Genomic DNA, 115,343 nt, shown 5'->3' with positions numbered 1-115,343 from the left:
CCTCGACGCCGAGCGCCATCATCGTGTACGCCCGGTGCCAGCCCTCGCCGTAGGCGTCGCACACCTCCAGGGACTCCTCGCCCAGCGCGATGGCGCGCGGCGAGTCGCCGATGAACGAGTGGGCCAGGGAGAGCCGGATGAGGGCCAGCGCGAGCCCGACCGGATCGCCGGTGGCCCGGTGGCGGGCCACCGCCTCCTCGTAGAGCGCGATCGCGGACGGCGCGTCGCCCCGGTACATGGCGACCATGCCGGAGTAGAGCGCCGCGTACGCCAGGACCGGGGCCAGGCCGAGCCGTTCGCCGATGGCCCGGCTCTCCGCCAGCATGGCCGCGGCCGCCTTGGTGTCGGACTGGATGATGGCCAGCCAGCTGTTGGTCCACAGCGCCCGGGCCCGTACCTCGGTCGGCTCCGGGCAGGCGGCGAGGCCCTCGTCCAGCCAGCGGCGCCCCTCGCCGAGGTAGTAGCTGGTGATCCAGTGGTAGAGCAGGTCGGCCGCGATCCCCAGGCCGCAGGTGGTCTCCTCCGGTTCGTCGAAGCTGGACTCCAGGGCGGTGCGCAGATTGGCGTGCTCCAGCTGGAGCCGGGTGAACCACTGCACCTGGGCCGGGCCGAACAGCGCGGCGTGCGCGTCGGCCGCCAGCCCCCGGTAGTAGTCGCGGTGCCGCCGCACCCGGGCGGTCTCCTCGCCGGAGGCGGCGAGCCGTTCGCGGCCGTACTGGCGCAGCGTGTCCAGCATCCGGTAGCGCACCGTGGCGCCGTGCTCCTCGCGCATCAGCACCGACTTGTCCACCAGCTCGGTCACCAAGTCCAGCACGTCCTCGTGGGGGATGCCGTCGCCCGCGCAGACCGCCTCGGCGGCCTCCAGGTCCAGGCTTCCGGCGAACACCGAGACCCGGGCCCACAGCAGCCGCTCCTGCTCGGTGCACAGGTCATGGCTCCAGTCGATCAGCGCCCGCAGGGTCTGGTGGCGGGGGAGCACCGACCGGGAGCCGGTGGTCAGCAGCCGGAAGCGGTCCTCGAGGCGGTCCAGCAGCTGCTGGACGGAGAGGGCGCGCAGCCGTACGGCCGCCAGCTCGATCCCGAGCGGGATGCCGTCCAGCCTGCGGCACACCCGCTCCACGGCGTCCCGGTTGGCCTCGGTGACGGCGAAGCCCGGCAGGATCGCCCCGGCCCGCTCCACGAACAGCCGCACCCCGTCGCACTGCGCCAGCGCCGCGGTGGACAGCCGAGGGCCGGTGGTGTCGGGCAGCGCCAGCGCCGGAACGGCCAGGGTCTGCTCACCGGCGGTGCCCAGCGCCTGGCGGCTGGTGGCCAGGATGCGCAGCCGGGGAGCCGCCCGCAGCAGCCGGTCGGCGAGCAGCGCGCAGCCCTGGATCAGATGCTCACAGTTGTCCAGGACGATCAGCGTCTGCCGCTCGCGCAGATGGTCGACCAGGACGTCCAGCGGCGGCCGGGCGGACTGGTCCCGGACCTCCAGGGCCTCGGCCACGCTCCGGGCGAGCAGATCCGGGGTCTCCAGAGCGGCCAGCTCGACCAGCCAGACCCCGTCGGCGAACGCCCGGCGGGCCTCCTCGGCGACCCGCAGCGCCAGCCGGGTCTTGCCGACCCCGCCCACCCCGGTGAGGGTCACCAGCCGGGAGGCGGACAGCATGCGCCGGGCCTCGGCCGCCTCGTGCCGACGCCCCACGAAAGTCGTCACCTCGGCCGGCAGCCAGCCTGTCTGCCGCCCGGTCGGGGTGCTCGTCGCCACCGCACCCATCGATGCCTCGCACCAGCCTCGGGCGGGCGGGAGTCCCCCGCTCGGCCCGAACGGTCACTGTCCAGGCTATGCCCGGGGGACGGCTCCCGCAGGTCGCTCGCGGCTTTGTGCACAGGCCGGTTCCACTGAGGGTGAGCGGTAGTCGCCCAGGGCAACCGGGCCGGGGTCGGGTCAGGTAGCCATCCGGGGAGATCTCCCCTCCTCGCCGCCCGGCCCGCCGTCCCATGCTGGTGACCTCGTGAAGAGTTCCGCCGAGAGACGGCGGAAGATCGAAGGTCCGCCATGTGCCTCCATCAGCCCCCTTGTCCTTCCGCCGACGCACCCGATCATGATTCGGCGCGTCTGGTGGCCTCCCACCCCGAGCAGGGGTGGAGTCTGCTCTGCAATGGAGTGGTGGTCTTCGCGGACACGGGTGAACTGCTTCCCGACGGACGCGTCATCCCGGCGCCCCGTGCCTGCCCCGACCAGGCGGGATGAAGCCCGACGAAGGGAGATGCGATTGACGACTCCACGCCTTGTACCCACACGGTGATACGAAAACGGCCCGGGGACGGAACGGTGAACGCCCTCACCACGCCTTCCGCCTCCCGGGCCTCCGCGCGCTCCGGGGCGCCGGTGCGCGTTCGTGCGCGCCCATGCGTGCGTACGTGCTCGTCCACGATCGACGTTGATCGCCGCGAGGCTGTTCATGTAGCCTATTGATCGCGCCGAGTAGCGTATTTGTGCGAATTCCACACCACGGGGGTGCGAGGGGGACCACTGTGCTGGACCGGGCCAACGACTCGGGTTTACCCAGCATGCTGGTAGGCCGCGCCGCTGAGCTGACCGTGCTGACCAGTCACGCGGAGGCCGCCTGCGCCGGGCGGTCCGGTCTGGTGGTGCTCTCCGGGCCCGCCGGAATCGGGAAGACCAGCCTGCTGCGCGCCTTCCTCGACAGCGACACCTGCGGGAAGATGACCGTCCTGCACGGAGCCTGCGGCGAGGTCGTGGCCGGTTCCGGTTACGGCGGCGTACGCGCCCTCTTCGGCCCCCTCGGGCTGACCGCCGACGACGCGGCCGACTCCCCGCTGCTGCGGGGCAGCGCCCGCCGCGCCCTGCCCGCGCTCACCCCCTGCCCCGGCGACGAGGACCCGTCCTCCTCCGCCAGCGCCTTCCCGGTGCTCCACGGGCTCTACTGGCTCGCGGTGAACCTCATGTCGCAGGGCCCGCTCGCGCTCGTCCTCGACGACGTGCACTGGTGCGACGAACGCTCGCTGCACTGGATCGACTTCCTGCTGCGGCGCGCCGACCACCTGCCGTTGCTCGTGGTGCTCGCCCAGCGCACCGAGGCGGAGCCCGTCGCGCCCGCCGCGCTGGCCGACATCGCCGCCCAGCCCCGTTCCTCGGCGCTCCGGCTCGGCCCGCTGACCGACGCCGACGTGGCCGAGATGGCGGAGGAGATCTTCCCGCTCCCCGTCGCGCCGTCCTTCGTCGAGCGCGCCGCCGCCGTCTGCGGCGGCAACCCCCTCACCATCACCCGGCTGCTGCACGAGCTGCGGGCCAAGGGGGCGCGGCCGGACGACACCGGGATCCGCGAGATCGCCGAGGTCGGCCAGTATGTGGTCGCCCAGTCGGTGCACGCCCTGTTCGCCCGCCAGCCCGGCTGGGTCCGCGACGTGGCCACCGCGATCGCCGTGCTCGGCGAGGAGGGACCGGAGCACATCGGCGCCCTCGCCGGGGTGTCCGCCGCCCATGTCGAGGAGGCCATGACGCTGCTGCGGGGCGCCGAGGTGGTGGCGCCGGACCGTCCCGGCCTCACCCACGACGTGGTGCGCTCCGCCGTGCTCGACGCCGCCGGGGCCGACGCCCTGGCCGATCTCCGCGCGCGGGCCGCCCAACTGCTCAGCGACATCGGCCGCCCCGCCGAAGAGGTCGCGGGCCAGGTGCTGCTGGTGCCCGGCGACCCCCAGCCGTGGATGCGCTGGGTGCTGCGGGAGGCCGCCGGCCAGGCCGTGACCCGAGGCGCGCCCGAGGCCGCCGCCCGCTATCTGTGCCGGGTCCTGGAGGCCGAGCCCGACAGCGTGTCCACCCGGGTCCAGCTGGCCGGGGCGCTCGCCGAGACCCACCCGGTGGAGGCGATCCGGCTCCTGAACGAAGCCCTCGAACTCACCCCCGACGTACGCGCCAAGGCGCCCATCGCCGTGCAGCTGGGCATGACCTGCCTGACGGTGCAGCAGTCACCGGCCGCCGTACGGACGCTCGTCGGCGTACTGGACGCGCTGGAAGCCGAGCTGGGTCCCGACCCCGAACCCCGCGACCACGAACTGCTCACCCTCGTCCGGTCCGCGCTGCTGATCAGCGGATCCGACGAGAAGGCCACCATCACCACCGTCCGGGAGCGGTTCGCGGAGCTGGCCGAACCGGCCGGGGACACGCCCGCGCAGCGGCAGCTGCTGGCCATGATGACCGTGCTCAGCGCGATGGAGGGCACCTCCCCGGAGCGTACGGTGCGCCAGGCCCGCCGCGCCCTGCGTCCCCCGGGGGTGGCGTTCGGCAACTGGTCGCTGCTCTTCTCCGCGTTCACCCTGGGCCTGGCCGACGAGGTCGAGGACGCGCTGGAGGCGATGGACCGCTCGCTGCGGTACGGCCAGGAGAACGCCGCGGTGTGGAGTTACGTCCTCACCCTCTCCACCCGGGCCCTGATCCTGCACGGCCTCGGCGCGATGCCGGACGCGCTGGCCGACGCCCAGACCGCCGTCGAGATCGTCGGCCACGAGCGCTGGGGCAGCCACATGACGATGCCCCATATCGCCCTGGCGACCGTCCTGGTCGACCGTGGCGAGCCCGAGCGGGCCGAAGAGCTGCTGGGCCAGGTCACCCGGCCGAACCTGGACGGGTTCGTCATGGAGTACCACTGGTACATGATGGCCCGCGCCCGGGCCCGCTGGGCGCTGGGCGACGGCCGGACCGCGCTGCGGCTGCTGCTCGACTGCGGCTCGTCCCTGGAGGAGACCGGGTTCGCCAACCCGTGCTTCATCCCCTGGTGGGCCGAGGCGGCCTGGGTGTACGCCGCCGAGAAGCGCGCCGACGAGGCCCGGGACGTCGTCGACCACGGCACCGAACTCGCCCGCCGGTGGGGCACCCCGCGCGCCCTCGGACTCGCCGCGCTCGCCCGTGGCATGACCACCCGTGGCGAGACCGGCATCGCCCTGCTCACCGAATCCGTCGCGCACCTGTCCGCCTCGCCCGCCCGCGCCGAGCACGCCCGCGCCGAATTCACGCTCGGCGCCGCCCTGCTGGACGCCGGGGACTCCCGTGGCGCCCGCGAGCATCTGCGGACCTCCGCCGACCTCGCGCAGAGCTGTGGCGCGCTGGCGCTCGCCAAGGCCGCCCGGCGGCGGCTGGTCGCCGCTGGCGGCCGGATGCGCGAGATCACCGCCTCCCCGGTGGACCTGCTCACCGGCACCGAGCGCAAGGTCGCCACCCTCGCCGCGGCCGGGTCGGGAAACCGGGAGATCGCCGAGTCGCTGTTCGTCACGGTACGCACCGTCGAGACGCATCTCACCAGCGTCTACCGGAAACTGGGGCTGGCTCAGCGGGCCGAGCTGACGTCGGTGCTGCGCACCCCCAGCATTCAGCACCCGCAGGCTCCGGCGTGGGTGTCCCAGGCACGTGGCCGCACCTGAGCGCGACACCCCGGCGCCGCCCTCCCACGCCTCGACTATCCGTTCGACATATAGTCGTTCCATGCAGCTCAACGGGCTTCCGTTCCCGGGACGGGAACGAGAGCAGGCGGTGCTGGACTCGGTCGTCACCGACCTGGCGGCAGGCCGCCCGTCGGTCGTCACCCTGTCCGGCCGGCCCGGCTTCGGCCGTGGCCCGCTGCTGCGCCGGGCGGCCCGGCTCGCCGAGGAACAGGGTCTGCGCACCCTGACCGCCCACGCCACACGGAGCGAGAGCGAACTGCGCTACGGCGTGGTGCAGCAGCTGCTGACACCGCTGGACGGGCTCAGCGACCGAACGCTGGCAGCCCTCGCCGAACCGGGCCCGGACAGCGGACTGCCGGGCCTCGCCGAACTGCTGCGCGGCGCCCACGACCGGCCGACGCTCCTCGTCGTCCACGAGCTGGACTGGCTGGACCCGGCCTCCCGGCACTGGCTCGACGCCCTGGTGCGGCGGCTGCCGGGGAAGCCGGTCGCGCTGCTGGCGAGCAGCAGAGGCGTCAGCCACCCCGGCTGGTACGGCGGTTCCCCCTTCCCCGGCCCGGTCCCCACCCAGCAGCTCGCGCTGTCCGCCTTCACCCTGCGGGACGTCGCCACCATGATCGCCGCAGTCTGCGGACAGCCCGGCGAGGGCGTGTTCACCGAGACGGCGTGGGAGGTGAGCGCGGGCAACCCCATGGTGCTGCACGAGGCGCTGGCCCACTTCATCGCACGCGGCCACCAGCCGGTCGACGGACGGGCGCCGGAGCTGCGCGCACTCATCGAGGCCGTCTGCGGCGACTACGTCGTCCGCGCGCTCGGCGGGCTCTCCGACACCGCCGTCGCGGTCGTCCGCGCCCTGGCCGTCTGCGGCGAACTCCTCGATCTGCCCCTGGTGTACGCGCTCGCCGGGCCCCGCGCGGCGAGCGAACCCGGACTGGGCGCGGCGCTGGAGGCCAGCGGACTGGCCACCGCCACCGGCACCGGGCTGCGGCTGTGCTGCCCGGAGGCTCGGAAGTGGATCCTGGAGGAGATGACCGCCGACGAGCGGGCCGACCTGCACGCCCGGGCCGCCGAACTCGCCCACCGGGCGGCCGTACCCGACGAGGACATCGCCCGGCTGCTGCTCGCCGCCCGCCCGCTCGGCGAACCCTGGGCCGTCCACGCGCTGCGCCGCACCGCCACCGCCGCACTGCGGGCCGGGCACCCCGCCCACGCCATCGCCTGCCTGTCCCGCGCCCTGGAGGAGCCCGGCGACCGCGACGGGCGCGCCCAACTCGGCCTGGAGCTGGCCGCCATCGAGGTGCTGAGCGCGCCCGAGGCAAGCGACCGGCGGCTCACGGAGATCATCCGGACCGGCGGCGACGCACCCGCCCGGACCCGGGTGCGCGCCGCCGACCTCGGCCTCACCCGCGGCGGCGTGGACAGCCTGCGGTCCGCCGTGGCGAACGCGCTGCCCACCGCCCGCGACGGCGAACGGGAGGCCCTGGCCGGGCTGTTACGGCTCGCCGAAACCGGCCGCCACGACGACGGCGACCTGCTGCTGCCCGAGATCCCGCCGCTGCCCGCCCACCCCACCGACCCGGCGCAGTCCGCCGCCCGCGCCTGGCGACTCGCCCTGCACGGCGAGGACCTGCCCATGGCCAGGGCACTGGCCCGGCGCGCCTTCACCGGCGAGCCCGGCGGCGACGAACTGATCCTGCCCCGGCTCACCGCCGCGCGGCTCCTGCTCCTGACCGACGATCTGGACGAGGCCGAGGTGCGGCTGGACGCCCTGCACCTCGACTTGCGGCGGCGCAACGCCCGGGCCGCCGCCGGGCTCGTCCTGGCCATCCGGGGTGAACTGAACCTGCGGCGCGGCCGCCTCGACGCGGCCGAACGGGACATCGCCGCCGCCGGGCGTGCCCTGCCCCACGCCCACTGGCATCCGCACCACCTCCCCTATCTGACGTCCATGCGGATCATCGTCGCCCTGGAGAGCGGCCGCACCGACCAGGCCGGGGAGCTGGCCGCCGCCCCCGTCCCGGCCGAGGCACAGGACGGCGCGGCCTTCGCCCATCTGCTGTTCGCCAGAGGGCTGGTGGCCTCCCGGGACGGCAGACACGCGGACGCGCTGGAGCTGCTCCGCGGCTGCGGACGGCGGCTGCTGAGCGGAGGCCGGGGCAACCCCGCCCTGCTGCCCTGGCGTTCGAGGGCCGCCGGAGCGTGCCACGCGCTCGGCGACCACGAGGAGGCACAGCGGCTGTGTGAGGAGGAGATCGCCCTGGCCCGGCGGTGGGGCACCGCCAGCACCCTCGGCTGGGCCCAGCTGGGCGCCGGGCGGGTGGCCCGCGAGGCCCGCGCCGACCGGCTCCGCGAGGCCGTCCACACCCTGCGCCCCGCTCCCGCCAGGCTCGCCTACGCCGGTGCGCTGATCGAACTGGCCACCACCGAACTGGACGCGGGGGACCGGAAGCCCGCCGCCCCGCTGGTGGCCGAGCTGTTCACGTTCACCACCACTCACCAGCCCTCCAGCAGGCTCGCCGCGCGGGTGCGCTCACTCGCCGAACGGCTGGGACAGCCCGCCGCTCTCGGGCCCGGCCCGCACCCCGCCTGGGCGACGCTGACCGAACCCGAGCGGCGCACCGCGACCCTCGCCGGACTCGGCCACGGCAACCGCGAGATCGCCGAGATGCTGTCGGTGACCCGGCGCACGGTCGAGCTGCGGCTCAGCGTCGCGTACCGGAAGCTGCGGATAGCGGGGCGCGTGGAACTCCACGCGCTGGTACGGGCGACGGAGGGATACGGCACGGATGTTGCTTGAGCGGGACACCGAAGTGGCACAGATCAGGGAAGCCCTGCGCGCCGCCGCCACGGGCACCTCGTCGCTGCTGCTGCTCACCGGCCCGCTCGGCATCGGCCGGACCGCGCTGCTGCAGCGGCTGCCCCTGCTGACGGGGCAGGACGTCCGCGTCCTGCGCGCCAATGCCGCCCCGATGGAGCAGGACTTCGCCTTCGGCGTCGTCCGGCAGCTCTTCGACAGCCTGCTGACCAGCGCCCCGCCCGACGCCTGCGAACGCTGGCTGCGCGAACACGGCGACTTCGCCCGCATGGTCCTCGCCGACGACGCCCTGCCGCTGGGCGAGTGCCGCTCCGTCGCCCTCTCCGAGACGGTGCTGAACGGACTGCGCTCGCTGCTGGCCGACGTCGGCGCCGACCAGCCGCTGCTGATCCTGGTGGACGACCTCCAGTGGGCGGACGCCCCCTCGCTGCGCTGGCTCGCCTACCTGGCCAAGCGGCTGCACGGGCTGCGCGCCGTACTCGTCTGCGCCCTGCGCGACGGCGATCCACGGGCCCGGCAGCTGACGCTGCGCGAGATCACCGACTCCGCGCAGCGGGTGCTGCGCCCCGGACCGCTCTCTCTCGGGGCCACCAGGGAGATGGTCCTCGACCAGTTCGGCGAGCCCGGCGACGAGGAGTTCGCCCGCGCCTGCCACGAGATCTCCGCGGGCAACCCCCTCTTCCTGAGATCGGTCCTGGTGGCCCTCGCCGCGGCCGGGCACCGCCCCACCGCCGGGCACACCGACGCGGCCCGCCGCCAGCGCCCCTCCCAGCTGCGCGAGTGGCTGGCCGCGTGCGTACGCAACCAGCCGCGGTCGGTACGGGACCTGGCCGCCGCGATCGCCGTCCTCGGCGACCAGGGCGAACCCGAACTCATGGCCCGGCTGGCGGGCCTCGACCCGATCGGCTTCGCCGCCGCGCTGCGGGTCCTCGACCAACTCGGCCTGCTGGCCGCTGAGCAGGAGCCGCGCTTCCTCCACCGCGTGGTGCAGGACGCCGTCGAGTCCTCGATGACCGTCGCCGAGCGCGAGCGGCTGCACGACGCCGCCGCGGCCCTCCTCTACCGCAACGGCTCCTCCGCCGAGCTGGTCGCCGCCCAGCTGATGGCCGTCACCGCCTCACAGCACCCGTGGGCGGTCGAGGTGCTGCGGGCCGCCGCCGAGACCGCGCTGCGCCGGGGCGCGCCGGACATCGCCACCCGCTATCTGCGGCGCGCGCTGCTGGACGCCGGGCTGTCCGGCGAGAGCCGGGGGCGGCTGCTGATCGACCTGGCCACCGCCGAGCGCGGATTCGACCCCGCCGCCTGCGAACGCCACATCTCCCAGGCGATACCCCTGCTGCCCACAGCACGGCACCGGGCCGCCGCCGCCCTGCGGATCTCCCCGGCCATCGTGGGCACGGTGCCCCCGGCCGTCATCGACCTGCTCCAGCAGGTCGCCGAGGACCTCGGCCCGGCGTCCGCCCTCGACGGCTCGGCGCGCGATGTGGCCCTTCGGCTGGAGGCACGGCTGCGGCACGCCGGGCACGAGGACCCGGCGGGGCTGGCCACGGCCGTGGAGCGGCTGTCGGCGATGGGCGAGGAGCCGCCGCTCGGCTCGACCGCCGAACGTGAGCTGGCCGCCGTCCTGCTCAACGCCGCGATGCTCACGACCCGGCGCCCGGCGGCCGAGGTCGCCCGGCTCGCGGGCCGCGTCCTGGAGCGGGAACCGGCCACCGAGGACCGGGCCCACTCCTCGCTGCCGCTGGTGGCCGTCGCGCTGGTCGCCGCCGACTCGGTACGCGGCATCACCTCCTGGCCCGCGCCCGAGCGCGACTCCCCACGGCAGGACGTGACGGCCGTCGACGCGCTCGTCCACGCCGAGCAGGCGCTGATGCTGGTGGCGCGCGGCCGGGCGGCCCGGGCCCGGGAGTCCGCCGAGCGCGCGATGCGGCTGGCCGGGGCGCACTGGCAGGAGGCCGGGATCCTCGCCACGGTCGCCCTCACCAGCGTCGCCCTGGAACTCGACGACGCGGACCTGGTCGAAGGGCTGCTCGACGAGGCCGGTCGGCGCCGGTCCGCGAGCCTCGCGTTCACCGCCTCGCTCCAGCTCCTCAAGGCGTCCCAGGACGCCCGGCACAGCCGCTGGACCAGCGCGCTGGACACCCTGCTGGGCTGCGGCCGGCAGCTGGAGGCGGCGGGGTGGCGCAATCCCGTCCTCTTCCCGTGGCGGCCCTGGGCGGCCGCCCTCCAGCACCGCATCGGAGACTCGCGCGCGGCGCTGGCGCTCGCCGAGGAGGAGCACGCCCGGGCTGAGGCCTGGGGCGCCCCCGTCGCGCTCGGCCGCGCCCTGCGGCTCAAGGGCCGGATGCACGACGGCGCCCAGGGCACGAACCTGCTGCGCGAATCGGCCGACGTGCTGCGCGCGTCCGCCAACGAACTCGAACTCGCCCGCTCGCTCGCCCTGCTGGCCCGGCGGCTGGAGGCCGGTCCCGAGGCGGCGGCCCTGCAGCGGGAGGCCGGAGCCCTCGCCGCGGTCTGCGGCGCGCCCTGGCTGATCGAGTCGGCCGAACACCGGCGCGGTGCGGCGCCCCCGCGGCCGGAGGCCGCCCTGACCCGTACCGAACGCACCGTGGTCTCCCTGGCCGGTGGCGGCCTCACCAACCAGGAGATCGCGGGCCAGCTCGGCGTCACCTCCCGCGCGGTCGAGAAGCACCTCACCCACGCCTACCGCAAGCTGGACATTTCCGGCCGTCGCCAGCTGATGGAGATCCTGCCCCGCCTGGATTCGGAAATCCTGCGTTAACGCCGCTAATTCAACGGGTGTCCAACCGGCTTCGGTCGGGCTTCCGGCATGCCTGTGCACCGGCCGTACGACGCGTTCGTTCCGGGCAAGTTTCGCAGGTCGGCGAACCCACCGAACCGACCACCGAAGCCCTTCGGTACGGACCGAACCTCGGAGGTACGGGACCACAGGATTGGGCGACGCGAACCTGCTGACGTTGACTCATACGTATGGATCTCCCTAGTCTCCATAAAAAGCTTTCGAATTGAATAACCGCGGTTTTCATCCCCGGTCATTCGCACCCGGTCATTGATAAACAGGAAGGGATGGCAGTCCCTTGGCAGTTTCCGCTCTAGCAGATTCGGCTCGGCCAACTCCCCGCGAACTCGAATGCGACCAGATCGAGTACGCGGATCTTCTGCGCCAGTTCGACCAGCCGGGGGCGTGTGTCGTCTGCCTCGACCCGTCCCTGACGGTCCGGCAGGCGAACCAGGAGTTCTTCCGGCAGTTCGACGACGACTCCATGAGCGTCTGCGGCCGCGACTTCTGCGATCTGGCGCACCCCAGCGCCCAGCAGGCACTGCACCGTCAGCTCTCCCGGCTGGCCGACGGCACCCGCCACCGGTTCGCAGGTCAGGTGGTGGTCGTCGGCTCCCAGGGCACCGCCTTCACCAGCGCGCTCACCGCGGTCGCCGTACGCGAGGGCACCTCGCACGTCGCCTCGCTGCTGGTGGTGCTGAGGCCCGTGGCAGGCGGTCAGGAGCTGGACATGGTGACCAGCCGCAAGAAGATCCTCAGCGAAATCGAGGCGCGCATTCTGGAAGGCATCGCGGCCGGACTCTCCACCATTCCGCTCGCCTCCCGGCTCTATCTCAGCCGACAGGGCGTCGAATACCACGTGACGCGTCTGCTCCGTAAGCTGCGGGTCCCCAACCGGGCGGCCCTGGTCTCCCGCGCCTATTCCGTGGGCGTCCTCAACGTGGGCTCCTGGCCGCCGAAGGTCGTCGACGACTTCGTGAAGTGAGACCGGCGGTGACGTGATCCGGCAGCCGCCACGCGGCGGCGTTACGGGGGGCCGGAGCCGCGGGCGAGCCGCAGCACGCTGAACGCGGTGAGCGCCACATGCAGCTGGGTGCGCTGCTCACCCGACTCCAGATCGCAGCCGAGCACCCGCTCGATCGCGTGCAGCCGCTGGTAGAACGCCTGCCGCGACAGGCTCGCGCGCTTGGCGGCCACCGTCTTGTTGCCCGCCGCGTCCAGATAGGCGTGGAGGGTCGCCAGCAGATCGGTGCCATGCCGCTCATCGTGATGCACCAACCGGCCCAGCTGCCGTTCCACGTACTCCTGCACCCGCACATCGCCGCGCAGCGCGTACAGCAACTGCCGCAGCCCGATATCGCTCAGCTCATGGAACGGCTTGTCGGCGGTGCCCGGGACGGCGGCGTCCGCGACCCGCGCGGCCTGCTGGAAGGAGCGCGCCGTCTGCGACAGGTCCGACACCTCGGAGCCCACGCTGACGACCGCGTCCGGATCGGACTCCCGTACGGACCGGCTCAGCCGCTCCACCAACGGCCGCCAGGGCGTGGCCGGATGGAACGCGAGCAGCACCCCGAGATGATCGCCGGGCACCGTGCCGGTCAGTACCGCGGCACCGGTCGCGGCCATCTCCTCGGTCAGCCGGTCCTCCAGCTCGCCCGGCTCCTCGCCGCCGGGCCCCGGGGTCAGGGTGACGAGTACGACGATCAGCCGCCGCCCCATGACCCGCATGCCCAGCGCCTCGGCCCGGGCCCGCGCCTCCCCGGCCGAGCGGCAGCGCTGCTCGACCAGATCCAGCAGCAGCGTGCGGTGGGCGCGCCGCTCCCACCGGGTGTGCTGGGTCAGCCGGGCGATGGTCAGGGCGGTGGCCGTACGCTCCAGCACCATCGCGTGCTCGGGACCCACCGCCGGGGCGCCCGAGGCATCCGGCAGCATGACCAGCCGCCCCCAGCGCTCGCCCCGGTACTCCACGGCCGTGACCAGCCAGTTCTCCGGGCCGCGCAGCTCCGTGCGGTCGGGCGAGGGCGTACCGCGGGACCGCCGGTCCCAGCCGGTCAGCACCCCCTCGACGGCCTGGCCGGGCGAGCCGCAGATCACGGCCCGGTGGACCAGGTTCTCCAGCACCACCGGATGGCCGCTCAGCTCGGCGGCCATACCGACCACCTCGTCCGGCTCGGCGCCGCGCAGGGTCAGCGCGGTGAAGGTGTCATGGACGTCCTGCGCCCGGCGCAGGGTCTCGATCTGGCTGCCGATGATCATTGAGTGGACGATCTGGGTGACCTCCACGAAGTTCACGTTCCCAGGCAGCAGGACGAGCGGGAAATCCCGGGCCCGGCAGGCCTCCACCAGCTCCGACGGCGGCTCGTGGTAGCGCCGGACCAGCTCGATGACCAGGCCCGCGGCGCCGATGTCCGCCAGCTCCTCCACGTAGCGGCGCACCAGCGCCGGGTCCTCGGGCAGCGGCATCCCGGTGGTGAGGACCAGCTCGCCGCCCTTGAGGAAGGACGCCGGGTCGAGCAGTTCGGTGATGTGGACCCAGCGGACCGGACGGGACAGCTGATCATGGCCGGACACCACCTCCGGATGCCCGGCGGCCAGTACCGGCAGCCGCAGCGCGTCGCCGAGGGTGAGCGGAGCGGAGCCGTTCATGCAGGCCACTCTGACAAGAGGGGCAGGCGGGCGCAACCATGAGCGGGGGTCTCCTTGACAAAGTGTCCACCCGGTCCCGGTTGACAGAACGTCCATCCCGATCACCGGCCCGCGACACAATGATCATTGTCTTTCCCCGGTCCGCTCCCGCAGGCTCGAAGAAGTCTCCGGAAGAGTCTTGAGGCGATTCCGGGAGCACACCGGTCCGCCGCCGTCCCCGTGGGTGTTGGGAGAGATCATGAGCAATCTGTCGCCGCAGCTCCGCCAGGCCACTCCGGTAGTAGCCGTCAGCGGAGAGGGGGTCTACCTCCACGGCGAGGACGGACGGCGCTATCTGGACTTCACCGCGGGCATCGGTGTCACCAGCACCGGCCACTGCCACCCGCGGGTCGTCGCCGCGGCCCAGGAGCAGGTCGGCACCCTCATCCACGGTCAGTACACGACCGTCATGCACCAGCCGCTCCAGCGGCTGACCGCCAAGCTCGGCGAGGTGCTGCCCGAGGGCCTCGACAGCCTGTTCTTCACCAACTCCGGCAGCGAGGCCGTCGAGTCCGCGCTGCGCCTCGCCCGCCAGGCCACCGGGCGGCCGAATGTCCTGGTCTGCCACGGCGGCTTCCACGGCCGTACCGTCGCCGCCGCGTCCATGACCACCTCCGGGACCCGCTTCCGCTCCGGCTTCTCGCCCCTGATGAGCGGCGTCGTGGTGACCCCGTTCCCGACCGCCTACCGGTACGGCTGGGACGAGGAGACCGCGACCCGGTTCGCGCTGAAGGAGCTGGACTACACCCTGCAGACCATCTCCTCGCCCGACGACACCGCCGCGATCATCGTCGAGCCGGTGCTGGGCGAGGGCGGCTACGTACCCGCCACCGAGGCATTCCTGCAAGGGCTGCGCGAGCGGGCCGACCGCCACGGCTTCCTGCTCATCCTGGACGAGGTGCAGACCGGCGTCGGCCGCACCGGCCGGTTCTGGGGCCATGACCACTTCGGGATCCGCCCCGACATCCTGGTCACCGCCAAGGGCCTGGCCAGCGGCTTCCCGCTGTCCGGCATCGCCGCCTCCGAGGAACTGATGGCCAAGGCCTGGCCCGGCTCCCAGGGCGGCACCTACGGCGCCAACGCGGTGGCCTGCGCCGCGGCCGCGGCCACCCTCGACGTCGTACGGGACGAGAACCTCGTCGCCAACGCCGACGCCATGGGCGCCCGGCTGCGCTCCGGCCTGGAGGACATCGCCGCGAAGACCCCCGCCATCGGCGACGTCCGCGGCCTCGGCCTCATGCTGGCCAGCGAGTTCGTCACCGAGGACGGCGAACCCGACCCGGCGACCGCGGGCCGGGTGCAGCGCGCCGCCGTGGACGAGGGCCTGTTGCTGCTCCTGTGCGGCGCCTGGAACCATGTGGTCCGGATGATCCCCGCGCTGGTCGTCGACGAAGCGGCGATCGACGAGGGGCTGCGCGCCTGGTCCGCCGCCGTGAGCGCCGGAACCGCCACCGCCTGACGCGGCCCCGGGCCGTCCATCACCCTCGGGAACCCCGGCCGCCGCCCGCCGCCCGCGCGGGCGGCGGCCACAGAAGGAGATTGCCGCTATGTCTGCCCTGCCCACCCCTTCGTTCCCCGCAGCGGGCGACGTCCTCGCGACGGTGTCCAAGAAGCTGTACATCGCCGGGTCCTGGTCCGACGCGGCCGGCGGCCTGACCATGCCGGTCGACGACCCGGCCACCGGCGAGGTGCTGTGCGACGTCGCCGACGCGAGCCCCGCCGACGGACAGCGCGCGCTCGACGCCGCCCTGGACGCCCAGGAGAAATGGGCCGCCACCGCCCCGCGCGCCCGCAGCGAGATCCTGCGCCGCGCCTACGAACTCATCCTGGAGCGCGCCGACGCGCTCGCCGCCCTGATGACGGCCGAGATGGGCAAACCGCTGGCCGAGGCGCGCGGCGAGGCCGCGTACGCCGCCGAGTTCTTCCGCTGGTTCTCGGAAGAGGCCGTCCGTATCGACGGCGGCTACGCCACGATGCCCGACGGCAAGAACCGCATGCTGCTCATGCGCCGCCCCGTCGGCCCCTGTCTCCTCGTCACCCCGTGGAACTTCCCGCTGGCCATGGGCACCCGCAAGATCGGCCCGGCGATCGCCGCGGGCTGTACCATGGTGCTCAAGCCCGCCCCGCAGACCCCGCTCTCCTCGCTCGCCCTCGCGGGCATCCTGGAGGAGGCCGGGCTGCCCGCCGGGGTACTCAACGTCGTCACCACCTCGCGGGCCGGTGAGGTCGTCGAGCCGCTGCTGACCGGCGGCCACATCCGCAAGCTATCGTTCACCGGCTCCACCCAGGTCGGCCGCGTCCTGCTCGCCCAGTGCGCGCCCGCCGTGGTCCGCACCTCCATGGAACTCGGCGGCAACGCGCCCTTCATCGTCTTCGACGACGCGGACCTCGATGTCGCGGTCGAGGGCGCCATGACCGCCAAGATGCGCAACATGGGCGAGGCCTGCACCGCCGCCAACCGCTTCTTCGTCCACTCCTCCGTGGCCGCCGAGTTCGCCGACCGCCTCGCCCGCCGCATGGGCGCCCTCGACGTCGGCCCCGGCAGCCGCCCCGGCGTCGACGTCGGCCCGCTGATCGACCGCGCGGGCCGTACCAAGGTCGAGGACCTGGTCGCCGACGCCGTCGCCCGCGGCGCCGAGGTCCTGGTCGGCGGCGCCACCCCCGACGGCCCCGGCTGCTTCTACCCCCCGACCGTGCTCACCGGCGTGTCCCCGGCCAGCCGCCTGATGGAGACCGAGATCTTCGGCCCGGTCGCCGCCATCCTCACCTTCGAGGACGAGGACGAAGTCGTCGCCACCGCCAACAGCACCGAATGGGGCCTGGTCGGCTACGTCTTCACCCGCGACCTCAACCGCTCGCTGCGGGTGAGCGAACGCCTGGAGGTCGGCATGGTCGGCCTCAACACCGGCCTGGTCTCCAACCCGGCCGCCCCCTTCGGCGGCGTCAAGCAATCCGGCCTCGGCCGCGAGGGCGGCCGCGTCGGCATCGACGAGTTCCTGGAGTACAAGTACATCGCCACCCCCGCGTAGCTGATCCCCTACCCGCCCCTCCCCGAACCCAGGGCGCTCCGCCCCTGGACCCCGCCCCCGCCCGGCCTGGACGGCGGTCTGGGGCCCGTATCCGGGGGACATGGGCGTGGCGGACGTTGGTGTTCCGGGTCACCGGGTCGATGGCGGCCAGGTGACCATCGGGCGGCCCCGGAGGCGGGGACCCGTTGGCCGGGCCACGCAGCCGACGTAGCGCAGCTCGTCGCGGCCGGTGACGATCCCGTCCGGGCGGGCCCTCAACCTCCCGAATACCAGCCCGTCCGGCGCTCGAGGACCGGGGCCCGGGGCGAAGCCCCGGTTGCGGGGCCTGCGACTCAGCCCGTCCGGCGATTGAGGACCGGGGGCTGGGGCGGAGCTCCAGTTGTGGGGAGGGGCGGGTAGGGGAGAAGCCACCCGGCGCGGGAACCGCCTCCGCCGCCGGGCCGTTGGCCTGGTGGGCACGGCGCGAGGAGGGGACCCATGGCCGAGTTGGTGCCCGGCAGCAACCAACCCCTGCCGGACGGCACGCTGACCATCCGCGTCCCAGGCCCCTTCGACCTCTCCGCACTGGTCACCGGCGACGACGGAAAGGTCGCGGGCGACAACGACTTCGTCTTCTTCAACCAGCCCACCGCCCCCGGCGTCCAGGTCCACGGGGACACCATCACCGTGCGGCCCGGCCAGCTGCGCCCCGGCGCCAGCCGGGTCACCGTCGTCGTCAGCCCCGCCGACCCCGGCACCCCGCTCGGCCGCCTGCCCGCCCCCGTCATGGGCATCACCGGAAGCGGAAGCGGCGGCAACACCCCGCTGGCCCGCTTCGCCCCGCCGCGCCCCGGCACGGAGACGTTGCTGCTGCTCGCCGAGATCTACCGGCGCGGCACCCGGTGGAAGGTACGGGCCATCGGCCAGGGGTACGCGGACGGGCTGTCCGGGGTGGCGCGCGACTTCGGCGTCGACGTCGCGGACGACGGCACGGCGGATCCACAGCCGACACCCCCACCGACCACCGGCGACGCGCCCGCCCTCGCGCTCGTCAACGCCGCCCGGTCACGCCACGGCGCACCGCCCGTAACCCTCGACCCCCGCCTCACCCGCGCCGCCGAAGCCCACGCGGCGGCCATGGCCGCACACGGCGCGCTCGGTGCGGAGAGCCCCGACGGGACGTCACTCTTCCACCGGATCGCGGCCAGCGGCTACACCCCGCTCACCGTGACCGAGCACCTCGTCTCCGGACCCCGTACCCCGGACGCGTTCATCGACTACTGCCTGTCCGATGGGGAGCGCGGCGGCCCGTTCCGGGACCCGGCGGTCGCCCATGTGGGCATCGGCAGCGCGTCCGGCGCCGGGGACGTGTTCTGGACGGCGGTGTGGGCGCAGCCCTTCACCCCGGACGGCCTGCGCCGCCTCGCGGCCGAGGTGATCGCGCTCACCAACGCCGAGCGCGCCACCGCCCGGCTTGCGCCACTCGCCCCCGACCCACGGCTGACCACGGCGGCGCAGGCGCACAGCGACGACATGGTGGCCCGCGACTTCTACTCCCACACCAGCCCCGAGGGCGGCCAGCCCTGGGACCGGGCCGCCACCGCCGGGGCCACCCACCGCGGGATCGGCGAGAACATCGCGTGCGGGCAGCGCGGCCCGGCGGAGGTGGTCCGTGGCTGGATGAACAGCCCCGGCCACCGCGCCAACATCCTCAAGGCCGACTTCACCCACATAGGCATCGGCTACGCCACGGGCAGCCGCGCCGGTACGTACTGGACCCAGCTCTTCGGCGCGAGCCGTTAGAGCGGATAGAGCCGCTAGAGCCGAACAGCCGTCAGGTGACGGCGCCGGTACGGGACTCCAGGTCGCGCCGCGTGGCGTCGCCGTACACCCCGTCCTCGTCGCCGCGAATCCCGTACCAGAGCTGGAAGCGGGCCACGGCCTCGGTGAGGGTCTGGTCGTACTGGCCGTTGACCTGGCCGTCCTGGTAGACGTTGGGGATCTTCAGCAGCCGCTTCTGGAGATCGGACACCTGCGGACCGCTGTCGCCCTGGCTCAGCACACCGGCCTGGCTCCCCGGCGGCGCCGGGACCGCCGTGGTGGGGGCGGCGGAGGCGGTCGGCGTACGCCCGGCGTCGGACGCGGTGGGCTTGCCGCCGCCCGGTGAGGCGACGTTGATGGCCGCGCCGCCGGGGAGGAGCAGGACGAGCGCGAGGGCGACGCCCAGCCCGACCCCCGCGACGATGAGCACGGCGGTCCGGGGATGGTGCCGTACCACAGTGGTCGCCGGGGGAGCAGCGGGCGGCGGCGCGATGGTCTCGGTAGGCGGGTCCGTACCCCAGGAGTCGGACGCGGCGAAGGAGTCGGACGCCGGGACGCGGGAGTCCATCACCTGGGTCTCGTCCTCGGCGATCCGGTGTGCCTCCGGCGGAAGCCTTTCGCCCGGCGGCTTGAACAGATCCAGATCCTCCATCCATTCCTCCATCGGCCCGTCCACGTCCTCGCCGGACTCCGGCCGCGGCTCCGGATCCGGCCCCGCACGGAAGATCGCGGTCGGTTCGATCACGTGACGCCCACCCACCCGCTCGGGATCGGTTTCGGCTGCCATACAGACCTCCTAGTGCCCCACGCCATTCAGCGGGGGATACGGACGGAAGTCCGGGAAGACTCAAGCCGATCGCCAACCGGCGATCGAGGAGCCGTGACGTTCACCCGACTGCCGCGCCCCGCGCCGGGCACCGGGAGGGAACCGATAAGGAACGGCCCCCGCAAGCACGCCGAAGGGAGCACATCGATGGAGCGGACCACATGTTGCGTGGTGGGCGGCGGTCCCGCCGGGATGGTCCTCGGGCTGCTGCTGGCCCGGGCGGGCGTGGACGTCACCGTCCTGGAGAAACACGGCGACTTCCTGCGCGACTTCCGTGGCGACACCGTGCACCCCAGCACCCTGTCACTGCTGGAGGAACTGGGCCTGGCCGAGCGGTTCGCCTCGCTGCCGCAGCGCCATGTCCACTCCGTGCAGCTGCCGATCGGCGTGGACGGCGAGCTGTTCACCGTCGGCGATCTGAGCGTGCTGCCGGGCCCGTACAACTACGTCGCGATGGTGCCGCAGTGGGATCTGCTGAACCTGCTGGCGGACGAGGCCGGGAAGGAGCCGTCCTTCCGGCTGCGGATGAACACCGAGGCCACCTCGTTCCTCCGGGAGGGCGGCCGGATCACCGGGGTGCGCTACCGCACCGCCGACGGCGAAACCGGTGAGCTGCGGGCCTCCCTCACCGTGGCCTGCGACGGCCGTGGCTCGCTGGCCCGGCAGCTGCCCGAGCTGGGGCTGCGGGAATTCCCCTGCCCGATGGACGCCTGGTGGCTCCGGCTGCCACGGCACGAGGGCGATCCGAGGGGGCTGGTGGGCAACGTCGGCGACCGCTTCCTGACCGCCATGATCGACCGCGGCGACTACTGGCAGTGCGCCGTGCTGATCCCCAAGGGCACCGACGCCACCCGCCGCGCCGCCGGTCTGGACCGCTTTCTGACCGCCTTCGCGGCCGCCAACCCGTGGATGGGCGACCGCGATCCGGAGCTGCGCTCCTGGGACGAGGTGAAGCTGCTGGACGTACGGCTGGACCGGCTGCACCGCTGGCACCGCCCCGGCCTGCTGTGCATCGGCGACGCGGCGCACGCCATGTCGCCGGTCTTCGGCATCGGCATCAACCTCGCCGTCGAGGACGCCGTCGCCGCCGCCCGGCATCTGGCCGGGCCGCTGCGCGACGGCACGGTGGGCCTGCACGACGTCCGCGCCGTCCAGCGCCGCCGCTGGCCCACCGCCGCGGGCACCCAGGCGCTCCAGCGCGCCGCGCACGCCCGGGTCATCGCGCCGCTGCTGGCGGGGCGGTCACCGTTCGGCGACGGCTGGAAGCCGCTGCGGCTGGCGGAGGTGCTGACGAAGGCGCCCTGGCTCAAGCGGGCCCCGGCGTACTTCCTCGCGTACGGCGCGAAGCGCGAGCGGCCCCCGGTCTCGTCGCTGCTGCGCGGCGATTAGTGATCGCGTACGACGTACGGTGGGGCCGGGTGCGCAGAAACGTATCTGCGCACCCGGCCCCACCGCCTCGCGGGCTCGGACGACCCCCGGATCAGACCCGGCTCACTGGATCAGACCCGGCTCATACGATGCCCTCGGCGATCTCGGCCTCCTCGCGGGCGGAGCCATAGGCGGAGGGGGTGTTGTACGAACGGCGCGCGACGAACCACCAGATGGTGGCCAGGATCAGCACCGCCGCCAGCGCGATCGACGCGTAGTTCATCGAATCGGCCGTCACCGGGCTGGACTGCGGCAGGCAGAACAGCACCGTCACCAGCGCCACCCACACCACGGCCACCCAGCCGATCGGTTTGCTCCAGCGGCCCAGATGCCACGGCCCCTTCTCGAACCGGTCACCGGCGCGCAGCCGCAGGAAGACGGGGATCGCGTAGGCGGGGGTGATGCCGATGACGTTGATGGCCGTCACCGCGCCGTACGCGGTCTCCGAGTACAGGGACGGCAGGGCCAGCAGACACGCCACCGCGACCGACAGCCATACCGCGAGGACCGGCGTTTGGGTACGGGCGCTGACCCGCCGCCACAGCCGGGAACCCGGCAGCGCGCCGTCCCGGCTGAACGCGAACACCATCCGGCTGGCCGCCGCCACCTCCGCGTTGCCGCAGAACAGCTGCGCGGCGATGACGATGAGCAGCATGGCCGTGGCGCCACCGGTGCCGAGGGCGTCGATGAGGATCTGCGCGGGCGGCACCCCGGTGGCGCTCGCCTGCGTGCCCGCGTAGTCCTGGATGGCGAACGTCAGCCCCGCCAGCAGCACGAACCCGGCCACCCAGGACACCCAGATGGCGCGCACGATGCCGCGTGCGGCGGACACGGAGGCGTTGGACGTCTCCTCGGACAGATGCGCCGAGGCGTCGTAACCGGAAAAGGTGTACTGGGCGAGCAACAGGCCGATGGCGGTCACATAGAGGGGATTCGACCAGCCGGTGTTGTTGACGAATTCGGTGAACACGAACTCCGGCGACTGGTGGTGGGACGGAATGATCGCCAGCGCCCCGACGATGACCGCGACCCCGGCCAAGTGCCACCACACACTGATCGAGTTGAGCACACTGACCAGACGCACTCCGAACAGGTTCAGTGTGGCATGCAGCAACAGAATGCAGACAAAAATAACCATGGTCGAGCGCGGCGTGGGCTCGAACCCCCACTGCAGATTGAGCAGTGCCCCGGTGAACTGGGCCGCGCCGTAGTCGATACCGGCGATCGCGCCCAGCAGCCCCAGCAGATTGAGCCAGCCGGTGTACCAGCCCCAGGCGCGGCCCCCGAGCCGGTCGGCCATGTAATAGAGCGCGCCGGAGGTCGGATACGCGCTGGTGACCTCGGCCAGCGCCAGACCCACACACAGTACGAACAGACCGACACCGGCCCAGCCCCACAGCATGACCGAGGGGCCGCCGGTGTCCAGGCCGAACCCGTACAGGGTCATGCAGCCGGACAGAATGGAGATGACCGAGAAGCTGATCGCGAAATTGCCGAAGCTCCCCATGCGGCGGGCCAGCACCGGCTGATATCCCAGCTCGCGCAGTCTCTGTTCCTCGTCCCGCTGCGGTGCGGAAACGGAACGCGACCAGGGCGTGGACATGAACGTACCTCCGGAAAAGGAAAAAACGGGGACGGTCAGCAGAGGCGGGAAAGACGGAAGGGAAGAACGGCTCAGCCGTTGGAACCGGGTCTGTCGCCACGGGCGCCCGCGAGACAGCGGACCCGGGCGCGCAGGAACATGTCCTCGGCCTGTGCGCGGTCATTCGCGTCGGGCGTGCGATAAGCCCAGGGGAGTGGGGTGAAATACGGCCCCAGCATCTCGAAGACCCGGGCCGCTTCGGGGAATTGCAGCGCCCCCCACAGGGCGTGCGCCAGATGGTTGAGGTCCAGCAGCGAGCTGGTCTCCCGGTCCGCGTGGTCGAACCAGAGGCGCAGCGCCTTGTCGGCGTCCCGCGCCGCGTCCTCGGTGGCCCAGTGCAGGTCCAGGGCCTTCTCGTAGCCCCGTTCCTCGCGGTACCGCTCGACATGGACGTACAGCGGCAGCACATGCAGCGGGGAGCCCTTGGGCGCCCCCGAGACCACCCACTGCACGAAGTTGACCGCCTCGGCCAGCGAACCGCCCGCCCGCCGCGCGTACACGAACTGCAGCATCCGGTGGTATGCCTCGCGGTTGTGCGGATCGCGCCGGTCGGCCTCCGCCAGCAGCCCCCACGGGCCGGGGAACAGCAATGGCCCCGGCGGGTTCGTCCGGTGCTCCGGCCGCCGCTGCTCCTTGTCGAGCTGAGCGAGCGCCAGCAGACAGACCCAGGGGACCGGGTCCGCCGGGGAGTTGTGCGTGGCCAGCTGGCAGGACTCCCACGCCTCCCGCCACAGCTCGCGGGTGCGCTGGTGCCCCTCGCGATGGGCGCGCACCGCCCGCTCCACCGCCACCCGGGTGTGCATCACCAGCGCGGCGACACACCGGGGTTCCTCGGCCCGCCACGCCTCCACCACATTCGACCCCGCCGCCACCGCGGCCAGCACCTGGGTGCGCTGCGTCCACTGGGCCCAGGTCGGGGTCCCGGCCAGCAGGTCGCGCATGGCTATCCAACGCCCCGTGCGCACGTCCTGCAGCGCGCTGCGCAGTCCGCTGTCGTAGCCCGCCGGGTGGTAGACGGGGCGGAACACTTCCTCGGGCATCGGATGACTTTCGGACGGAGCGTGATGGACCGGGCGCGGCAAATTCCAGGGCCTGACGAGTGGATGCCCGGGATCCTATAGCCATCCCGCCATGACTCAAGGGGGCCTGGGCCCGCATCCGGGGCGCGGCCGTGGGCCGGATGCGGCAAGCGGGCGCCGGACGTGCGGTCTTGACGCCGCCTCGTCGCTGCACCACGCTTTCAGCCAAGATCTACGCCGCCACCGCACAAGCCCCACCCAAGAAGCCACTACCGAAGAAGCCCCCCCACCGCAGACCCTCCACCGAAGAACCGGACATGCTGCCTGTCCCAGAGCGTCCCCACCGCGCACCCACGGGCCCCGCGACCGGAGCGGTGCTCGCCGTCGACCAAGGCACCTCGGGCACCAAGGCGCTGGTCCTCTGCCCGGAGCGCGGTGTGCTCGGCTCCGCCGAGGTGGCCGTGCACCCGCGCCACCTCCCTGGAGGGCTGGTCGAGGTCGACCCCGCCGACCTGCTCGCGTCGGTCGTCGACGCCGGACGCCAGGCCCTCGCGCGGGCCGGTGAGCCGGTGGTGGCGGTCGGCCTCGCCAACCAGGGCGAGACGGTGCTGGTGTGGGACCCCGCGACCGGCGCCCCGCTGACCGACGCCCTGGTGTGGCAGGACCGGCGGGCGGAGACGGTGTGCGCGGACCTCGCGGAACACGCCGACACCCTGCGCCACCTCACCGGGCTGCCCCTCGACCCGTACTTCGCCGCGCCCAAGATGGCCTGGCTGCGCCGCCACCGCACCCGCGAGGGCGTCGTCACCACCAGCGACGTCTGGCTGATCCACCAGCTCACCGGCGCGTTCGTCACCGACGCGGCCACCGCCGGGCGCACCGGGCTGCTCGACCTCGACCGCGTCGTATGGTCCCCGGAGGCGCTGGACCTCTACGGCCTGACGGCAGAACAGCTGCCCCGGGTCGTCGACGCGGACACCATGGCCGGGACCACCACCGCCTTCGGCGGCGAGATCCCGCTCACCGGACTCCTCGTCGACCAGCAGGCCGCCCTGCTGGCCCAGAGCGTCACCGAGCCCGGCGCCGCCAAATGCACGTACGGCACCGGCGCGTTCCTGCTCGCCCAGACCGGGCCCCGGCCCCGACGTGGCACCAGTGGCCTGGTGAGCTGCGTGGCCTGGCGGCTCGGCGGGAACACCAGCTACTGCCTCGACGGACAGGTGTACACCGCCGCCTCTGCCGTGCACTGGCTCACCGGTCTGGGCGTGATCGGCGGGCCCAGGGACCTCGACCCGGTGGGCGGCTCCGTGCCGGACACCGGGGGAGTGACGTTCGTACCGTCGCTCGCCGGACTCGCCGCCCCCTGGTGGCGCGGCGACCTCCGGGGCTCGGTGACCGGCCTCGGCCTCGACACCACCGCCGGGCATCTGGTGCGCGCCCTGTGCGAGGGCATCGCCGCGCAGGTGGCCGAGATCGCCGACGCGGCCGCCGCCGACCTGGGCGCGCCGCTCACCACCCTCCGGGCCGACGGGGGCCTCACCCGCTCCGCGCTGCTCATGCAGGCCCAGGCCGACCTGCTGCAACTGCCCGTCGAAGTGTCCGCCCTGCCCGATGTGACCGCCCTCGGCGTGGGCGCCGTCGCCCGGCTGGGCCTGGACCCCGGGCTGCCACTCGCTAGGGCCGTCCCGGAGTGGAAACCGGCCGCCGTCTACACCCCACGGATCAGCGCGGACGAGGCCGCCGAGCGCCGGGCCGGTTTCCGGTCGGCCGTGGCCGCGCTGCTGACCGCCACTGAGCGGCTGACCCGTGACTGAGCAACCGCACCAGGAGCCAAGGAACCCAGCATGACCGTAACGACCACGGGTGACCTTCCCGGCGAGGTCTACGACGTGGCCATCATCGGCGCCGGGGTGGTCGGCACCGCCATCGCCCGCGAACTCGCCGCGCACCGGCTGCGCATCGCCCTCGTAGAGGCATCCGACGACGTCGGCGACGGCACCTCGAAGGCCAACACCGCGATCCTGCACACCGGTTTCGACGCCACTCCCGGCACCCTGGAAGCCCGGCTGGTGCGCGAGGGCTACCAACGGCTGAACACCTACGCCGCCGAGGCGGGCATCCCGGTGGAACCGCTCGGCGCCCTGCTCGTCGCCTGGGACGCCGAACAGCTCGCCGCGCTGCCCGCCCTCGCCCAGAAGGCCGGACGCAACGACTGCCACGACACCCGGATCCTCGCCGCCGACGAGGTGTACGCGCGCGAACCGCATCTGGGCCCCGGCGCCCTCGGCGCCCTCGAAGTCCCCGGCGAGAGCATCATCTGCCCCTGGACGACCACCCTCGCCTACGCCACCCAGGCGGTGCGCGGTGGCGTCGACCTGCACCTCAACTGCGCCGCGGAAACCATCACCACAGACGGCCACCACGAAATCGCCACCACCCGTGGCCCGTTGCGCACCCGCTACCTGGTCAACGCCGCCGGACTGTACGCGGACGAGATCGACCGGCGGCTCGGCCACACCGAGTTCAGCGTCACCCCCAGGCGTGGCCAGCTCATCGTCTTCGACAAGTTCGCCCGAGGCCTGGTCGGCCACATCCTGCTGCCGGTGCCCACGGCCCTCGGCAAGGGCGTACTGGTGGCGCCCACCGTCTACGGCAACGTCATGCTCGGCCCCACCGCCGAGGACCTCGACGACAAGCACGCCACCGGCTCCACGGCCACCGGACTCTCCCTGCTCCGCGACAAGGGCGCCCGCATCATGCCCGAGCTGCTGGACGAGGAGGTCACCGCGGTCTACGCGGGGCTGCGCGCCGCCACCGAACACGCCGACTTCCAGATCCGGGCCCACCCCGAACAGGGCTACGTGGCCGTCGGCGGCATCCGCTCCACCGGGCTGACCGCCTCGATGGCCATCGCCGCCCATGTACGGGACCTCCTCACCGACTGCGGCCTCGACCCGGGCCCCGCGCGGGACCTCGCACCACCCCGCATGCCGAACATCGGCGAGGCGTTCGCCCGCCCCTACCAGCGCGCCGACCTCATCGCCGCCGACCCCGAGTACGGCACCGTCGTCTGCCACTGCGAGCGCGTCACCCGCGGCGAGATCCGCGACGCGCTGCGCGCCACCGTGCCCCCGGGGTCGCTCGACGGGCTGCGGCGCCGGACCCGTGCGCTGGGCGGCCGCTGCCAGGGCTTCTACTGCGGCGCCGCCGTACGCGCCCAGTTCGAGGAGGCACGCCGATGACCACCGACGAAACACCGGACCGCACCCACCGCACCGTGGACGTCCTGGTCATCGGCGCCGGACCCGCCGGACTCGCCACCGCCACCCGGCTGGCCGAAGCCGGAGTGGACACTGTCCAGGTCATCGACCGCGAGCAGCACGCCGGGGGCATCCCCCGCCACTGCCACCACACCGGATTCGGATCGCGCGATCTGCACCGGCTGCTCAGCGGCCCCGACTACGCCCGCCGCCACATCGCCGCCGCGCTGCGCGCCGGGGTCAGCCTGCGCACCGGCGTCACCGCCACCGGATGGGCCGGACCGCGCACCGTGGACCTCACCGCGGCGACCGGGCTTGAGCGCGTCACCGCCCGGGCCGTGGTCCTCGCCACCGGTGCCCGCGAACGCCCCCGCAGCGCCCGCCTCGTACCCGGCACCCGGCCCGCGGGCGTCTACACCACCGGGCAGCTGCAGCAAGCCGTCCATGTGCACCACCAGAGCATCGGCCGCCGCGCCGTCGTCGTAGGGGCCGAACGCGTCGGCTACTCCGCGGTCGACACCCTCCACACCGCCGGTGTCGAGGTCGCCGCCCTGGTCACCGGCCTGCCCCGGCACCAGGCCCATCCGGCGCGCCACCTCGCCGCCCGGCTGCGCCACGGCGTCCCGCTGCTCACCGACACCACCGTGACCGGGCTGACCGGCCGGGACCGGCTGACGGGCGTCCGCGTGGCGCACCGGGACGGCCGGACCGCGACCATCGGCTGCGACACCGTGGTGTTCACCGGCGACTGGATCCCCGACCACGAACTGGCCCGCGGCGCCGGAATCCCCCTCGACCCCGGCACCCGGGGGCCGGAGACCGACACGGAGTTCCGTACCAGCGTCCCCGGAGTCTTCGCGGTGGGCAATCTGCTGCACCCCGTCGAGACGGCCGCCACCGCCGCGCTGGACGGCCGGTTCGCCGCCGGACCGGTGCTGCGCCACCTGGCCGGTGAGCCGTGGCCGGAGGCCCCGCTGCCGGTCCGGACCGACGCGCCGCTGCGCTGGGTGGCGCCGGGCCGGATCGCCCCGGACGGCCCGCCCCCGCCGTATCGCCGCTTCACGCTGCGCACCGCCGCGTTCCTCACCCGGCCGGTGCTCACGGTCCGGCAGGACGGCCGCACCCTGCACCGGCAGCGCGTCCCGCGCACCGTGGCCCCCGGCCGCCCGCTCCATCTGTCCGCCGACTGGATCACCCGGGCCGACGCGCACGGCGGCCCGGTACGGATCGGCGTCGAGTGACCGAAGCGGCCCGCGCCCCGGGGGTCACACCCCCCGCAGCCGCTCCATCTCCCGCCGGTCCCGCTTGGTCGGGCGGCCCGCGCCACGGTCGCGCAGCGCGACGGGCACGGCCTGCTCCTTCGGCGGCGGGGGCGGGCTGTTGTCCACGTAGCACTCGACCGCCACGGCCGCCCCGACCCGCTTGCGCACGATCCGCGACACCACCACGACCCGGTCCCGCCCCGCGTGGCGCAGCCGCACCTCGTCACCCTGCCGCACCGCCTGGGCGGGCTTGACGCGCTCGCCGTTGACGCGGACGTGCCCGGCCCGGGCGGCCGACGCGGCGAGCGACCGCGTCTTGGTGAGCCGCACCGACCAGATCCAGCTGTCGACCCGAACGGACCCCTCGTCTGAAGCCATACCCCGACTCTAATGTCTAAGGTGCGACGCATGAGCGCACATTTTGACGTCGTGGTCCTGGGGGCGGGGTCGGGCGGCTATGTGGCGGCGATCCGCGCCGCGCAGCTGGGCCTGCGCACGGCCGTCGTCGAGGAGCGGTTCTGGGGTGGCGTCTGCCTGAACGTCGGATGCATCCCGTCCAAGGCCCTGCTGCGCAACGCCGAGCTGGCCCATCTGCTCACCCACGAGGCCAGCACCTTCGGCATTCAGGTGAACGGCGAGCTGAGCCTCGACTATCAGGCCGCGTACGACCGCAGCCGCAAGGTGGCGGACGGCCGGGTCAAAGGCATCCACTACCTGATGAAGAAGAACAAGATCACGCAGTACGACGGGCGGGGCACCTTCACCGACCCCCACACACTGCGGGTCGCGCTCGCCGACGGCCGGGTGGAGGCCGTCTCGTTCGACCACTGCGTCATCGCGGCCGGAGCCACCGCCAATCTGCTGCCCGGCACCTCGCTCAGCGAGCGGGTGGTCACCTACGAGGAGCAGATCCTCGCCCCGGACCTGCCCGGCAGCGTCCTGATCGCGGGCGCGGGCGCCATCGGCGTCGAGTTCGCGTACATCATGCACAGCTACGGGGTGCAGGTGACGCTCGTGGAGTTCCTGGACCGGATCGTGCCCCTGGAGGACGAGGACGTCTCCGTCGAGCTGACCCGCCGCTACCGCAGGCTCGGCATCAACATCCTCACCTCCACCCGCGTCGAGGCGATCAACGACTCGGGCGCCGCAGTCAAGGTCATGGTCACCACGGGCGGCCAGCGCCAGACCCTCCAGGCCGGGAAGGTGCTGCAGGCGATCGGCTTCCGGCCACGGGTGGAGAGCTACGGGCTGGAGCGCGCCGGGGTCCGGCTGACCGACCGGGGCGCCATCGACGTCGACGGCCGGTGCCGCACGAGCGTGCCGCACATCTTCGCGGTCGGCGACGTGACCGCCAAGCTGATGCTCGCCCACGCCGCCGAGGCGATGGGCATCGTCGCGGCGGAGACCATCGGCGGCGCGGAGACCATGGAACTCGACTACGTGATGATTCCGCGCGCCACCTTCTGCCAGCCCCAGATCGCCAGCTTCGGCTGGACCGAGGCCCAGGCCCGCGAACGCGGCTTCGACGTCAAGGTGGCCACCTTCCCGTTCACCGCCAACGGCAAGGCCCACGGCCTGGGCGACCCCGGCGGCTTCGTGAAGCTCATCAGCGACGACCGCCACGGTGAACTCCTCGGCGGCCACCTCATCGGCCCCGAGGTCACCGAACTGCTGCCGGAACTCACCCTCGCACAGCAATGGGACCTGACGGTCCACGAACTGGCCCGCAACATCCACGCCCACCCCACCCTCGGCGAAGCGGTAAAGGAGGCCGTACACGGCCTCGCGGGCCACATGGTCAACCTGTGACCGTCGCTCAAAGGCCCTTTCGCATAAGAACGCACATCGTCTCGTGGCGGCGGATCGCCCCGTCAGGCCCTTCCTCGTCCCAGGCATCGGGCTTGCGGGCGTAGGCGGCGTAGCCCAGACGTTCGTACAGGGCGCGTGCCCGAGGGTTGTTCTCCTCGACGGCGAGTTCGGCCCTGCGCCTGCCGCGGTTCCTCATCCTTTGCTCGGCGGTTTGGATCAGCAGCGTTCCCAGGCCGCGGGACTGGAGTGCCGGGAGGACGGCGAGCTGCCACAAGGTTCCGGCTTCCTCGGAAGCCTGGTAGTCGATGCCGCCGATCGCCACCGGCAGATCCACAGGGGTGTATACAGCCAGGTATTCCACCTCCCCGGCCGCGGCGCGCTCCAACGCGCGCTCCACTTGGCGCAGGTGGGTGGCTGAGCCCGACCAGGTGCATGCTGGCAGGTCGCGAGGCAGTAGGTCGCGGACACTGACGGCTATGACGATGGTGGCATCGGTGGATTCGTGTGCCGTGGTCACGGCCGCGAGCATGCCAACTGGTGCAACGGTGCGGCAACGCATTATACGGCGCCCGCCCAGCGAAGCTCGCTGGGCGGGCGCCGTATAGTGCAGGGTCAGGCCGGGGTGATGTTCTCGGCCTGGGGGCCCTTCTGGCCCTGGGTGACGTCGAAGTTCACCTTCTGGCCTTCCTGGAGCTCACGGAAGCCGGAGCTGGCGATGTTCGAGTAGTGAGCGAAGACGTCGGGGCCGCCGCCGTCCTGCTCGATGAAGCCGAAGCCCTTTTCCGAGTTGAACCACTTGACGGTTCCGCTGGCCATTTTGCCCTCCAAGGGGACTGGAAGTCGGTTCCCGCACCGTGCGGGAGCCGGAGGTGATCGCCCTGGTCCTCAGAGACTCTGAACAGAAAGGTCGCCCGTGAGCACGCTCACGGGCGACCAGTACTTCGGAACCATGACAGCTGGTGCTGAGGCTACACCGGCAGTTGCCCCTTTCTCACCAAGGCGACGACCCCGGACGGAGTGTGGGGGCCGGAGTTGTGTGATCTGGCCGCATGGAGCGGGGCCGATCGGCCTCGGTGACGGCGGCCGCAGGAGTCCCGGCTTGCCGATTTACCCCTCACGTTGACGTCAGGTTCTAGAGTAACGGGCATCGAATGAACGTCATTTCGGCCAAAAAGGTGAGGTAGGACATTATGCGCGCAGCCCGCTTCCACGCATACGGCGGAGCGGAGAGCCTGGTGATCGAGCAGGCCCCCGACCCCCACCCCGGAGCTGGTGAGATCCGTGTCCGCACCGCGGCGGCCAGCGTCAATCCCATCGACTGGAAGCTGCGCACCGGCGCCCTGCACCAGCTGCTTCCCCTGGAGCTGCCCGCCATCCCCGGGCGCGACGCCGCCGGCGTGGTCGACGAAATCGGTGACGGAGTGCAGGGGGTGAGCGTCGGCGACCGCGTCTTCGGGCTGGGCGGCGTCACGGGCGCGACGGCAGAGCTGGTCATCCTCTCGGCCTGGGCCCACACCCCCGCCACGTGGAACGATGAGCAGGCTGCGGGCGCCGGTCTCGCGTCCGTGACCGCGATGCGTGGACTGAACGCGCTCGGCTCCCTCGAGGGGCGCACCCTTCTCGTCGAGGGCGCCGCCGGAGGCGTGGGCAGTGCGGCGGTCGAGATCGCTGTGGCACAAGGTGCCACCGTTATCGGGACAGCCAGCGAACGCAACCATGAGTTTCTCACCTCTCTCGGCGCCGTACCCACCACCTACGGCCCTGGCCTCGCACAGCGCCTCACCGCTCTCGCTCCGCACGGCGTCGACATCGCGCTCGACACCGCGGCCTCCGGCTCGCTGGACGACCTCGTCGCGATCACGGGCGACCCGACGCGCGTCGCGACGGTCGCCGACCACGCGGGCGGGCAGCGCCTGGGCACGCATGTGGTCAACGCGGAGAACGACTCCACCCTCCTGTCCGCGGCCGCGGAGCTGGGGCGGCAAGGCCGCTACACACCCCGTATCGAACAGACCTACCCCCTGGAGGGAATCGCCGACGCCCACGCGCAGGCCGAGCGCGGACGCACGCGCGGAAAGATCGTCATCCGCGTCTGAAGTGGGGCATGGCCCAGGTGCGAGGTCAGCTGCCTGGGCTGCCGTGCGGGTCAGTTGTGGGTGTGCAGGGCGGGGTAGTCGGTGTAGCCGGTGGGTCCGCCGGTGTACATCGCGTACTTGGCGCGTACGGCGTTGATCGGGGCGCCGGTGCGGATCCGCTGGACAAGGTCGGGGTTGGCGAGGAACGGACGGCCCAGCGCGATGAGGTCGGCTCCCGCGTCCAGGAGGCGTTCGGCGGCTGCGCGTCCGCCGTCGGCGGGGATCTGGTCGGCGGGCAGGAGCGGGTTTGCGATCAGCGTGCCGGTCCAGATCTCCCGCAGGCGGGCGAAGAGCGGCTGCGCGGGGTCGGTGAAGGCGAGGTGCAGGTAGGCCAGCCCCTTGTCCGCGTTGGCCTCGACGAGTGCGGGGTAGAGGTCGTCGGCGTCGGTGTCCGTGATGCCGTTGACGGTGGTGCCGGGCGAGATCCGCAGGCCGGTGCGCTCCGCGCCGATCGCGTCGATGACGGCGTCGACGACCTCCGTGGTGAAGCGGATGCGGTTCTCGATGGTGCCGCCGTACGCGTCGGTGCGCTGGTTGGTGTTGGGCGCGAGGAACTGGTGGAGCAGGTAGCCGTTGGCGCTGTGGACCTCGACGCCGGTGAAGCCCGCGTCGACGGCGCGGCGGGCGGTGGCCGCGAAGTCGGCGATGGTCTGCCGGATATCGTCGGACGTCATCTCGCGCGGGGTGCCTGCTTCTTGGAAGCCGGTCGGGGTGTAGATGGGGTCGGGCAGCCGGATCGGCGAGGGAGCGAGGGGAGTCAGGCCGCTGTTGTCGGGGTGGCCGACCCGTCCGCCGTGCTGGATCTGCAGGAACATCGGGCCGCCGCCCGCGGCCTGGACGGCCTTGGTGACCTGGCGCCATCCGGCGGTGTGAGCGTCGGTGTGCAGGGCAGTGATGTTCGGGTAGGTCTGACCGACCGCGTTGGGGGTGGAGGCTTCAGCGATGATCGCTCCGGCGGTGGCGCGCTGGGCGTAGTACTCGGCCATCAGCGGGGTGGGAGTGCCGTCGCTCTCGGCGCGGTTGCGGGTCATGGGGGCGATGACCAGGCGGTTCGCCAGCTCATGGGAGCCGAGGAGGGCGGGGGCCAGGAGGGGGGAGGTCGTCGTTGCGTCCGTCATGTGGCTACCGTAGAAGTTGACACTGATGTAAGAATCAAGCGGAAATGATGTGAGCTGCGTCATGCGAATCGGTGAGCTGGCCCGGCGTACGGGTGTGAGCGAGCGCTCGCTGCGCTACTACGAGCAGGAGGGCCTGCTGTCCGCCGAACGGACGCCCGGCGGGCATCGGGAGTATGCCGAGCTGGCAGTGGCCCGGGTGCGGCGGATCCAGGAACTCTACGCGGCCGGTCTGTGCAGCTCGAAGATCGCCAAGCTGCTGCCCTGTATGCGCGACAGCGACGGTGGCCCGGCCGAGACGGCCGACGAGTTCCTGGTGAGCGAGCTGCTGGTAGAGCGGGCCCGCATCGACCGCATGATCGAGGACCTTCAGCGCTCCCGCTCCCTGCTGGACAGCGTCATCGACACCGCCGTCACCGGGAATCCCGCGCCGAGGTGAGGCGCTCGCTCAGCGTGGCAGCGAATTCCTCCGCCCGCGCCAGCTGGGTCCGCAGGTCCGCCACCCGCTGCTGCGCGGCCTCGTGGAAACCGTTCACCCGCTCCAGCAGACCCTCCCGCTCGCCGGGCGGCAACTGCGCACCGGAGTCGAGGCGGTCGGTGGCCTCCAGCAGGTCGCGCATCTGGTCCAGGGTGAAGCCGAGTGGCTTCATGCGGCGGATGACCATGAGGCGGGCGACGTCGGCCTCGGTGTAGAGGCGGAAGCCGCCCTGGGAGCGGGCGGAGGGGACGACGAGGCCGGTCTCCTCGTAGTGCCGGATGGTGCGCAGGGACAACTCGGTCCGCGCGGCGACTTCACCGATCTGCATGTGCTTGCCGTCCACGCCCGTGATCCTCTGGCCCTTCGCTCTCCGGTAGGCCGCATCCGGTCGCGACCCCCTCCCGATCTCTACTCTAACGTTAGGGTAGAGTTTGCCGTGTCGGGGCCGATGGCGCCCCCGGCGAAGATCCGATTCTTGCAGGAGAACCGCGTGCGCGAGCCCATGACGCCCGCCGCCGCGGCCTGCTCGCCGTGACGTCTCGTACCCGGATGTGAGCCCGCCGGACCATCGCGCCACGTTTCCCCCGCACTGTGTCCGCACGCCCCGGCCTTGCTGAAGGCGCGCGCCCGAGCTTGAGGTTCCTACTCCCTTTGTCTGGTTCCGCTATGTCCCCGGCCGCCCGCCTGCGCGGCCTGAAGCCCGATTGGCTGACCGATCCGAAGGTCTGGCGTACCGAGGTCCTGGCGGGTCTGGTGGTCGGGCTCGCGCTGATCCCCGAGGCGATCTCGTTCTCGATCATCGCCGGGGTCGACCCGGCCATCGGCCTGTTCGCCGCCTTCACCATGGCCGTCACCATCTCGCTCGTCGGCGGGCGCCGGGCGATGATCTCCGCCGCGACCGGTGCCGTGGCACTGGTGATCGCGCCGATGAACCGTGAGCACGGCCTGGGCTATCTGATCGCCACGGTGATCCTCGCCGGTGTCGTCCAGATCGCGCTCGGCGCGCTGGGCGTGGCGAAGCTGATGCGGTTCATCCCCCGCTCGGTCATGGTCGGCTTCGTCAACGCCCTCGCCATCCTGGTCTTCATGGCCCAGGTCCCCGAGATGACGGACGTGCCCTGGGCCGTCTACCCGCTGCTCATCGGTGGCCTGGTGCTCATGGTGTTCTTCCCGAAGGTCACCACCGTGATCCCGGCCCCGCTGGTGTCGATCGTGATCCTCACCGCCATCACGGTCGCGGCCGGGATCGCGGTGCCCACCGTCGGCGACAAGGGCGACCTGCCGTCCTCCCTGCCGGTCCCCGGACTGCCCGACGTGCCCTTCACCCTGGACACCCTGACCACCATCGCGCCCTACGCCATGGCCATGGCCCTGGTCGGTCTGATGGAGTCGCTGATGACGGCCAAGCTGGTCGACGACATCACCGACACCCACTCCGACAAGACCCGCGAATCCATCGGCCAGGGCATCGCCAACATCGTCACCGGCTTCTTCGGCGGTATGGGCGGCTGCGCCATGATCGGCCAGACGATGATCAACGTAAAGGTCTCCGGGGCCCGCACCCGCTTGTCGACGTTCCTGGCGGGCGCGTTCCTGATGGTGCTGTGCATCGTCTTCGGGCCGGTCGTCTCCGACATCCCCATGGCCGCCCTGGTCGCTGTCATGGTCATGGTGTCGTTCACGACCTTCGACTGGCACTCCATCGCCCCCAAGACCCTGGGGCGGATGCCCGCCGGGGAGATCGCCGTCATGGTGATCACCGTCGCGGTCATCGTGGCCACCCACAACCTGGCCATCGGTGTCGTCGTCGGCTCGATCACCGCCATGGTCGTCTTCGCCAAGCGCGTCGCCCACCTCGCCGAGGTCACCGCCGTCACCGACCCCGACCACACGACCGTCGTCTACCGGGTCACCGGCGAGCTGTTCTTCGCCTCCTCCAACGACCTCGTCGGCCAGTTCGACTACGCCACCGACCCGAAGAAGGTCGTCATCGACCTGTCCGCCGCCCACGTCTGGGACGCCTCCTCCGTCGCCGCCCTCGACGCGATCGAGGCCAAGTACGCCCAGCGCGGCAAGACCGTCGAGATCACCGGCCTGAACGACCCCAGCGCCCACCTCCACGGCAAACTCAGCGGCGAACTCACAGCCGACCACTGACCTGCGAAGCCTTCCAGGATCCAGCCGGGTCACGTACCCGCGCTCTGGCACACGACGTCATCGCGTCAGTAGGGTCACCTGGCGGATTCCGAATCGGCGCATCGGAAGGCGGACGCTCAGGTGAAGTACCGACAGTTAGGACGCTCCGGCGTTCAGGTGGGGCAACTCGCCCTGGGTACCATGAACTTCGGCCAGCACACCTCCGACCAGGAGGCCCACGCCATCATGGACAAGGCCCTCGACCGGGGGGTCAATCTGTTCGACACGGCCGATATCTATGGCGGGCGGCTGGGGGAGGGGGTCACCGAGCGGATCATCGGTGAGTGGCTCGCCCAGGACTCCTCGCGGCGGGACCGGATCGTTCTGGCGACCAAGGCCTTCGGTCCCATGGGCCGGGACCGCAACTCCGCGCGCCTGACGGCGCTGCACATACGCAGAGCCTGCGAGGACTCGCTGCGCCGCCTGCGAACCGACCGCATCGACCTGCTCCAGATGCATCACATCGACCGCGTCACCCCCTGGGAGGAGACGTGGCAGGCCCTGGAACTGCTCGTGACCCAGGGGAAGGTGCTGTACGTCGGCTCCTCCAACTTCGCCGGATGGCATCTGGCGCGCACCCAGGAACGTGCCGAGCGGCGGGGCCTGCTGAGGCTGGTCACCGAACAGTCGGTGTACAACCTGATGCAGCGTACGGTCGAGCTCGAGGTGCTGCCGGCCTGCCGTGACTATGGCATGGGGCTGCTGCCGTACAGCCCGTTGAACGGCGGGCTCCTCGCCGGAGCGGCGGCCCGCGCGGACGGCGGCAAGAGGACGGCCGTGCCGAAGGCCAGGCGGCTGCTGGAGGCAGAGGGTGAGCGGCTGGCCGCGTACGAGCAGTGGTGCGGGAAGATCGGCGCGGCCCCCGCCGCCGTGGCCCTGGCGTGGCTGCTGCACCAGCCGGGTGTCACCGCTCCCGTGGTCGGGCCGCGCACCCTGGAACAGTTCGACGGGGCGCTCGCGGCGCTGAAGCTGAGCTTCGACAGCGCTCAACTCGCCGACTTGGACGAGATGTTCCCCGGCCCCGGAGGTGCGGCTCCCGAGGCGTACGCCTGGTGACGCCGCGGCGGGCGCCGCTCCGCCCCGGTCTCGTCGTCGGCGTCAGCCGTGGCGAACAGCCCCAGGTGTTCCTCCCGCACCAGCCGGAACCTCAGGGCGGTGGAGACCACGGCGGCGCGCTGCCAGTTGATCCTGGCCCCGGCATCCCGCGCTGACCTGGTGTCGCCGCGCACGCGGAGCTTGCGCCGGGCGAGGTAGCTGATGTGGTAGTTGACGGCGGCCTCGGTGATGCCCGCGCACAGGCCGTGGTGCTGGAGGCGTCTGACGATCTCGGGCGTGCTCGGGATGGCGGGGCTCGATGAGTCGCGCAACCGCGGCTCGCACAGCGCCACCAGCACCATGAAGTACTTCGCGTGCTCATCGAGGCCGAAGGCAGACGTCGGCTCGTCCGGGCGGTGTGCCGGGCGGGCCGACGGTTCCGGCGAGGCGAGGTAGGCGGGGTCGGGTGCGGTGACGGACAGGTACACCAGCCCGGTCGGTGAGGGCAGGGTGATCCGGGAGCGGGTGAAGGGGACTGGCATGTCCGCCCGCCCGGGCGGCACGCAGACGTATTCCCCGCTGCCTTCCTCATTCTCCACCACATAGGTGCGGCTCCGGCTCAGGTTGGTGATCAGCCAGAAGCGGTCCACACGACGGATGCGACCCGCCACCGGCTCGCCGCTCTCGTCGTCGAGCGGGATGTCCACCGGGGTGTTCGCGAGGCCGGCGCCGAACGTCATCTCCTCCTCGCACACCACCTCCACGGCGGGGGCGGAGCCCCCCGGCGTCCCGGCCACCACGACGCGGAGCGCGAGTGCGGACCATCCCATGTGTGCTTCCCCTCTTCCGTGCTCCCCGTCATCGGTGTCCGCGTGCGCCGGGCCACTGCCGCCGGGCCGGACGCGGTCAGTGCGGTTTCATGACCACCTCGAGCCGGTCGAAGCCCTGGAGGAAGTTCGAGGCACGCCGGACGGGCTCCCCGGCGAGTTCCACCGTGGCGACCCGTTCGGCCATCACCTCCAGCAGGCAGCGCAGTTCGAGCCTGGCCAGCGCCGCCCCGACGCAGTAGTGCGCCCCGACCCCGAAGGCGATGTGCGGGTTGGGCCGCCGGTCCGGCAGGAAGGTGTCCGGGTCGGGGAACACCCGCTCGTCGAGGTTGGCCGACGGATACCACAGCACCACCCGGTCCCCGGACCGGACCGTGACGTCGCCGATGGAGGCCTCCCGGACCGCGGTGCGCATGGCGTGCAGGGCGGGCGACGTCCAGCGCACGATCTCCTCGACGGTGGTTCCGATGAGCCGCGGCTCGCTCCTCAGCCTCTCCCACAGCCCGGGCTGCCGGGCGAAGAGCAGCAGAGCACCGGCCAGGGCGTGCGGAACGGTTTCGAGTCCGCCGTTCATCAGGCCGTCGCAGTTGAGCAGGATTTCCTCGTCCGTCAGTGGCGTGCCGCCCGGGTTCGCATGGGCCAGGGCCGAGACGATGTCGTCGCCGGGCTGCTCGCGGCGCATGTCGAGCAGTTCGTCGAAGTAGGCGAAGACCCGGGCGTGGGCCGCCGTCCTGGCAGCTTCGGCCTCCGGGCCCGGATCGGTGTGGTCGAACGCCTCGGCCATCGTGACGGTCAGGGAGTCCCAGTCCTGCCGCGGCACGCCGAGCATGTCCAGGAGCACCCACTGCGGCACCCGCGCGGTGAGTTCCCCCACGGCGTCGAACGCGGCGCCGCGTTCCAGGAGTTCGTCCAGGCGTGCGGCGACGCGCTCCCTGAGGACTACGCCCTGCGACATGACCGACCGGCTGCCCAGCCAGACCTGGTGCGCCGCCCGCAACCGCGCCTGCGCCGCCCCGTCCGAGACCACCAGCATGCGGCCCGCGGCCGCCCGCACCCCCGCCGGGTTGCTGCCCAGCCGCATCCCCTGCTCGGAGATGAACGTGTCCGGACGGCCCAGCACCTCCTCGCACTCCCGATGCGTGGTCACCGACCAGAAGCCGCCCGCCAGCGGGGACTCCGTCCAGGCGACGGGGTGCCGGGCGCGGGCTTCGCGCCACATCTCCAGATGCGCGGTCCCGGTGTACAGCCCCGGGTCGGCCAGGTCGATGCCGGGCGGGCCGGCAGCCCATACGGGAAAACGCCCCTCCATTGCTTCCCTCCAAATCAACTCGACGTATTGTGCGGTCGATCGGTCTCCGCAGGTTCCGGGCCGTACCTCTATTTCTAGAGGATGACACGTGCCGACCGGATGGTTACGATTTCCCGAGTTACGGACATGCCCTGCAGGCTGCGTTTCGGCGCCCCAGGCATATGGCCGCCGTACGCGGCGAAGGAGTGGCTGATGTTCAAGGAAGCGACCGTGTATGCCCCGGTGGTCACCAATGATCAGGGACGGGTCTCCGTCATTTTCTCCGCGGACCATCCCGGGTACCGCGACGAGGAATACCAGAAGCATCGCGCCCGGATCGCCGACGCGGCGCTGGGGTACCGGCTCGGCGAGCCGGTACCCGAAATATCGTACACACCGGCCGATGACGAGACCTGGCGGGTGGTCAGCGCGGAGCTGCAGAGGAAACACCGGCAGCACGCCTGTCGGCAGTTCCTCATCGGGCGCAATCTGCTGCCGTTTCCGAGTGACCGGTTGCCGCAGCTCGGCGAGGTGTCCGCCGCCGTGCGGCGGCTGACCGGCTTCACCTTCAGCCCGGCAGCGGGGCTGGTCGAACAGGAGGACTTCTACGGTTCGCTGGCGGACCGCAGGTTCCAGGCAACCCAGTACATACGCCACTCGTCCTTTCCCCGTTTCTCTCCCGAACCCGACATGATCCATGAAGTCGTCGGTCATGGAACCCATCTGGCGAACCAGCGGCTGGCGGATCTCTACCAGCTCTTCGGTGAAACCGTGCGCCGCCTGGAAACCCGCGAGGCGATCAGTCTTATATCGCGCGTGTTCTGGTTCACCTTCGAATACGGGCTGGTGCTGGAGGATGGTGTTACCAAGGTCTGCGGCGCCAGTCTTCTGTCCTCCTGCGGGGAACTGGAGAAGTATCACCAGGCCGACATCCGGCCGCTAGACGTTGTGGCCATGGCCAGTCAGAAATACCTGATCCAGCAGTTCCAGCCGGTGCTTTTCCGCGCCGATTCCTTCAGCCACTTCGAGGATTTCCTCTGCGGATTTCTCACCACCTTGCAGGACGACAGCCCGCTGGTCGCGGCCTGAGGCCGGTCAGGGGCGGCTGTGCGGCGGGAGAACCCGTAGCAGGTTCTCGTGGAGCAGCATCGCCGCCTCGCGCCGCCCCACGCCGGCCAGCACGACCGGCCCGTCGACCACCTCCCGGACGAGCCGCTTCAGCCCGCCCGCCCGGCGGCCCAGCGGCCAGTCCGTACCGAACACGATCTTGTGGTTGACGCCGAGCCGGAACAGCCGGTTCAGGTGCGTCTTCCAGTCGGGCAGCGTCGGGGTGCTCCCGAACCCGCCGATGTCCAGGTAGACGTTGAACCGGGCCGCGGCGAGTTCGGCCGCCGAGCCGACGTGTGTCAGCCCGGCGTGCCCGAGGATGAACGGCACCGTGGGGAAGTCCCGGGCCGCGCAGTCCACCAGGACCGGGCGGGCCGACCGGTTGTCCAGCCGCCGGGCGCTGGGACCGGTGTGCACGAACACCGGCATCCGGCGGGCAGCGCAGATCTCGTAGTAGGGGTAGAGCCGCCGGTCGGACGGCGAGTAGCCGCAGGGCGGATAGAGCTTGATGCCGTCGATCCCCCCGGCGTCCAGCGCCTGGGAGAACTCCGCCACCCCGTCCTCTCCGCGCCGCGGGTCCACGCCCAGGAACCCCCAGAACCGTCCCGGGTGGCGCCTGATGATCTCGCGGTGGCGCGCGGCCATCTCGGGGGGCGCGGGAGCGCCGTCGATCGTCAGCCCGAAGTCCGGGTACAGCAGGACGGACCGGCCCACCCCGGCCGCGTCCATCTCCACGATCAGCCGGTCGGCGAGGTGGTCGCCCATTTCCTGTGCGTACCGCGCGGCGATGCGGTCGGTCTCCGCGGGCAGGCCCATCGCCGTCAGCCGGGCCGTCACGTTCCCGGCCACGTCGTGGGTGAATCCGTGGGGGATCAGCTCGGTGGACGCCACATGGCAGTGGCCGTCGTAGACGATCACGGCATGCAGTGGGTGACGAGGGTGCGGATGGTGACCCCGTGCTCCGGGTCGAAGCTGCCGAAGTCGAAAGCGCTGTCCGTGCGGTCCTCCAGATAGGACACGAGGCCCACCAGAGCCATCGAGTCCAGCAGGCCCGAGTGGCTCAGTTCCGTCTCCGCGGTGACGTCGACATCCGCCTCGTCCTCGTTCCACCGCGCCACCCAGGCGATCAGGTCCTGCTCCAGCGTCTGGACATCGGTGTCGGTCATCGGTCAGCGCCTCCTTGGGGCCGCCCGCGGTTCAGCAGGCGGAGACTGTTGCCGCTCATGATCAACCGCTGTTCCGACCGTTTGACGCCGTCGAAGACGCCCCCCTGCCGGTCGAACTCCTTCACCAGCGACGCCAGCGACCGGCTCTGCCGGTACGAGGGCCAGCAGGTGCCGAAGAGGATCTTGTGGGCGATGCCGCTCCGGAACAGTCGGTTGAGGTGGTTCTGCCAGCCGTCCGCGCTGAGCACCGAGTGGAACTGGCTGATGTCCAGGTACACGTTGGGACGGTGCGCGCACAGATAGGCCGCCTCGTCGACATGGGTGACCCCGCCGTGTCCCAGGATGAAGTCGACGCCGGGGAAGTCGCGCGCCGCCGTGTCCAGCAGCAGCGGCTCCGCCCAGGTGAAGTCCAGCGGGCCCCAGCCGGGCCCGGTGTGGCTCAGGACCGGCAGGCCGTGGTGTGCGCACACCTCGAAGTACGGGTAGAGCCGCCGGTCGCTCGGCGAGTACCCGCACGGCGGGTACAGCTTCATCCCGGCGAATCCGTACTCCGTCACACACCGCTCGAACAGGTCCAGGCCGTCCTGTCCGGCCCGCGGATCGACGCCCCAGAAGACCACGAACCGGCCCGGATGGCGGCGGACGATCCGGTGGTGCAGTTCGGCCAGCTCGGGCGGCGAGAGCGCGCACGTCGCGGCGTACGAGAAGTCCGGCGCGATCAGGAACGCCTGGTCCACCCCGGCGGTGTCCATCTCGGCCACCAGCTGGTCAGCCTCGTCGTCCTGGTACAGGGACGCCACCTGGTCGGTGATGCGGCCCAAGGTGACGGTGTGGCCGTAGGCGGACAGCCGGTGGTACGCGTTGGCGGCCTGGTACTCGATGAAGGCCCGCGGCACGGCCAGTTCACTGGCCAGATTCACCTGGGCGTCGATGATCCGCGGCGCCGCTGCTGAGCCCTGCGGTACCGTCGCCTCCGCCTCATCCACCGTGGCCGACCGCCTCCGCGAAGTACTCCGCCGCACGGATCCTGCTGAGCTTCAGGTTCGCCGTCAGGAAGCGCTGGTCGGAGCCGAGCGGGCTGGCGGAGAACACCAGGGACATCACGCGTTCACTCGCCTCCAGCCCCCGGTTGACCGCGTCCACCGCCTCGCGGATGCGCTTCGTCAGAGCGGCGTCGTCGGGCGCCGTCGGGGTCACGATCGCGCCCAGCCTGCCGGACTGCGGGGTGGGTACGACCACGAATTCGGCGACGCCCTCGATACCGGTGAAGGCACTCTCGATCCGCGCCGGGTGGACCTTGCGCCCGCTGCCCAGGGCGATGACGTCCTTCTTGCGCCCCGCCAGGGTGAGGAAGCCGTCCTCGTCGAGGTCTCCGTAGTCGCCCGTGGTGATGCCGCCGTCGGGGAGGAACACGTCGGCCGCCTGGTCGTCGTGGTCGAAGTAGCCGCTGCTGAGCGGGGCGGGCCGGTCGATGACCAGCTCCCCGTCGGGCCGGAAGATCACCGCCGAGGGATCGATGAGCCGGCCGACCGTGCCGTTCCGGTGCGCGTCGGGGGTGTTCCAGGCGACCATGCCGGTCTCGGTCAGACCGTACGCCTCGAGCAGTGACACCCCTTCGGCCCAGTACGCGTCCAGAGTCGCCCGGCGTATCGGGGCCATGCCCGTGATCAGGAACCGGACCGCACCGCCGAGGAAGTCCGGCAGCGAACCGCCGCCGGTCTTCCGGTACAGCTGGAGCAGCGTCTCGTAGAAGACCGGCGGCCCGATCAGGAAGGTGGGCCGGGTGTCACGTACCGCGTTGAAGACGCGCTGGTACGGCGCGAGGACCAGGTCCGCGCCGAGCCACAGGCAGCAGTACACCGACAGCCGCTGCTGGTAGTTGGAAAGCGGCAGGAAGATCAGGTGCCGGTCGGCGCTGGTCACCTTGAAGTGCTCGATGAAGAGGGCGATGACGTACTCGGTCCCCTTGGCGCTGATCTGGAGGCCCTTGAGCCGGCCGGTGGTGCCGGAGGAGTAGACGAGGCTGTGCAGGTCCTCGCCCACCACCCGGGTCGCCGAGTCCGGCACCACGGCGGGGCCCGGAGTGCCGTCCGGCGCGATGACCGCCGGCACGCCGGGCGGCGGGTCGTCGGTGATGAGCAGGGCCAGGCCGTGGTGGGCGAGGAACTCCCCGGCGTCCGGCAGTTCCTGGGCGTCCGGGAACGCCTTGATCACCGCCCCGACCATGAGTGCCGCCAGGTCCCAGGACACCCAGTCGATGCTGTTCCGCGCCCGCAGGCCGATGACGTGGCCCTCGCCCACACCGGCCGCGGCGAGCTGGTCGGCCCGGGCCCGGACCAGCTCGTGCAGCTGCCGGTGGGTCATCTCCTTCCGGCCGCCGGAGACATCGATCTCCACGACGCGTGCCGTGTCCTCGTCCGCATAGCGGTTGCCGAGTTCGGCCAGCTTGACGCTCACGCGGTCACCTCCTCCGTCTGTACTGCGTTGAGTAGTTGGGTCAGCCGCTGCGCGGCGAAGAAGCCGATCCGGCCACCGAGCATCTCCTCGTACGCGCCGCTTCCGGTGTCCCAGGAGATGGACACCCGCACCTCGCAGCCGTCCGGCTCTGCGGGCCTCACGTGGACGGCTCGCTCCAGCGATGTCCACAGCCAGCCCGGTTCGGCGCGCAGCACCATGCCGTCGCCGCGTTGTTCGCAGCGGTCCGGCCACACCACCAGGTCGTCGCCGAGCCGTCCGGCGAACTCCCCGGCCTGCGGGTGCGGGTCCGTGGCGTGCATGGCGAACGGGTCCAGCAGGTGAGGCGTGCGGTGGATGCGGGCCAGGAGGTCCGCGGCGCGGTGCGGCAGCCGCACGGTGCGGTCGATCCGGTTACCGGCGGACGGGGCGTCCGTGGGGCGGGACCCCGGGACCGCGGCCTGCTGATCGGCTTGCGCCAGGACGTCTTCCAGGATGTCCAGCCCGCGATCGAGGTCCGCCGGGGAAATGACCATGGGCGGCTGTACGCGCACCACCCGGGGGTTGTACAGGGAGTACGTGGACGTCACGCCCTCCTCCAGCAGTCGGCTGAGCACCAGCCCCGCCAGGGAATCGTCGCGGAACTCCAGGCCGTGCATCATGCCCACACCCCGGTGTGCCCCGATCAGCCGGTGGTGCCGGGACGCGGCGGCCGTGAGGCGCTCGGTCAGGGTCGCTCCCTTGACGGCCACGTCAGCCAGGAACCGCTCGTCCCCGGCGATCGCGATCGCCTCGGAACCCACCCGGCAGGACAGCGGGTTGCCGCCCAGACTCGAACCGAAGGTGGAAGGCAGGGTGCGCAGCACCTCCCACACCTCGGGCGTGCCGAGCACCGCGGAGATGGGCAGTACGCCACCGCCGAACGCCTTGCCGATGCAGAGCAGATCGGGGGTGACGCCGAACTGCTCGTGGGCGAAGAAGGTGCCGCACCGGCCGAAGGCCGTCTGCATCTCGTCCAGGATCAGCAGGGAGCCGTTGCGGTCGCACAGCGCGCGGACCTCGCGCAGATAGTCGGGCGGTGGCACGATCACTCCCGCCTCCGCCTGTACGGGCTCCAGCAGGACCGCGGCCACGGTGTCGTCCAGCGCCTCGGCGAGCGCCTCGGCGTCACCGAAGGGCACCTGCCGGAAGTGGTCGATGAACGGCCCCAGCGACTGGCGGTGTTCGGGGCGGCCGGCCGCGCTCAGGGTGGCGAACGTCTTGCCGTGGAAACAGCCCGTGGCGCTGAGGAAACCGGGCCGTCCGGTGGCGGCGCGGGCGAGCTTGAGCGCGTTGTCGATCGTCTCTCCGCCGCTGTTGGCCAGGTAGGAGTACGGCAGCCGTCGGTCGGTCAGTTCGGCCAGCTGCTGTGACAGCCGGATCTGGACCTCCTCGAACATGATCTTCGTGCTGTTGAGGATGCCGGAGTCGAGCTGTTCCCGTACGGCGGCGGTGATACGGGGGTGCGAGTAGCCGAAGGACTGGTTGCCATATTGGTCGAACAGGGCCAGGTAGGACCGCCCGTCCTCGTCCGATACGGCGCTTCCCGTGCCCCGGCCCTGGACCCCGCACCCCATGACGAACGCCATCCGGGCGTACGCCGGGTGGTTGTGTGCCGCCTTGGCTTCAGCGAGTCGCTGACGACGCGTTCGCAAGCGCGGTCTCCTTCGCAAAGGGGTAGTCGTGGAAGAAGAACCGCAGCAGCTGACCGGTCCGTCCTTCCTCGGTGGCCGACCGCCGCGCGGCCTCGGGCACGTCGAGCACGGCGACCATGCTGAGCGGGGCGTCCTGGAACCGGTCGTCCTGGTACGGGCCGTGGAGCGGCAGGAAGCCGATCCCGGTGTAGAAGTCGCGCAGACCGCCGCCGCCATCGTCGTCGACGAAGAAGTCCCCGAGGATGTGCGTCACGCGGAAGGTGCACACGCTGTGCACCAGCGCCTCGCGCATCAGCGCCATGCCGATGCCGGTGCTCCGGGCCTCCGGCAGAGTCATCAGGTGTCCGAACTCCACGAGCCGGTTGCCCGTTCGCAGGGTCGCGAGGTCGGTGACACCGTCGCAGGGCAGACCGGCCGGTGAGTCCGGCACCACCTTGATCGTTCCCACTGCGGCACCGTCCTGGTAACCGACGATGTAGCGGGACTGAGTGTCGAAGCGGTCGAAGGACGAGGCGGTGTCGCCGACGTCGGCCAACCGTTGTTGGTCCTGGACGTACACCGCGTCGCGCAGGCGGAGCACATCTGCCAGCTCCTGTCGTGTGCGTGCGATGCGGAACTCCGGACCTACCATGCTGCACCCCCAGGTTCTCGGGTCACTTGCTGCGGATGAGCTTGCTGAAGTAATCGCGGTAGCTCGGGTGGAAGTGGCGCAGCCGGTCCTGGACGACGGCATGCAGCTCGGGTAGTTGCCGGATCGGCAGGTTGGGCATCAGGTGGTGTTCGACGTGGTAGTTGTTGCCGTTGGTGAACCAGGTCATCAGCACGTTCGACCTGATGGTCCTCGTGTTGGCGAAGGGCGACCGGTTCAGCGTCTCGCACCGGTGGTGTTCGGGCAGTTCGACGAGGGCGTGGACCGGCGCCGCCACCAGGACCAGGGGAAGCAGCCATGCCCACACCACGACGCCCCGGCCCAACAGGACCGACACCGCGGTCAGGGCGAGCAGGACGGCGAAGGTCAGCAGGTGTTCGTGGCGGATGCGGCGCGAGGCGTGGGGACGCTCCCCGCCGATGTTCCGGCCGACCAGCGACCGGGCCACGTCGCGGGTGAACTGCGCGTAGTGGTGGAGCATGGTGAACCGGACGCACCACGAGGCGGCCGCGCCCAGCCGGGAGCGCTGTTCCGGTGTGCCGTACTGGTTGCCGTAGTCGAAGAACTCCCGGTTCCGGGGCGTACCCAGGTCACGGTGGTGGCGCAGATGGGTCACCTGGTAGGCGGTGAACGAGATGAGCATCGGCAGCCCGAGCGCGACCCCCACCACCCGGTTGACCCGCGGCTTGCGGTAGGCGAGGTGGTGCAGGGTCTCGTGCTGGAGTTCCGCCGCGTGGGCGAACATGCAGCCGGTCAGCACGATGCCCATGGCCCGGGCCCACCACGCCGGTTGCACGGCCAGCAGGACGCCGGCCGCGGTCAGCGCCAGGCAGAGCGCCAGCTTGGCGGTGAAGATCCGGCCGCGCACCTCGGTACGCAGCTCCTTGAGCAGCTTCCGCGTTTCCGCCTCCTCGCCGGTCCGGGATCTGTCCGCGGCCGGCGTTCGACTCCCTGGGGGTTGCGGTTGCATGACTCCCTCACATCTCAGCGGGTCTCGGCGGTTCCTCGGCCTTACGGGCGTACGGGGCCGCGGGTCAGCACATCGGCCACCGCGGGCAGCGCGGATGGCCGGAAGAGGTCCTGCGCGTCTCCCGGACCGGTCTCGACGAGGCCGGTCACATGGTCGCGCCATGGCCGCGCGGTGTCGTCGGGAGCCGTGCCGGAGGCGGTGAAGACGACCAGGTCTCCCTTGAATCGTGCGGCGGGCGTGCCCTCGGTGGGGGCGGCACCGGCCACGGCGAGCAGGTCGACCTGCCCCCCGTCGGCCTGCACCTGGCGGGCGACCGTAAGGGCGAGCGCGGCGCCCGCGCCCCATCCGAGCAGCCGATAGGGCCCGTCCGGCCGTACGGCGCGGATCGCGGCGGCGAGCCGGACCGCGGCCTGCCCGGTCTCCGCTTCGGCGGCCCCGGCGTGCAGGCCGTACAGCGGTACGGACGCGGGGAGACGCCCGGCGAGCCGCAGCGCGGACCAGCTCTCCTCTCCCGGCGGGGGGACGCACAGCACGGGCGCTTCGGTGCCACCGGCACGCAGCGGCACCAGCCCGGGGTGATCGGTGCTCGGCAGCCGGTGTCCGGCCGCGAGTTTCACCGCCACGCCCGAGACCGTGGGATCCGCGAAGAACTCGCTCACCGCCAGCTCGGCGCCCAGCGTCCGGCGGATCCGCCCGAGGAGGCGGGTGGCGAGCAGCGAATGCCCGCCCAGGGTCAGGAAGTCGTCGTGGATGCCCACGAGGGGCAGGCCCAGTATCTGGGCGAACAGGGAGGCGACGACCTCCTCCAGCGGAGTGCGCGGCAGGGCTCCGTGTGCGGCCGGTACCGGCCGCGGGTCGGGCAGCGCGGCGCGGTCGAGCTTGCCATGGGCGTTGCGCGGAAGTTCGTCGACGACCGCGACGATCCCCGGGACCAGGTGTGCGGGCAGTTCGGCCGCCAGAATCCGACGGAGCGTGTCGGGGTCGGCGGCCGTGCCCGGTGCGGGGACGGCGTAGCCCACCAGACGGCGCTCTCCCGTGTCGTCGGCGCGTACCGCGGCGGCGGCCTGGACGACCCCGGGGCAGCGGGCCAAGGCCGCGTCGACCTCACCCAGTTCGATCCGGAAGCCGCGCAGCTGCACCTGGTCGTCGGTGCGCCCGACAAACACCAGCTGCCCGTCCGGGGTCCAGCGCACCAGGTCACCGGTCCGGTACATGCGGCCGCCGGGCGGCGCGAACGGGTCGTCGAGGAAGCGGGCAGCGGTCAGCTCCTGCTGCCCGAGGTAGCCCAGGGCCACGCCGGCCCCGCCGATGTGCAGTTCCCCGGGCACACCGGCCGGGACGAGCCCGCCCGCCTCGTCCAGCACGTAGACGCGGGCGTTGCGCAGGGGTGTGCCGATGGGCGGAGCCGTCTTCCCGCCCGGGGCGAGCTGGCCGCTCATCGTGGTGCAGACGGTGGCCTCGGTGGGACCGTAGCCGTTGAACAGCCGGCAGACCCCGGCCCAGCGTTCCACCACGGTGGGCGGGCACGCCTCGCCCACGACGGTGATCGTGGTGCCCGGCGGCCACTCTCGCGGGTCCATCACCTCCAGCGCCGACGGAGGCAGTACCAGGTCGTTGATGCGTTGCCGGGCCACCGCCCGGGCCAGTTCGGGGCCCGGGGCCGGACGTTCGGAGCCCGGTACGACGAGGGTCCCGCCGTTCAGGAGGGACTGCGTCATCTCCCCGACGAAGGCGTCGAACCCCGGGGAGGCCGAGTGCACGGTCAGGGTGCCGGGACCGGCATCCAGCAGGTCGACGTACGCGGCGACCAGGTTGACCACGCCTCGGTGGCCGACCAGGACGCCCTTGGGAGTGCCGGTGGAGCCGGAGGTGTAGATGGCGTAGGCGGGCGGGTTCGGGTCCCCGGCCGCGCCGGTCGGCCGCTCCTCCGCCGGGAGGTCCGCGGGCAGGGCGTCGATCGCGCGTTCCGTGGCGGAGTCGCCGAGTACGACGCAGTCGGTGCCGAGACCGGTGGCGAGGTGGGCGGTGGAGGCGTCCAGCACCACGGTCGTCGGCCGGGCGTCGCCCACCATGTAGGCGATGCGCGGCAGCGGGTAGGCGGGGTCGACCGGGACGAACGCCGCGCCGGTCTTGAGTACGGCGAGCGGCACGGCGTACCGGTCGGCCGATCTGGACAGGGCGAACGCGACCAGCCGCCCGGGACCGGCGCCCCGGCCGCGCAGCAGCCCGGCCAGCCGCCCGGCGCGGGCGTCGAGTTCCGCGAAGCTGACGGCCCGGTCGGGGAACCGCAGCGCGGGTGCGTCCGGGGTGCGCGCCGCCCATGCCTCGAACAGGCCATGGACCGTGGTGTCCGGGATGGCGCGGACCGGCCCGGTGCCCCATGCCAGCAGCCGTTCCCGCTCCTCGGCGCCCACCAGGGGAAGCTGTCCGAGGGGCAGGTTCGGGTCGGCGGCGGTGACGGCGTCCAGAAGGGACAGCAGGCGCTCCCGGTGGCCCTCGGTGTCGCGGGCGCTGTGCAGCTCGGGGTGGGCGTCCACCATCAGTTCCATGTCCCCTTCGGAGGACGTCTGGGTGAAGTAGATGTTCACATCGGGGCTGAACGGGATGCTGGCCGTGTGCACCGCGGCCGGTGAGCCGGCGAAGTCCAGCCGGTAGGGGAAGGTCATGACGTTGACGATCGGCCCCCACAGCGGCCGTCCGGCGGCGGGCAGGCCGAGTTCGGCGGAGAGTTCGGCGGTGGGGTAGCGGCCGTGCAGCAGCGCCGCCCGTATCTCGCGGGAGACCCGGCGCATGTGGTCGGCGAGCGGGGTGTCCGAGGCGGCCGGCACGCGCACAGGGAGGCCGTTGGTGACCATGCCCGGCACCTTGCGCAGGTCGGGGCCGAGCCGGCCGGCGAACGGCATGCCGAGGATGACGTCCTCGACGCCGGTCATCCGGGCCACATAAGCCGCGGTGGTCCCGATGGCGACATCGGACCAGGACACTCCGAGCCGGTCCGCGGCGGCCCGGATCCTGGTCACGAGGTCGTGCCCCAGCGCAGCTGTGCGGCGGTGCCCGACCGGGGTGCCGCTGGGGCGCTTCCCGCCCAGGATGGGGGGCTCGGGGCGGTCGGCCAGCTTGTCGAGCCAGTAGGAGCGGTCGGCGAGCAGGCGTGGGGAGTCCCGGTAGTCCCGCTCGGCGTCGACCAGCCGGCCCAGCGGCGGCAGCCGTCCGGCGTCCGCGTCGCGTCCTTCGGCCCGTGCGGTGTAGACCTGCGCGAGCCGGTTGAAGAGCAGCGCCAGGCTCCAGCCGTCGAGCACGGCGTGGTGGACCCGCCAGTAGAACAGGTACTTGTCGGCGGCCGTGCGCAGCAGGGCGGCGGCGCACAGGCGCAGCGGGTCGACGGCCGTGGTGAGGTCGGCCCGCATCCAGGCGTCGGCGGCCGCGCCCGGGTCGGGCTCGGAGGTGAGGTCGACGCGGCGCAACGGCTCCGGGTCGGCCGTCGGGCACTGACGGTGCTCTCCGCCAGCGGTGACAATGGCCAGGCGCAGCGCGTCGGCCTCGGCCGTGACCTGCTCGTAGGCGGCCCGCATCAGGTCCGGGTCCACCTGTCCGTCAATGCGGAGATAATCCGCGATCTTGAATATCGGATTGTTCAGATCGCGGGCCTGCGCGTTCCAGGTGCGCAGCTGTGCTGGGAGCAACCCAATGGTTTCTTCGGGATGACGGACGACCAACGCTCGATCCTCTCCTCGCGGTGCCCTGTTTCGGCCGTGGCGAGGATCTGCCCGCCAGTGCCACATTGAGCAGGAGCCGACTGTTACCGGCTCGGTGATTGATTACCGCTGAACCAGAGGAGGCGGGCCGCAATTACGGTCGCTGAATCCGCGCCGCCTGCCGCCGCCCGCCGAGAAAAATGGCTACGATCATGACCGGAGATACCTGCGATCAAGACCGGGAAACTGACGCCCTACAACCTGCATGGACATGGCATGCAGTGTCAAGGGGCGGGATTGCGGGGTGTGTTGGGTTTCCGCCACCGCACCTCCCCTCGTCCGGCATAACCCGAAGCAGAGGGTCTGTGGCCGGTTCCGGAAACATCGAGAATCAGCCGAACAAGAGTCAGCGGGATATGCCTTGGCCGCGCCGGAGGGTACGCTCCGGCACGGAGTCGATCAGGCTGGTTCGAGATGGGGGGCGCCACGGAGACCCCGTGGTTGCTGGTGAAGACCAGGCTGCCCCTGGAAAGGGATGCATGGCCGGCACGGAATTGGGGATCGCGCGCAAGGTAGCGGTGGTCGGGGCCATCATGCTGTCGGCCTTCAGTTTCAATACCACCGAAAATCTGCCGATCGGCCTGCTCAAACTCATGGCCGAGGATCTGGACGTCTCACTGCAGTCGGTCGGGTTTCTGGTCAGCGGCTACGGCCTGACCGTGGCGGTCGCCTCGCTGCCCTTGGCCCATCTGACCAGGCGCACCCCGCGCCGTCTCGTCCTGTGCGGTGTACTGGCCGTGCTCTTCCTGGCCAGCCTGCTGCCCGCCCTGGTGCCCTCCTACGGACTGCTGCTCGTCGCCAGGGTCGCCACGGCCCTGGCGCAGGCGCTGTTCTGGGCGGTCATGGGCCCGGTGGCGGTCGGTCTGTTCTCCCCCGCGGTACGCGGCCGGGTCATCGGGCTGCTGTCGGTCGGCGGTGCGCTGGCCACGGTGGCCGGTGTGCCGGCGGGCAACTGGCTCGGCCGGCGCACCGACTGGCAGGTGCCGTTCGAGGTGCTGAGCGTACTCGTACTGGTCGCCCTCGTGGCGATCGCCATGTTCCTGCCGTCCACCCGCCCCGAGGAGGGGCACGCGGCCTACGGTGCCGAACCGGACAGCCGCCGCTTCGCCGCCGTCCTGGCCGTCACCGCGCTGTCGGTCACCGGGGTGTTCGCGGGCTTCACCTACGTCGTCGATTTCCTCCAGGAGACCAGCGGGTTCTCCGGTGACGCGGTCAGCGGCCTGCTCGGCGCGTTCGGGCTGGGCGGCTTCCTCGGGGTCACCGTGGCAGGGCCACTGCTCGACCGGTTTCCCCGGGCGACGCTGACCGTACCGGTCACCATCCAGGCGGTGGGACTTCTGGCCCTCTACGCGGGTGCTCATCACCAAGTGGTGGTGACCATCGCGATCGCCGTGCTCGGCGCGGCGGCGGCACCGGTCTTCATGGCCACGCAGAGCTGGATCCTGCGGGTGGCCCCCGGCCGCACCGAGATCGCCCTGGCCGCCAACTCCGCCGCCTTCAACGTCGGTGTGGCGGTCGGCGCCCTGTGCGGTGGGCTCGTCCTGCACGTCCTGGGGGTGCGGGAGACCTTCCTCGTCGGCGGCCTGCTGACCGTCGCGTCACTGGGGGTGCTGGCGGTCGAGGCGCTGATGCCCGCGCGTCCTCCGGTGGCTGCCGCGCAGGACGCGCCGCAGGACGGAAAGGCCGCCGACGCCGTGCCCTGATCCGTGCCCTCCGCCCGACCGGAGGCGGTCGGCCCCGGGCCGGTCCCGGCCTGAAGGACCGTGAAGGACGAGGACGTTCATGCATGCCAGATCATCGCTCGGACCGGTTTCCGCTCTGCTCGACGTCTACCAGCAGGCAATGCTGTTCCACGGCATCTGCGCGGTCAGCCGCCTCGGCATCCCCGACCTGCTGGCCGACGGACCACGCACCGTCCCGGAGCTGGCCACGGCCGTCGACGGAGACGAAGGCGCGCTGCGCCGGGTGCTGATCCTGCTGGCCTGCCACGGGGTCCTCGACCTCGACCGCGAGGCGGACCGTGCGGCGCTCACCGAACTGGGCGAGGTGCTGTGCCGACGGCATCCGTACGCCCTCGGTGCCACGTTCGCCACGTTCGGCGTCCCGGATGTGGCCCACGCCCTGACCGAAACGATCAGGACCGGCGCCCCCGCGACGACGGCCGCGGTGGGCACCGGCTTCTGGGAGCACCTGGCCCGCCACCCCGAGCAGCAGACGCTCTTCGGCGACGCCATGGCCGAGCAGGCGCGGCTGCTGACCCTGCCCTGCGTACCCCTCCTGGACTGGCCGTCCTCCGGCACCGTGGCCGACATCGCCGGAGGCGGCGGGATGCTCCTGGCTCACATCCTGGACGAGCAGCCGGGTCTGTCCGGGGTGCTGGTCGATCGGCCCCAGGTCCTTGAGCAGGCCCTCAGCGCGCTCAAAGACGCGGGTGTGGACGGCCGCTGCACCGTGCACGAGGGCGATCTGCTCGACCCACCGCCGCCTGCCGACATGTACGTGCTCTCGCGCGTCCTGCACAACTGGGACGACGCCGGCGTTGTGCGCATCCTGGCGGCGCTCGCCCGCGGCGCCCGCGCCGGGGCCGTCCTGCGCGTCTTCGAGGACGTCCTCCCCGGTGACCGGCTGCCCACCGCGCCCCAGGCATGGGCGGATCTGGCCATGCTGATGTTCTACGAGGGCGCGCGGGAGCGCACGGCGGGGGAGTTCCGTGCGTTGCTGGCCGCCGGGGGCTGGCGGTTGGAGCGCGTGGTCCAGGGGCCGCCCGGCATGTGCGTGATGGAGGCTGGCCGGGCGCCCTGAGGCATGGCACCGGCGTTCCGGCCCCCGCGTTGCACCCCGGCACGGCAGTGACAAGGCGATTCCGCCACGACTCCGATGAAGAGGGGACGACAGCATGGCTCTCGCTGTGCCCGACCGCACAGGGCGGACCACCCGCACCGCACCGGTGCCCGCCCGGCCCCCGCTCTCTCTCGCCCAGCGCCGGCTGTGGTTCCTCGACCGGCTCGAAGGGCCCTCGGCCACCTACAACCTGGCCGAGGCCACCCGGCTGCGCGGACCGCTCGACGAGGTCGCGCTGACCGCGGCGCTCCAGGATCTCGTCAGCCGTCACGAGCCGCTGCGCACCCTCTTCCCCGAGGAGGACGGCGAACCGTTCCAGTACGTGCTTCCCGCCGACAGCGGCGCCGTGGCCCCGGAGGTCGTCTCCTGCACCCCCGACGGCATCGCCCACGCCGTGGACCGGGCCGCCCACCGCCCCTTCGACCTGCGCACCGAGCCCCCCATGCGGGCTTGGGTGCTGCGGATCGGCGCCGAGGACCACGTACTCGTCCTGACGTACCATCACATCGCGGTCGACGGCTGGTCACGGCGTCTGCTCGACACCGGCCTGTCGCACGCCTACGCGGCGCGCCGGTCCGGGCGCGCGCCCGGATGGGAACCGCCGGCCCTGCGGTACACGGACTACGCCGCCAGGCAACGGCGCCTGACGGACGACGCGGCGGACGACCCCCGGCTCAGGGCCGATCTGGACTTCTGGAAGGAACGACTGGCCGGCCTGCCTGCCGAGCTGCCGCTGCCGGCGGACCGCCCCCGCCCGCCGCGGGCCTCCTACCTCGGTGACACCGTCGCGTTCTCCGTGGACGCCTGGACCCACCTGCGTCTGTCCGAGCTGGCCCGGCAGCACCGGACCACCATGTTCCTGCTGGTGCAGGCGGCGCTGGCGGCGCTGCTGACCCGCCTCGGCTGCGGCACGGACATCCCCATCGGGTCCGCCGTCGGTGGACGCGAGGAGGAGGAACTCGACGAATTGGTCGGCTTCTTCGTCAACACGGTGGTGCTGCGCAACGACACCAGTGGGAACCCCGCCTTCACGGAACTGCTGACCCGGGTGCGCGACAGCGCCCTGGCCGCCTACGACCACCGGAGCTTGCCCTTCGAGCACCTGGTCGAGGCGGTCAAACCGCCCCGGTCGCTGGCCAGGAACGCCCTCTTCCAGGTCTTCCTGGCCGTCGAGCCCGAGGAACTGCCGCCCCTGCGGCTGGCCGGTCTCAGCAGCGAGAGGGTGCCCGTCCGCATGCGCACCGCCAAGTTCGACCTCTCCTTCTCCCTCACCGAACGGCGCACCCCGCAAGGCGCCCCGGCGGGCATCGGCGGCACCCTGGAATACGGCACCGACCTGTCCGACCGGGGCACCGCCCGGGCACTGGCCGAACGGCTGGTCCGGCTGCTCAAAGCGGTCGCCGCCGACCCGCGGATCCCGATCGGCCGCATCGCCCTGCTCGCCGACGACGAGCGCGGGCGCCTGCTGCACGAGTGGAACGACACCGTACGGCCGATTCCCCGGGCGGTGCCCGTGCACGGCATCGAGGAGCAGGCCCGGCGCGCTCCCGATGCCATCGCCGTGCTCACCGACGACGACCGCGGCGGCACCCGGGCGACCACCTACCGCCAACTCAACGCCCGGGCCAACCAGCTGTCCCGGTTCCTGCTGCTCCACGGCGCGGGCCCGGAACGCACCGTGGCCCTGGCGCTCTCCCGCTCGGCCGACGCGACGGCCGCCGTCCTGGCCACCTTGAAGGCCGGGGCCTGCTACCTCCCGCTCGACCCCGGGATGCCCGCGGAGCGCCTGCGCTTCCTGCTCGCCGACGCCCGCCCCGCACTGCTGCTCACCGACTCCGCCTCCCTCAAGGCCCTGCCGGAGCCGGCCGGATTGCCCTGCTGGAACCTCGACGCCCCGGCCACCGCCGAGCAACTGGCGCGCCTGTCCGCCACCGATCCGGAACCGCGCGCCGCCCTCGCGCCGGACACGGCCGCCTACCTGATGTACACCTCCGGAACCACGGGGCGGCCCAAAGGCGTCGTGGTGACACGCGAGGCGCTGGCCAACCTGCTCACCGACATGCGCGAGCGCTTCCCGCTGACCGCCGACGACCGGATGCTGTCCGTCACCACCCTGGCGTTCGACATCGCCGCCCTGGAGTTGTTCCTGCCGCTGCTGTGCGGTGCGACCGCGGTGGTCGCCTCCCCTGCGGCCGCCCGCGATCCGCTGCTGCTGGCCCAACTGATCCGGCGTCACGGCGTCACCGCCGCCCAGGGCACCCCGAGCCGGTGGCGGGCCATGCTGGCCGCGGACGCCGACGCGGTACGCGGCCTGCGCCTGATGGCCGGGGGCGAGGCCCTGCCCCGGCGGCTGGCCGAAGACCTTCTGCGCAACGGTGCCCGGGTCATCAACGGCTACGGGCCCACCGAGGCCACCATCTACGCGACATGCGCCGCGGTCGATGAACGCCACGACCCGCCTCCGATCGGCCGGCCGGTCTCCAACACACGCGCCTACGTGCTCGACGCCCACCTCGCCCCGGTGCCGATCGGCACCCCCGGGGAGCTGTACCTGGCGGGCGGCGGCATCGCCCGAGGTTACGCCGGACGCCCGGGACTGACCGCTGAACGCTTCACCGCCGACCCCTTCGGCCGGCCCGGACGCCGCATGTACCGGACCGGCGACCTGGCGCGGTGGACGGCCGACGGGCAGCTGGAGTTCCTGGGCCGCACCGACCACCAGGTGAAGCTGCGCGGCTACCGGATCGAACTGGCGGAGATCGAAGCCGTGCTCGCGGGCCATCCCCAGGTCGCGCAGGCCGTCGCGGCGGTGCACGAGGAGGACGGGGACGCCCGGCTGGTGGCCCACCTCACCGCACCCGCCGGCGCCGTACCGAGCCCCGCGGAGCTGCGCGCGCACCTGTCGCGGACGCTGCCGCACTACATGGTCCCCTCGGCGTTCGTCGTGGTCGACGCCATGCCCCTGACCGCCAACGGAAAGATCGACCGTTCGGCGCTGCCCGCCCCTGGACGCCCGGCGGACCGCTCCCCGGACCGTTCCCCTGACCGCCCGCGCACCGGCCCCGAGGAGGCCGTCGTGGCGCTCTTCCGTGACGTACTGCGGCTGCCTCACGTCGACGCCGACGACAGCTTCTTCGACATCGGCGGCCACTCCCTGCTCGCCGTCCGGCTCGCCGACCGGATGCGTACGGTGCTGGACGCCGACGTCACCGTATCGGCGATTTTCGAGCACCCCACTCCGCGGCAGCTGGCCGACCGGCTGGCACGGTCGGAGGGGCTCGGCGTCGGGGCCGTGCTGCCGTACCGGGTGACGGGCGGGCGCCCGCCCATCTTCCTGATGCCGCCCCTGGGCGGCCTCGGCTGGTGTTACTCCGGCCTCGTGGGCCACCTGCCGGACGGCCACCCGGTCTTCGCCCTCCAAGACCCCCGGTTCGCCGCACCTGCCGAGGGGCCCGTACCCGCAGCTGACATAGCGGAGCTGGCCGACGCGTTCGCGACGCAGATCAGGTCCCTCCGCCCGGCAGGCCCGTTCGTGATCGCGGGCTGGTCGTTCGGCGGGACGGTGGGTCACCAGGTCGCCGTCCGGATGGACGGCGAGGGCGAACGGGTGGCGCTGCTCGCCCTGTTCGACGCCTTCCCTGGGTTCGACGGCCGCCGACGGCTCGGCGCCGAGGAGGCACTGCGGATGGCGCTGGACGGCATCCCGCTGCAGGGCACCCTCGACGCCGCCACGGTCCGCAGCGCCCTCCGCGCCTCGGGCAGCGTCCTCGGCGCACTGGACGAGCGGACCATCGGCCGTCTGATGGCCATCGCCCGGGAGAACCACCGGGCCATGGTGCGGCACACACCCAGGCGCTTCCACGGCCCGGTGCTGTGCTTCGACGCGACTGCGGGGCCCGGCGCACCGCGCGCCTCGGAGGCGTGGCTGCCGTACTGCGACGGCGGCGTCGAGGACCACCGGGTAGCCGCGGACCATCTGAGCGTCCTCTCGGCCGCGACCCTGGCGGACATCGGCCCGGTCCTCCGCGCCCGGATCGCCGCGTCGCCCGCCGGAAGAAGCGGATCACCTACCGGTGGCCGTTTTTCAGGTCTGGCACGAGCTGGAGTCCGACGCTCCCAGGAGGTTGACCGGGACGGTGACGAAGGAGAACTGGTTGCTGGCGCACACGCCGGGGAAGGCCATGTTGCTGGTGTTGTGAACGGTGACATCGGGACCGTCAGCCGCGGCGGCACCGGCCGTGCCGACGGCGAGGGACGCGGCGGTGAGGGCGAGCGTGGACAGGGCCGTCCGGATGCGCATGGGAGCTCCTTGCTGGATTGAGTGGCCGGATATGACCGGGTTCACGCCTATAGTGCCCCGTTGGTCGGGGATCGCGGACCAGCGTCCCTCCAATGGCGGATGACAGCCGGTCAGCATACGGTATGTCACTAGGTGTGATGTATCGGCGCATGTGAGATAAAAAGCCCTGTGAAGGTGCGTTCGGCCCTGGGCTTGCGCAGCGTCGCCGGGCAGGTGTGTGCCCTGATGCTGGTGATCGTGGCACTGCTGGTGCTCGCCACCGGAGCCACCCTGGTCCTTCAGGCCCGCAGTGGACACGAGAGCCAGGCCCGGGGGCGCGCCCTCAACCTCGCCCAGACCTTCGCGGCCGCCCCCGGCGTCCGGCAGGCGCTGGAGTCCCGTAACCCCTCCGCGGTCCTTCAGCCCTACGCGACGAGGCTCCGGCGCGATTCCGGTGTCGCCTACGTCGTAGTGACCAGCCCCCGGGGCGTCCGCTACACCCACCCCGACCCGAAGCTCATCGGCACCCACACCGACATTCCCCTCTTTCCGGCCACGGGGGGCAGGCCCTTCACCGACAAGGTCCCCGCCGTCGCCCTCTCCGCCCCCTCCGTCCGCGCGGCCGTCCCCGTCACCGGCGCCGGGCGCCGGGTCATCGGCATCGTCAACGTCGGGGTCATCCTTCCCGGCGTGTCCGTATCGGTGGGCCGCCAACTGCCCGTGCTCTACGGAAGCACGGCGCTCGCCCTCCTCCTCGGCGCGGGCGGCGCCGCGCTGGTCGGCAGACGGCTGCGGCGCCAGACCCACCGGCTGGACCCCACCGAGATCACCAGAATGTACGAACACCACGACGCCGTGCTGCGCGCCGTCCGCGAAGGGGTGCTCATCCTCGACGGCCAGGGGCGGCTGGTGCTCGCCAACGACGAGGCCCGGCGGCTGCTCAAACTGCCGTCGGAAGTGCGCGGCGGGAGGATCACCGAGGCCGGTCTGGCGCCGGAGACCGCCGGACTGCTCGCCTCCGGCCGGACCGTCACCGACGAGGTCATCCAGGTGGGGGACCGGCTGCTGGTCGTCAACCAGCGCCACACCTCGGGCGGCGGACAGCTCTGGGGCAGCGTCGCCACCCTGCGCGACACCACCGAACTCCAGGCGCTGACCGACAAGGCCGACGCGGCCCTGGCGCGCCTGGAACTCCTCTACGACGCGAGCGTCGGCGTGGGCACCACCCTCGACATGTCACGGACCGCCGAGGAACTGGCCGACGTCGCGGTCCCGCGCTTCGCCGACTTCACCACCGTCGACCTGCTGGAGTCCGTGCTGCGCGGCGAGGAGCCGGTCGACGCGCGGTCCCGCATGCGCCGCGTCGCGGTCAGCGCCGTACGGGAGGAGCGGCCCCGCCCGCCGTCCGGCCACACCCTGCTGGCCGTCCCGCTCAGCGCCCGCGGGGTGCTGCTGGGGCAGGTCGAGTTCCGGCGGCTGGAGGGCGCCGCCCCCTTCGACGACGAGGACCGGTCCTTCGCCGACGAACTCGTCGGCCAGGCGGCCGTCGCCATCGACAACGCCCGGCGGTACGCGCGCGAACACGCCACCGCGCTGGCCCTGCAGCAGAGCCTGCTGCCCCGAGGCAGGCCCGAACAGCACGCCGTCGAAGCCGCCTACCGCTATCTGCCCGCCCACGCCGGAGTGGGCGGCGACTGGTTCGACATCATCCCGCTGTCCGGCGCCCGGGTCGCCCTCGTCGTCGGCGACGTCGTCGGCCACGGATTGCACGCCGCCGCCACCATGGGACGGCTGCGCACCGCGGTCCACAACTTCTCCGTGGTCGACCTGCCGCCCGACGAACTGCTCACCCAGCTGGACGATGTGGTGGCCCAGCTCGACCAGGAGGAGGCCGCCAGGAACGGCGGCATCGGCGCGGTCGGGGCCAGCTGTCTGTACGCCGTCTACGACCCCGTCGCACAGCGCTGCACCCTGGCCCGGGCCGGTCATCCGCCGCCCGCCGTCGTCGACCCGGGCGGCACCGTGACCATCCCGGACCTGCCCGCCGGGCCGCCGCTCGGGCTCGGCGGACGGCTCTTCGAGGCGTCCGCGATCCCGCTGGCCGCAGGCAGCAGACTGGTCCTCTACACCAACGGACTCGTCCAGGACCGGGAACGGGACATCGACACCGGACTCGACCTGCTGCGCCACGCCCTCGCCTCCGCCGACCCCGACCCGGGGCACACGTGCGACGCCGTGATGCGCGCCCTGCTGCCGCCCCGCCCCACCGACGACGTGGTCCTGCTCGTCGCCCGCACCACCGCCCTGGACGAGCGGCACGTCGTCTCCTGGGAGCTGCCCTCGGACCCGGCCATGGTCGCCGGGATGCGGGCCGCGGTGGCCCGCACCCTGGCCGACTGGGACCTGGACGAGGCGGTCTTCACCACCGAACTGGTGGTCAGCGAACTCCTCGGCAACGCCATCCGGCACGCCGACGGCCCGATCCGCCTGCGGCTGCTGCGCAACCGCACGCTGATCTGCGAGGTCGCCGACGGCAGCAGCACCTCCCCGCATCTGCGCCGCGCCGCCATCACCGACGAGGGCGGCCGGGGCCTGTTCCTGGTCGCCCAGATGGTCCAGCGCTGGGGCACCCGCTACACCAGCGAAGGAAAGATCATCTGGGCCGAGCAGGATCTGCCACCCGCGCTCGGCGGCTCCTAGCTGACGATGGCGGCCGTCGTGGTCAGCAGCTCGGGGAGGGTGCCGGTGAAGTCGGGCAGCAGCCGCAGCGCCAGCGCCCACGCCTCCGGGTCCTCGCCCAGATGCGCGGCGGCCAGCTCCAGGGCCTCACGGCCCGCCGCGACCGCCGCCGCGTCCGGCCCGCCCTCCCGCGTGCGGAAGTGGCGGTACGCCAGATAGGCGGCCGCGTGCCCGGCGGGCTTCGCCTCACGCAGCACGTCCAGCGGCGTCAGCGTGCCGAGGCCGGCCGCCTTGTCCAGCCACTCGTTCCGGCGGTGGGGGCGCGGCAGCGGATGGTGGCGCACCAGGTCCAGGGGGCTCGGCCGGGCCCCGGTGGACTTGTGCGGATGCGCTTCGTGATCGAGCCGCAGCTGCGCCAACCCGCACTCGGCGCGCAACTCCTCCGGGTAGCCGTCCTCACCGGCGAGCACCACCAGCAGGGCGTCGGGAAGCGGATCGCGCTCATGCTCCCGGACCAGCTCCGCCCAGGGCAGCCCCGGTCCGATCTCCTCGGCCATCCGCTCCAGCGCCGGTGTGGCGAGGTCGACGGTGCTGCCCTGGGAGCGGAGGAAGGCCACCTGGCCTACGGGCCCCCGGGAGCGGTCCAGCTCGGCGCGCAGCACGGCCAGACCGTCCGCCGCCTCCAGCGCGCCCCGGACGATCTCGTGGGTCGCCGGTGGCAGCGGATGCTTGCTGCTGCGGCGGTCGGGGAACTCGGTCTCCTCCAGCAGCCCCCGCACCTCCTCGGCACTGTGCCGCTCCCACACCCCGACCAGCAGACGCAGCTGCCCGGCGAGCGTATGCAGCTTGATCTTGCCGAGCTGGATGCGGGCGAGGCGCGGATCGCCCGCGTCGCAGATCGGCAGCAGCCAGTGCCGCCGCCCGCTGAGCCCAATGTGGGTGATCAGCTCGTCGGTGATCGGCAGCGGCTCCGCGCCCGTTACGGGGCCGAACCGGCGGCCCGCGAGGACGCCCCGGCGCTGCTCGTCGCTGAGCGGCGTGTAGACGTACAGCTTGGTGTTGATCTCGGGGTCGTCGTGGAGCAGCAGCTCCTCGATCGTGTCCGCGGGCAGCTCCCAGTCGGAGGCGATACAGGCCAGCACCGATGTGCCGTGGAGGCGGATGAACAGCTCGCGCAGGGCGGGCGAGGGCTGGTGGAAGACCATCAGATGCTGGACACAGCGCCGGTCCAGATGGGGCGCCAGCGCCAGTTGGACCTCCTCGGTGGCCTGCTGGAACAGCTGGAGGAACACCGCGCGGGCGCCCTCCGGACGCTTCACCGGATACTCGGCTTCCAGCGGCCTCGGCCAGCTCTTGCCGCGGTGCTTGGACTGCTGCTCGACGGCGGCGGCGACCAGCTCCGCACTGGTCCCCTGGAACCGGGAGAGCAGCGAATACAGCGCGCGCCAGGCCGCGAAGCCGTCGCCCAGTTGCTCCACCAGCCCGGCCATGGCCGGGCCGAGTGGATCCGTGCGGTACGGCAGCGAGGCCAGGATCCGGGAGGCGGGCCGCACTTCGGCCAGCACGCGGTCCACCGGGTACGCGCCTTCCCGGATGCCGCGCCGCAGCAGCTGCGCCAGGCGGTCGTGGTGGTAGCCGTCTTTCCAGTCGGTCTCGGTGAGCAGGCGCCAGGGGAGTGGGGAGGTGGCCGGGAGGGGCCCGCTGTTCCTCCGGTACGCGGCCAGCACCAGCTCGTCCGGGCAGTCCGGGCGGGACGCCAGCACCGTGAGCGCGCGCCCCTGGAAGGGGTCCCGCTTGTGCTCGGTCAGCAGCAGCTCCCAGTCCACGGCGTCCAGCGGGAACTTGCCGCCCCCGTACCTGACTTCGCGGAGGCGGCGTACCAGCTCATCGCCGGTCGGCGCCGGTGGGGCCGCCTCGGCTTCCTCGGCCGCCGCCTCGCCCTGGGAGGCCGCCTCGGCCTGGGAAGCGGCCTCGGCCGCTGTCCGCTCGGCCCTCTCCAGCACGGCGGCCGGGTCCTGCGCCGCCTCCGCACAGCGCACCACCTCCGCCACCGCCGGATGCAGACCGGGTACGTCGGCCAGGGCGGCCAGCTCGGCCACTCCGCCGTGGTGGAGCGTCGCGTGGCAGGCCCTCAGCTGCTGCGGAATGTCCAGCGAGGTGCCGGTCTTCTCGACCACATGCCGCACCACTTCGGGGAACGGCGCTTCCAGCGCCGGGATCAGGTCGTACGACGCGGTGGCGGACAGCAAGAAGTCCACCAGGCCGCCCGGGGCGCGCCAGTCGGGGTCGGCCGGACGCGCGGCCGCCGCGCCGAGCACCGCCCTGCGCAGGTCCTGCCGCCATGTGCCGGGCAGCGGCTCGGTGTAGAGCGTACGAGCCAGGCCGGGGTCGGCCAGCTCGGCGAGCCGCAGCAGCTCGGTCTGCCGCTCGACGCCGACCCGCGCCCCGGCCAGGGCCTCCAGCAGCTCCCGGTCGCCGGAGGCGAACACCTCGTCCACCAGATGGGCGGGCAGCCGCTCCCGGGACCGGAGCAGGGTCAGGGTCTCCTGCCGGAGCCGGGGCATCAGCGCCGGGGTGAGGGACGGTCCGGCCAGCTGGAAGGCGGCGGACACCAAGGTGTCCCGTTGGTAGGTCACCACGCGGGGTGCGCTCCGTTCATCGTTGAGGAGGGAGAGATCGTTGAAGGGGGAGAGGAGGTGCGGAGTGCGGGGCCGGGCTCATCCGGCGCCGGACAGCTCGGCCATCCGGGCCAGCGCGCCGATCCAGAACCGCTGCCGCTCCGGCGACTGGCCCACCATGTGGGCGGCGCGCAGCTTGGGCGGCATATGGCGCAGCAGCCGGGCGACCACCTCGGCGTTCCGCTTGAGCTGGGACACCTCGGCGTTGGCGAACACCTGGTGCACCAGATCGGTGTCATTGGTCCCCTCGGCCGACGTCTCGGACGCGGCCGCGAGCCGGGCCTCCCAGCGGTCCACGTCGCGCGCTATCTCCCGCAGGCCGATCACCCGCCGCTCGGCCCGCTCGGCGAGCCGCGCCTCCAGCTTGGACAGTGGCACCGGGGCGTACTCGCCCTCGCCCAGATAGATCAGCCCCGTCTCCAGCGGCTGCCCGGCGTGGTGCAGTTTGATCAGCCGCTCCAGGGTGCGCTTGGTGATCCAGTCCCGGCCCTCGTCGTCGATGTCGTTCTTCCACCACTCCAGAACCGTCTCGGCCACGTCGCCGTAGGTGGCGATCAGCCACTCGTTGGCCGGGATGTCCTGCGGACTCACCTCGTAGCTCACCGTGAAACGGCTGGCCTGGGCCACGTTGTTGCTGCTGACCAGCAGCTTGCGGCCGAGGTGGTACGGCGGGTTCTGCAGCGCGACCTGGGCGCGCAGCCCCGGGATCGGCCGCCCGGCCAGCGACCACTCCTGGGTGATCTCCATCAGCTTGGCGAACGTGGCCTTGTCCTTGGGGCGGTTGTACTCGTCCCAGACGATCACCTTGGGGTCGGGTCCCATCAGCGCCCGGCTGAACAGGGTGTCCAGCGTGCCGTCCGGAGTGGGGATCGGCACGCACAGGTCTTCCACGTTGGTCACCGGCAGTGAGAAGTACACCGGATCGCTGCCGCTCTCCTCGTGGACCACCGCCTTGGTGATCTCCGTCTTGCCGCAGCCGGGCGGGCCCTGGAGCAGCACCGCCCAGTTCTCCCGGACCGCGGTGCGCAGGATGGACCGGACCGGGTCGGGGATGGTGGCGGGGTTGGCGAGGCCCAGGGCTCCGGCGATGGCGTCGAGAAGCTCGGCGGTGCGGTCCGGGCCGGGCGTGCCGTCGGCCCCTCGGTCGCGCAGCCGCAGCCGCACCCCGCCCACCAGCGGCAGCCCCCAGGACAGCGGAAACCCGGCGCGGGCGCAGTCCAGGACGTGCTGGAGGGTGCGCGGAGCGAGTAGCGAGCGCAGATACGGGGTGAGCCCGGCCCAGATCTGGAACACCCCGGTCAGGTCCCAGTCCGCGTACCGCTCGGCCAGCGTGGACCGCCAGGCGGTGTCATTGGCCGTGATCCGCAGGGTGACCATGCGGTCCAGGACGGCCAGATCGCTGCGCCGGGCACTGGTCTCCGCGAGCGACTCGTTGTCCGCGAGGAACACCCCGACACAGCCGAGCGCGCGCAGATCGTGTTCGCCCAGCGTCCAGTTGCAGGCGATCTGCATCAGCTGGGACTGGATGGTCTCCCCGGCCTGCAGTGAGTCGTCGATGAGCAGCACGAAGGGGACGCCCGGGTCGAGCTGACGCATGATCAGCTGAGTGAGCGCCAGCTCCCCGGTGCGGTCGTCCCGCACCGGCGCGTTCACCAGCAGATCGTCGGGGGTGAGGTTGGCCGCGGGGACCAGGATCACCTCGGTGCCCGGATAGGCTTTCGGGATGTAGGAAAGAAATGTCGATGTCTTGCCGATGCCGTGCTCGCCGAAGACCTGGCCGGTCTGCCGCATCGCGATCATGGCGCTGATGAACTGCTCCAGCCGGGCCCCGGTCCGCCCCGGCGACGGCGCCGTTGCCGCCGTCGTGTCCACACTGCTCACGGTGACTGAATCCCCCGTTGTTCCGTGTCGTTCGTTCCTGCGCGTCCCCGCCCGTCCGGCGGCCGGGGACCGTTCCTCGGCTCAGCTGTCGCCGGTGACCACCCGGTGGCAGGCCATCGGCGGATGGTGCCGCTCCGGCCAGTCGTCACCGCCGTCCGTGATGAGCCAGATCCACCGGTCGGGCTCGGCTGGGGTCACCTTCCGGGCGTGGCCGTCAGTGACCATGATCACCGCGTCGGCGCGCTCCTCGAACCGCCGCCCGTCCACGGCCCCCCGCCCCTCCACGTAGTCCACGACCTGCTGGAAGTCGGTGCCTCCGCCGCCACGCACCCGCTCGCCCGGGACGAACGGCATCAGCGCGCCGTCGAAGCTCAGCCAGTGGCTCTCGACCCCCTCGGCGCGGCCCACCAGCGAAGTGATCCAGTCGATCACCGGCTGGGGCATCGACCCCGAGGTGTCCAGCGCGATGACCACGACCTTGGTGCGCTCCGCGCCCCGCCGCGCCAGCATCGGATCGTGCCCGAGCGCCAGCAGCACCGCACCCTGCTTCTTCGGGTAGATCAGCCGCTCGCCCTCGCGCAGCTTGGAGGCGAGGGTGTCGGACAGCCAGCGCCGCCACCACTCCACCCGCCGGGTCCGCTGCGTCTCACCGCGCAGCGCGCCCAGCCCCATCCGCCCCCACATCTTCTCCAGCCGCTTGCCGCCGCCGGTGGTGCGGTCCGCGAGGGCCAGCAGCTCGTCCCGGGCGAGCCCTTCGGTGCGCAGCGCGCCGCGCATCACCTCCGCGAGCGTCTCCTCGACAGCCGAGGTCACCGCCTCCGCGTCCATCGGCGGCCGGTTCGCCTCACCGCCCTCGCCGTCCCCGCCGGGGCTCATATGGATACAGAGGACCGGCGGCACCGGAGGGGTGCGCATCCGCTTCAGCTCGCCGTAGATCCTCAGGTCGGTCTCGGTGAAGTGCCGGTAGGACAGCGGCTCGAGGCCCTGCTCGCGCAGGTCGGCCACATAGCGCTGGTGCACCTCGCGCGGATCGACGCCCACCGGCTCCCGGCGGGTGCCGCCCGCACCGTCCGGCACCTCACGGGTCGGCAGACCGCCCTGCGCCAGCCGGGCCAGCGCCACATGGTTGATCGCGACTTCGGCCGCCAGGTCGAAGACCGGGTCGGCGCGCAGGTCCTCGTCCACGTACAGATGGCGGTGGATCAGATGCCGCGCCTCGTGGAACAGGACGAACCGCACCCCGCTCGGCCCGATCGCGACGAAGAACTCCGGGTTGTACAGCAGCAGACAGCTGCCGTCCCCCGTGGCCACCACCGCCGCCGTGTCCACGGCCGTGGTGGGGATCTGGTGGTGGCACTTCGCGTACAGCCACGAGGACACCACGCTGTCCTTGACCCCGAAGTCCAGCAGCGCCGCCTCCTTGAGCCTGCGGCCCTCCTCGGCCACCGCCGGATCGTCGGGCCCGCAGGCCAGCAGCGCCCGGCGGTCGGCCAGGTCGATCACCCCCCGGCCCGGCGCGTGCCGACTTTCCCCCGCTACCTGTGCCACTGCCTTCCCTCCGCTCCGACCTGCACGGGAGCGTAACCCCTCGCCGTGGGCGGCCTGTTGCCGCCCACACCGAAAACGTTATCCGCCGGGTCTGACAACGCGGCGGGGGAGTGCGCGCGGTCAGCCCTGCCGCAGGTCCCAGGCCACCTGGGCGACATCGGCGATCATGGCGACGATGTCCGGCCGGTCCTCCCCGCCGTTCAGATGCCGGTACTCGGTGCCCACCGTGATCACCATGCGCTCGGGCAGCCCCGGCCGGGGAAAGGCGTTCTCGGCGATGACCTTGCGGGCCGCCTCCAGGGCGGGGACCCCGGCCGCGTGCAGCTGGTGCGCCCGGTCCCGGATGTGTTCCAGATAGCCGATGTGGCCGCGGACGCCCTCCCGGTCCAGCACCGGGCCGTGGCCGGGGACGATGGTCTGCGCGCCGGTGTCCAGCACCCGCTCACAGGCGGCGATCACACTGTCCAGCGGACCGGCCCAGTGCACCGCGTGGTCGCCGGGGTCCTGGGGGCTGGAGGCGAAGATGACATCGCCGGTGAACGCCACCTTCTGCTGGGGCAGATACGCGATGAGATCGCCGGTGGTGTGCGCGGCGGGCAGCGCCGTCAGCTCCACCGGCACCTGCCCGATCCGCAGGTCCAGTTCGCCCGTGAAGGTCGTCGTGGGCTCGACGACCTCGGTGCCGTCCCAGTCGAACCGTCCGAAGTGGCTCTGGAGATACCACCCGAGCGGGGTCGCCGGGTCGCTTCCGCGCACCATGGCGTGCAGCTGCTGCGGAGCCGGTTCGTACTCGATGTGGCCGAGCGCCTCGCGGGTGGCCACGACCTCGGCACCGCGCACGACCTCCGCGCCCCACAGATGGTCACCGTTCGCGTGGGTGACGATCACTCGCCCGATCCCGCCCCCCTCGGGCAGCAGCGACCGGCTGCGCTCCAGGAAGTCCTGGGCCATGTGCCGGTCGTAGGGGGTGTCGATCCAGGCGGCGGCGCCATCGGGGGACACGATCAGCCCACAGTTGGCGAGCCCCCAGCCCGCGCTGGGCGTGGGAGTCCACAGGTGCACACCGTCGGCGAGGGGGAGAAGCGGCGATTGCGAGTTCATGCTCGGCACACTACTCACCGGGACCGGACGTTCCCTCAACCCCCGCCCGCGCCCCGGCTCACGCCGTCATGGGCCGGTCCGCCGGTCCGACCGGGGCCGGGAGCGCGGTGTCGCCCGCCAGATAGCGGTCCACCGCGGCCGCCGCCGAGCGGCCCTCGGCGATCGCCCACACGATCAGCGACTGCCCCCGGCCCGCGTCGCCCGCCACGAAGACCCCCTCCCGGCCGGTCGCGAAACCGGTGTCCCGGGCGATGTTGCCGCGCGCGTCCAGCTCCAGGCCGAGCTGTTCGCACAGTCCGCCGTCCCGCTCCGGACCGCTGAAGCCGAGCGCGAGCAGCACCAGATCGGCCCGCAGCACCCGCTCGCCACCTCGTCCGTCCCCGGGCGCCTCCGTCCGCCCCCGCTGCCCCTCGGGGACGGCTCCGACCAGGCGCAGCGCCCGGACCCTGCCGTGCGGACGCCCCGGGCCCGGCGCGTCCCCCTCGAAGCGGACAGTGGTGGCCGAGAACACCCGGGCGTCCACGTCCGCCTCCGGGGAGGCCGCCCGTTCCCGCGCCTCCTCGTGCGCGGCGGACATCCGGTAGATCTTGGGGTACGTGGGCCAGGGCTCGCCCTCCGCCCGTTCGTCGCCGGGCTGTGGATGAATGTCCAGCTGGGTCACGGAGACGGCGCCCTGCCGCAGCACCGTGCCCAGGCAGTCCGCGCCGGTGTCCCCGCCGCCGACGATGACCACGTGCTTGCCCTCGGCGGTGATCGGCGACCGGTCGTAGTCGCCCTCCTGGACCCGGTTGGCCAGCGGCAGGTACTCCATCGCCTGGTGGATTCCGGCCAGCTCCCGGCCCGGCACCGGCAGTTCGCGCATGGCCCGCGCGCCCACCGCTATCACCAGCGCGTCATAGCGCGCCCTCAGCTCGGCGGCGTCCACATCGGTGCCCACGCCCACGCCGGTACGGAACTTGGTGCCCTCGGCGCGCATCTGCAGCAGCCGCCGGTCCAGATGGTGCTTCTCCATCTTGAACGAGGGGATGCCGTACCGCAGCAGCCCGCCCACCCGGTCGTCGCGCTCGTACACCGCCACCGTGTGTCCCGCGCGGGTGAGCTGCTGGGCTGCGGCCAGCCCGGCGGGGCCCGAGCCGATCACGGCCACGGTCCGCCCCGACAGCCGCTCCGGCGGCTTCGGGACCGCGTAGCCGCTCTCCCAGGCCCGGTCGGCGATGGCGACCTCGACGTTCTTGATGGTCACCGCGGGCTGGTTGATCGCCAGCACACACGCGGCCTCGCAGGGCGCCGGGCACAGCCGCCCGGTGAACTCCGGAAAGTTGTTGGTGGCGTGCAGCCGCTCGCTCGCCCGCCGCCAGTCGTCCCGGGACACCAGGTCGTTCCAGTCCGGGATGAGGTTCCCCAGCGGGCAGCCGTCATGGCAGAACGGAATCCCGCAGTCCATGCAGCGGTCCGCCTGCGCGGTGATGATCGGCAGCAGTCCGCCGGGGACGTACACCTCGTCCCAGTCGCGCACCCGCTCGTCCACCGGGCGGCGCGGCGGAAGGCGGCGTGGTGTGGTGAGAAAGCCCTTGGGGTCGGCCATGACCTCCTCCAGTGCCATGTCCTGGTCTGGCCGCTTTCACCCCACTGTACGGCCGCCCGGCATCCGGTCCAGGGCCTCGGCGGCCTCGGCCATGATCCGTTCCACCAGCTCCGCGCACGACGGCAGATCGTCGATCACCCCCGCCACCTGCCCGGAGGCCATCACACCGGTGTCGGTGCGGCCGTCCACCATCGCCGCCTTCAGCAGCATCGGAGTGTTGGCGGCCAGCAGCACCTGGCTCCAGGACAGCCCCGAGCCGCGCCGCATCGCCCGGCCGTCGCGCACCATGCGCGCCCAGCTCAGCCCGGACAGCCGCCGGAAGGCCGCCGCGTGGCGCACGGCCCGTACGAGGGCGGCGGCGCGCCCGGAGCGCTCCAGGGAGGCCACGAGGTCGCTGCGGAGCATCCGGTGGGGGAGCCCGTCCACCGCCGTGGTGACCGTGATGTCCGAGGCCGTCGCCGCCAGATAGCGGGCCTTCACCGCGGCCGGGACGGTGCTGTCGGAGGTCAGCAGGAAGCGGGTGCCCATGGCGATCCCGGCCGCCCCGTAGGCGAGCGCCGCCACCAGACCGCGCCCGTCGTGGAAACCGCCCGCGGCCACCACCGGGATGTCCACCGCGTCCACGACCTGGGGGAGCAGCACCGTGGTCGCCACCGCGCCGGTGTGGCCGCCGCCCTCGCCGCCCTGCACCACCACCGCGTCCGCGCCCCAGCCCGCCACCTTCTCGGCGTGCCGCCGGGCGCCCACCGACGGGATGACCACCACGCCCGCGTCCTTCAGCCGGGAGATCAGCTCGCGCTTGGGCGCCAGCGCGAAGGACGCCACCCGTACGCCCTCCTCGATGATGATCCGCACCCGCTCCGCGGCGTCCCCCGCGTCGGCCCGCAGATTGACGCCGAAGGGCGCCTCGGTACGCGACGCGACCTCCCGTACCGCCGACCTCAGCCGTTCCGGGGACATGGTGGCGGAGGCGAGGATGCCCAGTGCCCCTGCGTCGGCGGCCGCCGAGACCAGCCGGGGGCCCGCCACCCACCCCATGCCCGTCTGGACGATCGGATACCGGATGCCGGTGAGCCGGGTCAGCGCGGTGTCCATCGACGCGGCGTCTGTCGGCACCGTGCTCATCAGGGCCGTACCTCTCGCTCGCGCAGCCCCGCCGGATCGATGACCTCCCGGATCAGCCGCAGCTCCTCGGCGGTCGGCTCCCGGGTGGCGGGAACGCCGTCGGCGATGGCGAGCGGGAAGCCGGTCGCCTCCCGTACCCGCTCGGCGGACACGCCCGGGTGCAGGGAGCGCACCCGCATGGTGCGGCCGGGCGTCTCGAAGTCGAGCACCGCCAGGTCGGTCACCACCCGGGGGACGCGGTGGTAGCGCGTCGCGGAGGGACCGGCGGCAGCGGCCCGGTCGTAGCCGACGCCGCACACCATGTCGACGCGCTCGACGAAGACGCGCGGGGAGTGCCGGGGCACCCAGTAACTCGTCGGATTGTTGAGCGTGTTGACGGGCGCTCCGCGCACACCCAGCAGCTGCCGCCGGGGCCGCTTCCAGTCGCCGATGCAGGAGATGTTCTGGTTCCCGTGGGCGTCGAGCTGGCTCGCGCCCATCATCACATGGCGCTTGCCGCCCATGACCAGAGCGAGGTGGCGGCGGTACGGCAGCCAGCCCTCCACGGTCTCGTCGTCGGCGCCGACCAGCAGCGCCTCGCCGTCGCTGAGCAGCAGATCAGGCGCGAAGGTGAGCCGCGCCAGCCGGGCGCCGAGCCGTGGTACGAGGCCCATCGGGGCGGCCAGCACCTCCCCGTCGCCCCGCCAGGCCTCGGCGCAGGCCAGCACGCAGTACTCGGCCCGGGTGACGGTCATAACTCCGTGCCCTCCTTCGCGTACGCCGCGACCGCGGCCTGATACGTGTCCTCGCCCCCCGCCAGGAACCGCCGGGTGAACTCCCGCCAGGCCGCCGGATCGGCGGCGGCCCGCGCGTACGCCCGCTGGAACGCCTCGTCCCGCCCGTAGTCGGGGGCGCATGACGTGAAGTGCGCGCCGTGCGGGGTCTCGATCACGCCGGTCACCGCATGGCGGCCCACCAGCAGCGACTGCGGAGCGGCCGCCGCCAGGAACTCCGAAGGGGCGACGACGCGTTCGCAGGAGAGATACGCCTGCTCCGCCGCCTCGCAGAACAGGTCGTCGAAGTACGGATCGGGGCCCAGGTACTGGCCGTTGCCCTGCGCGTCCGCCCGGTTGAGGTGGACGAGCGCGACGTCCAGCCGCAGCGCCGGTACGGCCACCAGTTCCTCGCCGTCCTCGTACGGCGAGACCACCGTCCGCAGACCGGGGTTGACCGTCATCACGTCCGACCCGAGGCCCGCCCGGATCGGCAGGAAGGGAAGCCGGTGCACGGCCGCGGTCAGCCCCCACAGGAACATCGCCTCGTCCAGCTCCACCAGCTCGAAGTCCGCGCGCTCGCGGGCCGCCCGGAAGTGCGGCTCCAGCGGGATCGAATCGAGCGTGGCGAAGGCCGCGACCAGCTTGCGGATCTTCCCGGCGGCGGCCAGCAGCCCGACGTCCGGTCCGCCGTACGAGACCACCGTCAGGTCGCGGACGTCCGAGCGCAGCAGCGCCCGCACCAGCGCCATCGGCTTGCGCCGGGAGCCCCAGCCGCCGATGCCGACCGTCATGCCGCTCTCGATCCGGCCGACGGCCTCCTCCGCGCTCATCCGCTTGTCGCTCATCGCCGCTCACCGCCCCCGGACCTGTCGGATACGAACGCGTCCCGGTGCTTGTCGGCGAGTCCCGCGAGATTCGCCTCGAAGGTGAAGCCCTGCTCGAAGCGGTAGCTGCGGTGGACATCGACCGGGTCGATGCCGTTGATGGCCGCTTTGGCGAGACGCAGCAGCGCGCCGTCCTTGGCGGCGATCTCCCGGGCCAGCTCCAGGGCGGCGTCCCGCAGCGCGGCGCGCGGCACCACCCGCCACACCGAGCCGTGCCGGTGCAGCTCCCCGGCGGTCGCGGTACGCGAGGTGTAGTACAGCGCGCGCATCAGATGCTGGGGGACGAGCCGGGCCAGATGGGTGGCCGCGCCCAGCGCTCCCCGGTCCAGCTCCGGCAGCCCGAACGTCGCGTCCTCGGCCGCCACGATCGCGTCCGCGTTGCCCGCGAGGCCGATGCCGCCGCCGAGACAGAAGCCGTGCACGGCGGCGACGACCGGCACCGGGCAGTCGTAGACGGCCGCGAACGCCGCGTGGCAGCCGTGGTTGGCGCCGATGAGCGCCTGGTGCCCCTCGGTGCGCTGCATCTCCTTGATGTCCACCCCCGCGTTGAACCCCCGGCCCTCGGCGGCCAGGACCACGCAGCGCGTCCCGGGGTCGGCGCCCGCGGCGTGGAGCGCGTCGGCCAGCTCGTACCAGCCGTGCACGGGAAGGGCGTTGACCGGTGGGAAGTCCACGGTGACGACGGCGACGCCCGCTTCGGGGGCGGAGGTGGAGACACCCATGAGCAGATCCGCTACCTTTCCACCAAACGTTTGTTAGGCGTGAAGGTAGCAGCGCCCGGCGCACAACGGGAGGGTGAGAAGGGGCCATGGCCGTCTCCATCGACCTGTCCGGACGCGTCGCCGTCGTCACCGGCGGCACCCGTGGCGTCGGCGCGGGCATCGCCCGGGCCCTGCTCGCGGCAGGTGCCGATGTCATGGTCTGCGCCCGCCGCCCGCCGGACGGCCCGGTCGCGGCCGCCGGGCGCACGGCCCGCTTCCGGCCGCTGGACGTACGGGACCCGGCCGCCGTCGCGGACTTCTTCACCTGGGTGCGCGAGGCCCACGGCCGCCTCGACGTCCTCGTCAACAACGCCGGAGGCAGTCCGTACGGGCTGCTCGCCGAGTCCGGCCCGCGCCGCGCCGCACGGGTCGTGGAGCTGAACCTGATCGCGCCGATGACGGTCGCTCTCGGCGCCTACGAGGTGATGCGCGATCAGGAGGGCGGCGGATCGGTGGTGATGATCGGCAGTGTCAGCGGCACCCGCCCCTCGCCGGGTACGGCCGCCTACGGCGCCGCCAAGGCGGGCCTGGACAGCCTCGCCCGCACCCTCGCTGTGGAATGGGCCCCGGCGATCCGGGTCAACACCCTGGTCCTCGGCATGGTCCACACCGAACTCGCGCATCTGCACTACGGCGACGAGACCGGCGTGGCCGCCGTGTCCCGCACCGTGCCGCTGGGTCGCCTCGCCACCCCGGCGGAGGCGGGCGACGCCTGCGTCTTCCTCGCCTCGGACCTCGCCGCGTACATCACCGGCGCGAGCCTGGCCGTCCACGGCGGCGGAGAGCGCCCGGCGTTCCTGGCGGCGGCGCGGCCCCCGGCGGACGTAGCACCCTCAACAGGCCAAGGATCAGGAGGAGCACGATGACAGGCATCTGCAGCGGACGCGTCGCGGTCGTCACCGGAGCCGGTCGCGGCCTCGGCCGGGCGCACGCGCTCGCCTTCGCCGCCGAGGGCGCGCGGGTCGTCGTGAACGACCTCGGCGTGGGCCCGGACGGCGCCGGGGAGTCCCCGGGCCCCGCCCAGCAGGTGGTCGAGGAGATCCGCGCGCAGGGCGGCCAGGCCGTCGCCCACGGCGGCGACATCGCCACCGCCGACGGCGCGGCCTCCCTCATCGCCACCGCGCTCGACACCTACGGCAGGCTCGACACCCTCGTCAACAACGCCGGTTTCCTGCGCGACCGCATGCTCGTCAACCTCGGCGAGGACGACTGGGACGCGGTCATCCGCGTCCACCTCAGGGGACACTTCCTGCCCCTCCGGCACGCCGCCGCGCACTGGCGTGCCGAGGCGAAGGCGGGCCGGACGCCCACCGCGCGGGTGGTCAACACCAGCTCCGGGGCCGGGCTGCTGGGCAGCGTCGGGCAGGGCAACTACGCGGCCGCCAAGGCCGGGATCGTCGGCCTCACCCTCGTCGCCGCGGCGGAGATGGGCCGCTACGGGATCCAGGTCAACGCCATCGCCCCGGCGGCCCGCACCCGCATGACGGAGTCGACGTTCGCCGACACCATGGCGGCCCCCGGCGCGCCCGGCGCGTTCGACGCGATGGCGCCCGGCAATGTCTCACCGCTCGTCGTCTGGCTCGGCTCCGCCGCCTGCGCCGGGGTCACCGGACGGGTCTTCGAGGCCGAGGCCGGGCGCATCACCGTCATGGAGGGCTGGCGGCCCGGGCCGACCGCCGACAAGGGCGCCCGCTGGACCCCGGCCGAGGCGGGCGAGGCCGCGGCGAAGCTGCTCGCCGCCGCCGAACCGCCGGGGGCGGTGTACGGGGCGTCCTGACACAGCCGAGATACGCGCCCCTCAGGGCACGCACCCGGGTACGCGCCCCTCAGGGCACGCACCCGGGTACGCACCCCTCAGGGCACGCACCCGGCGCGCCGCAGCACCGTCAGGAACCGGGAGGCGAAGACCGGGTGGCCGTCGGCCGAGGGGTGCAGCCGGTCCAGCCCCTCCGGCTCCAGGAGCAGCCGCGTACAGCCGGGGCCGAACACCTCCGGGCCGTGGACGTAGTGCAGGTTCGCATCGCCGTGGTCGCGCAGCAGCGCGACGGCCCGTCGTATGTGCGCCCGGCACTCGCGCAGCGTCATCCCCGAGGGCCCGGGCACCTCCTCCCGCTCGGGCGCGGTGATGGTCGACATCACGGCGAACGGGGTGTCCGGATGCCCCTCCCGTACGGTGCGCACGAAGCCGACGAGCGCCGAGGCGAGCGCGTCGCGGTTGTGGCTGCCGAGCGCCTGGATGTTGATCCCCACGCAGACGGTGAGCAGTTCGGCCGGGAGATCCCGCATCAGTCGCGCCGTCATCGACTGGAGGCAGCAGGCCGCGCCGAGGGACAGCGAGGTCAGGTCCCAGCCGGCGCGGCGGGCCACCAGGGCGGCCCAGGTCCGGCTCGGCGACGCGGCCCCGCGCCCCTGCGAGATGGAGCTGCCGAAGTGGACCCAGCGCGGCCGCTGTTCCGCGCTGTCGCGCTCGACGGCGGCGCCCGCGTCCAGGGACAGCCCGCGCAGCCGGAACTGGTGGTAGTACGGCAGCCACAGCTCAACCGCCGTCATGCGGCCCGGCAGCCCGTCGACCCGGACCTCCGCGTCCCCGCCGTGGGTCTCCAGATGGGCGGTGGCCGTCCGCCGCCCGTCGCACACCACATCGAGCCGGGCCCGCTCCTCGGGGCCGTTCAGCTTCGGCGCGGGATCGGCCTGGTAGCGGCAGACCAGCGAGCGGCTGTCGGTGCGCAGGGTCACCCGTACCCCGGAGGGCATCGCGGCGCGCCCCAACCCGCCCTCGGGGAGATACAGCGCGGCGTCCTCGTACGGCAGCCGCCAGGGCGCGGTCCAGCCGGGGCCGCGCTGAAGGGACACCGCGCCCCGGTAGGTCAGGCGCGGATCGTCGTCACCGATGGCGAGCGGGGCGGGCCGATCGTGCGTGCGCGGGGACATGGGCAGGGAGTCTGGCACGCCCCACTGACAAGGGAGCTTCGCTCAGATGCTGATGCCGCGTGCGCGCAGATAGCTCAGCGGGTTGATGTCCGAGCCATAGGAGGGCCCGGTACGCACCTCGAAGTGCAGATGCGGGCCGGTGGTGTTCCCGGTCGAGCCCGAACGGCCGATCTGCTGGCCGACGTTGACGCCCTGCCCGGCGCGCACCGACAGCTGCGACAGATGCGCGTACTGGCTGTACTTGCCGTCCGCGTGCCGGATGACCACCTCGTAGCCGTACGCGTCCGCCCAGCCCGCCGAGACCACCTGGCCCGTGGCGACGGCCTTCACCGAGGTGCCGACCCCCACCGGGAAGTCGACGCCGGTGTGATGGCCGCTCGACCAGCTGGACCCGGACGCGCGGTAGGCGGTGGTCGGGCTGACGCCGCTCACGGGCGCGGCGAAGCCGGTGGCGGCGGCGGGCTTCGCCGCGGGCTTGCCCGCGCGCCGCTCGGCCTGCTGCGGCTTGGCCTTCGCCTCGGGCTGTGCCTTGGCCTTCGCCTTGGGCTCGGCTCTGTGCTTGGCCCGGGGCTTCGCCTCGGGCTTGCTCTCGGGCTTGGTCTTCGCCTCGGGCTTGGCCTCGGCTTCCGGCGTGGCCTTGGTGACGCGCAGGGAGAGCTTCTGGCCGGGGTAGATCAGATCCGGGTCGGAGCCCACCGTCGCGCGGTTGGACTCGTAGAGCGCGTGCCAGCCGCCGCGCACATCCTGCGCGTCGGCGATCCGGGACAGGGTGTCGCCGCCCACGACCACATAGGGCCCGGACTTCGTGGTCGCGTTGCCCGGCAGGCTGGTGGGCGTCGGCTTGCTCGCCCGGACCCGCTCGGCGGTGTTCGCGCGCTCCTTGGCCGCCGTCTGGACGACCTTGGGCGCGCTCTGCGGAGCTGCGGTGTCCTGCCCCAGACCGGCCTTCCCCGAGCACACCGGCCACGCCCCCGGCCCCTGGCCGTCCAGCACCTTCTCGGCGACGGCGATCTGCTGGGCCTTGGTGGCCAGATCGGCCCGCGCCGCGTAGGCCGTCCCGCCGTACGCCTCCCAGGTGCTCTGGGTGAACTGCAGCCCGCCGTAGAAGCCGTTCCCGCTGTTGATGTCCCAGTTGTTCGTGGACTCGCACTGGGCGACCTTGTCCCAGGTCTCGCTGGACGCGGCGTTCGCGCCCGTAGCGGCGACGAGAGGGAGTGCGATTCCGGCGCCGCCCGCCGTGACGCTCAGCGAGGCACGGGAGATGCGGTTGGGCTTGTAACGGCGGTGGCGTCCCCGTAAGGGCATGGACGGCTCCTTCTTCTGCTGCCTGCGAGGTGCTGCCCGTGAGGCGGGCTGCCAAAGCGGGCTAAACATAAGGGGACCGATTTGGCCACAACAAGAGGGAGTTCACACCGGAAAAGGGTCACAGCGCGCTGTGCTGCGACCCTCTTCCGGCAATGTGATGTGCATCACATAGATTCAGTCGGTGGCTCAAGCGGAACACAGGGTGACGATGACCCGCTGGCGTGTCCCACATGCCCCGTGCGTCACATCCGTACCGCCAGCGACAGTGCGAAACGGCCTGCGGCGTCGGTCCACCAGCGCCTCGACTCCAGCCCCGCGGCCGCCAGTTCGGTCCGCACCTTCTCCTCCCGGAACTTCGCGGATACCTCGGTACGGACCTCCTCCCCGGCCGCGAAGGACACCGCGAGATCCAGCGCGGGGATCTTCACGGTGAGGTCCTTGCGCGCCCGCAGCCGCATCTCGATCCACTCCCGCTCGGCGTCCCACACCGCCACATGGTCGAAGTCCGCGGGGTCGAGATCGGCGCCCAGCTCGCGGCCGAGGACCCGAAGCACGTTCTTGTTGAACTCCGCGGTGACGCCCTGCGCGTCGTCGTACGCGGCGACGAGCGTGGCCTCGTCCTTGACCAGGTCGGTCCCGAGCAGCAGCGCGTCACCCGGCGACAGCAGGGCGCTCACCGAGGCCAGGAACTCCGCCCGCTCGGGCGGCAGCAGATTGCCGATCGTGCCGCCGAGGAACGCCAGCAGCCGCGGCCCCGGAACGTCCTCCGGCAGCGAGAGCCCGCCGAGGAAGTCGGCGACCAGCGCGTGCACCCTCAGCCCCGGATGGTCGGCGAGCAGGGCGTGCCCGGCCAGTTCCAGCGCGCTTTCGCTGACATCCACCGGTACGTAGGCGTGCAGATCCGGCAGCGCGTCGATCAGATGACGGGTCTTCTCGGAGGATCCGGAGCCCAGCTCGATCAGGGTGCGGGCGCCGGTGGCGTCCGCGATCTCCGCCGCGCGCGCGATCAGGATCTCCCGCTCCGCGCGCGTCGGGTAGTACTCGGGCAGCCGGGTGATCTCCTCGAAGAGTTCGCTGCCGCGGGCGTCGTAGAACCACTTCGGCGGCAGCTGTTTGGGGGTGCGGGCCAGCCCTTCGGTGACATCGGCGCGCAGGGCCGCGGCCGTGGCATCGGCGGGCAGGGTGCGGGTGACGGTGAAGGGGCTCACGCGGAACCCTCCTTGAGTGCGGTGAGAAGTACATCGGTGCGGGTGGCGGTGAGCAGCGTGCGGTCGGGGACCTCGGTCCAGCGCGGATCGTCGTCGTACGGCTCGGAGGCGACCACGACGTCGCGGTCCGGTCCTGTCAGGTACCAGAGGGTGTCGCCCCAGGCGGTGGCGGCGATCGTCTCCCCGTCCATGAGCAGCAGGTTGAGCCGCGAACCGGGCGCGGCGGCGGCCACCGCCTCGGTGGTCCGGGCCAGCGCCTCGGACAGCTCGTGGCCCAGCCGCAGCGCGTGCAGCGTCAGCGCCCAGACGAGCGCCGAGTCGCAGCGCGCCTCCAGGCCGAGCAGATCGGCGGGCGGCAGGGACTCGGCGAGCCCCGCGAGCGTGTGCGGCCAGCCGCTGATGGCCCCGTTGTGGCTGAACAGCCAGGCGCCGGAGGCGAAGGGCGAGGCGCCCGCCTCGCCGTCGGCGCTCGCCACGGTGGCGTCCCGTACGGCGCCCATCAGCGCCCCGGTCCGTACCACCCGGGCGAGATCGGCGAACGACAGATCGCCCCAGATGGGCCCCGCGCGCCGGTAGCGCGCGGGCACCGGGTCGCCCGGCGCGTACCAGCCGACGCCGAACCCGTCGGCGTTGACGGTGCCGTGCGCCTGCCGGCGCGGCGCCCATGACTGCGTGAACAGGCTGTGCTCGGGCGCGATGACGACCTCGCCGATGGGCCTCTCGGGCCCCAGGTACGCCAGATGCCTACACACCGGCGCCCCCGGTGCGCCGAAGCGTGCTGATGCGGCGGGCGCTCATTCCGCCTCCGCCGGGGACGCGTCGCGGGCGGTGCGGAAGCCCGAGAAGATCTGGCGGCGCACCGGCAGGTCCCAGTTGCGGAACGTGCCGCGGCAGGCGACCGCGTCCACGGCGAACGAGCCGCCGCGCAGCACCTTGTGCGCGGGCCCGAAGAAGACCTTCGAGTACTCGGGGTACGGGAAGACGGTGAACCCCGGGTAGGGCAGGAAGTCGCTCGACGTCCACTCCCACACGTCCCCGATCAGCTGCCGTACGCCCAGCGCCGACGCGCCCTGCGGATAGCTTCCGGCGGGTGCGGGCCGCAGGTGGCGCTGGCCGAGGTTGGCGTGGTCGGGGGTGGGGTCCGCGTCGCCCCACGGGTAGCGACGGGACCGGCCGCTGGCCGGATCGTGGCGGGCGGCCTTCTCCCACTCCTCCTCGGTGGGCAGCCGGCGCCCGGCCCAGCGGGCGTAGGCGTCCGCCTCGTACCAGCTCACATGGACCACCGGCTCGTTCGGCGGCACCGGCTCGGTCACCCCGAAGCGGCGGCGCAGCCACTGGCCGCCCTCGCGCCGCCAGAACAGCGGGGCGCTCATGCCGTGCTCCTGGATGTACGCCCAGCCCTCGGTGGTCCACCAGCGCCGATCGGTGTAGCCGCCGTCGGCGATGAACCGCGCGTAGGCGCCGTTGGTCACCGGGGTGGTGTCGATGAAGAAGGGCGGCACCAGCCGGTGGTGCGCGGGGCGCTCGTTGTCCAGCGCCCAGGGCTCGGACGAGGTGCCCATGGTGAACCGGCCGCCGGGGACCAGCACCTCGTCCGGCAGGGGGCCGCCGGAGGTGTCGGGCGGTGGCGGGGCGGTGAGGGCGGCCGGGCCGCGGCGCAGCTGATGGGTGATGAGCATCGTCTCGTCGTGCTGCTGCTCATGCTGCGCGATCATGCCGAAGGCGAAGGCCGCGTCGAGCAGCGGGGCGCCGCGCAGCTCGGTCCGCTCCAGGACGTCGAGCACCCGGTCGCGTACGTCTGTGACATAGCCGCGGGCCTCGGCGGGCGCCAGCAGCGGCAGTGAGGGGCGCGCCGAGCGCGGATGCTCGAACGCGTCGTACACCGAGTCGATCTCGGGGCGCAGCGCGTCCTGTCCGCCGACGGCGCGCAGCAGCCACTGCTCCTCCTGGTTGCCGATGTGCGCCAGGTCCCAGACCAGCGGCGACATCAGGGGGGAGTGCTGGGCGGTGAGGTCGTTCTCGTCCACGCAGGTGGTGAGGGTGTGGGTACGGTCGCGCGCGGTGCGCAGAACCGTTTCGGCGCGCTGTCGCAGCGCCTCGGGGTCGAGTGCGGGGCCGGAAGCGGTCATGACCGTTCCTCCTTCCCGGGAAGGGCGGCGAGCAAATCGTCGGCCGGACATCGGCCACGGGCGACATACCGGTCGGTGAAGTCGGCGACGGCGGATACGACGGCGGGGGAGGCCCCGATCCGGGGCAGCGCCTCCAGCGCCGTGGCGAAGCAGGCCACGGCGGCGGCGCGCAGCTCGGGGTCGGCCAGAGCGTCGCGGGACGCCGTCATCCACAGCGGATTGCAGGGCGCGGGCCGGGTGCCCGCCGTCTCGGCGAGCGGCTTCACCACGCGGTAGACGGTCTCCGCGGCCTGCGGGTCGTCGAAGAGCGCCACGGTCACGGCGAGGGGCACGATCCAGCCGTCGTCGCCGCTCTGGGCGTCGATCATGCGCAGTTCGAGGTGGCCGCGCGGACGGACGGGCGGAAACAGGGTCGAGACATGGAAGTCGAGATCGTCCTGGGTGGGCGGCCGTGGCAGACCGGTGCGGGCCCACTGACGGAAGGTGAGGCCGTCCGGCACCGCCCAGCGCGTGCCGTCGTCCCGGATGGCCATCACGGGAGCGTCCAGCACGTATCCGGCCCAGGCGGCGCGGGGCTCCCGGCCGTCGGGCGGGGCCAGCGTGCGACCGGGGTCCATCGCCGCCCACAGTGCCTGCCGGGTGGAGCGGAAGCCGGTCGGGCGGCCCTCGCGCAGCGGGGAGTTGGCGAACGCGGCGGTCAGTACGGCGCCCAGCAGATGGGCCAGCCGCCAGCGCCGCCCGAGGCCCAGCGGGCCGGGCTCCTCCTGTCCGGCGTCCACACAGACCTGTACGGAGGCGGTGTTGCACATCATGGAGCGCCCCGCCGGTCCCCGGCGGTTGAAATAGGTCTCCATGGAGTCGTAGCGGGGTGTGGCGAGGATCCTGCGCGGCGGGCGCCATGGGTCGTGTCCATGACCTGCGATGGCGAGGCCCAGCTCGGCGAGGAGCGCGCGGACGAGGACGAGATCGGCGGCGGCGGACTCCACACACGCGGTGAGGGAGTCGGCCGGGAGGGAGCTCAGCTCCACCTGGCCGCCGGGTTCGAAGGTGAGCGCGGAGGAGAGGCCCAGTCCGCGCAGGGCGGTGACCGCGGCTTCCAGCCGGGCCGCCTCGACGGGTCGTGCGGGGTCGTGCGGGTCGTACATGATCCACTCGAGTTCGACGCCGATGCGTCGCGGGGGACCGGTCTTGAAACAGATCCCGTGGAGTCTGGCCTCCATCTCGGCCTCGTCGATCGCCTTGCTGTCCGGCACAGTCGTCATCTCCCGTCCCGTTCCGGCTATCGGATCGCTGCGATAGGAACCGATATGTCGCCGCCCACTCTTGTCCGTCGAGGTCCCGGGCTCAAGGGTGCCTCCAGAGTTGCATAAGAGTTCACCGCGCGCCGGGCGGGAAGGCAGGATGGCTGAAGCCTCGGTACGAGCCGGTTCCCCTGCTCGTACCGACTGGTTAGTATGTGCGCCCCGACGCGTTAGCGCGCCCCCCTACCGACAGCTTCTGGAGGCCACCGGATGCAGGCATGGCGAGTGCACGATAATGGCGAGCCGCGTGAGGTGATGCGCCTCGACGACGTGCCGGATCCGGTCGCCGGGCCCGGGGAGCTGCTGCTGCGGGTCCGGGCCGTCGACGTCAACTTCCCGGACGCCCTGCTGTGCCGTGGCCACTACCAGGTACGGCCGCCCATGCCGTTCACCCCGGGCGTCGAGGTGTGCGGCGAGATCGTCGCCGTCGGCGAGGGGGCGCAGGGCCAGGTGGGCGCGCGCGTCCTGGCCACCCCCACGCTCCCCGCGGGCGGCTTCGCCGAGTACGTGACCGTCGACGCGGCCACCGTGCTGCCCGCGCCGGACGCCCTGGACGACGCCCAGGCCGCGGCCCTGCACATCGGCTACCAGACCGGCTGGTTCGGCCTGCACCGGCGGGCCGGGCTGCGGGCCGGGGACACGCTGCTGGTGCACGCCGCCGCGGGCGGCGTCGGCAGCGCCGCCGTACAGCTCGGCAAGGCCGCCGGGGCACGGGTGATCGGGGTCGTCGGCGGCGCGGACAAGGCCCGGGTCGCCCGCGAACTGGGCTGCGACGTGGTGCTCGACCGGCGCGCCGACGACATCGTGGCCGCCGTGAAGGAAGCCACCGGCGGACGCGGCGCCGACGTCGTCTACGACCCGGTCGGCGGCGACGCCTTCGCCCAGTCCGTCAAGTGCATCGCGTTCGAGGGCCGGATCGTGGTGGTCGGCTTCGCCAGCGGCGTCGTCCCACAGGCCGCCCTCAACCACGCCCTGGTCAAGAACTACGCCATCCTCGGCCTCCACTGGGGCCTCTACAACACCTACGACCCGGCCGCGATCCGCGCCTGCCACGACGAGCTGACCAAGCTCGCCGCCCAGGGCGCCGTCAAACCGCTGGTCAGCGAGCGGGTGCCGCTGGAGGGGGCCGCGGACGCCGTCCAGCGCGTCGCCGACGGCGTGACCACCGGCCGCGTCGTGGTCGTCCCCGGACAGCCTGCGGGAGGCGCCCGATGAGCACCCCCGAGAACACCTCCCCGGATTCCGCCCCTGTGGACGCCGACGGGCTGCGGCGCCGCACCCGCGCCCTCCTCGACGCCCACCCACCGGGCACCACCGACCCGCTGGAGTTCCTGCGCGCCCGCTTCGACGCCGGGCTCGCCTGGGTGCACTACCCGGTGGGGCTGGGCGGCCTCGACGCCCCCCGCTCGCTCCAGGCCGTCGTGGACGCCGAACTCGACGCCGCCGGAGCGCCCGACAACGACCCCCGCCGCATCGGCATCGGCCTCGGCATGGCCGCGCCCACCATCCTCGGCTTCGGCAGCGACGAGCAGCGGCAGCGGCTGCTGCGCCCGCTGTGGACCGGCGAGGAGGTGTGGTGCCAGCTGTTCAGCGAGCCCGGCGCCGGTTCCGACCTCGCCGCACTCGCCACCCGGGCGGTGCGCGACGGCGACGACTGGGTGGTCGACGGCCAGAAGGTCTGGACGTCCAGCGCCCACCTCGCCCGCTGGGCCATCCTCATCGCCCGCACCGACCCCGACCTGCCCAAGCACCGCGGCATCAGCTACTTCGTCTGCGACATGACCGACCCCGGGGTCGAGGTCCGACCGCTGCGCCAGATCACTGGCGAGGCCGAGTTCAACGAGGTCTTCCTGACCGGCGTACGCATCCCCGACAGCCGCCGCCTCGGCGAGATCGGCGAGGGCTGGCGGGTCGCCCAGACCACCCTGATGAACGAGCGCGTCGCCATCGGCGGCGGTCGTGTCCCCCGCGAGGGCGGCATGATCGGCCTGATCTCCGGGACCTGGCGCGACCGCCCCGAACTGCGCACCCACGATCTGCACCAGCGGCTGCTGCGGCTGTGGGTGGACGCCGAGGCCGCCCGGCTCGCGGGCGAGCGGCTGGGCCAGCAGCTGGCCGTCGGACAGCCCGGCCCCGAGGGCTCGGCCATGAAGCTCGCCTTCGCCCGGCTCAACCAGGAGATCAGCGCGCTGGAGGTCGAACTGCTGGGGGAGGAGGGCCTGCTCTACGACGACTGGACGCTGCGCCGCCCCGAACACGTCGACTTCACCGGACGCGAGGCGGGCTACCGCTATCTGCGCGCCAAGGGCAACTCCATCGAGGGCGGCACCTCCGAGGTCCTGCTCAACATCATCGCCGAACGCGTCCTGGGTCTGCCGCCCGAGCCGCGGACCGACAAGGACGTCCCGTGGAAGGATCTGCCCCGATGAGCACCCCGGACCTGCTCTACACCGAGGCCGAGGACGACCTGCGCGCGGCCGTGCGGTCGCTGCTCACCGACCGCTGCCCGCCCGGCGCCGTGGTCTCCGAGGCCGAGACCGGCCGGGCGTACGACCCCGGGCTGTGGCGCTCCCTGGGCGGCGAGATGGGCACGGCGGGGCTGCTCGTGCCCGAGAAGCTCGGCGGCCAGGGCGCCACCGCGCGCGAGGCGGCCGTCGTGCTGGAGGAGCTGGGCCGGGCCGTCGCCCCCGTGCCGTACCTCACCAGCGCCGTCCTCGCGGTCAGCGCCGTGCTGGGCTGCGACACCGGTGAGGAGGCCGTGGCGCGGCTGCTCGGCGCCCTCGCCGACGGCCGTACGGTCGGCGCGCTGGCGGTTCCGGCGGCCACCGCGCCCGGCGCCGCCGCCGCCCCGGCCGTGACCGTACGGGTGGACGGCGACGGGACGCTCAGCGGCCGGATCACCCATGTCGCGGGCGCGGCGGGCGCCGATGTGCTGCTCGTCCCCGCCGAGGGACCGGACGGGTACGGGCTGTACGCCGTGGAGAGCACGGAAGCCAGCGTCTCCGTGGAGCCCCTGACCTCGCTCGACCTGACCCGGCCCATCGCCGCGGTGACCCTCACCGGCGCCCCCGCGCGGCGGCTGGCCGGTCCGGGCCGGGCGGAGGCCGCCGTCGTACGGGCACTGCTGACCGGCGCCGGGCTGCTTGCCTCCGAGCAGCTGGGCGTGGCCGAGTGGTGTCTGACCGAGACCGTCCGCCACACCAAGGAGCGCCATCAGTTCGGCCGCCCGGTCGGGTCGTTCCAGGCCCTCAAGCACCGGATGGCGGCGCTCTACCTCGAGCTGGTCTCGGCCCGCGCCACCGCCCGGCACGCCGCCGACGCGCTGGCCGCCGACAGTCCGGACGTCCCGGTCGCGGTGGCCGTGGCGCAGGCGTACTGCGGTCAGGTGGCGGTGCACGCGGCCGAGGAGTGCGTGCAGTTGCACGGCGGCATCGGCATGACCTGGGAGCACCCGGCGCATCTCTACCTCAAGCGGGCCAAGAGCGCCGAGACCCTGCTCGGCACCCCGGGCCGCCATCGCGAGGCCCTCGCCGCCCTGGTGGACCTCCCGGCGCCCACGGTCTGACGAGCGAATCGCCGACGCCCGGTGAACCCGCCCCGCCGAGGGCCGCGTTCACCGGGCGCCGCGCTCACCCGGAGGTCGAACGGAAGATCGGCACTCGTGTGGAGCACCCGCTTCGAGGGGATTCAGGGGGATTCTGGGCCACACTGACGGCCGGATCCCGATCCCCTGAAGCGGCCCAGGAGGCTCCCCATGGCCATTTCGATCTCTGTGGTCCTGCTCCTGCTGATCCTGGCGGTGGTCTTCCTGCGCAGCGGCGGACTACGCGTCTCGCACGCCCTGGTCTGCGTCACGCTGGGCTTCTACCTGGCGAGCAGCAGCATCGCGCCGACCATCTCCGAGGGCCTGTCCGCGACCGCGGACGTCGTCAGCAGCGTCCGCCCCTGACCGGCGCCCGCGGCCGCGGTTCAGCCTTGTTTCGCGTTGTCTCGCCTTGATCCGGCAACCGCTCAGCGGCCGATCTCCACGTCCTCCAGCACGCCCAGGGCGTCGGGCACCAGAACCGCCGCCGAGAAGTAGGCGCTCACCAGATACGACGTCACGGCCTGCTCGTTGATGCCCATGAAGCGGACGTTGAGGCTGGGCTCGTACTCGTCGGGGATGCCCGTCTGGTGCAGTCCGATGACGCCCTGGCTCTCCTCCCCGGTGCGCATCGCGAGGATCGAGCTGGTGCCGGACTCACTCACCGGGATCTTGTTGCAGGGCAGCAGCGGCACTCCGCGCCAGGCGCGCACCGCGGTGCCCGCCACCTCGGCGCCCTGCGGATACAGCCCCCGACTGCTGCACTCGCGGCCGAAGGCGGCGATGGTGCGCGGATGCGCCAGCAGATACTGCGTCTTGCGGCGCCGGGCCAGCAGCTCGTCCAGATCGTCCGGGGTGGGCGGGCCGCTGCGGGTGTGGATGCGCTGGGAGAGCGCGGCGTTGTGCAGCAGGCCGAACTCCCGGTTGTTGACGAGTTCGTGCTCCTGGCGCTCGCGCAGCGCCTGGATGGTCAGCTTGAGCTGTTCCTCGACCTGGTTCATCGGTTCGTTGTAGAGGTCGGCGACGCGGGTGTGGACGCGCAGGATCGTCTGGGCGACGCTCAGCTCGTACTCACGCGGCTTCAGCTCGTACTCCGCGAACGTCCCCGCCAGCGTCGGCTCTCCCGTATGGCCGGAGGCGACCGCGATATCGGCCTCGCCCCGCCGGTTCTGCGCGGGCTCGGTCCGCCCTGACGCCTCCTGGAGATGGCCGCGCAGCGCCTCGGACCGGTCGGCGGTCTCCTGGAAGACCCGGCGGGGGAGGGTGAGCACCGTGGTCCGGGTGACGGCCCGCGCGGTGAACTCCCAGGTGCCCTCCGGCCCGGTCAGCACCGAGTCGCCGAAGAACTCCCCGTCGGCCAGCAGCCCCAGCGCCGTGCCCTCGTCGTACGCCCCGGGCGCGATCTGCCGGACCTTGCCGTGGGCGATGAGGTACACCTGATCGGCCGGGCGGCCTGCCTCGACCAGCACATCGCCGGGCGCGTACTCCCGCTGCACGCAGCCGTCCGCCAGCGCCTCCAGCACGGCGGTGTCGCCGAAACCGCGCAGCGTCGGCAGCTCACCCAGCTCCGGCGGAATCACCCGCACCTCGGATCCGGTGCTGACGAACTCGATCCGTCCGTCCCCGACCGTGTAGCTGAGCCGCCGGTTCACCCGGTACGTACCGGCCGAGACCTGGACCCAGGGCAGCACGCGCAGCAGCCACCGGGAGGAGATGGCCTGCATCTGCGGGACGGACTTGGTCGTCGTCGCCAGATTCCGGGCGGCGGCCGTTCCCAGACTCAGCGGCTGCTCTCCGGACTCCACGGAGGTGGTCATCTGTGTTCATCACCCATTTCTGTAGTGGGGGGCGTTACGGGCGTTGCGGGAAGGCGATACCGGCGGCCGGGAGTGCGGCCGCCGCGCCGTCAGAGTCCGACTTCCACGTTCTCCAGGATTCCGAGCGCGTCCGGGACGAGGACGGCCGCGGAATAGTAGGCGCTCACGAGGTACGAGATGATCGCCTGGTCGTTGATTCCCATGAAGCGGACGGAAAGGCTGGGTTGGTATTCATCCGGAATTCCGGTCCGGTGGAGGCCGATGACGCCCTGGTTCTCCTCGCCGGTGCGCAGCGCCAGGATCGAGCTGACGCCGCTGCGGGTCACCGGGATCTTGTTGCACGGGAAGATGGGAACGCCGCGCCAGGCCGGGACCGCGTGCCCGTTCACCTCCGCGTGCTGCGGGACGATCCCCCGGCTGTTCAGCTCCCGGCCGATGGCCGCGATGGCCCGCGGGTGGGCCAGGATCAGCCCGGGGTCCTTCCAGACGGTGGCCAGCAGCGCGTCGAGGTCGTCGGGGGTGGGCGGGCCGCCGCGGGTGTGGATGCGCTGGGACAGGTCGGCGTTGTGCAGCAGGCCGATGTCGGGGTTGTTGACCAGCTCGTGCTCCTGGCGCTCGCGCAGCGCCTCGATGGTCAGCCGGAGCTGCTGCTCGACCTGGTTCATCGGCTCGTTGTAGAGGTCGGCGACGCGGGTGTGGACGCGCAACACCGTCTGGGCCACGCTCAGCTCGTACTCACGCGGCTTCAGCTCGTACTCCGCGAACGTGCCCGCCAGCGTCGGTTCGCCCGAGTGCCCCGAGGCCAGCTCGATGGACGCCTCACCGTGCTCGTTCTGCGCGGCCACCGGCGCCGAGCGCACCGCCTCCACATGCGCGCGCAGCTCCCGGGAGCGATCCAGCTGCTCCTCGAACTCCTGCCGCGACAGGGTCAGCGCCGTGCAGGAGGTGACCGCCTTGACCGTGATACCCCAGGCGCCGGGCTCGGTGGCGGCCAGCTCCCGCGCGCCGAAGTGGTCACCCCCGGCGGCCGAGCCGACCACCGAGGGCTCGTCGAACGCGCCCTCGGCCAGCTTGTCGACCTTGCCATGGGCGAGCAGGACCAGCTCGTCGGCCGGGTGCCCGGCCTCCACCAGCAGCTCCCCGGGGGCGAACTCGCGCTGGGTGAAGCGGTCCGCCAGCGCCTCGAGCACCGCGGTGTCCTCGAAGGCGCGCAGCAGCGGCAGTTCGCGCAGCTCGACGGGGATGACCCGGACCGCAGACCCGGTGGTGGTGAACTCCACCCGCCCGTCACCGAGCGTGTGCGACGCCCGGCGGTTCACCCGGTACGAACCACCCGGAACCTGCACCCACGGCAGCATGCGCAGCAGCCACCGCGAGGTGATGCCCTGCATCTGCGGCACGGACTTTGTCGTCGTCGCCAGATTCCGTGCCGCCTCCGTGCCCAGACTCGTGGGCGGCTGCGGATTGCCGATACCGGAACCTGATTCAACGGACGTCGTCATCGTGAATGCTCACCCATCCCTGTACGGACTTGAAGAGATATTCCGCCTCGAAGCAACTGCCAAGCTATCAGCGGACTTTGGGCGGTGCATTCACTCAAAAGAGTGTGCTGTCAAGGGTTTGCGGAATTAGTGCCGGGTGAATACTCCGGCCCCATCGTCCTGGACGATCGGAAAGCCGCCGACGGCGGTGGATGGCCGTACGCCGTGCCGTCGGGTCCTCGGGAACGGCGTGGAAATGGCCGGGGACCACCTGCGGAACTCTTCGCACGCCCCTGCCCATCGGGACCGCGGGCCCCCGATACTCACTGGCGTCCGACGCGTACATCCGGCATCACGCCGGGACGAGAGCCAGGAGGCCTCCATGGTCCGCCGTACACGCCGCGCCTTTGTCGTCACCCTCGGAGCCGCACTCGCGGGCGGCACCGCCGCCCCGGCGTTCGCGGACTCAGCCGGTCCCAGGCCCAAGCCGCCGCTGGCCAGAGCCCACGCGCACAACGACTATGAGCACCCGCGCCCGCTCCTCGACGCCCTGTCCCACGGCTTCGGCAGCGTCGAGGCCGACATCTGGCTGGTGGACGGCCAGTTGCTGGTCGCCCACGACGCGACCGACCTCGACCCCACCCGCACCCTGGAATCCCTGTACCTCGACCCGCTGTTCCAGCGCGTCACGGCGAACCGCGGCCGGGTCTACCGCGGCTACGACCTGTCGCTGCAACTGCTGATCGACCTCAAGACCCCCGGCGAGGCCACCTACCTCGAACTCGCCAAGCGGCTGCGCCGCTACAGCCGGATGTTCAGCACCGCCTACGGCGGGGTCGACGGCGGGGTGCGGCGCGGAGCGGTGACCGCCGTCATATCGGGCGACCGTGGAGCGCGCGGCCCCATGGAGGCCGAGAAGGTGCGCCACGCCTTCTACGACGGACGCCTGGAGGACATGGGCACCGGCGTGCCCGCCTCCTTCATCCCGCTCATCAGCGCCGACTGGACGAAGACCTTCACCTGGCAGGGCATCGGCGCGATGCCGCAGGAGGAGCGGGAGAAGCTGTACCAGATCACCGTCGCCGCCCGCGCGGCCCGGCAGAAGGTGCGCTTCTGGGCCACGCCCGACCTCGCGGGCGCGGAGCGTGACGCCGTGTGGCGCGAGCTGCTGGCCGCGCACGTCGACTACCTCAACACCGATGACCTGGCGGGGCTGGAGGACTTCCTGCGCCGCGCTCACTGACGCCGTCACTCACTGACGCCGTCACCCGCTGACGCGGCACGGGGAGCCCGGCGGGCGGGCCCGGCGGATCCGCGGAATATCGGTTCGCGGGACGCCGGTCCGCTCCGCCATGCTGACCGTCATGCTCATCAGGACCGCCATCCCCGAGGACTGGCCCGCGATCTGGCCCTTCCTGCACCGCATCGTCGCCGCGGGCGAGACCTACACCTATCCGCGCGACCTGGACGAGGAACGGGCCCGCGACCTCTGGATGCTGAGGCCCCCGGGCCGGACCGTCGTCGCCACCGGCGCCGACGGCGCGGTGCTCGGCTCGGCCAAGATGAACCCGAATCAGATGGGGCCCGCCGCGCATGTGGCGGGCGCCAGCTTCATGGTGGCGCCCGAGAGCGCCGGGCGGGGCGTCGGCCGCGCGCTCGGCGAACACGTCCTGGAGTGGGCGCGCGCCGAGGGCTACCAGGCGATGCAGTTCAACGCCGTGGTGGAGGCCAACACCCGGGCGGTCGCGCTGTGGCGCTCACTCGGCTTCGAGGTGGTGGGCACCGTACCCAAGGCGTTCCACCACCCGGCGGAGGGCTACGTCGGGCTGCACGTCATGCACCGCTTCCTGTGACCGAGGCCGCTTCCCTGAGCCCGGCCGGATCGTCGAGGACGGCCTGCACCACGGAGTGCGCCGCGCCGAGCAGCGGACCGTCCGAGCCCAGCCGTGAGACCGTCACCGTGCCCTGACCGGAGCGCGCCGGGTCCGCGAGCCGCAGCGCCAACTCCCGCTCCAGGGCGGGCAGCAGCCAGGGCGCGAGCGGCGTGAGCGCGCCCCCGAGCACCACCGTGCGCGGGTCGAGGAGGTTCACGGCACCGGCCAGCGCGATACCGAGCGCCGCGCCCGCCCCGCGCAGCGCGCGCCGTACGCGCTGGTCGCCGTCCGCCGCCCGCTCGGCCAGCAGGGCGATCCGGCCGCCGGGCCCGGGGTGCTGGGCGGCGGCCTGTCCGGGGGACAGCCCGCTCGCCCGCAGCACCGCCTCCTCGCCCGCGTACTGCTCCAGACAGCCGCGCCCGCCGCACGCGCACGCGGGCCCCTCGGGCCGCACCGGCACATGGCCCAGCTCACCCGCGAAGCCGTGGGTGCCGCGCAGCAGCCGCCCGTCGAGCACGACCGCGGCGCCGATGCCGATCTCGGCCGAGACATGGACGAAGTCGCGCGGTGCCGGGTCATGGCCGCCCCGCCACAGCTCGGCGAGCGCCCCGAGGTTGGCCTCGTTGTCGACGGTCAGCGGCAGCCCGGGCAGTGCGGCGCGCAGCGCGGGGCCGATGTCCACGCCCTCCCAGCCGAGGTTGGGGGCGCGCACCACCAGCGACGAATCGCGCGCCACCAGGCCCGGCACCGCCACCGCGAGCCCGGCGGGCCGCAGCCCCTCGCGCACCGCCTCCGCCGCCACCTGCCGGACCAGATCGGCGAGCCGGGCGAGCGCCGGGCCCGCCGCGCGGTCCCGGTTCGGCGCCGCCACCTCCGTACGGGCCCGTATCCGGCCGCCCAGGTCCACCGCGCAGACGGCCAGATGGTCCACGCCTATCTCCGCGCCGATCCCGGCCGGGCCGCGCTCGTTGAGCTGCAGCGCGCTGCCGGGGCGGCCGACCGTGCCGGGCCGGGACGGGCCCAGCTCGACCAGCAGCCCGTCCCGGATCAGCTCGTCCACCAGCGTGGAGACGGCGGCCCGGGTCAGCCCCACCCGGGCCGCGACGGACGCGCGGGAGAGCGGTCCGTGCGCGGCCACGGCGTGCAGCACGAGGGAGAGATTGCGGCGGCGCATCGCCTGCTGGGTGTTGGGCAGTGGCGCTGCCACGGTCGTCTCCTCTCGTACGGGCTTCTCGTACGGTTTCGCTGATGGTGCCCGGCGGCGCGGGTCAGGCCCGGCGCAGCAGCCCGTCCGCGTCGGACAGCACCCGGGAGACGCGCTGCCGCGTCTCCTCGTCGCGCTCCACCGCCTCGTACGACGGCCCCTCCGCGGTCGCCCAGCGGCGCGCCACCGCCGCCGGATCCTCGCCCAGCGCCAGCCCGGCGGCCTGCGCGGCGGCGCCGAGGGCGACGAGTTCCTGCGCCCTCGGTACCTGGACCGGGCGGCCGCTCAGCCGCCGTACCGTCTCGCGCCAGGCCGTGCCCTTGGCGCCGCCGCCGATGAGCAGCAGCGGGGTATCGGGGGCCGCGTCCGCGTCCAGCACCTGGTCGAGCGCGGTCAGCAGAGTGAAGACGGCGCCGTCGTAGGCGGCCTGGAGGAGCTGGCCCGGCGTCGTGTCGTGGCGCAGCCCGTGCAGCAGCCCGGAGGCGTGGGGCAGGTTCGGGGTGCGCTCACCGTCCAGGAAGGGGAGCAGTACGGACTGGCCGCCCGGCTCCACCGCCTCCCGGTCCCGGCCCAACAGCGCGGCGACCTTGTCGACGGCGAGCGTGCAGTTGAGGGTGCAGGCCAGCGGCAGCCAGGCCTCCCGGCTGTCGGCGAACCCGGCGACCATCCCCGTCGGGTCGGCGGGCCGGTGCTCCGAGACCGCGTACACGGTGCCGGAGGTGCCGAGGCTGAGCACGGGCTGCCCCGGGCGCAGCCCGAGCCCGAGGGCCGCGGCCATGTTGTCGCCGGTCCCGGTGGCCACCAGGGCGCCGGTGGGCAGCGGCAGGTCCGGCAGGTCCCGTACCGTCCCGGCCGCCTCGCCGTGCCGCAGGACGCGCGGCAGCAGCGCGGGGGAGAGCCCGACCCGGCCGAGGATCTCCTCGTCGTACGCCTCGCTGCCGGACGCCCACCAGCCGGTGCCCGAGGCGTCGCCGCGGTCGGTCGTGCCGTATCCGGTGAGCCGTTCGGTGAGGTAGTCGTGGGGGAGCCGGACGGCCGCGGTGGCGCGGGCCGCCTCCGGCTCGTTCTCCATGAGCCAGGCCCATTTGGTGACGGTGAACGACGTCGCGGGCACGCTGCCGATCCGCTCCGCCCACGCCTTGGGGCCGCCCAGCTCCTCGACCAGCCGGTCGCGCTGCGGCGCCGAGCGCACGTCGTTCCACAGCAGCGCGGGGCGTACCGGGCGGCCGGAGGCGTCCAGTGTCACCAGCCCGTGCTGCTGGCCGCCGATGGAGACCGCGGCCGCCTGCCGGGCGTGCGGGCCGCACTGGCGCAGCGCCTCCGCCAGCGCCTCCCACCACGCTTCAGGATCGCTCTCCTTGCCCTCGCCGCCGGCGCCGCCGCCGACGGTGTGCGACCCCTGGCCGCGTGCGACGACCCGGCCGGTCGCGGCGTCGACGACCAGCGCCTTGGTCGACTGCGTGGAGCTGTCCACGCCCACGACCAGCGGTCCTTCCGGCACGGGCACGGCTGCTGCTGCCATCTCGCGCTCTCCCTTGCGTCCCTGTGTGCTTGCGACTGCGTCCCTGTCCGCTGCGACGAGTCTGAGCGGCTGATGAGCGGGGCTTCCCCGGAATGCTCGCGCATACTAATTTGTAAAGCGCCCTGACGAAATAGGCGAGGGAGCTGCGATGAGCTACAACCCCACCCCTGAGGACAGGTTCACCTTCGGCCTGTGGACGGTCGGCTGGCAGGGCCGGGACCCATTCGGGGACGCCACCCGCCCGGCGCTCGACCCCGTCGAGTCCGTCACCCGGCTCGCCGAACTCGGCGCGTACGGCGTCACCTTCCACGACGACGACCTCATCCCCTTCGGCGCCTCGGAGACCGAGCGCGAGTCGCACATCAAGCGCTTCCGGCAGGCCCTGGACGCCACCGGCATGACCGTGCCGATGGCCACGACCAACCTGTTCACTCATCCGGTCTTCAAGGACGGCGCCTTCACCGCCAACGACCGGGACGTCCGCCGCTACGCCCTCCGCAAGACCCTGCGCAACATCGACCTCGCGGTCGAGCTGGGCGCGAAGACCTATGTGGCCTGGGGCGGCCGCGAGGGCGCGGAGTCCGGCGGGGCCAAGGACGTGCGCGCCGCCCTCGACCGGATGAAGGAGGCCTTCGACCTGCTCGGCGCGTACGTCACCGAGCAGGGCTACGATCTGCGCTTCGCCATCGAGCCCAAGCCCAACGAACCGCGCGGCGACATCCTGCTGCCCACCGTCGGCCACGCGCTCGCCTTCATCGAGCGGCTGGAGCGGCCCGCGCTGTACGGGGTGAACCCCGAGGTCGGCCACGAGCAGATGGCCGGGCTGAACTTCCCGCACGGCATCGCGCAGGCGCTATGGGCGGGCAAGCTCTTCCATATCGACCTCAACGGCCAGTCCGGCATCAAGTACGACCAGGACCTGCGGTTCGGGGCGGGCGATCTGCGGGCCGCGTTCTGGCTGGTCGACCTGCTGGAGACGGGCGGCTACGAGGGCCCGCGCCACTTCGACTTCAAGCCGCCGCGCACCGAGGACATCGCGGGCGTGTGGGCGTCGGCCGCGGGCTGCATGCGTAACTACCTCATCCTCAAGGAGCGGGCGGGCGCCTTCCGTGCCGACCCGGAGGTCCAGGAGGCGCTGCGCGCCTCGCGCCTGGACGAGCTGGCCCGGCCCACCCTGGAGGAGGGCGAGACCCCGGCGGCGCTGCTCGCCGACCGCACCGCCTTCGAGGAGTTCGACGCCGAGGCCGCCGCCGGGCGCGGTATGGCCTTCGAGCGCCTGGACCAGCTCGCCATGGACCATCTGCTGGCCGCGCGCGGCTGATCACTGATCGCCGGCTGCGGTAGCGACCGGCCGCCGGTCCCGCCCCCCGACGGGACCGGCGGCCGGAGTTCACCGGACGCGCCGGATCAGGACGGCTGCCAGCCCGCGAGCCAGTCCGCGATCTCGTAGTCGGCGGCCTGCGCGTCGGTCAGCTGCGGCCGGTCGCCGCTCGCCGAACCGGAACCGGAGCCTGTGTTCTTGTACTCCGCGAAGCGGTCGTCCTTCCAGGAGAAGCCGCTCATGTCCGTCCACGGCGTGGTTTTGACCGCCGCCGACAGATTCGTGTTGCGGACGACCGTCTGCGGATCGAGGCTCGCGTCCCCGCCCGCGTGCCAGGGGCGGCCGAGGTAGAAGGACCGGCTGCTGACGTCCCCGCTGACGGTGCTGTTGATGAACAGGAAGCCCTTCTTGCCCGCCGCCGTCGAGGGCGCCGCGACATAGCCGCCGGAGCTGCCGTCGTAGCGCTTGACGAGCTTTATCGTCGACTTGTTGATGACGGCGGAGGCGCGGCCGAAGACGAAGTCGACATTGCCCTGGATGACGGAGTTGTTGACGTACACCCGGCCGGTCTTGTCCTTGCTCGCCGAGTCGAGCAGCAGGGTGTCCTGGTCGCCGACCGCGCCGATGTTGTCCAGCACGATTTGGTCGGCAGCGGTGCGCAGCGCGACCGCCTGCTTGTCGGTGATGCTCGTGTTCGCCTCGTTGAAGTCGTTCACGAACTGCAGATGGCGCGCCTGGAAGTCGTCCGCCTCGACGGCGACGGTCGCGCTGCCGCTGGTGCCGTAGGTCCCGCCGCCGGGCTTGGGGGTGCCGGAGGCGTTGTTGTAGACGATGCTCACGTCACTCTTGTTGCCGGTGCTGCCCACCAGCCGGATGTGCGGCTTGTTGGAGGGGATCTTCACGAGCTCCCGGTAGGTGCCGGGCTTGACGGAGATGGTGACCGCGGAGGCGTTGTTCGCCGGGACCGCGTTGACGGCCGCCTGGACGGTCGTGTACTGACCGCTGCCGTCCTTGGCGACGACGAGGGTCGCCGCCGCCGCGGAACCTGCCGCGTGGGCCCGGCCGCTGTCGCCGAGCCATCCGGCGGCCGGAGCGGCGATCAGCGCGGCGCCGGTGGCGAGGGCCAGGGGGCCGAGGAGCGGACCGGGGCGGCGGCGCCGGGAGCGCGGACGCGTTGGGGGCATGGGGGATCTCCGTCCCGTGGAGGCGTGTGCGGGGGTGTTTCTGACGCCTTACGGTTGCCACGCCCCCACGAAAGGTTGCCGCCCTGCCGCCGGTGGGACCGGGCGTGGCGCCGCGTCCGGTCCCACCACCCGCCTGACGCGCGTCAGTCCGGGGCGGTCATCGCCAGGGCCGCCTCCGGGTCCTGGGCCGACGGCCCGGCGGGCCACCAGCGGCCCCGGTCCTTCCGGTACGGCCACCAGCGGCCGTCGCGCCCGTAGCGCACCTGGGCGTCGGCGCCCACCGCCGTCCAGCGGTTGCCCGCCACACGCAGCCGGGGCGCCTGTTCGCCCTCCTCCCACGCGGTGGCGAGCTGGGCGCGGGCGCGCGCCAGGGCCTCGGCGTCCGGTGTCCACTCCTCCTCCAGCACGGCGAGTGCGGCGGCCCCGCCGTGCTCCCACGCGCGTACGGCACGGGCCAGGTCCACGCGGTCGCGCCCGCAGCCCGCCGCGAGCCGGGCGGCGATCGCGGCCGGGGGACCGGCGGCGGTCAGCCGCACGGTGTCCTGCCACTCCGTCAGCACGGCCGGGACGGGGGACGCGGCATGGCCGGGAGCCAGCGCCTCGGCCAGCAGCCGCTGGGCCCGTACGGCGGCGTCGGCCGCGAGGAACTCCAGCGCGGCCACGTCCAGCCCGGGCGCCGGATCCGTGCCCCCGGCGAGCGCCGGTGGACGGCCGGGTGCGGCGACGGCGGCCGGGGGAGCGGGCAGCGCGGCCGGACCGGGCGCGGTGAACGCCGCCTGCGCCGGTACGCCCTCCGGGGTCGCGAACGGAACCTCGTCCCCGGCCGATTCCCCAGCCGTTTCCCCGGCCGGTGCGGCGTGCCGGGCCGCGTGCGCCACGCTGCGCACCTGAAGCTCGTCCAGCAGCTCCCGCTCCCCGCGCCCGCGCATCAGCAGCAGCAGATACGGATCCTCGTCCAGCAGCCGGGCGACCTGGTAGCAGAGCGCGGCGGTGTGCGGGCAGTGGTCCCACGCCTCGCACGCGCACTCCGGCTCCAGATCGCCTATCCCCGGCAGCAGATCGACGCCCACGGCTGCCGCGTCCTCGACGAGCTGCGGCGGCATGTCGCGGTCGAGCAGCGCGGCGATGTGCCCCGAGCGCTCCGCGACCACGCCCAGCAGCCGGTCCCACTCGCCGTCGTCCAGCTCCTGCAGCAGCACATCGGAGCGGTACGGGGTGCGGTCCCGGTCCCGTACCACCGCGGTGATCCGCCCCGGCCGTACGCACACCGCGCCGACCGCGCCCTCGCGAGCGTGCTTGCGGCCGCTCTTCAGGTGCCCGTTGTCCAGCGCGGTGTCCTCCAGGGCCTTCAGCCATGCCCGGCCCCACCAGGTACGGGCGAAGCCGCGGCCCTGGGCGGGCGGCAGGGCGGGGAGGGTGCGCTCGGGCCGCGCGCCGGGCGCGTCCTCGGCGTACCCGTTCTCATCGGAGTGTCCGGTACGGCTCAACGCTCGCTCCCCCTCAGCTCCACCAGCTCCGCGAGCTGGGCGTCGGTCAGTTCGGTCAGCGCGCCCTCGCCGGAGCCCAGCACCGCGTCGGCCAGCTCCCGCTTGCGCTCCAGCATCGCGGCGATCCGGTCCTCCACGGTGCCCTCCGCGATGAGGCGGTGGACCTGCACCGGCTGGGTTTGGCCGATGCGGTACGCACGGTCGGTGGCCTGCGCCTCGACGGCCGGGTTCCACCAGCGGTCGTAGTGCACGACGTGACCGGCGCGGGTGAGGTTCAGCCCGGTGCCCGCCGCCTTCAGCGACAGCAGGAACACCGGCGCCTCGCCGTCCTGGAAGCGCCGCACCATTTCCTCGCGGCGCGCCACCGGCGTACCGCCGTGGAGCAGCTGGACCGGTACTCCACGCGCGGTCAAGTGACCTTCGAGGATCCGGGCCATCTGCACGTACTGGGTGAAGACGAGGACGCTCGCGCCCTCGGCGAGGATGGTGTCCAGCAGCTCGTCGAGCAGCTCCAGCTTCCCGGACCGGCCGACGATGGTGGGCTGGTCCTCCTTCAGGTACTGCGCCGGATGGTTGCAGATCTGCTTCAGCCCGGTCAGCAGCTTGACGATGAGTCCGCGCCGCTCCAGCCCGCCGGTGACCGCGATCTCCGCGAGGATTTCCCGCACCACCGCCTCGTACAGCCCGGCCTGCTCCTTGGTGAGCGTGACGGCCCGGTCCGTCTCGGTCTTCGGCGGGAGTTCGGGCGCGATGCCCGGGTCGGACTTGCGGCGCCGCAGCAGGAAGGGGCGGACCAGCTTCGCCAGCCGCGCCGCGGCGTCCGGGTCGCTTCCGCTCTCCACGGCCTGGGCATAGCGCCTGCGGAACGCGTCATGGGTGCCCAGCACGCCGGGCGTGGTCCAGTCGAGGATCGCCCACAGCTCGGAGAGGTTGTTCTCGATGGGGGTGCCGGAGAGCGCGACCCGGGCCTTGGCCCCGATGGTGCGCAGGCGCTTGGCGGTCGCCGAGAACGGGTTCTTGACGTGCTGGGCCTCGTCGGCGACGACCATGCCCCAGGGCCCCGCCCCGGCCAGCCGTTCCGCGTCCAGCCGCATCGTGCCGTACGTGGTCAGCACGAACTCCCCGTCCGCGAGACCGTCCAGGCTGCGCGCCGTGCCGTGGAAGCGGCGCACCGGCGTGCCTGGCGCGAACCGTTCGATCTCGCGCCGCCAGTTGCCCATCAGCGACGTCGGGCAGACCACCAGGGTGGGCCCGGCGGCTCCGGCGACGTCCTGCCGGTGCAGATGCAGCGCGATCAGGGTGATGGTCTTGCCTAGCCCCATGTCATCCGCGAGACAGCCGCCGAGGCCGAGCGACGTCATCCGGACCAGCCAGTCCAGACCGCGCAGCTGGTAGTCGCGCAGCGTGGCGGCGAGCGCCGCGGGCTGGGCGACGGGCGGTCCGCCGTCGTCCTCCCCTGGCCGGGCGAGGCGGTCGCGCAGCGCGGCCAGCCAGCCGGTGGCCCGCACCTCGACCTCGGTGCCGTCGGCCTCCGTACGGCCGGTGAGGACGGCGCCGAGCGCGTCGACGGGGGCGAGCTTGCGGTCCTGGCGGTCGCGGGCGCGCCGCGCCGACTCGGGATCCAGGACCACCCACTGGTCGCGCAGCCGCACTACCGGGCGGCCCGCCTCGGCGATCCGGTCCAGCTCCTCCCGGGTCAGCTCCTGGTCGCCGATGGCGAACCGCCAGCTGAAGCGGAGCAGCGCGTCGGCGGAGAGGAAGGAGGGCGTCCGGGGCCCCTGGCTCTGTTCGGTACCGTCCGCCTCATCAGGGTCGTCCGGGTCGTCCGGGCCGACGACGGCGCGCGCGGTGAGCCCGCGCACCAGCTCCTTGGGCCAGTGCACCTTCACCCCGGCGGCGTCCAGCGCCCCGGTCGCCGGGCCCAGCAGTTCGGTGACGTCCTCGTCGGCGAGATCGACCGCGTCGGGCACGGCGGCGGACAGCAGCGGGGTGAGCGGCGCCCAGGCGCGGGCCGCGCGCCGCAGGGTGAGCAGGGCGTCCATCCGGGCCCGGGGCCCGAGCGCCGCACCGGCGGGCGCGGTGCCCGCCCACACCTCGGCGGCGTCGGCGACCAGAGACGGATCGGTGAGGCTGTGCAACTGGAGGACGGCACGGAAACCGGGCCCGGTGCCGGTCCCCTGGAGCAGTTCGATACGGAGCGACAGCCGTACGCCCGCGTCGTGCCCGGCGGCGACGTCGGCCGCCCAGACGCGCTGTTCGGGCAGTCGCCGAGGGGCCGTAGCGGCGAAGGCGGGGCCGCCCGCGGCCACGGACGCGGCGGGCGAGCGCGGCAGCCCGTCCGCGACCGCGTCGAGGAAGGCGCGCAGCTGGCGTTCGGGGTCGGGCAACAGCAGGGGGTCGCTGCCGGGCAGCGCCACCGCGTGGGCGGCGGGCGGCATGGCGGCGGCCAGCTCCCGCACCCTTTCCAGGTCGTCGCCGTCGAGCGGGCCGACGCGCCAGGCGTCGTGGTCGGTGGCGGTGAGGCCGGGCAGCAGTCGGCCACGGGCGGCGAGTTGCAGGGCGAGGACGGCGGCGGCACCCCAGAACGCCGTCGCGGGGTCGGTCCCCTCCCGGTCCGAGCGCTCTCCGCCCGGTCGCGCGGCGGCCCGTGCCCGGGCCCGGGTGAGCACGGACAGCGCTGCGGACAGGGGCAGCACCCGGGCTCGTACGGTGCGGGTATGGACGCCGGTGCCGTCCGGGACGACGACGGTCAGTTCCTCGGTGGAGCCGGACTCGCCGGGCGGCGGGTCATCCGGTCGCCAGAAGGCGACGCGCCCGGCGCGCGAGGGATCGCCCGGCAGGAAGACGGCGGTGGAGCGACAGAGTTCGGCGATCTCGGAGGGGCTGGTCGCGGAGGGTGGGATCACAGCGCTGACGCGTTCCTCAAATTTGACTACCGGAGTGGGCGGCCGAGGGTACAGGACCGTGGGCAGGATGTGGAACCGGCAGCCGCCGGTGTCCGTTGTGAGGAGTGAATACGGCTATGGGCCGGGTTAAGGAGGCGGGTGCGATGTCCACGCGCGCGAAGGTCGCCGCCGGAGGTGTGGCGGCCGGTGTGATCCTGCTGTGGCTGCTGCCCTTCTGGGCCGCGCTGCTGGTGATGGTCGGCGTGCCGGTGGCCGCCTATCTGCTGCTCGACCCGTCGCAGCGGCGCAGGCTGCGCGGGGTCTCCCGCAAGCAGCTGGGTCGCTGACCCGGGCGGCCCAGCCTCGGCACCCGGGCACCGTCGACAGCTGCTGTCGCGCCCCGGGGACGAGCCGAGCCACAGACCACCGGCCGGGTTCGGGAGCGGGGGCGGCGCGCGCCTGGGAGTGACCGCGCATTACCGATCGCGGACCGTCCCGGCTCCCCGACCCGGCCGGTCACAGACGCGTGGCTGCGCCCCGTGCGCCGTCCCCGCGCTCAGTGCGGTCGTACGGCCAGCTTGTCCAGTGCCGTCAGCAGCCCCGGCAGCTCCGGACCGCGGCCGACCGGCAGCACCTCGCCCGGCGCCTCGTCCAGCAGCACGAACGCGATGTCGTCGGTCCGCGCCACCATGCTCCAGCCCGGTCCGTCCGCCCGCAGCGTCCGCGCGTCACCCGCGGCGAACGCGGAACGGATCCGGCCCAGCGGCGGAGGCGTGTCCAGATAGCCGCGCGCTTCCTCCAAGACGCGCCGCACGCCCCCGTGCGGCTTCTCGCCCGGCGCCACGAACGTCACCTCGCCGTCCACCTGTTCGCGCCAGATCGCCCACTGGAGCGCGATCTCGTCCGCGCCGAGCCGCCGCTGCGGCGGACCCCACTGCCCGGAGTCCGGCGGCGCGAGCGGCGGCCGGGCCATGCCCTCGGGCTGGGCGTCGGGCGCGGGGTCGTGCGGCGCCGGTACGCCAGGCGCGGCTACCGCCACCGCGAGCGGCCAGCCGGGCAGGGAGGCGAGCACGGTCCGGTCGTCGAGCGACAGCTCGTACTCCATGCCGCAGTCCCAGGTGGCGATGGCGATCGCGACGAGCGACACATCGTCGGTGACCACCGTCCAACGGGCGCCCTTGCCGTCCTGCCCCAGCACCAGGCCGTAGCCCGGCTCGTACGGCTCCAGCCCGAGCGCGGCGCACACCTCGGGATAGTCGTCGCCGAGCACGCTCGGGAACTGTGCGGGCGTCAGCAGCACGGCGGTCAGCACATACAGCGCGTCCTCGCCCGACTCCTCCGTGGCGGACACGGCAGCCTCCTCTTGCGGTTCTTCGTCCGGCGCACCCTAACCAGCCGGTAGGCGCGGCGTCGAGACTCGTGCCGTGGGCGGGGTCAGCTCCCGTCCCCGGCCCGCAGCCCGTCCAGGGTGCGCCGCAGCCAGGACAGTTCGGCCTGGCCGGCGGCGCGCGCGAGGGTGAGGACGCCTCGCCGGAAGGGGTCCTCCACCTCCTCCGCGCGCAGCGGCCGGTCGCCCTCGTAGAAGAAGCAGGAGGGACGGCGCAGATGGGCCAGGCGGCGTTCGAGTACGGCCGCCTGCCGGGCCGGATCGTCCAGATGCCGCAGGAACGACAGCAGGATGAACCAGCGGTTCTCGTCCGTGATGTCGCTCTCGGCGGGATCCGCGAGACGGCGGCGCAGCTCGGCGCGCCCCTCGGCCGTCAGGGTCAGGACGAGCCGGGGCGCGGCCCCCGCGCCCGGCCGGGTCTCACGGGCCAGCAGCCCCGCCTTCTCCAGCCGTTTGATCGCCGGGTAGAGGGTGCTCTCGGCCACCGGCTTGACGTGCCCGGTCAGCGCGGTGATGCGTTTGCGTAGCTCGTAGCCGTGCAGCGGCGCGTCATGGAGGAAGCCGAGGATGGCGAGTTCGAGCATGCCCGCATTGTGGCGCACCGCTCAGGTCATCAGCCCTGACGGACCGAGACGGCCAGGAAGCGGGTGTCCTCGTCCGTGTACGTGTCGAGCCGCCAGCCGCAACGGGCCAGCAGCGGTCGCAGGTTGGGCTCGGCCCGCAGGTCGTCAGGGGAGATCGCCCGGCCGTGGCGGGCGGCGAGCGCGGCGCGCCCCACCGGGTGGAACAGCGCCAACGTCCCGCCGGGGCGCACCACCCGGGCCAGCTCGCTCAGCCCGTCCGTGGGATCGGTGAGGTGCGAGATCAGCCCGGCGGCGAAGACCGCGTCGAGACAGCCGTCGCGCAGCGGCAGCCGGGCGACATCGGCGAGGGCGAGCGTCCCGTCCCGGTCCCGCCCGGCGCGTACGGCCGCCGTCAGCATGGCGGGCGTGAGGTCGAAGCCCAGCACGGTCCCCCGGGGGCCGACCGTGGCGCGGAGGGCGGGCAGGGCGCGGCCCGTACCGCAGCCCGCGTCGAGCACCGCGTCCCCGGTGCGCAGGCCCAGGTGGGTGACGGCGGCGGCGGAGGCCGGGCCGTCATCGGGGAAGCGGCTGTCCCAGTCGGCCGCCCGGGGCGTGAAGAAGTCCCGCACACCGGCCGCGGTGTCGCGGCGGTCTTCATGGGCGCGGTCCTGGCGCATGGGGGCTCCTTGGTTTGCCGTCCTGAGAACAGGTTCGGGCATCAAGCGATCGTTCGTGAATCTGTCTCTGTCAAATTCCACCAGGTTCGTAATGCGCCCCTCAATGCGCCCCCTCGCGGGCTAGCGTCCCTGGCCCATGGGGGGACCCCGAGCGCGCCGCCCGCTCGCGGCGTGTGCCGACCGAGGGAGACCGTCATGATCAAGCGCCGCGCCGCCGCCGTCCGCTCGTCGGCCGGTCTCGACCGGAGCCTGCTCGACCCGGGTCTGCTCGACCGGATCCTGGATGAGGGAGTGGCCCGCGCCGCCGGGGTCCGCCACGCCGTGCTGCTCTCGCAGGACGGGGCCGTGCTCAGCGCGTCCCGCGGGCTCTCCCGGCGGGACGCGGAGCAGCTGGCCGAGGTCGCCTCCGGATTTCACGGCCTGGCAAGGAGCGCGGGGCGTCGCGCGCGGCCCGCCCCGGTGCGCCGGACGATGGTCGAGATGGAGAGCGGCACCCTCTTCGTCGCGGCGGCGGCAGCCGGAGCCTGCCTGGCCGTGCTGAGCGCCGTGGCGGCCGACCCGGCCACGGCCGCCGCCGAGTCGGCCCGGCTCGTGGATCGGGTCGGCGAGCACCTGCGCGCCCTCGGCTGACCCCGGAAGGGACGGTGCGATAAAGGTCGGGACGCGACCCTGAACGATTGATTTCGGCCGAATTATTTCATCGTTCGACTAGTCGGCGATATCGGCGACGGCGGCGACCTTTTGGATACGGACCCGCACCAGCAGCTCGCCGGGGACGCCGTTGCGGGCTCCATATTGTTCGGCGAGGTCATCGCCCACATAGCGGGCGGCGATCCGGGTGGCCCACTCCCGTACCTCTCCCAGCTCATCGCTGAGTTCGGCCCGGCCCCGCACCGTGACGAAGGAGAACGGGGGCCGGTCGTCGTCCACGCAGAGGCTGACCCGGGGATCCCGGGCCAGGTTGCGTCCCTTGACCGTGTCCTGCCCGGTGTTGAAGACCAGGTCGTCCCCGTCGAGCAGGAACCAGATGGGCGCGAGATGGGGGCTTCCATCGGCCCTTACGGTCGCCAGTTTGCCGGTGCGGGTGCCCTCGGAGAGGAACTTCTGCCACTGATCCCTCGACATGTTCTGTGCCATGTCCCCATCTTGCGTCAAACAGCGCGGAACGGCCGGAGGGACGGGTAGGGCGGGTTGCCCAGACGGCGGCAGTGAGAAAGGCTGGCACGCAGCTGAAGGGGAATCGGGGAGGAAACGCCAATGGCACTCAGCAAGGGGCTCGACTGGTTACTGGACGACCTGACCCAGCGGATCGCGCAGGTGCGGCATGTGCTGGTGCTGTCGAACGACGGACTGGTGACGGGGGCGAGCGCGACGCTCGAACGCCAGGACGCGGAGCACCTGGCGGCCGTCGCTTCCGGGCTGCACAGCCTCGCCAAGGGGTCCGGTAACCACTTCCGGACGGGCCGGGTGCGGCAGACCATGGTCGAGTTCGAGGAGGGCGTCCTCTTCGTGACGGCCGCGGGTGACGGCAGCTGTCTCTGCGTCCTGAGCGGCCCGGACGCCGATGTCGGGCAGGTCGCCTACGAGATGACGCTGCTGGTGAACAGGGTGGGGGAGCACCTGGGAGTCGAGGCCCGGCAGGAGAGCGGCGCCCCGAGCTGACCGCCGGGGAGTTATCCACAGACGGTTATCCACAGGCCTGACGGACCGTCGTGCCGCGACGCTATCGTCGTCACTGTCAGTGATTGATGGATCGCGGGGGAGGACTTCGTCATGGCAGTGGTACGAGCGGAGCAGGGCGAGCGGGAGCCGCAGGAGGCGCGGGCCGCGAGGGGGACGCGGGCCGCGCAGGAGGTGCGGGAGCGCCGGAAGCCGTCGGGCCCGGCCGGGCCGGGGCAGCCGACGGGCGTCGCGTTCCGCACCGCGGCCCGGATGCTGGGCCTCATGCCGCGCGAATTCGAGCTGGCCGAGCAGCTGGGGGAGGTGCACACCATCACCACCCCCGCCGGGCGGCGGGTGGCGCGGGAGGAGCTGGCGCGGCTGACGAGCGCCGAGGGATTCCCGGAGGTGCTGCGCACCCGGCTGCGGGTGGTCGGCACGGCGGAGGCGGCCGTGCTGCTGGGCATCAGCCCGGGTCGGCTCACCCGCCTGGCGCGCGGCGGCTTCTTCGCCCCGGCCCGGTTCTATGTCAACCGGTACCGGCGGGTGGTGTGGCTCTATCTGGCCACCGATCTGGAGGAGTTCGCCGTCCGCGAGCCGGATCTGCTGAGCGGCCGCACCCCGCCGGGGCTGAGCGCGTCGTTGGCCGCCGGAGAGGACGCACGGGCCGAGAAGTGGCGGGCCCGGCGGATCGGCCAGCTGCTCTCCCGGACCCGGGACCCCTGGGAGCGCGCCGGGGTGCTGGCCGCGGTGCTGGGCGCCGACGAGCTGGCGGTGGCCGTCGGCGATCCGCACGACCGGGACCATGTGCGGGAGCTTCGCCCGGCGCTCGTCCCGGTGCGCCCCGCCGCGGCGGCGGCGCGCAAGGTGATCGACAGGGTGCAGACGGCGGAGGGGGCCCAGGAGATCCTGCGATATCGCGTGGCGCTCGCCGACGCGGTGCGGGAGGCCCGCCGCGTCCGCCCCGCACCCCGGCCGGACGCCGCGGTGGCATCGCTCCCCGCCTGCCGCACCCGGCCCCCGGGCCGGTCAGCGGACCACCGGCCGCGCGGCCTGTGGCGCAGGCTGGTCGGCAAGCGCTGACCCACGGCCAGGCGCGCCGCTCCAGGGCTCAGGGCTCAGCCGTTCTCCGTGGCCTCCGGCGCCGGAGCCAGGGGGCGGAAGAGGCCCTCCTGCACCACAGATACGAGAAGGCGACCCGCGCGGTCATAGATCCGGCCGCGCGCCAGCCCGCGGCCGCCGGTCGCCACGGGCGACTCCTGGTCGTAGAGGAACCACTCATCGGTACGGAAGGGCCGGTGGAACCACATGGCGTGGTCCAGCGAGGCCATGTCGAAACCCCGCTCGCCCCATAGCGGCTCAACGGGCATCCGCACCGCGTCCAGCAGCATCATGTCGCTCGCGTACGTGAGCGCGCAGGTGTGGACGAGCGGGTCGTCCCCGAGCGGTCCGACCGCGCGCATCCACACCGCGCTGCGGGGTTCCGCTTCCCTCAGTTCCTCATCGGTCCAGCGCAGCCGCTCGACGTACCGGATGTCGAAGGGCTGGCGTCGCTCCATCCGCGCAAGCGACTCGGGGAGCGCCCCCAAGTGCTCGCGGATCTCATCGGAGAGCTTCGGCAGGCTCTCCGGCTCAGGTACCTCGGGCATCGGCAGCTGCTGTTCGATGCCCGGCTCCGGGCGATGGAAGGAGGCCGTCAGATTGAAGATCGTCCGACCCTGCTGGACGGCGACGACCCGGCGGGTGGTGAAGGAGCGACCGTCCCGGATCCGCTCCACCTGGTACACGATGGGCACACCCGGCCGACCCGGGCGCAGGAAGTACGCGTGCAGCGAGTGCACCGGGCGCTCCCCGTCGGTGGTGCGCCCGGCGGCCACCAGCGCCTGCCCCGCCACCTGCCCGCCGAACACCCGCTGCAGCGATTCGTCGGGGCTCAGCCCACGGAAGATGTCCACCTCGATCCGTTCCAGATCGAGCAGGTCGACCAGACGCTCGGCGGGGTTGGTCATCGCTGGCGCTCCTTCGCTGAGCGGGTTCGGGGAGGGGACGGCGGCCGGGGTGCTACAGCTGGCCCACGTCGGTGACCCGGACCACGGCCCGGCCCTCCTCGTCGGAGGCGGTCAGGTCGACCTCGGCCGAGATGCCCCAGTCGTGGTCGCCGTTCGGGTCGTCGAAGGTCTGCCGCACCCGCCACAGCCCGTGCTCGGGCTCCTCCTCGATCTGCAGCAGCTTCGGACCGCGGGCCTGCGGACCGGTGCCCAGCTCGTCGTACTCATCCCAGTACGCGTCCAGCGCGGCTCCCCAGGCGTCCTCGTCCCAGCCGGACTCGGCGTCCATCTCGCCCAGCTCCGCCGCCTTGTCGAGCGCGGCCAGCTCGACCCGGCGGAACATGGCGTTGCGCACCAGCACACGGAAGGCGCGGGCGTTCGCGGTGACCGGCCGGACCTGGTCGGCCCGCTCCCGCGCCTCCTCCGCGGACTCCTCCTCCGGATTGGCCAGCTGTTCCCACTCGTCCAGGAGGCTGGAGTCGACCTGCCGCACCATCTCGCCGAGCCAGGCGATGACGTCCTCGAAGTCGTCCGACTTCAGGTCGTCCGGCACGGTGTGGTCCAGCGCCTTGTAGGCACTGGCCAGGTAGCGCAGCACGATGCCCTCGGTGCGGGCCAGGTCGTAGAGCGCGGTGAACTCGGTGAAGGTCATCGCCCGCTCGTACATGTCGCGGATCACCGATTTGGGCGACAGCGGGTGGTCGCCGACCCACGGGTGGCTCTTGCGGTAGAGCCCGTAGGCGTGGAAGAGCAGCTCTTCCAGCGGCTTGGGATAGGTCACGTCCTGGAGCCGCTCCATGCGGTCCTCGTACTCGACCCCGTCCGCCTTCATCGCGGCGATCGCCTCGCCCCGCGCCTTGTTCTGCTGGGCCGCCAGGATCTGCCGCGGGTCGTCCAGCGTCGATTCCACCACCGAGACCATGTCCATGGCGTAGGAGGGGGATTCGGGGTCCAGCAGCTCGAACGCGGCGAGCGCGAAGGTCGACAGCGGCTGGTTGAGCGCGAAGTCCTGCTGGAGGTCCACCGTCAGCCGGATGTGCCGCCCCTCCGCGTCGGGCGTCTCCAGCTGCTCGACGATCCCGCCGTCCAGCAGCGAGCGGTAGATCGCGATCGCCCTGCGGATGTGCCGGAGCTGGTTCTTGCGCGGCTCGTGGTTGTCCTCCAGGAGGAGGCGCATCGCGCGGAACGCGTTGCCGGGGCGAGCGATGACCGACAGCAGCATCGTGTGGGTGACCCGGAATCGGGAGGTGAGCGGCTCGGGGTCGGACGCGATGAGCTTTTCGAAGGTGTTCTGGCCCCAGTTGACGAACCCCTCCGGGGCCTTCTTGCGGACCACCTTGCGGCGCTTCTTGGGGTCGTCCCCCGCCTTCGCGAGCGCCTTCTCGTTCTCGACGACATGCTCGGGCGCCTGCGCCACCACGAACCCGGCGGTGTCGAACCCGGCGCGCCCGGCCCGGCCCGCGATCTGGTGGAACTCGCGCGCCCGCAGCGTCCGCACCCGCTGCCCGTCGTACTTCGTCAGCGCGGTGAACAGCACGGTCCGGATCGGTACGTTGACGCCCACCCCGAGCGTGTCGGTACCGCAGATGACCTTCAGCAGCCCGGCCTGGGCCAGCCTCTCCACCAGCCGCCGGTACTTCGGCAGCATCCCCGCGTGATGCACCCCGATTCCGTGCCGGACATAACGCGACAAGTTCCGGCCGAACTTGGTGGTGAAGCGGAAATTACCGATCAGCGAGGCGATCTCGTCCTTCTCCGCCCGCGTGCACATGTTGATGCTCATCAGCGCCTGCGCCCGTTCGACCGCCGCGGCCTGGGTGAAGTGCACGATGTAGACGGGGGCTTGCCGGGTCTCCAGCAGCTCGGTGAGCGTCTCGGTGAGCGGCGTCGTGCGGTATTCGTAGCTCAGCGGCACCGGCCGGGTCGCCGACCGCACGACCGCGGTGGACCGCCCGGTGCGCCGCTTCAGGTCGTCCTCGAACCGCGTCACATCGCCGAGCGTCGCCGACATCAGGACGAACTGAGCCTGCGGCAGCTCCAGCAGCGGGATCTGCCACGCCCAGCCCCGGTCCGGCTCGGCATAGAAGTGGAACTCGTCCATCACCACCTGGCCGATGTCGGCGTTCTTGCCGTCCCGCAGGGCGATGGACGCCAGCACCTCGGCCGTACAGCAGATGATGGGGGCGTCCGCGTTGACCGACGCGTCCCCGGTGAGCATCCCGACGTTCTCGGTGCCGAAGATCTTGCACAGCTCGAAGAACTTCTCCGAGACCAGGGCCTTGATCGGCGCGGTGTAGAAGGTGACCTCGTCCCGGGCCAGCGCGGCGAAGTGGGCGCCCGCGGCCACCAGGCTCTTTCCCGATCCGGTGGGCGTCGACAGAATGACGTTCGCACCGGACACCACTTCGATCAGCGCCTCCTCTTGGGCGGGATAGAGGGAGATGCCCCGCTCCTCGACCCAGGTCGAGAACCTCTCGAAGAGAGTGTCGGGGTCGGCTTCGCTCGGCAGCTGATCGATAAGAGTCACGCACCTATACTGCCTGGTTTCCCTGGCGGGGCGGGAACCGGCTGTGCGGACGAAGATCGTCCGTCGCTAGGGTGTGGTGAGCCGATGCAACCAACTCCCGCACCAAGGCGGGCAAGAACAGGGGCGGGGTACGACCATGATGGGACCGGCGCATTCGCTGTCCGGAGCGGCAGCCTGGCTGGGGGTGGGCGCGGCGGCCGCCGCGGCTGGCCACGAGATGCCCTGGCCGGTGCTCGTCGTCGGCGCGCTGATCTGCGCCGGAGCGGCGCTCGCCCCCGACCTCGACCACAAGGCGGCGACGATATCCCGCGCCTTCGGGCCGGTCTCCCGGGTGCTGTGCGAAGTGATCGACAAGCTGTCGTACGCGGTCTACAAGTCGACCAGGAAGCCGGGCGACCCGCGTCGCTCGGGCGGCCACCGCACCCTGACCCACACCTGGGTCTGGGCCGTCCTCATCGGCGCCGGATCCTCGGCGCTCGCCCTGGTCGGCGGCCGTTGGGCGGTGCTCGGCATCCTCTTCGTCCATATGGTGCTGGCGGTCGAGGGGCTGCTGTGGCGCGCGGCGCGGGTCTCCAGCGATGTCCTGGTGTGGCTGCTCGGCGCCACCAGCGCCTGGATGCTCGCCGACATCCTGAACAAGCCGGGCAACGGCGCGGACTGGCTGTTCACCGCGCCGGGCCAGGAGTACCTGTGGCTGGGGCTGCCGATCATCCTCGGCGCCCTCGTGCACGACATCGGCGACGCGCTGACCGTCTCCGGCTGCCCGATCCTGTGGCCCATACCGATCGGCCGCAAGCGCTGGTACCCGATCGGTCCGCCGGAGGCCATGCGCTTCCGTGCTGGCAGCTGGGTCGAGCTGAAGGTGCTGATGCCCGTCTTCATGATGCTCGGCGGCCTCGGCGGGCTGGTCGCCCTCGGCATCGTCTGACCGGGACACTCCTCAGGACGGTCCCGGTCCGGGCGATGCCGGTACCGGGACCGCCGGGGCGGCGGCGCCCCGGGGTGTCACTGGTGCCAGGAGCGCCACAGCGCCGCGTAGGCGCCGTCGGCCGCCACCAGCTCGTCGTGGCTGCCCAGCTCGCTGATCCGGCCCGCCTCGACCACGGCGATCACATCCGCGTCATGGGCGGTGTGCAGCCGGTGCGCGATGGCGACCACGGTCCGGCCCTTCAGCACCTGGGCCAGCGACCGTTCCAGATGGCGGGCCGCCCTCGGGTCCAGCAGCGAGGTGGCCTCGTCCAGCACGAGGGTGTGCGGATCGGCGAGCACCAGCCGGGCCAGCGCGATCTGCTGCGCCTGCGCCGGGGTCAGCGCCAGCCCGCCCGAGCCGACCTCCGTGTCCAGGCCCTCCTTCAGCGCCTGCGCCCAGCCGTCCGCGTCCACCGCGGCGAGCGCCGCCCACAGCTCGGCATCCCGCGCGGAGGTCCGGGCCAGCAGCAGGTTGTCCCGCAGCGAGCCCACGAACACATGGTGCTCCTGGTTGACCAGGGCGACATGGCTGCGCACCTGCTCGGCGGGCATCCGCGCCAGCTCCGCGTCGCCCAGGGTCACCCGGCCGGTCCGCGGGCCGTAGATACCGGCCAGCAACCGGCCCAGCGTCGACTTGCCCGCGCCGGAGGGGCCCACCAGCGCCAGCCGCGTCCCCGGCGGCACCGTCATGGACACCTCGTGCAGCACATCGCTGCCCTCCCGGTAGCCGAACCGCACGTCGTCCGCCCGCACCTCACGGCCGACCGGCGCCACCCCGGCGTCGGCCGGGCCCGGCTCGATCTCCCGCACTCCCACCAGCCGGGCCAGCGACACCTGCGCGACCTGCAGCTCGTCGTACCAGCGCAGAATCAGCCCGATCGGCTCGACCAGCATCTGCGAGAGCAGCGCCCCCGTCGTCAGCTCGCCCACCGACATCCAGCCCCGCAACACACAGACGCCGCCGATCATCAGCACCGAGCCGGTGATCAGCGTGTAGCTCACGTTGATCACGGGGAACAGCACCGAGCGCAGATACAACGTGTACCGCTCCCATGCGGTCCATTGCTTGATCCGCAGCTCGGACTGGGCGATGCGGCGGTCGCCCAGCCGGTGGGCCTCGATGGTCCGGCCCGCGTCCACGCTCTCGGTCAGGGACGCGGACACCGCCGCGTACCCGGCCGCCTCCGAGCGATAGGCGCTCGGCGCCCGCTTGAAGTACCAGCGGCAGCCGATCACCAGCACCGGGAGCGCCACCAGCACCGCGAGCCCCAGCGGCGGAGCGGTCACGGTCAGCGCGCCCAGCAGCAGGCCCGTCCACACCACACCGATGGACAGCTGCGGGACCGCCTCGCGCATCGCGTTCGCCAGCCGGTCGATGTCGGTGGTGATCCGGGACAGCAGATCACCGGTCCCGGCCCGCTCCAGCACGCCCGGCGGCAGCCCCACCGACCGGACGAGGAAGTCCTCGCGCAGATCGGCCAGCATCTGCTCGCCCAGCACCGCACCGCGCAGCCGCACCATCCGCACGAACACGGTCTGCACCACGAGCGCCACCGCGAACAGCGCGACGGTGCGCTCGATATGGAGGTCGTCCTTGCCCTGCGACAGGTCCTCGACCACCCCGCCCAGCAACTGAGGGCCGACCATCGAGGCGAGCACGGCGGTGGCGTTCACCGCCATCAGCACGGTGAAGGCCTTCCGGTGCCGCCGCAGCAGCTCACGCACATAGCCGCGCACGGTGGTGGCCGTGCCGACCGGCAGTGTCGTCGCCGACTCCGGTGCGGCCGGGTCGTAGGCGGGTGGCGCCACGCCGATCATGCCGACTCCTCGATCTGTTCCTCGATGATCTTTTCCCCGGCCCGTTCCAGCTCCGTGAGCCCGCCTCGGCCGCCGCCCTGGGCCCGGACGCCGTCCCGCTCCCCGCCGCCGTCCGGCTCCCGGGTGACCACCGCGCGATACGCGGGATCGGTGCTCAGCAGTTCGCGGTGGCTTCCCACCCCCGCGGCCACGCCGTCGTGCACGAACACCACCCGGTCTGCCTGGTCCAGCAGCAGCGGGCTGGAGGTGAACACGACCGTGGTCCGGTCCGCCCGGAGCCGTTTCAGCCCCTCCCCGATGCGTGCCTCGGTGTGCGAGTCCACGGCGGACGTCGGTTCGTCCAGCACCAGCACCTCCGGGTCGGTCACCAGCGAGCGGGCCAGCGCCAGCCGCTGCCGCTGGCCGCCCGAGAGCGAGCGGCCGCGCTCGGTGATCCGGGCGCCCATCGGGTCCCCGTCGCCGGAGTCGGCCAGCGAGGCCTGCTTCAGCGCCTCCAGCACATCGCCGCACTGGGCCGCATCCAGCGCGTCCCGTGGCGGCACCTCGCCCGACCGAGGTACGTCCAGCAGCTCGGTGAGCGTTCCCGACAGCAGCACCGGGTCCTTGTCCTGGACGAGTACCGCCGCGCGCGCGGTGGCCAGCGAGGCGTCATCCAGGGCCACTCCGCCCAGCAGCGCCGAGGGCGCACCGTCACCGTCACCGTCCCCGGATTCCGCACCGTCCTCGGCGGGGTGACCGCCGAGCCGGTCCGCCATCCGCCCCGCCGCGTCCGGATCACCGCACACCACCGCGGTCAGCTGCCCGCTCGGAGCCAGCATCCCGGTGGCCGGGTCGTACAGATCGCCGGTCGGCCGCGCCGCGTCGGGACCGGCCGCGTGCGCGTCCTGGTTCCCGGCCGAGGGGCGCCGCAGCGCCAGCACCCGGGCCGCGCGCCGCGCCGAGGGCCGGGAGAAGGAGTACGCCATCGCGATCTCTTCCACATGACGGAGAGGAAACAGCAGAAACGTCACCGCGCTGTAGATCGTGACCAGCTCGCCCACCGTGATCCGCCCGCTCCCGGCCAGCACCGCCCCGTACCAGACGACCCCGATCAGCAGCATCCCCGGCAGCACGACCTGCACCGCCGCGATCAGCGCCCACATGCGCGCGCTGCGCACCGCCGCGGTCCGCACCTCCTGGGAGGCCCGCCGGTAGCGGCTCAGGAACAGGTCCTCGCCGCCGATACCGCGCAGCACGCGCAGCCCGGCCACGGTGTCCGACGCCAGCTCGGTCGCCCGCCCCGCCTTCTCCCGCTGCTCATCGGCCCGGCGCGCCGCCCGCGGCAGCAGCGGCAGCACCGCAAGCGCCAGCGCCGGTACGCCGAGCGCCACCACCACGCCGAGCGCGGGCTGGTAGATCACCAGCGCCACGCACACCCCGACGGTCGTGATGGCGGCCGCGGTGAAACGGGACAGCGCCTCCACGAACCAGCCGATCTTCTCGACGTCCCCCGTGGACACGGCGACGACCTCGCCCGCCGCCACCCGTCGGGTCAGCGCCGAACCCAGCTCGACCGTCTTGCGGGCCAGCAACTGCTGCACCCGCGCCGCCGCCGTGATCCAGTTGGTGACCGCCGCCCGGTGCAGCATGGCGTCGCCGAGCGCGGTGAGCACGGTCAGCCCCACCATCAGCGCCCCGGCCAGGGCGAGCCGCGAACCGGAACGGTCCACGACCGCCTGCACGCCGAAGCCGATCGCGACGGGAAAGCACACCAGGGACCCCATGTGCAGCAGACCCCACAGGGCGGCCTTGATCTGCCCGCCCAACTGGTTCCGGCCCAGCCAGACGAGGAACCGGGTACCTGACCGTACGTCGGGCAGTCCCGGGTCGGAATACGGAAGATCGCGAATGCGCATGACGTTCCAGAGCTAGGGCGGCGGCGGAGAAGGCAAAGAGACGTGAAAGGTTGACTCTTCACGGGTGCGAATTTCAACTGGTTTTCCCGCAGGGGGACGGAACACGCCAAACCCGCGCGCGCCGGGCCCACGCCGGAGTGGGACGATGGGGCCCATGCGAATCTCCGGCACGGTGTCCATGCGTACGGCGGTCGTGACCGCCACTGCCCTCGCCCTTCTCACCGCCTGCGGCGGAGGCGGGAACGGCGGTGGCGACAAGGGCGGCGGCCAGGGAAAGCACGCGATGGGCAGCAAGGCGCCGAAGCCGGACCCCACCCGCATCCCGGAGGTGGGAAACGCCCTCCAGTCCAAAATCCCCGGAAACGCACGGCAGGTTGTCGCGGTCTACGGCAAAGGAGTGAACTCCGCCGACGCGACCGTGGTGCTGTACACCAAGGAGGGCAAGGACTGGAAGCGCGCCCGTAGTTGGGCCGGTCACAATGGCAAGCACGGCTGGACGACGCGTCATCACGAGGGGGACAAGCGCAGCCCGGTCGGCGTCTACACGCTCAGCGACGCGGGCGGAGTGCTCCCGGACCCCGGCGCCCGGTTGCCGTACTCCGAAACGCCCGCCTTCGCCGCTCCCCACTCCTGGCCCAAGTCGCACTGGACGGACTTCAACTACGTCATCGCCATCGACTACAACCGGGTCAAGGGCACCTCACCGCTCGACCCGACCCGGCCCGAGGGGCAAGCGAAGGGCGGGAGCATCTGGCTGCACATGGACCACGGCAGCGGTACGTCGGCCTGTGTGAGCCTGCCCAAGTCCGGCATGGAGTATCTGCTGAGGAACCTCGACCCCGACCGGCACCCGGTGGTGGTGATGGGGGACAAGGCGCACCTGGCCGCCTGAGCCCCGGCGAGGCACGGACGTAACACAAGGACATCAGGGTTTTCGCGGCCGTTACACGGAACTCATCGGCGGAAACGCGCGCTCGGCCATAGTGGCGGCTGCGCGGAAGTAATTTTCCGCATCTCAGAAGTCCCTGGAAGTCCCCGGATGTCCCTGGACATCCCTGCCGAGGAGTCCCCGTGCCGCACCCCTCACCATCCGTCGCCCGGCGCGCAGCGAGAGTGCTGCGCACATCGCTGTTCACGCAGGTCGCCTGCGCGCTCGTTCTCGGAGTCGCGGTCGGACGGCTGTGGCCGGATGTGGGCACGGCCGTCCAGCCGCTCGGCGACGGCTTCATACGCCTGATCAAGGCGGTCATCGCGCCGCTCGTCTTCTGTGTGGTCGTCGCGGGCATCGCGAAGGCCGGTGATCTGAAGGCGTTCGGGCGGATCGGGCTGAAGGCGCTGATCTGGTTCGAGGTGGCCACCACGGCGGCGCTGATCCTCGGTCTGCTCGCCGCCAATCTGGTCGGGCCCGGCACCGGTATGCATGTCGATCCGTCCTCCCTGGACGGCTCGGCCGTGGACGACCAGACCTCCGGCGGCCAACTGCCGTCGGCGTCCCAGTTCGTGCTGGAAGCGCTGCCGGACAGCGCCGTCGGCGCCTTCGCCGAGAACTCCCTGCTCCAAGTCCTGGTGCTGGCCTGCCTGGTGGGCGCGGCCGTGCTGCACCTCGGCAAGACCAAGGTGCCCGCGATCCTCCCGGCCATCGAGCAGGCGCAGCAGGTCGTGTTCGCCGTCGTCGGCTTCCTCATGAGGCTCGCGCCGCTCGCGGTCTTCGGCGCCATGGCCCATCTGGTCGGGGAGTACGGACTGGGTGCCCTGTCGACGT

88 protein-coding genes (2 of these 88 cut by a window edge) are annotated in these 115,343 nt (G+C 72.5%); 38 read left to right on the top strand and 50 right to left on the bottom strand.

Annotated features, from left to right (window positions below; all coding sequences use genetic code 11):
- Positions 1-1,759 carry the 5' portion of an ATP-binding protein gene (locus ACWC5C_RS14715; protein ID WP_450875758.1) on the bottom strand. 617 nt of this gene lie to the left of the window's left edge, so only the first 1,759 of its 2,376 coding nucleotides appear in the window; the start codon lies at positions 1,757-1,759; the stop codon falls past the left edge of the window.
- A gap of 282 nt (positions 1,760-2,041) precedes the next feature.
- Here ACWC5C_RS14715 and ACWC5C_RS14710 point away from each other — a divergent pair, with 282 nt between their 5' ends.
- The 5 genes from ACWC5C_RS14710 (at position 2,042) to ACWC5C_RS14690 (ending at position 12,045) form a co-directional block, all read left to right on the top strand.
- Positions 2,042-2,236 (top strand): DUF5999 family protein, encoded by a 195-nt coding sequence (locus ACWC5C_RS14710; protein ID WP_385439270.1) that lies wholly within the window; start codon positions 2,042-2,044, stop codon positions 2,234-2,236.
- Between the two features lie 320 nt (positions 2,237-2,556).
- On the top strand, positions 2,557-5,424 hold the full coding sequence (locus tag ACWC5C_RS14705; protein WP_450875757.1) for a helix-turn-helix transcriptional regulator: 2,868 nt from the start codon (positions 2,557-2,559) through the stop codon (positions 5,422-5,424).
- 61 nt (positions 5,425-5,485) lie between these two features.
- Entirely contained in the window at positions 5,486-8,242 is a 2,757-nt protein-coding gene (locus tag ACWC5C_RS14700) for an AAA family ATPase (RefSeq protein ID WP_450875756.1), read from the top strand.
- Entirely contained in the window at positions 8,232-11,042 is a 2,811-nt protein-coding gene (locus ACWC5C_RS14695) for a helix-turn-helix transcriptional regulator (protein WP_450875755.1), read from the top strand. Before ACWC5C_RS14700 ends, ACWC5C_RS14695 begins: the two co-directional genes overlap by 11 nt.
- Positions 11,043-11,439: 397 nt before the next feature.
- Positions 11,440-12,045: a LuxR C-terminal-related transcriptional regulator gene (locus ACWC5C_RS14690; RefSeq protein WP_450875881.1), complete on the top strand. Its 606-nt coding sequence runs from the start codon at positions 11,440-11,442 to the stop codon at positions 12,043-12,045.
- A gap of 41 nt (positions 12,046-12,086) precedes the next feature.
- On the opposite strand, the gene ACWC5C_RS14685 is transcribed toward ACWC5C_RS14690, so the two are convergent.
- Positions 12,087-13,706 carry a PucR family transcriptional regulator gene (locus tag ACWC5C_RS14685; protein ID WP_450875754.1) on the bottom strand — a complete coding sequence of 540 codons (1,620 nt, stop codon included), beginning with the start codon at positions 13,704-13,706 and terminating at the stop codon, positions 12,087-12,089.
- Between the two features lie 238 nt (positions 13,707-13,944).
- On the opposite strand from ACWC5C_RS14685, the gene ACWC5C_RS14680 reads away from it, so the two are divergent.
- The 3 genes from ACWC5C_RS14680 to ACWC5C_RS14670 all read left to right on the top strand — a co-directional run bounded on the left by ACWC5C_RS14680 (position 13,945) and on the right by ACWC5C_RS14670 (position 18,556).
- Positions 13,945-15,204, top strand: coding sequence for an aspartate aminotransferase family protein (locus ACWC5C_RS14680; protein WP_450875753.1), 1,260 nt, complete (start codon positions 13,945-13,947; stop codon positions 15,202-15,204).
- Positions 15,205-15,292: 88 nt separating this feature from the next.
- Positions 15,293-16,774: an NAD-dependent succinate-semialdehyde dehydrogenase gene (locus ACWC5C_RS14675; protein ID WP_385439282.1), complete on the top strand. Its 1,482-nt coding sequence runs from the start codon at positions 15,293-15,295 to the stop codon at positions 16,772-16,774.
- Positions 16,775-17,251: 477 nt separating this feature from the next.
- Positions 17,252-18,556: a CAP domain-containing protein gene (locus tag ACWC5C_RS14670; RefSeq protein ID WP_450875752.1), complete on the top strand. Its 1,305-nt coding sequence runs from the start codon at positions 17,252-17,254 to the stop codon at positions 18,554-18,556.
- A 31-nt stretch (positions 18,557-18,587) separates the two neighbouring features.
- Here the strand turns inward: ACWC5C_RS14670 and ACWC5C_RS14665 are convergent, their stop codons facing one another.
- A complete protein-coding gene (locus ACWC5C_RS14665; RefSeq protein ID WP_450875751.1) occupies positions 18,588-19,361 on the bottom strand; it encodes a peptidoglycan-binding domain-containing protein in 774 nt (257 codons plus the stop codon).
- 186 nt (positions 19,362-19,547) lie between these two features.
- Here ACWC5C_RS14665 and ACWC5C_RS14660 point away from each other — a divergent pair, with 186 nt between their 5' ends.
- Entirely contained in the window at positions 19,548-20,789 is a 1,242-nt protein-coding gene (locus ACWC5C_RS14660; RefSeq protein WP_450875750.1) for an FAD-dependent oxidoreductase, read from the top strand.
- Between the two features lie 121 nt (positions 20,790-20,910).
- Here the strand turns inward: ACWC5C_RS14660 and ACWC5C_RS14655 are convergent, their stop codons facing one another.
- Together ACWC5C_RS14655 and ACWC5C_RS14650 are read right to left on the bottom strand one after the other, a co-directional pair.
- Positions 20,911-22,431, bottom strand: a complete 1,521-nt coding sequence (locus tag ACWC5C_RS14655) for an amino acid permease (protein WP_385439287.1) — start codon at positions 22,429-22,431, stop codon at positions 20,911-20,913.
- Positions 22,432-22,502: 71 nt separating this feature from the next.
- Positions 22,503-23,510, bottom strand: coding sequence for a hypothetical protein (locus ACWC5C_RS14650; protein WP_450875749.1), 1,008 nt, complete (start codon positions 23,508-23,510; stop codon positions 22,503-22,505).
- A gap of 296 nt (positions 23,511-23,806) precedes the next feature.
- Here ACWC5C_RS14650 and ACWC5C_RS14645 point away from each other — a divergent pair, with 296 nt between their 5' ends.
- From ACWC5C_RS14645 to ACWC5C_RS14635, 3 genes are read left to right on the top strand one after another with little or no spacing between them, the layout of a single operon-like run.
- Entirely contained in the window at positions 23,807-25,303 is a 1,497-nt protein-coding gene (locus ACWC5C_RS14645) for an FGGY family carbohydrate kinase (RefSeq protein WP_450875748.1), read from the top strand.
- A 30-nt stretch (positions 25,304-25,333) separates the two neighbouring features.
- Positions 25,334-26,731 (top strand): FAD-dependent oxidoreductase, encoded by a 1,398-nt coding sequence (locus ACWC5C_RS14640; RefSeq protein ID WP_450875747.1) that lies wholly within the window; start codon positions 25,334-25,336, stop codon positions 26,729-26,731.
- Complete coding sequence (locus tag ACWC5C_RS14635; RefSeq protein ID WP_450875746.1) at positions 26,728-27,990, top strand: NAD(P)/FAD-dependent oxidoreductase; 1,263 nt, start codon at positions 26,728-26,730, stop codon at positions 27,988-27,990. Before ACWC5C_RS14640 ends, ACWC5C_RS14635 begins: the two co-directional genes overlap by 4 nt.
- 24 nt (positions 27,991-28,014) lie before the next feature.
- Here ACWC5C_RS14635 and ACWC5C_RS14630 read toward each other — a convergent pair whose 3' ends face one another.
- A complete protein-coding gene (locus tag ACWC5C_RS14630; protein WP_450875745.1) occupies positions 28,015-28,389 on the bottom strand; it encodes an RNA-binding S4 domain-containing protein in 375 nt (124 codons plus the stop codon).
- A 30-nt stretch (positions 28,390-28,419) separates the two neighbouring features.
- On the opposite strand from ACWC5C_RS14630, the gene lpdA reads away from it, so the two are divergent.
- Positions 28,420-29,820: a dihydrolipoyl dehydrogenase gene (gene lpdA, locus ACWC5C_RS14625; RefSeq protein ID WP_450875744.1), complete on the top strand. Its 1,401-nt coding sequence runs from the start codon at positions 28,420-28,422 to the stop codon at positions 29,818-29,820.
- 7 nt (positions 29,821-29,827) lie between these two features.
- On the opposite strand, the gene ACWC5C_RS14620 is transcribed toward lpdA, so the two are convergent.
- Both ACWC5C_RS14620 and ACWC5C_RS14615 read right to left on the bottom strand, forming a co-directional pair.
- On the bottom strand, positions 29,828-30,349 hold the full coding sequence (locus ACWC5C_RS14620) for a GNAT family N-acetyltransferase (RefSeq protein WP_450875743.1): 522 nt from the start codon (positions 30,347-30,349) through the stop codon (positions 29,828-29,830).
- Between the two features lie 83 nt (positions 30,350-30,432).
- A complete protein-coding gene (locus tag ACWC5C_RS14615) occupies positions 30,433-30,636 on the bottom strand; it encodes a cold-shock protein (protein WP_010982331.1) in 204 nt (67 codons plus the stop codon).
- Positions 30,637-31,010: 374 nt separating this feature from the next.
- Between ACWC5C_RS14615 and ACWC5C_RS14610 the strand changes: the two genes are divergently transcribed.
- Positions 31,011-31,916: an NADP-dependent oxidoreductase gene (locus ACWC5C_RS14610; RefSeq protein WP_450875742.1), complete on the top strand. Its 906-nt coding sequence runs from the start codon at positions 31,011-31,013 to the stop codon at positions 31,914-31,916.
- Between the two features lie 50 nt (positions 31,917-31,966).
- Here the strand turns inward: ACWC5C_RS14610 and ACWC5C_RS14605 are convergent, their stop codons facing one another.
- Positions 31,967-33,073, bottom strand: coding sequence for an alkene reductase (locus ACWC5C_RS14605; RefSeq protein WP_450875741.1), 1,107 nt, complete (start codon positions 33,071-33,073; stop codon positions 31,967-31,969).
- 61 nt (positions 33,074-33,134) lie between these two features.
- Here ACWC5C_RS14605 and ACWC5C_RS14600 point away from each other — a divergent pair, with 61 nt between their 5' ends.
- A complete protein-coding gene (locus tag ACWC5C_RS14600; RefSeq protein WP_450875740.1) occupies positions 33,135-33,509 on the top strand; it encodes a MerR family transcriptional regulator in 375 nt (124 codons plus the stop codon).
- Here ACWC5C_RS14600 and ACWC5C_RS14595 read toward each other — a convergent pair.
- A complete protein-coding gene (locus ACWC5C_RS14595) occupies positions 33,484-33,876 on the bottom strand; it encodes a MerR family transcriptional regulator (RefSeq protein ID WP_450875880.1) in 393 nt (130 codons plus the stop codon). The genes ACWC5C_RS14600 and ACWC5C_RS14595 overlap by 26 nt on opposite strands.
- Positions 33,877-34,214: 338 nt before the next feature.
- Here ACWC5C_RS14595 and ACWC5C_RS14590 point away from each other — a divergent pair, with 338 nt between their 5' ends.
- A complete protein-coding gene (locus ACWC5C_RS14590) occupies positions 34,215-35,705 on the top strand; it encodes a SulP family inorganic anion transporter (protein ID WP_450875739.1) in 1,491 nt (496 codons plus the stop codon).
- A gap of 180 nt (positions 35,706-35,885) precedes the next feature.
- Complete coding sequence (locus tag ACWC5C_RS14585) at positions 35,886-36,800, top strand: aldo/keto reductase (protein ID WP_450875738.1); 915 nt, start codon at positions 35,886-35,888, stop codon at positions 36,798-36,800.
- On the opposite strand, the gene ACWC5C_RS14580 is transcribed toward ACWC5C_RS14585, so the two are convergent.
- Positions 36,731-37,609, bottom strand: coding sequence for a serine/threonine protein kinase (locus ACWC5C_RS14580; RefSeq protein ID WP_450875737.1), 879 nt, complete (start codon positions 37,607-37,609; stop codon positions 36,731-36,733). The genes ACWC5C_RS14585 and ACWC5C_RS14580 overlap by 70 nt on opposite strands.
- A 76-nt stretch (positions 37,610-37,685) precedes the next feature.
- Positions 37,686-38,915, bottom strand: a complete 1,230-nt coding sequence (locus ACWC5C_RS14575) for a cytochrome P450 (protein WP_450875736.1) — start codon at positions 38,913-38,915, stop codon at positions 37,686-37,688.
- A 192-nt stretch (positions 38,916-39,107) separates the two neighbouring features.
- On the opposite strand from ACWC5C_RS14575, the gene ACWC5C_RS14570 reads away from it, so the two are divergent.
- The gene (locus tag ACWC5C_RS14570; protein WP_450875735.1) at positions 39,108-39,983 is read left to right on the top strand and encodes a phenylalanine 4-monooxygenase; all 876 of its coding nucleotides are present in this window, start codon (positions 39,108-39,110) and stop codon (positions 39,981-39,983) included.
- A 6-nt stretch (positions 39,984-39,989) separates the two neighbouring features.
- On the opposite strand, the gene ACWC5C_RS14565 is transcribed toward ACWC5C_RS14570, so the two are convergent.
- The 8 genes from ACWC5C_RS14565 to ACWC5C_RS14530 all read right to left on the bottom strand — a co-directional run bounded on the left by ACWC5C_RS14565 (position 39,990) and on the right by ACWC5C_RS14530 (position 50,617).
- Complete coding sequence (locus tag ACWC5C_RS14565; RefSeq protein ID WP_385442900.1) at positions 39,990-40,919, bottom strand: amidohydrolase family protein; 930 nt, start codon at positions 40,917-40,919, stop codon at positions 39,990-39,992.
- Positions 40,916-41,167: a hypothetical protein gene (locus ACWC5C_RS14560; protein ID WP_385442897.1), complete on the bottom strand. Its 252-nt coding sequence runs from the start codon at positions 41,165-41,167 to the stop codon at positions 40,916-40,918. Before ACWC5C_RS14560 ends, ACWC5C_RS14565 begins: the two co-directional genes overlap by 4 nt.
- A complete protein-coding gene (locus ACWC5C_RS14555) occupies positions 41,164-42,153 on the bottom strand; it encodes an amidohydrolase family protein (protein ID WP_450875734.1) in 990 nt (329 codons plus the stop codon). The genes ACWC5C_RS14560 and ACWC5C_RS14555 overlap by 4 nt, the downstream gene beginning before the upstream one ends.
- Positions 42,146-43,624, bottom strand: a complete 1,479-nt coding sequence (locus ACWC5C_RS14550; protein ID WP_450875733.1) for an AMP-binding protein — start codon at positions 43,622-43,624, stop codon at positions 42,146-42,148. Before ACWC5C_RS14550 ends, ACWC5C_RS14555 begins: the two co-directional genes overlap by 8 nt.
- Positions 43,621-45,315 carry an aspartate aminotransferase family protein gene (locus tag ACWC5C_RS14545; protein ID WP_450875732.1) on the bottom strand — a complete coding sequence of 565 codons (1,695 nt, stop codon included), beginning with the start codon at positions 45,313-45,315 and terminating at the stop codon, positions 43,621-43,623. The genes ACWC5C_RS14550 and ACWC5C_RS14545 overlap by 4 nt, the downstream gene beginning before the upstream one ends.
- On the bottom strand, positions 45,287-45,895 hold the full coding sequence (locus ACWC5C_RS14540) for a GNAT family N-acetyltransferase (RefSeq protein ID WP_450875731.1): 609 nt from the start codon (positions 45,893-45,895) through the stop codon (positions 45,287-45,289). Before ACWC5C_RS14540 ends, ACWC5C_RS14545 begins: the two co-directional genes overlap by 29 nt.
- Before the next feature lie 73 nt (positions 45,896-45,968).
- A complete protein-coding gene (locus ACWC5C_RS14535; RefSeq protein ID WP_450875730.1) occupies positions 45,969-46,832 on the bottom strand; it encodes a fatty acid desaturase family protein in 864 nt (287 codons plus the stop codon).
- A gap of 143 nt (positions 46,833-46,975) precedes the next feature.
- Complete coding sequence (locus tag ACWC5C_RS14530) at positions 46,976-50,617, bottom strand: amino acid adenylation domain-containing protein (protein ID WP_450875729.1); 3,642 nt, start codon at positions 50,615-50,617, stop codon at positions 46,976-46,978.
- 551 nt (positions 50,618-51,168) lie between these two features.
- Between ACWC5C_RS14530 and ACWC5C_RS14525 the strand changes: the two genes are divergently transcribed.
- The 4 genes from ACWC5C_RS14525 (at position 51,169) to ACWC5C_RS14510 (ending at position 60,509) form a co-directional block, all read left to right on the top strand.
- On the top strand, positions 51,169-52,392 hold the full coding sequence (locus ACWC5C_RS14525; protein ID WP_450875728.1) for an MFS transporter: 1,224 nt from the start codon (positions 51,169-51,171) through the stop codon (positions 52,390-52,392).
- A 79-nt stretch (positions 52,393-52,471) separates the two neighbouring features.
- Positions 52,472-53,491 (top strand): methyltransferase, encoded by a 1,020-nt coding sequence (locus tag ACWC5C_RS14520; RefSeq protein ID WP_450875727.1) that lies wholly within the window; start codon positions 52,472-52,474, stop codon positions 53,489-53,491.
- Positions 53,492-53,585: 94 nt separating this feature from the next.
- On the top strand, positions 53,586-57,851 hold the full coding sequence (locus ACWC5C_RS14515; protein ID WP_450875726.1) for a non-ribosomal peptide synthetase: 4,266 nt from the start codon (positions 53,586-53,588) through the stop codon (positions 57,849-57,851).
- A gap of 153 nt (positions 57,852-58,004) precedes the next feature.
- Positions 58,005-60,509: a SpoIIE family protein phosphatase gene (locus tag ACWC5C_RS14510; RefSeq protein ID WP_450875879.1), complete on the top strand. Its 2,505-nt coding sequence runs from the start codon at positions 58,005-58,007 to the stop codon at positions 60,507-60,509.
- Here the strand turns inward: ACWC5C_RS14510 and ACWC5C_RS14505 are convergent.
- The 9 genes from ACWC5C_RS14505 to ACWC5C_RS14465 form a co-directional block, all read right to left on the bottom strand.
- Positions 60,506-63,127, bottom strand: coding sequence for a hypothetical protein (locus ACWC5C_RS14505; RefSeq protein WP_450875725.1), 2,622 nt, complete (start codon positions 63,125-63,127; stop codon positions 60,506-60,508). The two genes, ACWC5C_RS14510 and ACWC5C_RS14505, sit on opposite strands and share 4 nt — an antisense overlap.
- Positions 63,128-63,205: 78 nt before the next feature.
- Positions 63,206-64,966, bottom strand: coding sequence for an AAA family ATPase (locus tag ACWC5C_RS14500; protein ID WP_450875878.1), 1,761 nt, complete (start codon positions 64,964-64,966; stop codon positions 63,206-63,208).
- A gap of 162 nt (positions 64,967-65,128) precedes the next feature.
- Entirely contained in the window at positions 65,129-66,550 is a 1,422-nt protein-coding gene (locus ACWC5C_RS14495) for a DUF2201 family putative metallopeptidase (RefSeq protein WP_450875877.1), read from the bottom strand.
- Between the two features lie 165 nt (positions 66,551-66,715).
- Positions 66,716-67,696, bottom strand: coding sequence for an MBL fold metallo-hydrolase (locus ACWC5C_RS14490; RefSeq protein ID WP_450875724.1), 981 nt, complete (start codon positions 67,694-67,696; stop codon positions 66,716-66,718).
- Between the two features lie 58 nt (positions 67,697-67,754).
- Positions 67,755-69,281 carry a glutamate synthase subunit beta gene (locus ACWC5C_RS14485; protein WP_450875876.1) on the bottom strand — a complete coding sequence of 509 codons (1,527 nt, stop codon included), beginning with the start codon at positions 69,279-69,281 and terminating at the stop codon, positions 67,755-67,757.
- A gap of 36 nt (positions 69,282-69,317) precedes the next feature.
- On the bottom strand, positions 69,318-70,406 hold the full coding sequence (locus ACWC5C_RS14480) for an NAD(P)H-dependent flavin oxidoreductase (protein WP_450875723.1): 1,089 nt from the start codon (positions 70,404-70,406) through the stop codon (positions 69,318-69,320).
- A complete protein-coding gene (locus ACWC5C_RS14475; RefSeq protein ID WP_450875722.1) occupies positions 70,406-71,140 on the bottom strand; it encodes a CoA-transferase subunit beta in 735 nt (244 codons plus the stop codon). Before ACWC5C_RS14475 ends, ACWC5C_RS14480 begins: the two co-directional genes overlap by 1 nt.
- Positions 71,137-72,006 carry a CoA transferase subunit A gene (locus ACWC5C_RS14470; protein WP_450875721.1) on the bottom strand — a complete coding sequence of 290 codons (870 nt, stop codon included), beginning with the start codon at positions 72,004-72,006 and terminating at the stop codon, positions 71,137-71,139. The genes ACWC5C_RS14475 and ACWC5C_RS14470 overlap by 4 nt, the downstream gene beginning before the upstream one ends.
- Positions 72,003-72,767, bottom strand: coding sequence for an enoyl-CoA hydratase family protein (locus ACWC5C_RS14465; RefSeq protein ID WP_450875720.1), 765 nt, complete (start codon positions 72,765-72,767; stop codon positions 72,003-72,005). The genes ACWC5C_RS14470 and ACWC5C_RS14465 overlap by 4 nt, the downstream gene beginning before the upstream one ends.
- Positions 72,768-72,853: 86 nt before the next feature.
- Here ACWC5C_RS14465 and ACWC5C_RS14460 point away from each other — a divergent pair, with 86 nt between their 5' ends.
- Both ACWC5C_RS14460 and ACWC5C_RS14455 read left to right on the top strand, forming a co-directional pair.
- A complete protein-coding gene (locus ACWC5C_RS14460; RefSeq protein ID WP_450875719.1) occupies positions 72,854-73,672 on the top strand; it encodes an SDR family oxidoreductase in 819 nt (272 codons plus the stop codon).
- Positions 73,669-74,583: an SDR family oxidoreductase gene (locus ACWC5C_RS14455; protein WP_450875718.1), complete on the top strand. Its 915-nt coding sequence runs from the start codon at positions 73,669-73,671 to the stop codon at positions 74,581-74,583. The genes ACWC5C_RS14460 and ACWC5C_RS14455 overlap by 4 nt, the downstream gene beginning before the upstream one ends.
- Positions 74,584-74,660: 77 nt before the next feature.
- Here ACWC5C_RS14455 and ACWC5C_RS14450 read toward each other — a convergent pair whose 3' ends face one another.
- The 6 genes from ACWC5C_RS14450 to egtA form a co-directional block, all read right to left on the bottom strand.
- Complete coding sequence (locus tag ACWC5C_RS14450; RefSeq protein WP_450875717.1) at positions 74,661-75,737, bottom strand: GDSL-type esterase/lipase family protein; 1,077 nt, start codon at positions 75,735-75,737, stop codon at positions 74,661-74,663.
- Positions 75,738-75,779: 42 nt separating this feature from the next.
- The gene (locus ACWC5C_RS14445) at positions 75,780-77,042 is read right to left on the bottom strand and encodes a transglycosylase family protein (RefSeq protein WP_450875716.1); all 1,263 of its coding nucleotides are present in this window, start codon (positions 77,040-77,042) and stop codon (positions 75,780-75,782) included.
- Positions 77,043-77,284: 242 nt separating this feature from the next.
- Positions 77,285-78,250: an L-histidine N(alpha)-methyltransferase gene (gene egtD / locus ACWC5C_RS14440; RefSeq protein WP_450875715.1), complete on the bottom strand. Its 966-nt coding sequence runs from the start codon at positions 78,248-78,250 to the stop codon at positions 77,285-77,287.
- Complete coding sequence (gene egtC / locus ACWC5C_RS14435; RefSeq protein WP_450875714.1) at positions 78,247-79,002, bottom strand: ergothioneine biosynthesis protein EgtC; 756 nt, start codon at positions 79,000-79,002, stop codon at positions 78,247-78,249. Before egtC ends, egtD begins: the two co-directional genes overlap by 4 nt.
- 42 nt (positions 79,003-79,044) lie before the next feature.
- Entirely contained in the window at positions 79,045-80,379 is a 1,335-nt protein-coding gene (gene egtB, locus ACWC5C_RS14430; RefSeq protein ID WP_450875713.1) for an ergothioneine biosynthesis protein EgtB, read from the bottom strand.
- The gene (gene egtA / locus ACWC5C_RS14425; protein WP_450875712.1) at positions 80,376-81,641 is read right to left on the bottom strand and encodes an ergothioneine biosynthesis glutamate--cysteine ligase EgtA; all 1,266 of its coding nucleotides are present in this window, start codon (positions 81,639-81,641) and stop codon (positions 80,376-80,378) included. The genes egtB and egtA overlap by 4 nt, the downstream gene beginning before the upstream one ends.
- A gap of 249 nt (positions 81,642-81,890) precedes the next feature.
- Here egtA and ACWC5C_RS14420 point away from each other — a divergent pair, with 249 nt between their 5' ends.
- The 4 genes from ACWC5C_RS14420 (at position 81,891) to ACWC5C_RS14405 (ending at position 85,629) form a co-directional block, all read left to right on the top strand.
- Positions 81,891-82,895, top strand: coding sequence for an NADPH:quinone oxidoreductase family protein (locus ACWC5C_RS14420; RefSeq protein WP_450875711.1), 1,005 nt, complete (start codon positions 81,891-81,893; stop codon positions 82,893-82,895).
- Positions 82,892-84,109: an acyl-CoA dehydrogenase family protein gene (locus ACWC5C_RS14415; RefSeq protein WP_450875710.1), complete on the top strand. Its 1,218-nt coding sequence runs from the start codon at positions 82,892-82,894 to the stop codon at positions 84,107-84,109. The genes ACWC5C_RS14420 and ACWC5C_RS14415 overlap by 4 nt, the downstream gene beginning before the upstream one ends.
- Positions 84,106-85,245, top strand: a complete 1,140-nt coding sequence (locus tag ACWC5C_RS14410) for an acyl-CoA dehydrogenase family protein (protein ID WP_450875709.1) — start codon at positions 84,106-84,108, stop codon at positions 85,243-85,245. The genes ACWC5C_RS14415 and ACWC5C_RS14410 overlap by 4 nt, the downstream gene beginning before the upstream one ends.
- Positions 85,246-85,434: 189 nt before the next feature.
- Positions 85,435-85,629 carry a hypothetical protein gene (locus ACWC5C_RS14405; protein ID WP_009720740.1) on the top strand — a complete coding sequence of 65 codons (195 nt, stop codon included), beginning with the start codon at positions 85,435-85,437 and terminating at the stop codon, positions 85,627-85,629.
- A 62-nt stretch (positions 85,630-85,691) separates the two neighbouring features.
- Here the strand turns inward: ACWC5C_RS14405 and ACWC5C_RS14400 are convergent, their stop codons facing one another.
- The gene (locus ACWC5C_RS14400; protein ID WP_450875708.1) at positions 85,692-87,080 is read right to left on the bottom strand and encodes a family 2B encapsulin nanocompartment shell protein; all 1,389 of its coding nucleotides are present in this window, start codon (positions 87,078-87,080) and stop codon (positions 85,692-85,694) included.
- Positions 87,081-87,169: 89 nt separating this feature from the next.
- Complete coding sequence (locus tag ACWC5C_RS14395) at positions 87,170-88,582, bottom strand: family 2B encapsulin nanocompartment shell protein (RefSeq protein ID WP_450875707.1); 1,413 nt, start codon at positions 88,580-88,582, stop codon at positions 87,170-87,172.
- A 361-nt stretch (positions 88,583-88,943) separates the two neighbouring features.
- Here ACWC5C_RS14395 and ACWC5C_RS14390 point away from each other — a divergent pair, with 361 nt between their 5' ends.
- Together ACWC5C_RS14390 and ACWC5C_RS14385 are read left to right on the top strand one after the other, a co-directional pair.
- Positions 88,944-89,804, top strand: a complete 861-nt coding sequence (locus ACWC5C_RS14390) for a phosphatidylinositol-specific phospholipase C/glycerophosphodiester phosphodiesterase family protein (protein ID WP_450875706.1) — start codon at positions 88,944-88,946, stop codon at positions 89,802-89,804.
- Positions 89,805-89,925: 121 nt separating this feature from the next.
- Positions 89,926-90,414 (top strand): N-acetyltransferase family protein, encoded by a 489-nt coding sequence (locus ACWC5C_RS14385; RefSeq protein ID WP_450875705.1) that lies wholly within the window; start codon positions 89,926-89,928, stop codon positions 90,412-90,414.
- Here the strand turns inward: ACWC5C_RS14385 and ACWC5C_RS14380 are convergent.
- Both ACWC5C_RS14380 and xylB read right to left on the bottom strand, forming a co-directional pair.
- The gene (locus ACWC5C_RS14380) at positions 90,395-91,642 is read right to left on the bottom strand and encodes an ROK family protein (RefSeq protein WP_450875704.1); all 1,248 of its coding nucleotides are present in this window, start codon (positions 91,640-91,642) and stop codon (positions 90,395-90,397) included. The genes ACWC5C_RS14385 and ACWC5C_RS14380 overlap by 20 nt on opposite strands.
- 61 nt (positions 91,643-91,703) lie before the next feature.
- On the bottom strand, positions 91,704-93,146 hold the full coding sequence (xylB, locus tag ACWC5C_RS14375) for a xylulokinase (protein WP_450875875.1): 1,443 nt from the start codon (positions 93,144-93,146) through the stop codon (positions 91,704-91,706).
- Positions 93,147-93,309: 163 nt separating this feature from the next.
- Here xylB and xylA point away from each other — a divergent pair, with 163 nt between their 5' ends.
- Positions 93,310-94,482 carry a xylose isomerase gene (gene xylA / locus ACWC5C_RS14370; protein ID WP_450875703.1) on the top strand — a complete coding sequence of 391 codons (1,173 nt, stop codon included), beginning with the start codon at positions 93,310-93,312 and terminating at the stop codon, positions 94,480-94,482.
- Between the two features lie 86 nt (positions 94,483-94,568).
- Here xylA and ACWC5C_RS14365 read toward each other — a convergent pair whose 3' ends face one another.
- The 3 genes from ACWC5C_RS14365 to ACWC5C_RS14355 all read right to left on the bottom strand — a co-directional run bounded on the left by ACWC5C_RS14365 (position 94,569) and on the right by ACWC5C_RS14355 (position 100,059).
- Entirely contained in the window at positions 94,569-95,666 is a 1,098-nt protein-coding gene (locus ACWC5C_RS14365) for a pectinesterase family protein (RefSeq protein WP_450875702.1), read from the bottom strand.
- Positions 95,667-95,809: 143 nt separating this feature from the next.
- Entirely contained in the window at positions 95,810-97,153 is a 1,344-nt protein-coding gene (locus ACWC5C_RS14360) for an SWIM zinc finger family protein (protein ID WP_450875701.1), read from the bottom strand.
- Positions 97,150-100,059, bottom strand: a complete 2,910-nt coding sequence (locus tag ACWC5C_RS14355; RefSeq protein ID WP_450875700.1) for a DEAD/DEAH box helicase — start codon at positions 100,057-100,059, stop codon at positions 97,150-97,152. The genes ACWC5C_RS14360 and ACWC5C_RS14355 overlap by 4 nt, the downstream gene beginning before the upstream one ends.
- Before the next feature lie 143 nt (positions 100,060-100,202).
- Between ACWC5C_RS14355 and ACWC5C_RS14350 the strand changes: the two genes are divergently transcribed.
- Positions 100,203-100,385, top strand: a complete 183-nt coding sequence (locus tag ACWC5C_RS14350; protein WP_385442817.1) for a hypothetical protein — start codon at positions 100,203-100,205, stop codon at positions 100,383-100,385.
- A 209-nt stretch (positions 100,386-100,594) separates the two neighbouring features.
- On the opposite strand, the gene ACWC5C_RS14345 is transcribed toward ACWC5C_RS14350, so the two are convergent.
- The 3 genes from ACWC5C_RS14345 to ACWC5C_RS14335 all read right to left on the bottom strand — a co-directional run bounded on the left by ACWC5C_RS14345 (position 100,595) and on the right by ACWC5C_RS14335 (position 102,665).
- Complete coding sequence (locus ACWC5C_RS14345) at positions 100,595-101,389, bottom strand: hypothetical protein (protein WP_450875699.1); 795 nt, start codon at positions 101,387-101,389, stop codon at positions 100,595-100,597.
- An 83-nt stretch (positions 101,390-101,472) separates the two neighbouring features.
- A complete protein-coding gene (locus tag ACWC5C_RS14340) occupies positions 101,473-102,009 on the bottom strand; it encodes a PadR family transcriptional regulator (protein WP_450875698.1) in 537 nt (178 codons plus the stop codon).
- 29 nt (positions 102,010-102,038) lie between these two features.
- Positions 102,039-102,665, bottom strand: coding sequence for a class I SAM-dependent methyltransferase (locus tag ACWC5C_RS14335; protein ID WP_450875697.1), 627 nt, complete (start codon positions 102,663-102,665; stop codon positions 102,039-102,041).
- A gap of 195 nt (positions 102,666-102,860) precedes the next feature.
- Here ACWC5C_RS14335 and ACWC5C_RS14330 point away from each other — a divergent pair, with 195 nt between their 5' ends.
- Positions 102,861-103,295: a roadblock/LC7 domain-containing protein gene (locus ACWC5C_RS14330; protein WP_450875696.1), complete on the top strand. Its 435-nt coding sequence runs from the start codon at positions 102,861-102,863 to the stop codon at positions 103,293-103,295.
- Between the two features lie 78 nt (positions 103,296-103,373).
- On the opposite strand, the gene ACWC5C_RS14325 is transcribed toward ACWC5C_RS14330, so the two are convergent.
- Complete coding sequence (locus tag ACWC5C_RS14325) at positions 103,374-103,802, bottom strand: PPOX class F420-dependent oxidoreductase (RefSeq protein ID WP_450875695.1); 429 nt, start codon at positions 103,800-103,802, stop codon at positions 103,374-103,376.
- A 120-nt stretch (positions 103,803-103,922) separates the two neighbouring features.
- Between ACWC5C_RS14325 and ACWC5C_RS14320 the strand changes: the two genes are divergently transcribed.
- Both ACWC5C_RS14320 and ACWC5C_RS14315 read left to right on the top strand, forming a co-directional pair.
- Positions 103,923-104,327, top strand: coding sequence for a roadblock/LC7 domain-containing protein (locus tag ACWC5C_RS14320; protein WP_358619961.1), 405 nt, complete (start codon positions 103,923-103,925; stop codon positions 104,325-104,327).
- Positions 104,328-104,438: 111 nt separating this feature from the next.
- A complete protein-coding gene (locus ACWC5C_RS14315) occupies positions 104,439-105,407 on the top strand; it encodes a DUF6397 family protein (protein WP_450875694.1) in 969 nt (322 codons plus the stop codon).
- A gap of 35 nt (positions 105,408-105,442) precedes the next feature.
- On the opposite strand, the gene ACWC5C_RS14310 is transcribed toward ACWC5C_RS14315, so the two are convergent.
- Both ACWC5C_RS14310 and ACWC5C_RS14305 read right to left on the bottom strand, forming a co-directional pair.
- The gene (locus ACWC5C_RS14310) at positions 105,443-106,333 is read right to left on the bottom strand and encodes an acyl-CoA thioesterase (RefSeq protein ID WP_385442802.1); all 891 of its coding nucleotides are present in this window, start codon (positions 106,331-106,333) and stop codon (positions 105,443-105,445) included.
- 52 nt (positions 106,334-106,385) lie between these two features.
- The gene (locus tag ACWC5C_RS14305) at positions 106,386-108,899 is read right to left on the bottom strand and encodes a DEAD/DEAH box helicase (protein WP_450875693.1); all 2,514 of its coding nucleotides are present in this window, start codon (positions 108,897-108,899) and stop codon (positions 106,386-106,388) included.
- 136 nt (positions 108,900-109,035) lie between these two features.
- On the opposite strand from ACWC5C_RS14305, the gene ACWC5C_RS14300 reads away from it, so the two are divergent.
- The gene (locus ACWC5C_RS14300; protein ID WP_450875692.1) at positions 109,036-109,827 is read left to right on the top strand and encodes a metal-dependent hydrolase; all 792 of its coding nucleotides are present in this window, start codon (positions 109,036-109,038) and stop codon (positions 109,825-109,827) included.
- 77 nt (positions 109,828-109,904) lie between these two features.
- On the opposite strand, the gene ACWC5C_RS14295 is transcribed toward ACWC5C_RS14300, so the two are convergent.
- Both ACWC5C_RS14295 and ACWC5C_RS14290 read right to left on the bottom strand, forming a co-directional pair.
- A complete protein-coding gene (locus tag ACWC5C_RS14295) occupies positions 109,905-111,686 on the bottom strand; it encodes an ABC transporter ATP-binding protein (protein WP_450875691.1) in 1,782 nt (593 codons plus the stop codon).
- On the bottom strand, positions 111,683-113,581 hold the full coding sequence (locus ACWC5C_RS14290) for an ABC transporter transmembrane domain-containing protein (protein WP_450875690.1): 1,899 nt from the start codon (positions 113,579-113,581) through the stop codon (positions 111,683-111,685). Before ACWC5C_RS14290 ends, ACWC5C_RS14295 begins: the two co-directional genes overlap by 4 nt.
- 145 nt (positions 113,582-113,726) lie before the next feature.
- Between ACWC5C_RS14290 and ACWC5C_RS14285 the strand changes: the two genes are divergently transcribed.
- On the top strand, positions 113,727-114,473 hold the full coding sequence (locus tag ACWC5C_RS14285; protein WP_450875689.1) for a hypothetical protein: 747 nt from the start codon (positions 113,727-113,729) through the stop codon (positions 114,471-114,473).
- 179 nt (positions 114,474-114,652) lie between these two features.
- Positions 114,653-115,343, top strand: partial view of a cation:dicarboxylate symporter family transporter gene (locus ACWC5C_RS14280; protein WP_450875688.1) — the beginning only. 701 nt of this gene lie beyond the right edge of the window; 691 of the gene's 1,392 nt are visible here — the first part of the coding sequence; the start codon lies at positions 114,653-114,655; the stop codon falls past the right edge of the window.

The organism is Streptomyces sp. NPDC001700 (assembly GCF_053596435.1).
The sequence above is the reverse complement of the archived record's forward strand: the minus strand, read 5'-3'. Positions and strand labels throughout refer to the sequence as shown.

Coding starts and splice junctions, on each gene's coding strand:
- ACWC5C_RS14710 (WP_385439270.1), top strand. CDS start 2,042: ATGTGCCTCCATCAGCCCCCTTGTCCTTCCGCCGACGCACCCGATCAT.
- ACWC5C_RS14705 (WP_450875757.1), top strand. CDS start 2,557: ATGCTGGTAGGCCGCGCCGCTGAGCTGACCGTGCTGACCAGTCACGCG.
- ACWC5C_RS14700 (WP_450875756.1), top strand. CDS start 5,486: ATGCAGCTCAACGGGCTTCCGTTCCCGGGACGGGAACGAGAGCAGGCG.
- ACWC5C_RS14695 (WP_450875755.1), top strand. CDS start 8,232: ATGTTGCTTGAGCGGGACACCGAAGTGGCACAGATCAGGGAAGCCCTG.
- ACWC5C_RS14685 (WP_450875754.1), bottom strand. CDS start 13,706: ATGAACGGCTCCGCTCCGCTCACCCTCGGCGACGCGCTGCGGCTGCCG.
- ACWC5C_RS14680 (WP_450875753.1), top strand. CDS start 13,945: ATGAGCAATCTGTCGCCGCAGCTCCGCCAGGCCACTCCGGTAGTAGCC.
- ACWC5C_RS14675 (WP_385439282.1), top strand. CDS start 15,293: ATGTCTGCCCTGCCCACCCCTTCGTTCCCCGCAGCGGGCGACGTCCTC.
- ACWC5C_RS14670 (WP_450875752.1), top strand. CDS start 17,252: ATGGCCGAGTTGGTGCCCGGCAGCAACCAACCCCTGCCGGACGGCACG.
- ACWC5C_RS14665 (WP_450875751.1), bottom strand. CDS start 19,361: ATGGCAGCCGAAACCGATCCCGAGCGGGTGGGTGGGCGTCACGTGATC.
- ACWC5C_RS14660 (WP_450875750.1), top strand. CDS start 19,548: ATGGAGCGGACCACATGTTGCGTGGTGGGCGGCGGTCCCGCCGGGATG.
- ACWC5C_RS14655 (WP_385439287.1), bottom strand. CDS start 22,431: ATGTCCACGCCCTGGTCGCGTTCCGTTTCCGCACCGCAGCGGGACGAG.
- ACWC5C_RS14650 (WP_450875749.1), bottom strand. CDS start 23,510: ATGCCCGAGGAAGTGTTCCGCCCCGTCTACCACCCGGCGGGCTACGAC.
- ACWC5C_RS14645 (WP_450875748.1), top strand. CDS start 23,807: ATGCTGCCTGTCCCAGAGCGTCCCCACCGCGCACCCACGGGCCCCGCG.
- ACWC5C_RS14640 (WP_450875747.1), top strand. CDS start 25,334: ATGACCGTAACGACCACGGGTGACCTTCCCGGCGAGGTCTACGACGTG.
- ACWC5C_RS14635 (WP_450875746.1), top strand. CDS start 26,728: ATGACCACCGACGAAACACCGGACCGCACCCACCGCACCGTGGACGTC.
- ACWC5C_RS14630 (WP_450875745.1), bottom strand. CDS start 28,389: ATGGCTTCAGACGAGGGGTCCGTTCGGGTCGACAGCTGGATCTGGTCG.
- lpdA (WP_450875744.1), top strand. CDS start 28,420: ATGAGCGCACATTTTGACGTCGTGGTCCTGGGGGCGGGGTCGGGCGGC.
- ACWC5C_RS14620 (WP_450875743.1), bottom strand. CDS start 30,349: ATGCTCGCGGCCGTGACCACGGCACACGAATCCACCGATGCCACCATC.
- ACWC5C_RS14615 (WP_010982331.1), bottom strand. CDS start 30,636: ATGGCCAGCGGAACCGTCAAGTGGTTCAACTCGGAAAAGGGCTTCGGC.
- ACWC5C_RS14610 (WP_450875742.1), top strand. CDS start 31,011: ATGCGCGCAGCCCGCTTCCACGCATACGGCGGAGCGGAGAGCCTGGTG.
- ACWC5C_RS14605 (WP_450875741.1), bottom strand. CDS start 33,073: ATGACGGACGCAACGACGACCTCCCCCCTCCTGGCCCCCGCCCTCCTC.
- ACWC5C_RS14600 (WP_450875740.1), top strand. CDS start 33,135: ATGCGAATCGGTGAGCTGGCCCGGCGTACGGGTGTGAGCGAGCGCTCG.
- ACWC5C_RS14595 (WP_450875880.1), bottom strand. CDS start 33,876: ATGCAGATCGGTGAAGTCGCCGCGCGGACCGAGTTGTCCCTGCGCACC.
- ACWC5C_RS14590 (WP_450875739.1), top strand. CDS start 34,215: ATGTCCCCGGCCGCCCGCCTGCGCGGCCTGAAGCCCGATTGGCTGACC.
- ACWC5C_RS14585 (WP_450875738.1), top strand. CDS start 35,886: ATGAACTTCGGCCAGCACACCTCCGACCAGGAGGCCCACGCCATCATG.
- ACWC5C_RS14580 (WP_450875737.1), bottom strand. CDS start 37,609: ATGGGATGGTCCGCACTCGCGCTCCGCGTCGTGGTGGCCGGGACGCCG.
- ACWC5C_RS14575 (WP_450875736.1), bottom strand. CDS start 38,915: ATGGAGGGGCGTTTTCCCGTATGGGCTGCCGGCCCGCCCGGCATCGAC.
- ACWC5C_RS14570 (WP_450875735.1), top strand. CDS start 39,108: ATGTTCAAGGAAGCGACCGTGTATGCCCCGGTGGTCACCAATGATCAG.
- ACWC5C_RS14560 (WP_385442897.1), bottom strand. CDS start 41,167: ATGACCGACACCGATGTCCAGACGCTGGAGCAGGACCTGATCGCCTGG.
- ACWC5C_RS14525 (WP_450875728.1), top strand. CDS start 51,169: ATGGCCGGCACGGAATTGGGGATCGCGCGCAAGGTAGCGGTGGTCGGG.
- ACWC5C_RS14520 (WP_450875727.1), top strand. CDS start 52,472: ATGCATGCCAGATCATCGCTCGGACCGGTTTCCGCTCTGCTCGACGTC.
- ACWC5C_RS14515 (WP_450875726.1), top strand. CDS start 53,586: ATGGCTCTCGCTGTGCCCGACCGCACAGGGCGGACCACCCGCACCGCA.
- ACWC5C_RS14500 (WP_450875878.1), bottom strand. CDS start 64,966: ATGATCGCGATGCGGCAGACCGGCCAGGTCTTCGGCGAGCACGGCATC.
- ACWC5C_RS14490 (WP_450875724.1), bottom strand. CDS start 67,696: ATGAACTCGCAATCGCCGCTTCTCCCCCTCGCCGACGGTGTGCACCTG.
- ACWC5C_RS14485 (WP_450875876.1), bottom strand. CDS start 69,281: ATGGCCGACCCCAAGGGCTTTCTCACCACACCACGCCGCCTTCCGCCG.
- ACWC5C_RS14480 (WP_450875723.1), bottom strand. CDS start 70,406: ATGAGCACGGTGCCGACAGACGCCGCGTCGATGGACACCGCGCTGACC.
- ACWC5C_RS14475 (WP_450875722.1), bottom strand. CDS start 71,140: ATGACCGTCACCCGGGCCGAGTACTGCGTGCTGGCCTGCGCCGAGGCC.
- ACWC5C_RS14470 (WP_450875721.1), bottom strand. CDS start 72,006: ATGAGCGACAAGCGGATGAGCGCGGAGGAGGCCGTCGGCCGGATCGAG.
- ACWC5C_RS14465 (WP_450875720.1), bottom strand. CDS start 72,767: ATGGGTGTCTCCACCTCCGCCCCCGAAGCGGGCGTCGCCGTCGTCACC.
- ACWC5C_RS14460 (WP_450875719.1), top strand. CDS start 72,854: ATGGCCGTCTCCATCGACCTGTCCGGACGCGTCGCCGTCGTCACCGGC.
- ACWC5C_RS14455 (WP_450875718.1), top strand. CDS start 73,669: ATGACAGGCATCTGCAGCGGACGCGTCGCGGTCGTCACCGGAGCCGGT.
- ACWC5C_RS14450 (WP_450875717.1), bottom strand. CDS start 75,737: ATGTCCCCGCGCACGCACGATCGGCCCGCCCCGCTCGCCATCGGTGAC.
- ACWC5C_RS14445 (WP_450875716.1), bottom strand. CDS start 77,042: ATGCCCTTACGGGGACGCCACCGCCGTTACAAGCCCAACCGCATCTCC.
- egtB (WP_450875713.1), bottom strand. CDS start 80,379: ATGACCGCTTCCGGCCCCGCACTCGACCCCGAGGCGCTGCGACAGCGC.
- egtA (WP_450875712.1), bottom strand. CDS start 81,641: ATGACGACTGTGCCGGACAGCAAGGCGATCGACGAGGCCGAGATGGAG.
- ACWC5C_RS14420 (WP_450875711.1), top strand. CDS start 81,891: ATGCAGGCATGGCGAGTGCACGATAATGGCGAGCCGCGTGAGGTGATG.
- ACWC5C_RS14415 (WP_450875710.1), top strand. CDS start 82,892: ATGAGCACCCCCGAGAACACCTCCCCGGATTCCGCCCCTGTGGACGCC.
- ACWC5C_RS14410 (WP_450875709.1), top strand. CDS start 84,106: ATGAGCACCCCGGACCTGCTCTACACCGAGGCCGAGGACGACCTGCGC.
- ACWC5C_RS14405 (WP_009720740.1), top strand. CDS start 85,435: ATGGCCATTTCGATCTCTGTGGTCCTGCTCCTGCTGATCCTGGCGGTG.
- ACWC5C_RS14400 (WP_450875708.1), bottom strand. CDS start 87,080: ATGACCACCTCCGTGGAGTCCGGAGAGCAGCCGCTGAGTCTGGGAACG.
- ACWC5C_RS14395 (WP_450875707.1), bottom strand. CDS start 88,582: ATGACGACGTCCGTTGAATCAGGTTCCGGTATCGGCAATCCGCAGCCG.
- ACWC5C_RS14390 (WP_450875706.1), top strand. CDS start 88,944: ATGGTCCGCCGTACACGCCGCGCCTTTGTCGTCACCCTCGGAGCCGCA.
- ACWC5C_RS14385 (WP_450875705.1), top strand. CDS start 89,926: ATGCTCATCAGGACCGCCATCCCCGAGGACTGGCCCGCGATCTGGCCC.
- xylA (WP_450875703.1), top strand. CDS start 93,310: ATGAGCTACAACCCCACCCCTGAGGACAGGTTCACCTTCGGCCTGTGG.
- ACWC5C_RS14365 (WP_450875702.1), bottom strand. CDS start 95,666: ATGCCCCCAACGCGTCCGCGCTCCCGGCGCCGCCGCCCCGGTCCGCTC.
- ACWC5C_RS14350 (WP_385442817.1), top strand. CDS start 100,203: ATGTCCACGCGCGCGAAGGTCGCCGCCGGAGGTGTGGCGGCCGGTGTG.
- ACWC5C_RS14340 (WP_450875698.1), bottom strand. CDS start 102,009: ATGCTCGAACTCGCCATCCTCGGCTTCCTCCATGACGCGCCGCTGCAC.
- ACWC5C_RS14335 (WP_450875697.1), bottom strand. CDS start 102,665: ATGCGCCAGGACCGCGCCCATGAAGACCGCCGCGACACCGCGGCCGGT.
- ACWC5C_RS14330 (WP_450875696.1), top strand. CDS start 102,861: ATGATCAAGCGCCGCGCCGCCGCCGTCCGCTCGTCGGCCGGTCTCGAC.
- ACWC5C_RS14325 (WP_450875695.1), bottom strand. CDS start 103,802: ATGGCACAGAACATGTCGAGGGATCAGTGGCAGAAGTTCCTCTCCGAG.
- ACWC5C_RS14320 (WP_358619961.1), top strand. CDS start 103,923: ATGGCACTCAGCAAGGGGCTCGACTGGTTACTGGACGACCTGACCCAG.
- ACWC5C_RS14315 (WP_450875694.1), top strand. CDS start 104,439: ATGGCAGTGGTACGAGCGGAGCAGGGCGAGCGGGAGCCGCAGGAGGCG.
- ACWC5C_RS14310 (WP_385442802.1), bottom strand. CDS start 106,333: ATGACCAACCCCGCCGAGCGTCTGGTCGACCTGCTCGATCTGGAACGG.
- ACWC5C_RS14300 (WP_450875692.1), top strand. CDS start 109,036: ATGATGGGACCGGCGCATTCGCTGTCCGGAGCGGCAGCCTGGCTGGGG.
- ACWC5C_RS14295 (WP_450875691.1), bottom strand. CDS start 111,686: ATGATCGGCGTGGCGCCACCCGCCTACGACCCGGCCGCACCGGAGTCG.
- ACWC5C_RS14290 (WP_450875690.1), bottom strand. CDS start 113,581: ATGCGCATTCGCGATCTTCCGTATTCCGACCCGGGACTGCCCGACGTA.
- ACWC5C_RS14285 (WP_450875689.1), top strand. CDS start 113,727: ATGGGGCCCATGCGAATCTCCGGCACGGTGTCCATGCGTACGGCGGTC.